Origin of the sequence: Dactylosporangium sp. NPDC051541 (assembly GCF_044454505.1) — a bacterium.
Taxonomy (GTDB): Bacteria; Actinomycetota; Actinomycetes; order Mycobacteriales; family Micromonosporaceae; genus Dactylosporangium.
In genome coordinates this window covers 1-92,311 of sequence record NZ_JBITDU010000027.1, presented here as the reverse complement: position 1 = coordinate 92,311, position 92,311 = coordinate 1, and the positions used below count along the sequence as shown (strand labels likewise).

Genomic DNA, 92,311 nt, shown 5'->3' with positions numbered 1-92,311 from the left:
GCGGCGGCCGTCACCATGCCCGCCGCCGCGCCGACCAGCACCACACCCAACCGGCCCATCGCCAGCCATCTACATCTCGAACCCGGGCTGGAGTACTAGCCGGAAACCCTCCTATGAACGGCCGACAGCGCATATCGCGAATCAAATTTCGAGCACCGTGTGGTATGCCCAGCGTGGACCGGAATCCTGGCACCTTGCCGCCGCTCCCCGATTAATCCGATCGGGGTAAGACGTGTCGCCGCCCCACTGCCGCGTTCGAACGCGAATGGCGGAATGTTTTCCCCATGGTTAGGACCTTGTTCCTCCTGTCATCTTTATCGACGTAATTCGGCTGGCGTTACGCCCGGCCGATCACACCTGGGAGGACTTTGTTCATGGGAATCGCGTCTCGGATCACCAAGCGCACGGCCGTCATCGGCACGGTCTCCGCCGTTGCCCTCGCCGGCGGCATCGCCTACGCCGCGTGGACCATCACCGGCTCCGGTTCCGCGGGTGCCTCGGCGAGCACGGCTCAGCCGGTCAGCTTCAGCAACACGACCGTTGGCACGCTGTATCCGGGCGCGACGGTGGATGTGCGGGCGACCGCTTCGAACCCGAATCCGTTCCCGGTCAACTACACGGCTCCCGCGACCCCTGCGATCACCGTCACCGGTGGAACCGGAACCTGCGCTTCGACCAACGTCATCTTCACGGCCGGCGGCGCGGTCGGCATCGGCCCGGCCAGCGGCAGCACCCCTGGTACGGCCAACAACGCCGCGTTCGGGACGCTGAAGATGATCAACGACGCGGCGGACGGCTGCCAGGGCGCCACCTTCACGGTCGACCTCGCCGGCGGTACTGGCGTCAGCGCAGCCTGATTAGCTCGAGCGCTCATCGGCGAGGAGAGAAATCGTGCGTAAGCTTCTGCGGGCAGGCCTGATTGTTGTACCGATACTGGCCATCGGGGCCGGAAGTATCGCATGGGCCGCCTGGAGCATTCGCGGTGCCGGCTCCTCGCAGGCCCAGGCGGAAACCGCGGTGCCGATCGCGGTGGTATCGGCGACGACAGCACCGTCGACGTTGCTTTATCCGGGTGGATCCGCCGACATGGTGATCCGGGTCCGGAATGGAAACCATTTTCCGGTCACCATCACGCGCGTCACGCGGACGTCGAAGCCGATCACGACGGACGCGGGGCATGCGGCATGTCCGGGGTCGCTGCTCGACACGACGAGGGATGACGACACATTCGCCGTCAACGTCCACCTCCTGGTCAATGAGGAGAAAGAGTTCACGGTGCCGAGGGCGATTTGGATGAGTCCAGAAGCCGGCAATGCGTGTCAAGGTGCGCAGTTCGGCATTCCGGTAAGTCTGTTCGGCACTAGCGGTTGAGGTTGCTTCGGGTGTGGCGGGTCGCCGCTCGTCACACCCGCCGGACTGAAGGACTTTGATGAACAAAGGGCTCGTCTCGGCCGCGGCGCTCGTGTGTGGCCTGCTTGGTGGGGTGCTCACGCGAGCCGATGCGTCGGGTGGCGGGTTGCAGTTGGACCTCGAGCATCATGTGGTCACGTGGGGTGACGGGTGGGATTCGTCGTGGGCGGCCGGTAACGGGCAGACCGCGCTCTCGATCGAAGCGCCGCCGGTACGAGGGCTTTACCCAGGAGCAGTCAAGTCGCTGGCCATCGTGGTGTCGAACGTTGGGCGGACCGATGTGCGGATCTCCGATGTGTCCGGGCGAGTGACCCGGACTTCACGGGCGGGCTGCGCGCCGACCCCGCAGAACCTGGTGGTGCGGCGGTGGGAGAGTCCGGGGCAGTCGGGGTTGGTCATCAAGGCGCACGAGCACAGAGCGACGGGGTCGCTGCCCCTGTTCATGCCGAACACGGTCTCCAACGCGTGCCAGAACACGACGTTCACCATTACGTTGCTGGCCACTGGATCTCAGGTGGGGCGATGAAGTACCCGCGGGTCAAGCTTCCGCTGCTGGTGGCCGTGGCGGTGGTGATTTGCATCGTCGGTGCTACGGGGGCGCTTGCTTCGTGGAGTGTGAACCGTACGACGTTCACGGTGAGCGTCAAGGCTGGGAAGCTCGGGACCGGGCCGCAGCCGACAGTCAGCGCGGAGGGCAGCGATGTGACGGTTTCGTGGACCAGGTCGTCGCCGGCGCTGTATCGGGTTTGGCGGTATCAGAACGGAAAGGCGCCCCGTCAAACGGCCTGTGGGAGTTCTTCGACGCCTGTGAGCACCAGCTGCGTGGACAAGGCGGTCGACCACGGAAAGAAGTGGAACTACACCGTAGAGCCGGTGCTCGGAGCCTTCTGGCATGGAGCCGAAGGGCTGCGCAGCGAAGCAGTGCAGGTCACGGGTCCAAAGGTGACCGGAAACGCTGAGCTGGTGATTGTGACGCCGACTCCGACGAGCACGCCGACGGCTAATGTGCAGGCGCCCGCTGCAGCAACCACGACGAACCCGCCTGCGACCACGCAAGCGCCGCCGGCGACGACGCAGCCGCCGACCACCACGCGGCCGCCCGCGGTCGATCCCACGACCGCTGCGGCGGACGCCTCAAGCCAGGCGGCGGAGGGTGGTCAGGGCGCGTAGGGCGTCGGACAGGGAGATCGGGTGGTCGTCGGCCTCGGTGGCCAGGCACTGTTCGATCATCTGGCGCATCAAGGTGGAGGGCTTCACGCCGCGGCGTCTGGCGATGGTGGCCAGTTGCTCGGCGGTGTCGGTGGGGAGACGGACCGAGTAGACCGCCATCGTCTCGCCGTCCGGCTTCGGGGGGAGGGCGGCCGGGGTGTCGGTGTAGGTGATGTTTCCGGCGGCCACCGCGAACGCCAAGGCGTCCAGCTGGTCGTCGCTGGGGGGAGTTGCTGGGGTTGCTGGGGTCATTGGCCGGCCTCCCATGCTTCGAACTCGGCGACCTGTGCGGGCGTCATGTCCAGCGCGCCCACGATCAGCCACTCCAGGCCGCCTTCGTGCCGCAGGACGACGATCAGTGGGCGTCCTGCCTCCGTGCGTGCCCACACGCTGAGGACCGGGAGGTCCAACGCCATGCCCGCTCTCGGTAGGCGGCGGTCGGCGTTCAAAGCCTGGAGTGCTTCCAGCGGGTCTATGCCGTTGAGGGCCGCCAAGGTCGCCGGCCACCAGCGGTAGGGCATACCCCAATGTACGACGCCCGTCCTACAACCGTCCAGCGCGCGCAATACTGGCAGCATGATCGTGGTTACTGGAGCGTCGGGGCAGGTTGGCGGGCGGGTCGCGAAGCTGCTGCATCGGCCGCATGCACTGCTGGTGCGAGATCCCGCAAAACTGGACCAAACCGAGAAAACGGTAAAAGTCGCGGATTACAGCGATACATCGGCCATGACACAGGCGCTGCAAGGCGCTGAGACCCTGTTCCTCGTGTCCGGGCGCGAACATCCCGACCGGCTGCGGCAGCACAAAAGTGCGATCGACGCGGCGGTGCAGGCCCAGGTGCAGCGGATCGTCTACCTGTCGTTCGCGGGGGCGGCCAAGGACTGCACGTTCACGTTCGGGCGGGACCACTGGCACACGGAGCGGTACATCCGGGAGACCGAGCTCGCGTTCACGTTCCTCCGCGACAACATGTACCTCGAGATGATCCCGCGGCTCGCCGACGAGCGGAAAGTGATCAAGGGGCCGGCCGGCGACGGGCGCGTGGCCGCGGTCAGCTACGACGACGTCGCGGCGGCCGTCGTGGCCGTCCTGGACGACCCGGCGACGCACGACGGTAAGACGTACACCCTGACCGGGCCGGAAGCGTTCACCCTGCACGAGGCGGCCGAGATCCTCGGGCTGACCTACGTCCCGGAGACCGTCGAGGAGGCGTACGCGTCGCGGGCCCACTACGGGGCGCCCGACTTCGAGGTCGCCGGGTGGGTGACGTCCTACCAGGCGATCGCCAACGGGGAGCTGGCCGAGGTCACCCAGGACGTACAGACGCTGACCGGGCGTCGGCCAAAGGAATTGAGAGGTCTTTGACATAGCGAACCCATAGCATCGGATGCATGCCTGATACCGATCGCATTCCGCAGCGCCCCAGTCTCGACGGTCTCGAGGAGAAGTGGGCGCGGGTATGGGAGGTACAGCGCATCTACGACTTCGACCGCACCGCCGACAAGGCCAATGTGTTCGCGATCGACACGCCGCCGCCGACCGTGAGCGGGGCGCTGCACATCGGGCACGTGTTCTCCTACACGCAGACCGACATCGTGGCGCGATACCAGCGCATGCGCGGCCGGGACGTGTTCTACCCGATCGGGTGGGACGACAACGGGCTGCCGACCGAGCGGCGGGTGCAGCTCACGTTCGGTGTGCAGTGCGACCCGACGCTGCCCTACGACCCCGACTTCGAGCCGCCGGCGCAGGGTGACAAAGGCAAGGACCGCGTCCACGTCAGCCGGCGCAACTTCGTGGAGCTGTGCCAGCGCCAGACCGCCATCGACGAGCAGTCCTACGAGCACCTGTGGAAGCTCATGGGGCTCTCCGTCAACTGGAATTACCTTTACACCACCATCGGCACCCGGGCCCGGGCCACCGCCCAGCGCGGGTTCCTCAACAGCCTGGCCCGCGGGGAGGCGTATGCCCTGGACGGGCCGACGCTCTGGGACGTGTCGTTCGGCACGGCGGTGGCGCAGGCCGAGCTGGAGGACCGGGAGCGGCCGGGGGCCTATCACCGGATCAGGTTCGGCGAGTTCTTCGTGGAGACCACCCGGCCGGAGCTGCTGCCCGCGTGCGTGGCTCTGGTGGCGCATCCGGAAGACGCTCGATTCAAAGCGCATTTCGGCGGTACCGTCAAAACGCCCCTCTTCAATGTGGAAGTCCCACTGCTGCCACACCGTCTCGCCGATCCTGAGAAGGGCAGCGGACTGGTGATGGTGTGCACGTTCGGCGACCTGACCGACGTGATCTGGTGGCGCGAGCTGGACCTGCCGACCCGCACGGTCATGCAGCGCAACGGACGGCTCGGGCTGCAGCCGCCGGAGGGCGTGGACGAGGACCTTTACGCGCCCGTGGCCGGGCTGACCGTCAACCAGGCCCGCGAGAAGATCGTGGCCCTGCTGCGCAGCTCCGGTGAGCTCGACGGGGAGCCGCGGCCGATCACGCACGCGGTGAAGTTCTACGAGAAGGGTGACCGGCCGGTCGAGATCGTGGCGACCCGGCAGTGGTACATCCGCAACGGCGCCCGGACCTCCGAGCTGCGCGAGGCCATGCTGGAGCGCGGCCGCGAGCTCGAGTGGGAGCCGCAGCACATGCGGTCACGATACGAGCACTGGGTGGAGGGGCTCACGGGCGACTGGGTGATCAGCCGTCAGCGCTTCTACGGGGTGCCGATTCCGCTGTGGTACCGCCTGGACGCCGACGCCAACCCCGTGTACGACGAGCCGATCGTCCCGGAGTCCCTCCCGATGGACCCGAGCAGTGACACGCCGGCCGGCTTCGAGGAGATCGACCGCGGACAGCCGGGCGGGTTCATCGGCGACCCGGACGTCATGGACACCTGGGCCACGTCGTCGCTGACCCCGCAGATCGCCGGCGGCTGGCTCGACGACCCGGAGCTGTTCGACCTGGTGTTCCCGATGGCGATGCGGCCGCAGGCCCACGAGATCATCCGGACCTGGCTGTTCACCACCGTGCTGCGCTCGCACTTCGAGCACGGGGTGCTGCCGTGGAAGCACGCGGCGATCGCCGGCTGGATCCTCGACCCGGACCGCAAGAAGCTGTCGAAGTCCAAGGACAACGCCAAGGACTCGCCCCCGGACTTCGTGGCGCGGTTCGGCGCGGACGCGGTCCGCTACTGGGCCGGCAGCGCCCGCCGCGGCGTGGACACCGCGCTGGACGTCAACCAGTTCAAGGTGGGCCGGCGGCTGGCGGTGAAGCTGCTCAACGCGAGCCGGTTCGTGCTGGGGCTGCAGGACCGGAGCCAGAGCGGCCAGCCGGACCTGGCGAAGGTGACCGAACCGGTCGACCGGGCGCTCATCGGTGCCTTGTCCACTGTGGTCAGTGAGGCGACGGCCGCGCTCGAGACGTTCGACTACGCCCGCGCGCTCGAGGTCACCGAGCAGTTCTTCTGGACCTTCTGCGACGACTACGTGGAGCTGGTGAAGGCCCGCGCCTACGGCGAGGCGGCACCGTCCGAAGTGGACTCGGCCCGGTCCGCGCTGGCCGTGGCTCTGTCGGCGGTGCAGCGGCTGTTCGCGCCGTTCCTGCCGTATGTGGCCGAGGAGGTCTGGTCCTGGTGGCAGGAGGGCTCGGTGCACCGGGCGCCCTGGCCGCAGGCCCCGACACCGGCCGACACCGCGCCGTTCGTGGTCGCGGCCGCGGTGCTGACCGAGATCCGGCGGGCCAAGTCGGCCGCCCAGCAGTCGATGAAGGCCGAGGTGGCGAGGCTCGAGGTGGCCGGCCCGGTCGGCACCCTGCAGACGGTGAAGGCCGATCTGACCGCGGCCGGCAACGTCCGGGACTGGGCCATCTCCGAAGCGGAGGAGCTGTCGGCTACCGTCAGCCTGTGATGGAACTTCAGGCCATCGGGCTCCAACACCCGGCCGTCCGGCAGGTGCAGCACATCCAGAACAACACGGCCCCGAACCGCTACAAGCTGTTCGTCGCCGAAGGGCTGTGGGCGCACAACATGCTGCTGGAGGCCGGGGCCCCGATCGACACGTTCTTCTGGTGCCCGGAGGCGATCTACGCCGACGAGGCCCACAAGCGGGCCGAAGAGATCGCGGAGCGGGCCGAGCGCTCGTTCCGCATCTCCCAGCGCACCCTGGAGAAGATCTCCGAGCGCGACAAGCCCGACGGCCTGCTGTCACTGGCCGCGCTACCCCGCTGGGACGAGCGCGACCTGCGCTTCGGCAAGACGGCGCTGATTCTGGTGGCCGACGGGTTGGAGATTCCCGGCAACCTGGGCACGCTGATCCGCTCACTGGACGCCTGCGGCGCCGACGCGCTCGTGCTGACCAATCGCAAGACCAGGCTGACCCATCCGAAGGTCATCCGGGCCAGCCAGGGCACGATTCTGACGGTACCCACACTGGAATATGAAACCGTCGAGGAAGCCGTGGCCTGGCTGGAGTCGCGGCGCTTCACCGTCCTGCTGGCCGACACCGACGAGGCGATCAACTACCGCCAGGCCGACTACGCCGGGCGCACGGCACTCGTGGTCGGCAGCGAGCGCTACGGCATCGCGAAGGGCTGGTACGGCCGCGGATACCAGCGAGTCGCCGTCCCCATGCTCGGGTCCGGCGACTCGCTGAACGTTTCCGTCTCCGCCTCGATCCTGCTCTACGAAGCGCAGGCGGCGAAGTCGCGCTGGTGAGGGTTACTTCGGCTGCGTGACCTGGCCGCGCAGCGCGATGGCCTGCAGGAAGATGTCGCCGATCTTCGCCGGGTCCGGTGCGACGAACGTGCCGCCGCCGATCGCGTCGGTGATCTGGCGCATCTGGGCCTCGCCGACCTTGTCGCCGATGCCGATCAGGATCATCTGGATCGGCTTGGCCGGGTCCTGCGCGGCTTTCAGCTGGGCGATGAGCTCTTCGATCTTCAGGCCGCCGGCCGGGTCGTCGTTGGCGCCGTCGGTCATGACGATGATCGAGTTGACCCGGCCGCTCTCGTAGCCACTCTGCACCCGCTTATAGGCGGCCAGGATGGTGTCGTAGAGGCCCGTGTCGCCGGTCTTCTTCGGCTGGATCTGGCCCAGGGCCTGCAGGCAGGCGGGGCGGTTGCTGATCAGCGGACCGATCGGCACGAGCTCCTTGTAGTCCTTGTTGCCGTCGAGCAGCGTGGAGAACTCCCACACGCCCAGGGCCCAGGAGTCGTCGAAGAGCGACAGGCCCTTGCGGGCCGCCTCGAGCGTCACCTGCATGCGGGTCGCGTTGCCGGCCGTCGGCACCGGCTCGAGCATCGAGCCGGAGATGTCGAGGACGGCCAGCATGCGGGCCGGGAGCGTGATCGCCTGCCACTTCGTCAACAGGCCCTCGACCGTCGCGGCGTCCGGCAGCTGCGGTGCCGCGGCGGCCAGGGCGCCGGGGGCGTTGGCCGGGGAGACGAAGCCCTTGCCGGGCGCCCCGTCGGCGCCGCGCAGGCCGATCGCGCCGAGCTTGTCGCGGAACGTCTGGGTCTGCAGCGACTTGAGCAGCTCGTCGGCGATGCCGGTCTTGTCGGCGCTCAGGGTGACGTAGGGGTAGTCCAGCGGCGGCGCGGCCGGGTCGGTGTAGAGGGCGGCCAGGCGGACGGCCGGCTGCTGCCCGTTGTACTGGATGATCGCCTGCTCGGACAGTGGGGCCACGGTCAGGCTGGTGCCGAGCGTGGTCGGGTCGCTGCCCTTGGGGAACTTCTGCATCAGGTCGGACTCGACCGACGATCGCCCGGCGGCCAGCGCCCGCAGCGCCTGCGTCGCGGTCTGGGTGGCCTGCTGGGCGTTGCCGCCACCGGACGCGGCCGCGACCGCGGCCAGCGTGAGCAGGCCGCCGAGGCCGGTCGCGTCGCGGCTGGGCTCGGTGATGCCGACCTTGACCTTCGCGTCGGTGGCGACCTTGGCCAGCAGGTCGGCGTAGGTGACGTTCTTCTGCGGCCAGCCGAACGTCTGCGCGATCGGCTCCGGCATGGCCAGCACGACCGGGCTCATGGCGATCGAGTGCGCGCCGGCCGGGACCGTCTTCTGGTCGACCGCGCGGAGCCGCTGCAGCCACAGCGACGAGTCGGCGACCCAGACGTCCGGGATGCGGGTCTTGCCGTTGGGCTGCCCGACGCCGGTCAGCGTCTTGCTGGACTTGCCGGCCAGGGCGGCGGCGACGTCGGCCGGGTCCTCGTCGAGGACCTCGATGTCGACGCAGTTGCCGTTGTTCTTGGCGGCCTCGGCCCAGTCGCCGGCCTGCGCCTTGATCGCGGGCGAGAGCTCCGCGGGCGCGCCGATGGTGAGCTTGGCCTGTGCGGTGCCGCAGGACGGCTTGTTGTACTTGTTGAACGCGTACCAGCTGCCGGCGAGGACCACGAGAACAGCGACAGCGGCGGCGCCCAGCTTCAGCGCGCCGCCCGACGAGCCCGATGGGCGGTGGCGACCTTTCTTCACGGCTCTCTATCCTCCGGACCGACGGCCTTCGCGGCGGCATACCTTCGGTTGAAAATCACTGACGGTACGCATCCCAACAAACGAACGCCCAATCTACAAGGCGCCGAAGAATCGTAGTTATCCGAGCACGCTTCGCAATCGCCACCGCTTACGCGCGGTGAAGATCCGAACTAGTCGAGCGAGAGCGTGCCGGGACGACCACGCAGGGTCACAATCAGCGGCCGATGGTCGGAGAACGGCAGGCGGGGACTGGCCACGTCGACGACCCGGGGCAGCCGCTCGAACCCGCGCCGGTCGGCCAGCACATGGTCGAACTGCACCTGCGGGGCCGGCGACGGATACGTCGGTACCCCCGCCAGCCGATGCCACCCGGAGAACAGCCGCGGCAGCCCGCCCGGCAGGTTCAGGTCGGCCAGCAGCACCCGCGGGGCCGGCAGCGCCCGCAGGGCCCGGCGCACCAGCTGCAACTGCCGCACGTTCCAGCCCGGCACGAACGACAGGTGGGTCGTCGCGATCGTCATCCGCCCGATCGGCGTCGCGACCACGGCGGCCAGCAGGACCCGCGGCTCGTCGTCAAGCAGCATCATGCGCATTCGCGTAGGTCCGGCGTTGGCAGGTGCAGGCCGCTTTGGCGGTCCTGGGATCAGGATGGGTGCGCGCAGCGGCGCCGCCGGCAGCCGGGTGATCCGCCACTCGAGCACCGGAAAGCGGCTGATCAACGCCACGCCGTAGTGCGGGTCCGCCCCGTCGGCGTCCGCGTCGGTCGCGGCCCTGAAAGCTTCTCCGGGGGTACCGACGACAGCCGGCACGAACATCGCATGCCCGGCGCCGAGCGCGTCGGCCGCGAGCCGGGTCAGATCCGCATGTCCGCTGCGCGGCTGGGCCCGGTCGACCTCCTGCAGCCCGAGTACGTCGGCGTCGAGCCCGGCCATCGCCGCCCCGATCCGGCCGGTCTCGACCAGCCCGTCGGTGATGGAGCGTCCGTGCATGAGGTTGAACGTCCCGAGCCGCATAGCCCTATTTTGGCCGCCGGATCTTGTCCACCGCCGCCCGAGCGATCGTCTCCGTCTCCGCCCGGTCGACGCCCGGCTGCCCGAAGTGCACAATCGTGCAGGTCAGGCCGTCGACCCGGACCTCGACCAGATAACCGCTGAGGGCGTAGGCGTCGTCCCCGGCGCCACCGCCCGCCGTCATCGCGTACACCTGCTCGTCCGTCTCGTCCGCCTCGTCCGCGCCGAGGCTCGGAAAGTCGGGGACGGCCGAGACGCGGACGTTCGTCGTGGCCCCGTTACCGTCGGTGTCGGTGAAGCTCTGGCACGCTTTGGCCTGCTCGGCGAGCCGCGACGGCCGGCGGCTGAGGCTCTCGGCCAGGAACGGCCCGGTGTCGCCGGCCTCGAACCGCGCCACCTCGGCCCCGGGCGCCGGGCTACCGTCGCGGAAATAATCGAGCACCTCGTCGCACCCCTGGACGCTGGGGCTGCTGGCCGCACTCACTTCCGGGGTGGCATCGGGCGGGCTGAGGGAGTACCCCCCAGGAAGATCTTTTGCTTGGAGCAGTTTTCCCGGGCTTGACGAGGCGCTGGGGGCGGCGGCCGGGCTTCCGTCACTGCCGCAGCCGCCGACGAGTGCAGCAGCGCAAAGTAATACGGAAGGAAACCACCTGTGGCTCATAGTCGTCATGATGCTGGTTGGTTCCGGCCGAAACACGATAAATGCGGAGAACTCATGACGCTGGCGCGTCACGACTTCTCCGCATTTATCACGAAATTTCGTATCAAAGCTGGTCGCCGCAGTGGGAGCTGTGGTTGCTTTTCCCCTGTCGGGGGATAAATCGGATATGTCGTTGCGCGGAGCGTCCGACATATCTGGGGCCTCGTGGGCGCCGACCGTCGTGGTGCGGGAGCGTCGTGGTGCCGACCGTCGTGGTGCGGGAGCGTCGTGGTGCCGACCGTCGTGGTGCGGGAGCGTCGTGGTGCGGGAGCGTCGTGGTGCGGGAGCGTCGTGGTGCGGGAGCGTCGTGGTGCGGGAGCCTCGTGAGGCGGGCCGTCCGATGGGTCTGGGAGTGGGTTACGGGGCGACGGTCGGCTGGGAGCCCTGGTGGAGCGGGGTGCGCCGGCCGGTTGCGAGGTTGACGGCGGTGACCCAGGAGTGGCCGTTGTACGCGGCGGTCAGGACGCCCGTGCCGGTGCCGGCGTAGACCATCTCGCGGTCGTCGGCCTTGCCCACCTGGTGGCGGTTGGCGCCGGTGGTGTCGGCTTCGGTGACCGCGACCGCCTTGCCGTCGGCGTCGTAGCTGGTCCAGGCGACCTTCTTGCCGTCGGTGCTCCAGGCCGGGACCACGCCGAAGCCGCTGGTGCCGTTGCCGCCGCCGCCGTAGACGTCGATGGCGCGCTCGCCGCCCGTGGCGACGGTACCGATGCTGAGGCAGTTGTCGGCGATGCTCTCGCACTCGCCGCCGCGGAAGGCGATCTGGGTGCCGTCCGGGGACCAGGCCACGGCGTCGTCGGTGCGGAGGCGGTCGACCAGGTTGGCGGCCGGCGTCTCGGCCTCGGTGGACTCGGCCCGGGCGACCTGCGGGGCGGCCTGGTCGCGGCAGCTCTGCGGGAACAGCGGCTCGTCGGCCGCGCTGGTGCTGGTGGCCGTGGCGGCGACGCGGAAGACGCCGGGGCCGCCGGTGCAGGACAGGGCCGCGAACGCGAGCGACTGACCGTCGGGCGACCAGGCCGGGCCGCCGGCGGGGCGGTCGCTGACCTGGTGCTGGTGCTCGCCGTTGGCGTCCATCATCCAGACCGTGCCGTTGTGGAGGTACGCCAGCTTCGTGCCGTCCGGGTTGAACCGGGGGCGGGCGTTGCCCTCGTCGGCGGTGAGCCGGACCTCGGTGGCGCCGGTGCTCTTGTAGATCGCGCCGGCCCGGACGTAGGCGACCGTCTCGGTGCCGGTGGTGGCCGCGTGGGCGGTGGTGCTGTTGAGGAGGCTCGTCAGGCCGGCGATGCCGGTCAGACCGGCGATGGTCAGCGCCTTGGTGATCGTCTTGCCGTTCATCCGTGCCCCCCGTTGTGCTGTCTCATCCGTGCGACGCCTCGAACATCGGCGCAACCGTGCCGCACCTGAACGGTTCCCGGGCCGAAACTGCGATTTTTCCGCCGGTCGGCGAGCCTTCCAGAAATGTGCACTCGTAGTGCATACTTTTCGAGACCCTGTCTCACGCGCGAGGATCGGAGACGTGACTTCTTCTGAACTCAATCGCGTCGCCATCGTCACGGGCGCCGCGCGCGGCATCGGAGCCGCCACCGCCATCCGCCTCGCCGCCGACGGGCACGCCGTCGCCGTGCTCGACCTGGACGAGACCGCCTGCAAGGCCACCGTCGAGCAGATCACCGGGGCCGGCGGCCGGGCCATCGCCATCGGTGCCGACGTCGCCGACGCCGACCAGGTCGCCGCGGCCGTCGCGCGGACCGCCGACGAGCTCGGCCCGCCCGTCGTGCTGGTCAACAACGCCGGCATCATCCGCGACAACCTGCTGTTCAAGATGACCGACGGCGACTGGGACAGCGTCATCGGAGTACACCTGCGCGGGGCATTCTTGATGAGCCGGGCCGCGCAGGCCCATATGACCCAGGCCAAGTGGGGCCGGATCGTCAACCTGTCCTCCTCCTCGGCCCTCGGCAACCGCGGCCAGGTCAACTACTCCGCCGCCAAGGCCGGCCTGCAGGGCTTCACCAAGACCCTGGCGATCGAGCTCGGCCCGTTCGGCGTCACCGCCAACGCGGTCGCGCCCGGCTTCATCGCCACCGACATGACCGCGGCGACGGCGGCCCGGATGAAGGTCGACTTCGAGACGTTCCAGAAGGGCGCGGCCGAGCAGATCCCGGTGCGCCGCGTCGGGCGGCCCGAGGACATCGCGCACACGATCTCGTTCCTCGTCAGCGACGGCGCCGGCTTCGTGTCCGGCCAGGTCATCTACGTGGCCGGCGGGCCACTGAACTAGAGGGGCATGCCTTGAACACAGCGGACCTCGCCCGGGAGTTTCTCGCCGGTCATGATGCCGCGGCCACCGACCCGTTGGAGTTCCTGCGGGCACGGTTCGACGCGGGGCTGGCGTGGGTGCAGTACCCGCCCGGCCTCGGTGGCCTCGGCCGCCCCCGCGCCGAGCAGGCCGCGGTCGACCAGGTCTTCGCCGACGCGGGCGCGCCCGAGAACAACCCGCGCCGCATCGGCATCGGCCTGGGCATGGCCGCGCCGACGATCCTGCGCCACGGCACCGACGAGCAGCGGCAGCGGTGGCTCCGCCCGCTGTGGACCGGCGAGGAGGTGTGGTGCCAGCTCTTCAGCGAGCCCGGCGCCGGCTCCGACCTCGCCGGCCTGGCCACCCGGGCGGTCCGCGACGGCGACGACTGGGTCGTCGACGGCCAGAAGGTGTGGACGTCGATGGCCCACGAGGCCCGCTGGGCGATCCTGATCGCCCGCACGGACCCCGACGTGCCCAAGCACCGCGGGATGACCTACTTCGTGCTGGACATGACCGCGCCCGGCGTGGAGGTGCGGCCGCTGCGCCAGATCACCGGGGAGGCGGAGTTCAACGAGGTCTTCATCACCGGCGTGCGGATCCCGGACACGGACCGCCTCGGTGCAGTCGGCGAAGGCTGGGCGGTCGCGCAGACCACGCTCATGAACGAGCGCGTCTCGATCGGCGGCCAGGCCATCCCGCGCGAGGGCGGCACGATCGGCATCGTGGCCGACCTGTGGCGGCAGCGCCCGGAGCTGCACTCGCCCGGACTGCACGCCCAGCTGCTGGAGCTGTGGGTGCAGGCGGAGGCGGCCCGCCTGACCGGGGTACGCCTCCGCCAGCAGCTCGCGGCCGGCCAGCCCGGCCCCGAGGGCTCGGCGTCGAAGCTGCTCTTCGCCCGGCTCAACCAGGAGATCTCGGGCCTGGAGCTGGACCTGCTCGGCGAGGAGGGCCTGCGCCACGACGAGTGGACCCTGCGCCGCCCGACGCTTGTCGACTTCGCCGGCCGTACCGCCGGTTACCGCTACCTGCGGGCCAAAGGCAACTCCATCGAGGGCGGCACGTCGGAGATCCTGCGCAACATCGTGGCCGAACGGGTTTTGGGCCTGCCGCCGGAGCAGCGGGCGGACAAGGACATCGCGTGGAAGGACCTGCCGAAGTGACCGACCTCCTGTACTCCTCGATCGAAGAGGACCTCCGCGCGTCCGTACGCTCCCTGCTGTCGGACCGGGTGGACCTCTCCCGCCTGGAGTCTCCGGACCCGGTGGACCTCAAGCTGTGGCGCACGCTCGCCGCCGACCTGGGCTTCGCGGGCCTGCCGGTCCCGGAGGCGGCCGGCGGTGCGGGCGCCTCGTGGCGGGAGACGGCCGTGGTGATGGAGGAGCTGGGCCGCTTCGTGGCCCCGGTCCCGTTCCTGGGCAGCGCGGTCCTGGCCACCGCCGCCCTACCGGCCGACGACCCACTGCTGCCGGAGCTGGCCGGAGGCACCCGAACCGCGACCCTGGCCGTTCCACTGTCCACCTGGGAGAGTCCACAGTGGACTGTTAACGCGGCAGATGCCCATCTTTCGGGTACTGTCACCACGGTCGCCGACGCCCTGACCGCCGACGTGTTCCTGGTCCCCACCACGGCCGGCCTGTTCGCGGTCGAGTCGGTCAAGCGCACCCCGGTCGTCTCGCTGGACCTGACCCGCCCGGTAGCCGACCTCACCTTCGACGCCGCCGAGGCCCGCCTGGTCGCCCCCGACGCCTCCCCGCTGGTCTCCCGCGCCCTCCTGGCCGGGGCCGCGATGCTGGCGTCGGAGCAGCTGGGGATCGCCGAGTGGTGCCTGACAACAACGGTGGAATACGCGAAAACCCGCCGCCAGTTCGCCCGCGCCATCGGCTCCTACCAGGCCGTCAAACACCGCCTGGCCGACCTGTGGATCGCGGTCACCGAAGCCCGCGCGGTCGCCCGCTACGCCGCCGACTGCCTGGCCAACGACGACCCCGACCTCCCCGTCGCCGCCTCCCTGGCCCAGGCGTTCTGCTCCCCGGTCGCGGTCAAGGCCGCCGAGGAGTGCGTCCAACTGCACGGCGGCATCGGCTTCACGTGGGAACACCCGGCCCATTGGTACCTGAAGCGCGCCCGCGCCAACGCCGTAGCGCTCGGCTCGGCCGCACAACACCGCGCCCACCTGGCCGGACTGGTCGACCTCCCAGCCTGACACCGCTCAAACGGCCGCCCGCCCTGACCTGTGCGCAGGGCTGGCGGCCGAGCTTTGCGCTTCCAGATCAGCGCAGCGTCACTGCTGGCCGCGCCGGTGGAGGTGACGGTGCCGGGGGTCCACTTCGTGCAGGAGGACTCACGGACGAGATCGGGCGGGCGATCGCCGGTTGGATGGGCGCTGCGGTGGTGGCGTGAGCTTGGCCGGGGTGCAGGGGGCGGAGCCCCTTGCCCGGGGCGGGAGCGAAGCGGCTCCGGAATCCTCTTCTTCGCTTTTGGCTTTTCGGTCTTTGGCTTTTCGCTTCTGGCTTTCGCTTTTCGCTTTGGGCGTTCGTCGAAAGGCGCTTTCAGATCAGCAGTCGGGTCAGGGATTCGGCTACGCAGACGGGCTTGTCGTGGGCCTCGCGCTCGATTGTCACGCGGTTCTTCAGTTGAACCCAGCCGTCGCCCTTGTCGTCGGCGACCAGCAGTTCGAGGCCTGCGCGGACCTTCGCGCCGACCGGCAGCGGGGCCGGGAAACGGACCAGGTCCAGGCCGTAGTTGATGCCCATGCGGACATTCTCGACGCGATAGATCTGTGATACCAGCGTCGGGAGCAGGGAAAGGGTCAGGAAGCCGTGCGCGATCGTCGTGCCGAACGGGCCCGACGCGGCGCGTTCCGGGTCGACGTGAATCCATTGGTGGTCGCCGGTCGCTTCCGCGAACAGGTTGACCCGCTCCTGCGAGATCTCCTGCCATTCGCTGTAGCCGAGGTGCTCGCCGACCGCCGCCAACAGTTCGCCCGCGCTCGCAAAGGTCCGCATGGTCCTGATACTCAAACGGCCGGCCCCCACTTGCAAGGGGACCGGCCGCTTTGTGAGCAACTTGGATCAGGTGCCGATTTACTGCGGTCGTTCATCCCGCCCCGGTTGCGGCGGAATGACGACGGTGTCGTCGGGCGACGGCTGAGGCACCACGACCGTCGGCACATCGAGACCGGGGATCGGGCCGGGCGTCGGAGGAACAATTCTCGGGGGTACAGCCTGAGCCGGCGCCGCCACCGAAGCGGCCGCCTGCTCCTCCCGCCGTGCCGCGGCCGCCGCCTGCAGCCGGGCCGAGACCTCGGGGGCCTCCTGCTCCATCCGGCCGAGCCAGCCCTCCCAGCGCTGCTGCATCGGGCGGACCAGGCCGCCGCCGACCCCGACGATGAGGATGCCGGCCACCGTGGCCAGCACGGCGATGAGCACCGGGGTGGTGACGGCGGTGGCGATGCCGATCTGGTTGAGCGCGGCGATCACGCCGAGGCCCAGGATGAACCAGTACGCCACCGCGGCCAGCCCGCGCCCGTAGGCGAGGCCGCCCAGCGCGCCGGCGGCCAGGTCCCGCACGCCGGCCGCGATGGCCGCGGCGACCACGACGATGACGACGGCGACGACGGCCCGCGGCAGCCAGCGGACGACACTGTCGATGAGCTCGGAGACGGGGTTGGGGCCCCACACACCGAACGCGATCTGCAGGGTGAAGAGCAGCAGCGCGTAGTACACCAGCTTGGCCAGCAGGTCGTTCGCATTTGTCTTCGCGTTCTCGAGGGCTCGGCCGATGCCGCTACGCTCGGTGAGCCGGTGGAACCCGAGCCGGTCGAGCAGCTTGTGCACCGCGGTGCGGGCCAGTGTCGCGATCAGCCAGCCGACCAGCAGGATGACCACGAACAGCAGCAACGATGGGACAAATCGGACAATGTCGCCGAGGGCGTCACGGACGGACTCCATGCCCCCGGGTCATGCCCCAATAGTGATGTCTTTACTCATCCATGCCCGCGAGGCCCCGCGGACTCTCCCGTTCCCGGGCGTGCTCGGGGCCGCCGGCCAGCTGCTCGGCCAGCGTGACACTGCAGTGCTCGGTGGCGAAGTCGCCGAGGTCGTCCGGCTCGAACCCGGGGAACGACTCGACGACGACGACCGCGCGATCGGACTCGGTCATGGCTTAGTGATACCCCCTGGCCGACTGGGTATGAGCCGCACATGACCAAACCCGTGACCGGTGTGCTCTTTGATGTGGACGGCACCCTCGTCGACAGCGTGTACCTGCACGCCGTCTCCTGGTGGCAGGCCCTCCGCCAGCACGACCACGACGTGCCGATGGCCCGCATCCACCGCGCGATCGGCATGGGCTCCGACAAGATCCTCGACGCACTGCTCGGCCCCGACCACGACTCGTCCGCCGACGACGACCTCCGGGCCGCGCACTCGGCGCTCTACGCCCCCAACTGGCCGGCCCTGCGCCCGCTGCCCGGAGCCCGCCAGCTCCTCGGCACGTGTGCCGACAGGGGCCTCAAAGTGGTACTGGCCACTTCCGCTTCCCGCCCCGAGTTGGACGCCCTCCTCCGCTGCCTCGACGTCGACAGCGCCCTGACCGCCGTGACAAGCTCTGACGACGCCTCGGAGAGCAAGCCGGCCCCGGACATCCTCGAGGTGGCACTGGACCGCTCAGGCCTGTCCGCCGACGAGACGGTCTTCGTGGGCGACTCGGTGTGGGACGTGCACGCGGCCTCGAAGCTCGCCATCCCGTGCATCGGCCTGACCAGCGGCGGCCTGTGCGCAGCCGAACTCCTGGACCACGGGGCGGCCGCCATCTACGAGGACCCGCAGGATCTCCTCGATCATCTGGATGAGGCGCTGACGAGCGCTTTCCGCAAGGCGCTGGCTGAAACCGGCTGAGCAGAGCCAGGACCGGCTGGGCCGGGCTGAGACCGGCTGGGCCGGGCTGAGACCGGCTGGGCCGAGCTGAGACCGGCTGGGCCGAGCCGAGACCGGCCGTGGGGACGAAAAGTCCGAACACTTCGTGTCCTGGACTTTTCGCATTTATCGCCTGACGGGGGATAAGTCGGATAAGTCGAGCGAAGCGGGGTGCGTAGCGCCCGACTTATCCGGTTAAGGCCATCGGCGGCGAGGTGCGTTGCGACGGGAACTCGCCACGGCAACGCGGGTCGAACGAGAACAACGGCCGCCCTCTGCGCCGCGGCGACTTTGGGTTGGCGGCTTCGGCGTTGCGCTGGGGCTGATGGGCATGGGATCGCTCTGCTCGATGAATGGACGGTCCGCCCGGTTGGATTCGGCGGCGGTGAACATCTGCGGCGGCCGGCTGGTTGGCGGGGTGTGAGCCCTGGGGGCTGTGGTTATCGGGCCAAGGGGGACAGGTGGCGGGAGGCTTCGGGGAGGGGTTCGCCGACTGTGTTGAGCAGGGCTAGCCATAGGGCCTTCACGACGGTGGGGTCTTCGCCGCGGGACTGGTAGAGGGCGGTGAGCCAGTCGTTTGCTTCGTGCAGCAGGCGGGGTCGTCGGTCAGGAGGGTGGCTGACAGGGAGTGCAGGGCGTGGTCCACGGCGTCTTCGGCCAAAGCGGAGTCGCCGGGCCAGCGGTTGCGGGCCTGTTCGCGGAACTCGGCGAATCTCAGGACCAGTTCCGCATGCTCGTCCAGGCCGGCGGCTCGGCGGGTGAGCGTGTGGTCCGGCGGTGGTGGGGTTATCGCCGCCAGGGCCAGGACCGCGGTTCTCGCGTCGCGGGCCCAGGCGGTCGCGCCCAAGGACTTGGCCCTGGTGTCGTCCGCGCCGAACGCTCCGCCGCCGACCAGGACCGGGAGGCCCACCTCGCGGGACGCGTCGATCATGCGGCGGGCGGCCGGCAGGGCGGCGGCTACCGAGCAGCTGATGGCGACCGCGTCGGCGTCCACGTCGTCCAGGAAGCGGGCGAACTGGGCGGGGCTGGTCGAGGCGCCCAGGAACGTGGTGCGCCAGCCCGCCTCCTGCAGCGCGTAGCCGACCAGGCGGGCCGGCAGGCCGTGCCACTCGCGTTCGGCGCAGGCCAGGACCACGTGGCCGCGGGGGTTGGTGGGCTGCGGGATGCGGGCGCCCAACGCTATGGTCACCGACTCGCTGATCGCGGTGGCGGCGTGCTCGTGGGCGACCGTCCACTCGCCGGTGGCCCAGCGGAGGCCGACCTGCGTCTGGGCCGGAGCGACCACGTCCAGCAAGACGTCGACCGGGCTCTGGCCGGCGTCGACCAGCTCGGTGCACAGACGCAGTGCTCCAGCGCTGTCGCGGTCGGCCAGGCACTGGAAGTACCCCCGCTGCGTCATCCGGCCGCCCGCAGGGCCAGCACCGCCAAATCGTCGCGCTGGGCGGCGCCGGTGCCTTCGACGACCGCGATTTCGACGGCTTCGACCAACGGTTCCACGCCCGCCTCGGCGTAGTGCTGGACGAGGGCGGTGAGCCGGCGGGTGCCCTCGCGGACACTGCGCCCGCCGGCCTCGGTCACGCCGTCGGTGTAGAGGACGAGGGTGTCGCCGGGGGCGAGGTCGACGGTGGCCGGCTCGTAGGTGACGCCCTCGACGAGGCCGGCGGCCAGGCCGCGGACCGGGATCGGGGTGACGGTGCCGTCGGGGCGCAGCAGCAGCGGTGGCGGGTGGCCGGCCGAGGCCAGCTCGACCCGGAGGCCGCCCGGGGTGGGGGTGACCCGGCCGTAGAGGGCGGTGACGTACCGCCCGGAGGTCGTCCCGGCCAGCATCGTGTTGAGCGCGCCGAGGACGGCCGCGGGGGAGCGGTCGACGGCCGAGGCGCCGCGGACCGTGTGCCGGGCCTGGCCGGTGACGACGGCCGCCTCGACGCCCTTGCCGGAGACGTCGCCGAGGGTGAACGCCCAGTCGTCGTCGCCGCCCCAGACGTCGTAGAAGTCGCCGCCGATCTCGGCGTCGCCGGCCGCGGGGCGGTAGCGGGCGGCCAGTTCGACGCCGCGTAGTTTCGGCAGCTCCGGCGGGCGGAGGCTGTCCTGCAGGACGGACGCGACATGGGAGCGTTCGGTGTAGCGGCGGGCGGCGTCGACGGCCAGCGCGATCCGGACGGCCAGCTCTTCGGCGAGCCGGATGTCCTCGGTGTCGAAGCCGAGCCCGGCGCGCCGGGCCAAGGTCAGAGTGCCGAAGGTGGTACCGCGAGCCGTCAGCGGCACACCCAGAACGTCGGCCGGGCGCAGGGCTGAGACCTGTCCGCGCATGGCATCGTCGGGGACGAGTGCGGTCAGGCCGTCGGCGGTGACACCGTCGAGGCCGACGTGGAGGAGCTCGGTGCGGCCGGTGATGAGGAGGCGGGCGTGGGAGGCCGACGGGATCGGGCGGCGGGCCGCAGTGGGGACGCCACCGTCGAGCAGCGATGTGTAGGTGGCCTCACCGCGCGTGACGATCATGAGCTGGGCCCAGTCGGCGAGCTCGGGGACGCACGCCGCCAGCGAGCGTCTGACCGTGTGCACCAGGTTGAGGGATCCGGACACCTGGCGTCCGGCCTCGACCAGGTACGCGGCACGCATGTCACCGAGTGTTCCGCGCCAGCCGATCGAGGGCAACCTGGCCGTGCGTTTGAACTCCACCGATTGGGTACCCCAGACTGTTGACCAGTGAGTCAGGAAAGGAAGCCCTGGTGGTTGACGACGAGGCGATCTGGGAGCTGGAAACCCGCCGACATGAGGGCCGGGTGCAGGTGGTGCTGACCGGGGAGTTGGACCTCGACTCGGCTCCGAGCCTGCTCACGGCCGTGGTGAACGAGCTGGAGGCGGGGGCGACGGACGTCGTCATCGACCTGACGCACCTGTCGTTCATCGACTCCAGCGGCCTGGGCACGCTGGTCGGCTGCTGGCGGCGGGCGAAGAACGCGGGCGCGACGCTGGTCGTGGCCAACCCCAACGAGGACGTGCGGGTCACGCTGGAGATCACGGGGCTGGACCAGATCCTGCCGATCACCAACGAGCCGGTGGCAAACTGAACCCCTGATCCGGGGGTACTGCCTACACGGCGATCTCGGCCCAGACCGTCTTGCCGCCCTGGTGCGGGCGGACGCCCCAGGCCCGGGCCAGGGCGTTGACGATCTGCATGCCCCGGCCGGAGGTGCTGGTCAGGTTGTCGATCTCGGCGATCCGCGGCACCTGGTCGCTGCTGTCGCCGACCTCGATGATGAGCGTGTCGCCGCGGCGCAGGAGCCGCAGGACGGCCGGCGGCAGGCCATGGCGGAGCGCGTTGGCGACGAGCTCGTGGCCGACCATGACCGCGCAGCGGGTGAGCTGCGGCAGACCCCAGCCGTCAAGCGCCTGGGTGATCACGCGGCGGGCCGTGCGGGACTGGCCCGCCGGCACGTCGACCTGGATCGAATCCCCTTCCACGGTATTCATGGTGCCCTGTGGCGCTTACAAAAAACAGTCAGGTTTGCGCGACTCCACCCGTGGGCACACCGGAAGCCACTGATCGACGACTTACCGCCACGACGCCGGGGGGCCCGACGATGCTCGTTTACCCAGAGACCCGTACCCAGGACATTCGCACCGCGCTGATCGGGCGCCGCGAGGAGCTCGAGGCGGAGTACGTCGCGACGGTGGCCGAGATGACCCTCGCGGGCGTCGTCGACTCCGGTGACGACGTGGCCGACCTCGGCAACAAGGCGTTCGTCCGCGAGCAGGAGTTCGTCCTCGCGGAGTCGTTCCGCAGCCGCATGGAGCAGGTCGAGCGGGCGCTGGAGCGCCTCGACGCCGGGCACTACGGCACGTGTGAGACGTGTCACGGTGAGATTCCGGTGGCGCGCCTGGCCGCATTCCCGTCAGTCACGCTCTGCGTCTCCTGCAAGAGCCGCAGTGAGTCCCGTTACTAGGATCAGCGCCCGCTCGGCCGCGCTCTGCAGGTGCGGCAGGTAGTCCGGCGCCGACCCGGTCTGCGCGAGGTCCTCGGCGAGGAACGTCGTGTAGTTGAGGACCGCCCCGATGGCGTTCGACAGGTCGTGGGCGGCCGTGGTGACAGTGGCGCGCAGTGCGTCATCGCTCATCCGGCCTCCCTAGCGTCGTTCGCTGGCTAAAGTGAGTCCCGTTCGAAATTGTAACGGGGCGTATTCATATGGTAACTCTGGTCACAACCGTCCTGGTGGCGGCCGTGTTCTTGCGGGCGCTGGCGGGCTATGCGCGTGGCCGCGACCCGCTGCAGCGCGACACCGCCCTCATCTTCCTGCCGACGCTCGCCCTGTGCGTGAACGCCACTCTGCGCGAGTTCCATCGGCCGGTCCCGCTCATGGCGAGCGTGCTGGCGACGGCCCTGCTGCTGATCCAGCCCTACCTGACCCTGCGGCTCACCGCGCGCCTCGGCCGGGTGCCGCGCTGGCTCGAGGGCTCGCTGCTGGTGTTCCTGGTCGCCAGTGTCGTGGCGGTGAGCGCCGCGCCGCGGCCGCTGACCCAGCCCTACCTGGTGCTGCTCGCCGGAGCCTTCACGGTCACCGAGCTGATCGCCGGCACCATGCTGCTGCGGGCGGCCGCGCGCCGGTCCGGAGCGGGGAAGGCCCGGCTGCGGCTGGCCGCGATCGCCACCTACCTGTTCCCGGTGATGCTGCTGATGCTGTTCACCGCGGCGACCCAGTACTCGGGCCGGCAGGTGTGGTGGCAGCCGGGCGGGCGGCTCGTCGGGCTGGTCGCCGCGGTGCTGTACCTGCTGGCCTTCGTCCCGCCCGGCCGGCTGCGCCGGGTCATGTCGGCGACGGCGTGGTACGAGGCGACCGAGGATCTGCAGCGGCTGCCGGCCGACGTGAGCACCGGCCAGGTGTGGCGGCGCTTCGTGCAGGTGGTGCACGACACGACCGGTACCGACGCCGTCCTGCTCCTGGACGAACACGGCGAACGCCGGGCCGCGGTCTGCCGCTCCGGCACGCACCTGCCGCACGAGCGCCTCGAGTTCGACATGCACGCGCTCGCCACGGCCGGCCGCGCGGTCCGGCTGCCGAAGGGCCACCCGCTCGCCGTGGCCACCGGCACCCGGTTCGCGACCGCGCTGACGGTGCCGGAGATCGGCACGGTGCTGATCCTGGACCGCTACCGCGCGCTGTTCAGCGCCGACGACCTGCGCCTCACCGCCGTCCTGGCCGGCCAGGCCCGGGTGCTGGCCGAGCGCGGTGCGGTGCTGGCCGAGCAGCGCGACCTGGCCGACCGGCTGGCCACGTCCGTCGCCGCGCTCACCCACGCCAGCCAGGCCAAGAGCGACTTCCTGGCCGGCATGAGCCACGAGCTGCGGACGCCGCTCAACGCGATCATCGGCTTCAGCGACCTCATGCGGGCCGAGCGGCCCGAGGGTGACCGCCGCAGCGTGCCGGCGGAGTGGGTCGACCACGTGCACAGCAGCGGCCGGCACCTGCTCGGGCTGATCAACGACGTCCTGGACCTGGCCAAGGTCGAGTCCGGCCGGATGGAGCTCAATGCCGAGTCGATCTCGCTCGACGGGGCGGTGGCCGACATCATCACCACGCTGCGGCCACTCACCGATCGCAAAGGGCTGCGGGTGTACCTCGACGTCCCGGCGACGGCCGCGGTGCGCGCGGACCCGCTGAGGCTGCGGCAGATCCTCGACAACCTGCTCTCCAACGCCATCAAGTTCACGCCCGAGGACGGCCTGATCTCGATCACGGCCGTGCCGGGGCCCGAGGACGTGGCGATCACCGTGGCCGACAGCGGCATCGGCATCGAGCCGGCCGACCGGGAGCGGATCTTCGAGGAGTTTCAGCAGCTCGGCACCGCGACCCAGCGCAAGGCCGGCACCGGGCTCGGGCTCGCGCTGACCCGCCGGCTGGTCGAGGCCCACGGCGGCTCGATCGGCGTCGAGTCGACGCCGGGAGAGGGCAGCCGGTTCACGGTCCGCCTGCCCGCCGCCGACCTCCCGCAGGCCGGCCCCGGCACCGAGCCGGCGGCGCACGCCGGCGGCACCGCCCGGGGCCGGGTGCTCGTGGTCGACGACGACGCCCGCTCGGCCGAGCTGCTCCGGGCCTACCTGGCCGGGGCCGGCTACGAGGTGCGCACCGCGGCCAACGGCGAGGCGGGCCTGGCCGAGGCCGGCGCCTGGCACCCGGACGCGATCCTGCTCGACGTGATCCTGCCCGGCCTCGACGGCTGGGATGTGATCAAGCGCCTCAAGCACGACCCGGCGCTGCACGCCATCCCGGTCTTCTTCACCACGATCATCGACGACCGGCGGGCCGGGCTGGCCCTGGGCGCGGCCGACTTCTTCGTCAAGCCCGTCGACCACGACGCCATGCTGGCCCAGCTGGCCCGGCACATCATGCCCGCCCTGGCCCATGATTCGGCGTCGGTACTGGTGGTCGACCGCGACGACACCACCCGGGCGGTCGTCGAACGGCAGCTGACGGAGGCCGGGATCGACGTCGTCACCTGCGACGACGGCGCCGAGGGGCTGCGGCTCTCCCGCGACCGGCGCTTCGATCTGATCATCTGCGACCTGCAGATGCCGGACGTCGACGGGTTCGCGCTGCTCTCGGGCCTGGACCAGGAGCCGCGGACCCAGGGCATCCCGGTGCTCGCGCTCACCGCGCCCGACCTGTCCGACGCCGACCGGCGGCGGCTGACCGGCAAGGTGATCGGCACGGTGCCGCGCGGCTCCGCGGCCGACGGGGTCCGCGAGTGGATCGACCTGAGCGCCACGCCCGGTGTGCGGCAGAAGGGAGCGGCCCGGTGAGCACGGTCCTGTTGGTGGAGGATGAGGAGCTCAACCGCGTGCTCGTCCGGGCCATCCTGGCGCGCGCGGACACACCGGCAGTACACGATGCGGATCTGCTTGAAGCCGGGTCGATCGCCGATGCCCGCAGCGCGCTCGCCGCGCATGACGTGGACCTGGTCCTGCTGGACGTCAACCTGCCCGATGGCAGCGGGCTGTCGCTGGCGGCCGAGCTCAACGAGGCCCCCGCGCGGCCGACCGTGATCGCACTGACCGCGAGCGTCCTGCCGCACGAGAAGGCCGCGGCCATGGACGCCGGATGTGACGCTTTCCTGGACAAACCGTATGCGGCGGCGGATTTAGTATCCATACTCGCGAATCATTTAAGTTGATTATATGGGTTTGATCCCCGTCCCTGGCTGGGTAGGAGCCTCGACGCTCCACTCGTACCGGGGAAAGGGGAGGAACGGGTGCAGACACTCGCCGATGGGCTGCGCCTGCAGATGGACGCGATGGACTACGTCCTGCTGGCGCTCTACTTCATCACCGTCCTGGGGGTGGGCCTCGCCGCCCGCCGCTCCATCCGCAACAGTGTGGACTTCTTCCTGTCCGGCCGCTCACTCCCCGCCTGGGTGACCGGCCTGGCGTTCGTCTCCGCCAACCTGGGTGCCCTGGAGATCCTGGGCATGGCCGCCAACGGCGCCAAGTACGGCCTGATGACCGTCCACTACTACTGGATCGGCGCCGTGCCGGCCATGGTCTTCCTCGGCATCGTCATGATGCCCTTCTACTACGGCTCCAAGGTGCGCAGCGTCCCCGAGTTCATGCGGCGGCGCTTCAACCGCCCCGCGCACCTGCTCAACGCTCTGTCGTTCGCGCTCGCGCAGGTCCTGATCGCGGGCGTCAACCTCTACGCGCTCGCCCTGATCATGCAGGCCCTGCTCGGCTGGCCGCTGTGGATTGCGATCATCGTCGGTGCCGCCATCGTCCTGGCCTACATCACCCTGGGTGGCCTCTCCAGCGCCATCTACAACGAGGTCCTGCAGTTCTTCGTGATCATCGCCGGCCTGCTGCCCATCGCCATCGTCGGCCTGGTCAAGCTCGGCGGCATCGACGGGCTCTTCGACGCGGTCCGCAACAGCACCAAGCTCGGCGACGCCGGCCTGCACACCTGGGCCGGCACCGGCACCAGCGACAACCCGCTCGGCGCGCCGTGGTGGGGCATCGTGTTCGGCCTCGGGTTCGTGCTGTCCTTCGGCTACTGGACGACGAACTTCGCCGAGGTCCAGCGGGGACTGTCGGCCCGCAACATGAGCGCGGCCCGGCGCACGCCGATCATCGCGGCCTACCCGAAACTGCTGATCCCCTTCGTCACCGTCATCCCCGGGCTCGTCGCGCTGGTCACCGTCAAGGGGCTCGGTGCCGACACGGGTGACCTGCAGTACAACAACGCCGTCCCGCTGCTCATGCGCGACTTCCTGCCCAACGGTGTGCTCGGCATCGCCGTGACCGGGCTGCTCGCCTCGTTCATGGCGGGCATGGCGGCCAACGTGTCCGGCTTCAACACCGTGTTCTCCTACGACATCTGGCAGGAGTACGTCGCCAAGGACAAGCCCGACGGCTACTACCTGCGGGTCGGCCGCATCATCACCGTCGTCGGCGTCGTGATCGGCATCGGCACCGCGTTCATCGCGTCCGGCTACAGCAACATCATGGACTACATCCAGGCGCTGTTCTCGCTGTTCAACGCCCCGCTGTTCGGTGCCTTCATCATCGGCATGTTCTGGAAGCGGATGACGGCCTGGGCCGGGTTCTGGAGCCTGCTGCTGGGCACGGTGGCCGCGTTCATCACGTACGCCGGGTACAAGTGGTTCGGCTGGTTCACGTTCGGCTCCGACCTGGACGAATCGTTCTGGGGAGCCGGCATCGCGTTCGTGACCGTGGCCATCGTCGCCATCATCGTCACGCCGCTGACCCGGCCGAAGCCCGACTCCGAGCTCGACGGGCTCGTCTACGGCGTGGGCCGGCACGACCTGTCGGCCGACGCCATCGCCGGTGATACCGCCTGGTACCGCTCGCCGGTGCTGCTCGGCTCGGCCGCCCTGGTGCTGGCCTTCGCGTTCTACCTGCCGTTCCTGTAGGGGGTGTTTGCTATGACTGACGACTCGCAGAAGGTCGACACCGCCCGGGCGGCTCGGCTGTTCGACGTGCGCCGGGTGATCGGTGGGCTGTTCACGGTCTACGGGGTGATCGTGACGATCCTGGGGATCTTCGACTCGCAGGAAGAGATTGATAAAGCTGCGGGGGTACGGATCAATCTCTGGATCGGGCTGGGGATGCTGGTCCTGGGGCTGCTGTTCCTGCTCTGGCAGTGGCTCCGTCCCGCCGAGGCGCCGGAGACTTCGGACATCGCTCCCGCTGACGAAGTGCGGGAGTAGTACGCCGGCCGGGGGTGCAGGGGGCGGAGCCCCCGGCCCGGGGCGGGAGCGAAGCGGCTCCGGAATCCTGCGCATTTCGGATTTTTCGGATTTTTCGGTTTTAGGTATTGTTTGCGTTTTGTCGGGTTTGTGGGGGCGCCTCGTTTTCTGCGGGGCGCCGCCGGCCGTTCCAGGCCGTTCACAGCTGGTTTTCAGGGAAACCGCATCGTTGCGTCAGGTAGTGGCGGCAGGCTCGTAGTTGACAAGGGAACTCTGACGCAACTTGGAGCGAATCATGACGCGGCTGCTTGTGGTCGACGACGAGCCCGACATCGTCGAACTGCTCTCCGCGAGCCTCAAGTACCACGGGTACGACGTCGCCAGCGCCACCAGCGGCCGGCAGGCGATGGAGGAGGCCCGGAAGTTCCGCCCCGACATGATCCTGCTCGACGTCATGATGCCCGAGCTCGACGGCTTCGAGGTGCTGCGCAAACTCCGCGGCGAGGGCACCCGTGTGCCCGTCCTGTTCCTCACCGCCCGTGACGCCACCGAGGACAAGATCAAGGGCTTGACTCTGGGCGGCGACGACTACGTCACCAAGCCCTTCAGCCTCTCCGAGATCCTGGCCCGCATCCAGGCCGTCCTGCGCCGGGTGGCCGACCCGGCGGGCGGCGCGTCCGCGCAGACGTCCCGCCTGACGTTCGCCGACATCGAGCTCGACGAGGACACCCACGAGGTGTTCAAGGCCGGTCAGGAGGTGCAGCTCTCCCCGACCGAGTTCAAGCTGCTGCGATACTTTATGACGAACCCGGGCCGCGTGCTGTCCAAGGCGCAGATCCTGGACCACGTGTGGCAGTACGACTTCGGCGGCGACGCCGGCGTGGTCGAGTCCTACGTCTCCTACCTGCGCAAGAAGATCGACACCACCGAGCCCCGCCTCCTGCAGACCCTCCGCGGCGTCGGCTACTCGCTGCGGCTGCCACGCACATGAAATCCTGGCCGCTCCGCGTCAAGCTGGTCGTACTCATGCTCGTCCTGCTGGCAGCGGCCCTCGTGACAACCGGCACGGCCGGCGTCATCAGCACGCGGGACTACCTGATCGACCGCGTCGACGCCCAGCTCCTGGACAGCGTCAGCCAGGAGACGGGCACGTGCGACGGCCTGCTGTCGGCCAACCCGTTCAAGGGCGGCAACGGCGGCCCGGCCGGCGGCGGCCCGGTGCGCGCCCCGGTCCAGCGCAACGGCTACTACGTGATGTGCACCCTGGCCGACGGTACGTTCGCCCAGAGCAACTTCAACCCGAACGCCAGCGACCCCGACAACCGCCCGGCCGTCCCCACTTCCTGGGAGGCCGTCAGCGGCGGTCTCGCGAAGCTCTCGGACAACACCGCGGGCAGCTACGCCACCGTCGATCCGGTCAACGACAGCGGCCACAACTGGCGAGTCCTCTACGCCTACCAGGTCACCCTCGACCCGCACGGCAATGTGCGGCGCCACAGCCCGGTCGTGGTCGCCATCAGCCTCGACGAGGTCGACAGCACCGTCTCCCGCCAGGTGGTGATGAGCGCGACGATCGGCGGCTTCGTCCTGCTGGTCCTGGCCGTCGTCGCGTACCTCCTGGTCCGCTCCAGCCTCCGCCCCCTGGTCGAGGTCGAAGAGACCGCGGAGGCGATCGCGGCCGGCGACCTGAGCCGCCGCGTCCCCGAGGCCGACCCCCGCACCGAGGTGGGCGGCTTGGCGCAGGCGCTCAACACCATGCTGGGCCAGATCGAGACCGCGTTCGACGAGCGCCGGGCCTCGGAGGAGGCCGCGCTGGCTTCCGAGCAGGCCGCCCTGGCTTCCGAGCAGTCGGCTCTGGCCTCGGAGGGCCGGATGCGCCGCTTCGTCGCCGACGCCTCCCACGAACTGCGCACCCCACTGACCTCGATCCGTGGCTTCGCCGAACTCCACCGCCAGTCGGGCCAGAACGACGACAACATCCGCCGCATCGAACACCACGCCACCCGCATGGGCCTGCTGGTCGACGACCTGCTGCTGCTGGCCCGGATGGACCAGCAGCGTCCGCTGGAGAAGAAGCCGGTGGACCTGCTCTCGTTGGCCACGGATGCCTTGATCGACGCCCGGGTGACCGCCACCGACCACCGCCTACGTCTCCGTACACCGAACAGCGAAGACGCCGACGCCGACACGGAAGCTCCCATCGTCCTGGGCGACGAGACTCGCCTGCGCCAGATCCTGCAGAACCTCCTGTCCAACGCCTTGAACCACACGCCGGCCGGCACCGAGGTGACCGTCTTTGTGGGCACGGAGGGCGACCAGGCAATCCTGGAGGTGGCCGACAACGGCCCCGGCATGACGGAGGACGACGCGGCAAGGGTCTTCGAACGCTTCTACCGCACCGACCCGAGCCGGACCCGAGCCCTGGGCGGCTCCGGCCTGGGCCTGTCGATCGTCGCGGCCTTGGTAGCCGCCCACGGCGGCAACGTCTCCTTGAAAACCGCCCCCTCCAAGGGCGCCACCTTCCGCGTGGAACTCCCCTTGCTCCGCTGACCCCGCGCAGCCGCCCGCCGTGGCATCCTCCGGAGGAGAACTTGCATCCGGTGATCGATGCGATGCGGGGGCGTGGCTGGCCGCGTGCCGGCGGCCCCTAGCAGCGTGCCAACGCGTGCCGACCGTGGCTGGCGGCGTGCATGGCAGCGTGCATGGCAGCGTGCCGGCCGTGGCTGGCGGCGTGCCTGGCAGCGTGCCGGCCGTGGCTGGCGGCGTGCGTGGCAGCGTGCCGGCCGTGGCTGGCGGCGTGCCTGGCGGCGTGCCGGCCGTGGCTGGCGGCGTGCGTGGCAGCGTGCCGGCCGTGGCTGGCGGCGTGCCTGGCGGCGTGGTTGGCGGCGTGCGTGGCAGCGTGGTTGGCGGCGTGCTGGCGGCGTGCCCGTCAGCGTGCGTGGCAGCGTGCCGGCTGTGGCTGGCGGCGTGCGTGGCAGCGTGCTGGCGGCGTGCATGGCTGCGTGCCGACAGCGTGCGTAGCTGCGTGCCTGGCGGCGCCGGACCGGCCGGTGGCGGGGTCGAGGGCGCAGCCTAAAGACTCACCTCGACCAGCCCGGTCTCATACGCGACGATCACTAACTGCGCCCGATCCCGCACCTCAAGCTTGGCCAGAATCCGCCCGACATGCGTCTTGACGGTGGCCAGACTCAACCCAAGATGCGCGGCGATCTCATTGTTGGAAAGCCCGAGCCCAACCAGCCTGAGCACCTCTTTCTCCCGCTCGGTAACCCCGTCCAACCGCCGCGGTATCGGCCGCTCCGGCCTGGGCCGCCGAGCAAACTCAAAAATGAGCCGCCGAGTAACCGAGGGCGACAACAACCCGTCCCCAGCCGCCACAACCCGGATAGCGTTCAGCAACTCGGCCGGCGGCGTGTCCTTCAACAGAAACCCACTGGCCCCCGCCCGCAACGCCCCATAGACGTACTCATCCAGATCAAACGTGGTAAGCATCAGCACCTTCACACCGCCCAGCTCCGGATTCCCCGAGATGAGCCGAGTCGCGTCAATCCCGTTCATCTCCGGCATCCGAACGTCCATGAGCACCACATCAGGCCGCACCTCAGCAACAAGCCGCACCGCCTCACTCCCGGTACCAGCCTCCCCTACGGTCGTGCAGTCCCCACTGAGGTCAACCAACGCCCGAAAACTCCCCCGCAGCAACGCCTGATCGTCCGCAATCAACACCCGAATCAAGCCACACCCCCAGCCGGCAGCAGCGCCCGCACCGAGAAGCCGCCTTCGGCCCGCGGCCCGGCGCTGAACGTCCCTCCGTGCAGCGCCACCCGTTCCCGCATCCCGATCAGCCCGTGCCCGGTCTTGGTCCCGCTCGTGCGCGCGGGCCGCTTCCCGTCGTCGTCGACCTCGATCTGCACCCCGTCCGCGCGTACCACGATGTTCACCTGACACCGAGCCGGCGCCGCGTGCTTGACCACGTTGGTGATCGCCTCCTGCACGATCCGGTACACCGCCAGCCCAACCGACTCCGGTGCCTCCTCGACCGCCGGCTCCGTGGGCCGGTCCATGTTGAGCTCAACTTCGACTCCACCCATCGAGGCGAGTTCGACGAGGGCCGGGATGTCGTCGAGGCCGGGCGCCGGTGCGTACGGCGTGTCCTCCCGCAGCATGTCCAACACCCGCCGCACCTCGAGCATCGCGGCTCGACCGGCTGTCTCGATGACCTGAAGTGCGTCGCGGGCCTCGCGCGGGTCGGCCTCGGCGACGTGGTTGCCGATCGAGGCCTTCACCACGATCAGCGTCATGGTGTGCGCGATGACGTCGTGCAGTTCCCGAGCCACCCGGAGGCGCTCTTCGACGGTCGCCTGCTGCACCAGTTGGTCGTTGCGCTGGGCGGCTTGCGCACGTCGCTCGCCCGCCGCGTATCCGATCATGCTGGCGAACGAAATGACGAGCATGGCCAGCAGGAAGGCCAGCACCCAAGGAGGGGTGTCGTCGTTCGGCGAGGTGTTGGGTTCTCCGAGGACCATCGGTCCGGCCAAGCTCCCGCCGACCAGCACTGAGCTGGTGAACATGAAGAAGAAGGCCTTCAAGTCCCGTGCGATGGAACTGAACACATAGAAAACCAGTGCCAGCGCGAACAACGGGGCGACTGCCGCGAACGCCGGAATGATCTCGAAGGCCAGTCCTACCACCGCCGCGACCGTCGCCGTGCCGGCCGACCGGTATGGCCAGCGCCGCCGGGTGGCGACTGGCAGGCCGATCGCCAAGGCGATGAACATTGATACCCAGAAGGGCTCGTCGGGGGTACCGTCCGTCGGCACTGCCCGCGCCGCCCAGTAGCAAAGCAGCGTGGAGGCCACGGCGCCGACAGCGTCGAGCGCGTAGAGACCTCTCAGCGTCAGCCGCCTGGTGATGAGCGGGGGGAGTTCCATGCGGACGACGGTAGTGGGTTGGCTGGGTTTGCGCGTCGGCCTGGGAGCCGTCATACCCAGGTATGAGAAGCAGGCCGTTTTGCGCTCGGCGTACCACAGTAGGCCGAACGAAAAGTGTCCATCCCAGTCCGATGCGCGAGGTCGGCCCGGCACGGGATCGTTTCGGCCATGACGACGACGCAGACCGTTGTTTTGGATGAGGTCCGAGCCGCCTACGGTGACGGCGACCGGCAACTCGTCGCGCTCGACGGTGTTTCGGTGGCATTCGAGCGCGGCACGTTCACGGCGGTGATGGGTCCGTCGGGGTCCGGCAAGTCGACACTGCTGCATTGCGCGGCCGGTCTCGATCGCCCGGTCGGCGGCTCGGTGGTGGTTGACGGCGTTGTGCTCAACGATCTCTCGGAGGACGGTCTCACCCGGCTGCGGCGCGACCGGATCGGGTTCGTTTTCCAGGCGTTCAACCTGGTCTCGACTCTCACCGCCGAGCAGAACGTCTCCCTGCCGATACGTCTGGCCGGGCGCCGTCCACCGGCTGCTGACGTGGTGGCCGCACTGACCGCGGTCGGGCTGGCCGATCGGCTCCGGCATCGCCCGAGCGAGCTCTCCGGCGGTGAGCAGCAGCGGGTGGCCGTCGCACGGGCACTGATCAGCCGCCCGGCGGTCGTGTTCGCCGACGAGCCGACCGGTGCTCTGGACAGCGCGACGTCACGGCAGATCCTCGATCTGCTCCGCGCACTCGTCGACGAGCACCGGCAAACGGTGGTGATGGTGACCCATGACCCGGTGGCCGCCGCCCGCGCCGACCGGGTCGTGTTCCTCGCCGACGGCCGCGTCGCCGACGACATCCGGCACCCGCTCACGGCCGAGGAGATCGCGGCCCGGACCACGCACCTGGAAGACCAGAACGGGCCGGGGACCACAGGGTCGGGCACCGAGGCGCAGCGGTGGGGCGCGGGCCACCTGGGGGAGTCGTGGTGAAGATCCGCCGGATGGGCGGCGCGCTTGTCGCGGTGGCGATCGGAGTCGCGCTCGTCGTGCTGGCGCTGCTGCTGCTCGTCGCGGGCCGGCCGAAGACTCCGGATCGGCTGGCCGGCGCACCGGTTCTGGTCCAAGCGCCGCAGAGCGGAAGTCCGGCCGAGGCCTTTCCGCCGACGGTGCCGTGGTCGGCGGCCAAAGCGGATGAGCTGAGTCGACGCCTCGACGCGGTAGCTGGCGTCGCGCTCGCCGTGCCTGACCGAGTCTTCTATGTGCAGGCACTGGTCAATGGGCGGCCACCGGTGGTGGAGGGGCAGCGGCAGGACACGTACGAAGGGCATGGATGGTCCTCGGCTCGGCTCGGTGGGCTCGCGCTCGTGGCCGGAGCACCTCCGCGGGGACCGGGTGAGGTCGTGGTCGACCAGCACCTCGGCATTCAGCCGGGGGGCTCGGTGACGCTGCTGATGGCGACCGGGCCGGCGCGATACACGGTGAGCGGGCTCGTCGATGCGCCCGGCTATCTGGTCGCGGACGACGTGGCGGCGCAGCTGGCGCCCGGCGTGCGGGCGATCGGGCTGGTGCTCGAGCCGGGCGCGGATCCGGGCACTGTCGCGGCGGCCGCGCGCGAGGCTGTCGGAGGCGACGGGAAGGTGCTCAGCGGCGACGAGCGCGGAGTGCTGGAGCCACGGGACGACGCACGTGCGCGGTGGATCGGCATGCAGGTGCTCACCGGGGTGTCGGCGCTCGCCGGGTTCGTCACAGTGTTCGTGGTGGCGTCGACGTTCGCGTTCACGGTCGCGCAGCGGAGGCGGGAGCTTGGGCTGCTGCGAGCGGTCGGAGCTACGCCGCGGCAGGTGCGGCGGATGGTGTTCGGTGAGGCGCTGCTCGTCGGTGGCGTCGGGGCTGTGCTCGGAGTGATCCTCGGCGCTGCGGTCGCGCCGGTGGTGGGGCGGCTCCTGGTCGGGGCGGGGCTCGAGCCGGCGACTTATGAGGTGCGATACAGCGTGCTGCCGCTCTTGGTCGGGCTGCTGCTCGGACCGGTGGTCGCGCTGCTCGGGGCGTGGTCGGCGGCCCGGCGGGCAGCGCGGGTGCGGCCGTTGGAGGCGTTGCGGGAGGCGGCTGTCGAGCAGCGGCCGATGGGGCGGCTCCGGTGGGGTGTCGGCGGAGCGCTGGTGGTGTTGGGGATCGCGTTTGCCGTGGGGACGGCGACTGCGGACGATGCGCAGGATGGGGCCTCGTTCGCGCTGTACAGCGCGATTGCCCTGGTGAGCGGGATGGTGGCGCTGGCACCGGCTGCGGTACCGCCGATCGTGCGGCTGTGGCAACTGCCGTTCCAGCGTGGCGGGGGCGCGGTCGGCCTGCTGGTGCGGCAGGGGGCGCTCACTGCGGCTCGGCGGACGGCGTCGACGGCCGCACCCGTGCTGCTGACCGTGGCCTTTGCGGTGCTCGTCGCCGGGATGGTGCAGACGACGACGGCGGCGTATGCGTCGGGGCGGGCCGCCGACGTCGACGCCGGAGATGTGCTGGTGCCGGACCGGACGCCGGGGTTGTCCGACGCAGCCGTAGCGGGGGTGCCAGGGGCGGCGATGCTGCCGACCACGGTGTTCGCGCCGGATGAGGCGAGTGGTCTGCCGATGCGGGCGTGGAGTGCGCTCGGCGTGGACACCGCGGCGTTCAACAGGGCCGATCGAGGGGCTCAGGTGATCTCCGGGTCGCTCGCCGAGCTGAGCGGCGCGGACACTGTTGTGGTGTCGGAGTCGGCGCATCGCGCGGTGGGGGACGCCTACGCGGTGGTGTTCGCGGACGGGGAGCTGGTGCCGCTGCGGGTCGTGGCGGTGGTGGCCGATCGGTCGATACGGGCCGATGTGCTGCTGGATCGGCAAACCGTGCGACGGCATGATCTGTCGGCGTTGACGTCGGCCGTGTATCTGCCTTCCGAGGGGTCGGTCAGCGTGCCGACCGGTGTCGGGGCGCGGGTGGTCAGCCTGGTCACGTGGGCGGCTGAAGCGGACAGCGCCGAGGACCGGCTGGTGTGGGTGTTCACGCTGATGCTGATCGCCGTGTCGGCCGGATACGGAGCGATCGCGGTCGCGAACACGCTGCTGATGGCGGCACAGGGGCGCGCGGCCGATCTGCGGGTGATGCGGCTGGCGGGGGCGACTCGGCGGCAGGTGGCCGGGTACGTCGCGGCGGAGTCGGTGCTGGTCGTGCTCATCGGGGCGGTGCTCGGCGGAGTGGTCGCATTCGGGGCGCTGGTCAGCATCCGGGCCGGGCTGAGCCAGCAGGTCGGAGCGGCGGTCGAGCTGGTAGTGCCGTGGTCGGTCATCGGTGGAGTCGTTGCGCTGTGTCTGGTGCTGGCGCTCCTGGCCGGCGTGCTTCCCACTCGGCGGATGTTGCGCGAGCGGGCGATTCGGATGTCGTCATGAGCAGTGACAAGTGCTGCGGGGGCGTCGGTGCTGGGCGGTGTGCGCGTCGGGCGGATGTTGCGCGAGCGGGTGATTCGGATGTCGTCATGAGGAATGGCAAGTGCTGCGGGGGCGTCGGTGCTGGGCGGTGTGCGCGTCGGGCGGATGTTGCGCGAGCGGGTGATTCGGATGTCGTCATGAGGAATGACAAGTGCTGCGGGGACGCCGGCGCCGGGCGGCGTGCACGTCCGGCGGTGGACTCCTCGCTGTGCGACGCCAGCATCGCCTCTTCCGTCAGGACCGCCTCTTTCGTCAGCGTCGTCTCTTCCATCGGCATCGCCTCCTCCGGCTTGACCGTGAGGGTCCGGGTCCGGTGGTCGGTGCTAGCGGACAATGCGGTTCGACTCATCGAACAGCCGAACGCCCGCCGGTGTCCGATGTGGACAGCCGGCGGGCGGTCGACCCTGTGGGAGTCAAGCTTTGGAGATGGCGTCGCCCGCTACCTTGATGGCTACGGCGGCCAGGGCCTTCTTGGCTGGGCCGGCTGCTACGGAACCGTCGGCGACCTTGAAACGGCTGCCGTGGCAGGCGCAGTTGATCGTGCCCTCCGTGACCTCGCCCACCACGCAGCCGGCGTGGGTGCAGACGGCGGTGAAGCAGCGGAAGGTGCCTGCTACCGGCTGGGTCACCACGAGCTTCTGGTTGGGGAAGATCCGGCCGCCGCCTACCGGGATGTCGGCGGTGCGGGCGAAGCCTCCGACCGTGCCGCCGCCGGAGCCGTTCGGGCTGGAGCCGTTCGCTGCGGCGGTGTTCGGGTCGGTGCCGGCGCCGCTCGGGCCGTTGCCGTCGGTGGCGTTCTGGGCTGGGCCGTCCTCGGGGCCGGCGTTGCCGCCCTGCGCGTTGGCGCTGTCCACCCCGTAGGCGGCGCAGCCCGAGAGGGCTGTGGCAAGGCTCGCCGCGCCGGCGCCGGCCAGGAAGGTACGTCGGGTTGGGGTGCTCATGGTTCTTCCAGCCCCTTTCAGAGCTTGACGCCGAACGTGGTGAAGAACCACAGAGCGGAGGTGACGAACAGGCCGGACAGCGCGGTGAAGACCAGGCCGCCCAGGACTGGCAGCGCCCAGCTGGGGACGCCCTTCTTGGCGAGGACGAGCATCTTGGCGGCGAACGCTCCGTAGAAGAAGCAGCCGAGTAGTGAGTGGAGGAGTACGCGGGTGTTGTAGTCGCCGAAGCCGAGCGCGTAGAGGCAGTGCAGCGCCACGGGAATGGAGGCCAGGAAGGCCAGGCGGCCGGACCAACGGTGGACCGGGCCGAGCCACTTGGCGTTGGCGAAGGTGGGGATCTTGCCGTACATCACGAGGGCGGTGAACAACTGGACGATGGCCAGGACGAAGGCGAGGGTGGCCAGCCAGACCTTGACCGTCGCCGGGCTCGAGAAGCCGGCGATGTTCACGGCGACGCCCGTCGGCTCGTGGAGCTTGCCGTAGACGCCTAGGCCGGCGGCTACCAGGCAGGCGACCAGGAACGGGACGATGAGCGTGGTCGAGGACTTCGCGGTGGTTGAAGGGGCGGGCAGTGCCGGGCCGGCGGCTGGCGAGACATCGGTGGTCGGTGCGCCGGTCCTCGAGGCGGTCGCGGTTGAGAAGCTGGCCGAGATAGCCGACGTTGGGACACCGGCCGGTGCGAGGCCGGGCGTCGAGGCGTTGGCCGGAAAGTTGGCGCTGGAGATTCCGTCGGCCGGATAGCCGGCGCTCGAGGTTCGGTCGGCCGAATAGCCGGCGTTTGAGACTCCGTCGGCCGGATAGCCGGCGCTGGAGGTTCCGCCGGCCGGGAAGGCGGTGCTTGGGGATGGGGCGGTTAGAGGTGCGCCGGTGGTTGGGGACATGGCTGGGGCTGAGGGGCTTACCGGGTACGGGACGCTGATGGGGGTTGAGCTCACCGGAGCTGGGGAGCTGACCGGGGCGTTGGGATTGAACGGGATTGACGGGCTGACTGGGATTGGGGAACTCACGGGGGCTGAACTGGTGGGGGAGGTCTGCGGGGGGTGGTTGGAGTAAAGGGGGTCGACTGTGAAGGACTGTGGGGGTGGATAGGGGAACTGGGTCGCGCCTGAGGGGGGTAGGGGGCCCAAGTCGGGAATGGGAGGGAACTCTAGGCGCTTGTTCGGGGTTTCCGGGCCTGGAGGTGGTGCCGGGATCGCGGCCGCGTTGTCGGCGGGGTCGTTGATCGGGGCGCTCATGTCGGGGCTCCTGGCTCAGTATCCGGTCGCGGGGCTGGTGGGTTCGATGGTCACGTTGGTGCCGTCTACCTGGGCGGTTTTGCTGTTCACGTCGAACGGCGGGGCCGGTTGGAGGGCGCCGTTGCGCTTCTCGACGCCTACCTGCTTGCCGTCGTAGACGACCCAGCTCGCGTCCAGCTTGTTGCGGAGGCTGGACTGGGAGCGGTAGAGACCCGACGGAGGGGCTACGGCCTTGATCGTGAAGGTCCACGTCTTCGAGCCGGCGGTGACCGTGCCCTTGATCTGGGTGGCGGTGTAGGTGCCGGTCAGCGTGCCGGTGGCCTTGGCGCTGTTCAACTGCGCCTCGCCGTTGGCCATCTCGCCGTCCATCCAGGACTCGGCGGCGCGGCCGTCGCAGACGTAGGCGATCGCCTTGCCGTTGTTGACCACGACGCCGAGGGAAGCCGCGCCGCCGTCCACCGCGCCGGCGTACGTGATCGTGCCCTGCTGCCCGGCCAGGCCGGAGCCGTTGCCGGCGGCGGGGGCCGAGGACTTGGCCGCGGACGGGGTCGGCGTCGGGGCCGGGGTTGGTGCGATGGTGGCCGCGGGCGGGGTCTGGGTCGCGGCGGCGTTGTTCTTGGGCAGGCCGCGGCTCAAGTTGACGTTGGCGCCGTAGAGCACGCCGGCGACCGCCAGGCCGGCGGCCAGAGTGATGAGCGGTGCCTTGAATTTCATCGGAAACTCCCACAGGTTGACTTCGTATCCATGAGACCGAGGTTCGCCGGGCGTGTCTGCGTCTAAAGACGCACAACCGGGATGCCGTGAATGTCCAGAACGAGACCGACCAGATCGACGGCGGAGATGCGACCCTTATCGCGGCCGATGTCCGAACGAGCAAAGACAAGATCCAGGGGGCTGAGATGCCACGCGTCATCGTCTGGGCGGCGCATCTCGCGTTGCCGCTCGTCGGGCTCTGGCTGCTGCTCAGCCAGCCGGGCGCCGACGAGATCTGGCAGCACCACGAGGCGCACTTCTGGCTCGTCATGGTGGTGGCGGCGATCAACGTCGTCGTCGGTGTGGCGATGAGTGTCGCGGCGAAGCGGCGGGGCGATGGGCGGCTGTTCCTCGTGTCGCTGGTGTTCCTGGCCGCGGCCGGGTTCCTCTTCGCGCACGCGCTCGCCACGCCGGGGGTGCTCATCGGGCACCCCAACGCCGGCTTCGACCAGTCGATGGCGGTCGGGCTGATCATCGGGTCGGTGCTGGCGGTGTTGTCGTCGCTGAGGCTGCCGGGCACGATCACGAGGTGGCAGTCGGGCCTGCGGATCGCGCTCGGGCTGCTGCTGTTCGTGTGGATCGTGTGGTCGCTGTCGGACCTGCCGCCGTTGTCGCGGCAGGATCAGATCCGCGACGTCGAGGGGCCGCTGGTCTGGGTGTCATGGGCGGCCGTCGTGCTGTATGCGGTGGCCGCGATTCGGTTCTACCTGCTGTACAAGAAGAGTCCGAGCGCCGTGCTGATCTCGGTCGTCACCTCGTTCGTGCTGCTGGCCGAGGCCATGGTGACGGTGACGCTGGCCGACAAGTGGCGGCTGTCGTGGTGGGAGTGGCACCTCATCCTGACCGCCGCGTTCCTCTTCGTGGCTTACAGCGCCTACGTGCAGTACCGCCGCGAAGGAAGCGCCGCCGGCCTCTTCGACGGGATCGCGCTGGCCGCGACCAACCGCCAGATCAGGCAGCAGTATGAAAAAGCGCTGGAGGAACTCGTGGCCGCGCTGCAGGAGTCGGAGCAGGGGGCGGCGCCGGAGCGGTTGGCGGCGCGGATGGCCGAGCGGTTCGGGCTGACCGAGAAGCAGGCCGAGATCCTGGACCGGGCGGCCGCCGCCCTGGTCGCCGAGCGGGAGCTGTCGGGGCAGCTCAAGTCGCTGGTGGCAGTGGGCGAGCAGGCGGAAGTGCAGACGGGCGAGGACGAGTTCATCCGCAAGACGATCGAGACCGTCCGAGACTCATTCGGTACCATCGAAATCGCCCTGAAAAGCGACGGAACGCTGGAAAAACTCGACGGTGCGCTCCCGCTGACGGTCAAGGGTCAGCTGGCCGGGGCGGTCGCCATCAGTGACAAGATCCGGCCGGAGGTCCGGCAGACGCTCGCGCACCAGCTGTCGATCGGGCTCGAGAACGCGCGGCTGTACGGCGAACTCTCCACCCTGTTCCGCCAGTACATGTCCCCGGACGTGGCGGCCGCGCTGCTCGCCGATCCGGACCAGGCGGCGCTCGGCGGGCGGCTCGTCGACGTCACGGCATTGTTCGCGGATCTGCGCGGCTTCACGACGTTTTCCGAGGCGGTCGAGCCGGGCGACATCGTGGAGATGCTCAATCGGTATCACGGCGTCGCTGTCCCGTGCATTCTCGACAATGGCGGGACGATCGTGCAGTTCGTCGGCGATGCGCTGCTGGCGCTGTTCAACGCGCCCGCGCGGCAGGACGATCACGAGGCCCGGGCGGTGCGGGCGGCGCTGCAGATGCAGGACGCGGTGCGGGAGATCGCGGAGGGGCACCCGGACTGGCCGCGGTTCCGGGTCGGGGCCAACACCGGGCCGGCGCTGGTCGGCAACATCGGCAGTGAGCTGCTGCGCGGGTTCAACGCGATGGGCGACGCGGTGAACGTGGCGGCGCGGCTGCAGACGATCGCCGAGCCGGGGCAGGTGGTGATCGGCGGGGTCACCTATGACGCGATCGCCAAGCAGGTCACCGCCACGCCGCTGGGCGAGCTGGAGGTGAAGGGGCGCGTGCAGACGGTACGGGCTTACGTGGTGGAGGCGCTGGCGTGACCGAGTTCTTCGATCTTCTGCACGCCGACGAGCAGGCCGCGTTGGAGGCGGCGGGGCATCGCCGGCAGTGGCGGCGGGGCGCGGTGATCTTCCGGGAGGCGAGTCGCTCGGAGGCGGTGGTGATTCTGCGGGCCGGGCGGGTCAAGGTCTCGTCCGACACGGCGTCGGGCACGGAGGTGGTGCTGGCGGTGCGGGGGCCGGGCGCGCTGCTCGGCGAGCTGTCGGCGATCGACGGCGGGCCGATGTCGGCCAGCGTGACGGCCTTGGAGCCGGTCACGGCGCTCTCGGTGCCGTCCCCCGATTTCGAGCGGTACCTCCTGGGGCACGCCCGGATCTCGTTCCTGCTGATGCGCGAGCTCACCCGCCGCCTGCGCGACGCCGACCGCAAGCGGATCGAGTTCGGCGCCTTCGACACGACGGGGCGGGTGGCGGCCCGGCTGGTCGAGCTGGCGGAGCGGTTCGGCGAGCAGACGCCGGAGGAGGGGATCCGGATCAGTCTGCCGCTGTCGCAGGACGAGCTGGCCGGCTGGACGGGCTCGTCGCGCGAGGCGGTGACGAAGGCGTTGCGCACGCTGCGTGAGGAGGGCTTGATCCAGACCGGGCGACTCCACGTGGTCGTCCATGATCTCGATGCCCTCAGGGATCGGGCTCAATGAGCGAAGATGACGGGGGTACACCCTCGCGTTGACCCTTGCAACTATGCGCATACCCCACTGTTGATCTTCGAGCGCCACGATGAACACCTAGTCTTCCGCGACAGGTGCATCGAGGCATCGACGCAGGGCCTCGGTGTTGATTGCCCCACCAGGGAGGTACCTGTGCGTAAGTTGACCGTGGGACTGCTGAGTCTCACGCTCGCGTCGGGGATGGGGGTGTTCGTCGGCGGGGGTGCGGCCCAGGCCGTGCCGGCGAAGCAGGCACCAACCTTCGACGCCTCGTCGCCCTCCGACGAGCTGATCACCGCCGACGAGCAGAAATCGCGAGACACCCGTGAGGTGGCCATCTCGCAGGTGCTCAAGGGTCAGGCGACGCCGCAGAAGCGAGGCGCGAGCACGGTCGTCCAGGTCGGCAAGGCCGATCGCCGCCGGGGTCACGTCGACAAGTACGTCGAGCTGGGCCGGGAGAAGACCGACAAGATCTTCGTGGTGCTGGCCGAGTTCGGCAACGGCCGGGCCGACGGCTACCCGGACCAGGACACCAACCCGGCCATCCCGGGCCCGCAGAAGTTCGACGGCCCGCTGCACAACCAGATTCCGCAGCCGGACCGCTCGAAGGACAACTCGACCATCTGGCGCGCGGACTTCAGCAAGCAGTACTTCGAGAACATGTACTTCGCCTCCGGCAACGGAGTGGAGTCGCTCAAGACGTACTACGAGAAGCAGTCCTCCGGCCGGTACAGCGTCGAGGGCATGGTCTCGGACTGGGTGAAGGTCCCCTACAACGAGGCCCGCTACGGCCGCAGCAACTACGTGGGCGACCCGACGAAGGTCTGCACGGCCAACATCTGCAGCAACAGCTACAACCTCGTCCAGGACGGCATCCAGGCCTGGGTCGACTCGCAGCACGCGCAGGGCAAGTCGGACGCCGACATCAAGGCGACGCTGGCCTCATACGACCAGTGGGACCGCAACGACTACGACAACGACGGCGACTTCAACGAGCCCGACGGCTACATCGACCACTTCCAGATCGTCCACGCCGGCGGCGACCAGGCCGACGGTGATCCGATCTTCGGTGAGGACGCGATCTGGAGCCACCGGTCGAAGGCCTTCTCGAACAACACCACCGGCCCGGCGAACAACAAGCGCGGTGGCGTGCAGGTCGGCACCACCGGCCTGTGGGTCAGCGACTACACGATGCAGCCGGAGAACGGCGGCCTGAGCGTCTTCGCCCACGAGTACGGCCACGACCTCGGCCTGCCGGACCACTACGACACCTCGGGCGCCGGCGGCAACGCCGAGAACCCGGTGAGCTGGTGGACCATCATGGCGCAGAGCCGGGTCAGCCTGCCCAGCGACAACGGGATCGCGACCCGTGCGGCCGACCTCGGCGCGTGGGACAAGCTGCAGCTGGGCTGGCTGGACTACACGACCGTCAAGACCGGGCAGACCAAGCTGGTCGACCTCGGCCCGCACGAGTACAACAGCAAGAAGGACCAGGCGGTCATCGTCAACCTGCCGAAGAAGAAGGTCACGACGCAGCTGGCGACACCGCCGGAGGGCACCAAGTCGTGGTGGAGCGGCAAGGGCGACTCGCTCGAGAACACGCTGACCCGCAGCGTTGCGATCCCGGCCGGGACCACATCGCTGACGTTCCAGGCCAACTGGGACATCGAGCAGTGTGGCACCGACAAGTGCGACTACGCCTATGTCGAGGTCGACAGCGGCGCCGGCTTCACGCCGATCACGGGCTCGATCAGCAACGCGCCGGAAGAGCCGGGCGGTATCGACGACAAGAGCAACGGCTGGGTGCCGGCGACGTTCGACCTGTCCGCGTTCGCGGGCAAGACGGTCGGGCTGCGCTTCCGCTACTCGACCGACATCGCCGCCGGTGGTCTCGGCTTCTTCGCCGACGACATCAAGATCACCAACGGTGGCACCACGGTGTTCGCCGACGGTGCCGAGAACGGGCTCAACGGCTGGACCGCGGTCGGCTTCACCGCCGTCGGCGCGTCGCTGACCAACGAGTACGACAACTACTACATCGCCTCGCACCGCACGTACGAGTCGTTCGACAAGTACATGAAGACCGGCCCGTACAACTTCGGCTTCGCTGACAAGCCGCAGTGGGTCGAGCACTTCCCGTACGAGACCGGCCTGCTGGTCACCTACTGGGACCTCTCGCAGACCGACAACAACACCAGCCAGCACCCCGGTGAGGGCGAGATCCTGCCGATCGACTCGCACCCGGACCTGATGCTCAAGCCGGACGGCACGCCGTGGCGGCCGCGCATCCAGGGCTTCGACGCGCCGTTCTCGTTCGCGAAGACGGACTCGTTCACCCTGCACTCGGGGGCGGCCAACACGCCGAGCACGCTGGGCGGCCAGTGGGGTAACCCGCTGTTCGACGACAGCAAGAGCTACTACCGGGAGTACCCGGCGACCAACACCTTCTACGGCGTCAAGGTTCAGAAGAACGGCGTGAAGATCTTCGCGCTGCTGGAGAACGGCACGTCGCAGGCGGTCCTGGTTATCGGCTGATCGGGAACCGAACTACGCGGGAGGAGGTCCAAGTGGGTATGAAAGCCACCCTGGGCCTCCTCCTCGCCGTTGCGCTGCTGGCGGGGTGCGGCGAAAGAACCGAAAAAACCGAGAAAACGGAAAAGACCGATCAAGCGGCATTGGTACCGTCAAATCCCGCGCCGACCACACCGCGCCCGCTGAAAACCCTCTCCGAGCCGCCCCTTGACGCTTTTCAGCAGGTCGTCGCCAAGGGCACGGTGCGCATCACCGGCACGTGCGTCGAGGTGGTCACCGAGCAGCTCAACTGGGTGCTGATCGGCCCGGCCGCGGCCCAGCTGCGCGACGGTCAGCGGGTGCAGGCCACCGGCGTCCCCGACCCGAATCGGGAGACCGGCTGCACCGGCAGCCCGCTGCTGGTGTCGAGCGTCGCCCTGGTCTAGTGACGCCTCACGCCCGCTCGTGGCGAACCGTTTGAGGCATGACCACCACGCCCTTCCAGGTCACCGTGCCCCGGTTGACGGTCCCGGTCGGCCCCGACGACCACACGCTCGGTCCGGCCAACGCGCCCGTGTCGCTGGTCGAGTACGGCGACTTCCAGTGCCCGTACTGCGCCATGACCTACGCGATCCTGCGGGACCTGCTCCGGCTGCGCGGTGCGCGGGTCCGGTACACCTTCCGGCACTTCCCGCTGACGAACGTGCACCCCTACGCGGACCTCGCGGCCGAGGTGGCCGAGGCGGCCGCCGAGCGGGGCGCCTTCTGGCCGATGCGCGACTGGCTGTTCGCCAACCAGGAGGGGATCAACCCGCGCCGGCTCATGGTCGGCGTCGAGCGGCTCGGGCTGCCCGCGGCCGAGATCGGTGACGAGGTCGGCGCCCACCTATACCTGGACCGGGTCCGCCGGGATCTCGTCGGCGGTGTGCGCAGCGGGGTGGGCGGCACCCCGACATTCTTCCTCAACGGCGTCCGCCACGACGGCGGCTACGCCCTGGGCGATCTTCTGGAGGCCGTGGACGAGGCCGCCGAAGCCGCAGTACCACCCGCTTCGGGAAATTCCGGACAGTCAATGCGGTAATCATTACGGGCGTAACTCCGATTTTGCGATCGAGGTGTTGCGGTCCGTCAATGCGCAGTGCATGCTTTCGCGTTGGGTCGCACGGTCTTTCGGGCCCTAATTGTCGTTATCTCGGGTTTCGGGGACCCCGGGGCGTTGGGCCGAATGATTGGGTGACGAGGTACACGGTCGATGCTGCTGGCCGATGACTTCTTTCTGATTGCGCACGACGACCGGGACGGCCGGTCGCGGCTGTCCGCCCGCGCGGTGGAGACCGGGCTGGCCGGGGCGATGCTCGGTGAGCTGGTGCTGGACCAGCGGATCACGGTCGAGGGTGCGCGGCTGCGGGTGCTGAGCGGGGAGCCTCCGCCGGACCCGCTCGCGCACACCAACCTGGCCACGATGATCGCCGAGGTGCAGCACCGCGAGGTGCGGACCTGGCTGCAGTTCCTCGGCCGGACCGCGGTCGAGCAGGTCGGGGCCCGGCTGGCCCGGGTCGGCCTGGTGGAGCAGACCCAGGTGCGGCGGCTGCTGCGCTCCTCCACCCGATGGCTGCCGGTCGACGTCAACCTCCCGACCGGCCGCGTGGTGCGGCTGCGGCGGCTGATCACCGGCTCGGAACCGATGCGCGTGGCCGACGCGACCCTGGCCGGGCTCGCCGATGCGACCGGCCTGACCGGGCACGTCCTCTGGGATGGCGAGCCCGGCGGTGGCCGCCGCGTCCAACACACGGTCGGCGCCCTGCCGCCGCCGCTGCGCGACCTGGTCCTGCAGGTCGAGTCGGCGGTCGGCGACGCGGTGCTGTCACAACGCGGGTAGCACCCGCAAAACCCCCTTGGAGGATCGATGTCCGTACCGCCGCCTGCGCGGCCCAGCGTGGTATCCCAGGCGCTGGCCCGCGACCGCCTGGGTGTGCCGTCCGTCATCATGTTCGCCCTGACCGCGGCCGCGCCGCTGATGGTCGTGGGCGCGCTCGTCTCGACCGGCTGGGGCGTGGTCGGCACGACCGGCTTCCCCCTCGCCTTCCTGATCATCGCGGTGATCCTGGCGCTGTTCAGCTTCGGCTACGTCGCGATGTCGCGGCACATCACCAACGCGGGCGCCTTCTACTCGTACATCGCGCAGGGCCTCGGCCGGCCGCTGGGCGTCGGCGGCGCGATGGTCGCGCTGATCGCCTACAACCTGCTGCAGGTCGGCCTGTACGGTGCGTTCGGCGCCTTCCTCTCCCAGTTCCTGGCCGACAAGGCGCAGCTCAAGGTCAACTGGTGGGTCGTCGCGCTGGTGCTGTGGCTCTTCGTCGCGGTCCTCGGCCTGCTGCGCGTCGACGTCAACAGCAAGGTCCTCATGATCCTGCTCGGCGCCGAGCTGATCGTGGTGACGATCTTCGACGTCATCTTCTTCAGCCACCCGGCCGGCGGCTCGCTCAGCTTCGAGCCGTGGACGTGGAGCGCGCTGCAGGACAGCGCGGGCCCCGCCTTCGCGGTCGCGACCACGGCGTTCGTCGGCTTCGAGGCGGCACCGGTCTTCGCCGAGGAGGCCCGCAGCAAGAACCGCACGGTGGCCCTGGCCACCTTCCTCGGCCTCGCGGTGATGTTCCTGTCCTACTCGCTCACCAGCTGGGCGGCCTCCGCGAGCATGGGCGTCGACCAGACCGTCGCCCAGGCCCGGGACTCGCTCGACACGGGCGGCCCGTTCTTCCCGGCGCTGATCGCGGCCAGCGGCAGCTGGGCCGGCGACGTCGGCACGGTCCTGCTGATCACCAGCATCGCCGCGGCCGCGCTGAGCTACCACAACACCACCGCCCGATACGCGTTCGCGCTCGGCCGTGAGCGGGTGCTCCCGTCGTTCTTCGGCCGCACCCGGGCCCGCTCGGGCGCCCCGATGGCCGGCTCGCTGTTCCAGACGATCATCGCGGCGGCCGTGGTGGTCCTGTTCGCCGTGGCCGGCTGGGACCCGCTGGTCAACCTGTTCTTCTGGCTCGGCACCGCCGGCGGCGTCGGCGTGCTGCTGCTGGTCGCGGCCACGTCCCTCTCGGTGATCTTCTACTTCATCCGCGACGGCCGCGGGGAGGGCGCCTGGTCCCGGCTCATCGCCCCGATCCTGGCCACGCTCGCCCTCGCCTACGTGATGTGGCAGGTCTTCGACAACTTCGGCCTGCTGCTCGGCTTCGCGCCCGGCACCGAGAACGCCGCGGTCTGGGCGTTCCCGGCGGCCTACGGGGTGGCCGCGGTCATCGGCATCATCTGGGCGCTGATCCTGCGCGCCCTGAACCGCCAGGACTATGAGGCGATCGGCCTCGGCGCCCGCGCGAACACCGCCCGGCTCGAGCCGCTGGAGTCGGCAGAAGTGCATTAGTGCTTTTTTTCGGGGGTACTGCCCTGAGGCCGCACAAACAGCGAGGGAGACAGACGGTGGTCTGTCTCCCTCGACTGCTTCAGCACCGGCGTCGGTTCACAAGCCGGTACCACTTACCGGGCGCTTGGTAGCCGGGCGGCACCCGTGGTTGGGTCCGCCCATCGTTACCGGGCGCCGGAACTTAGCCGTAGGTCAGGGCCGGCGTGGGCTCGACTCGGTCGGCGGCCGCGCGCAGCGTGCGAGCGGTGAAGCCGCGCACCTTCTTCATCGTGGCCGACTCCGGGCGGCGGTCGTCGACGACCGGGGCGTTCGGCAGCGCGGAGTGGGCCTCGGCGCGGACGGCCTCGAGCGAGACGAACATCGCGATGGGGGTCATCACAGTTCTCCTAGATCTGGTGGTTGGGCCCGGTGGTCGCTCTGACCACCAGGGATACGGGCAGCGTCAGGTGGCGCTGCGCCGGGTCTTCGGGCGGGTCGAGCAGGAGCTCGCCCGCCAGCCGCCCGCGCTCGACGCTGGGCTGGCGGATGGTGGTGAGGCCGGCCGGCTCGGCTTCGGGAATGTCGTCGAAGCCGGTGACCGAAACGTCCCGGCCGGGGCGCAGGCCCCGCACGCGCAGCGCGTCGAGCACGCCGAGCGCGAGGACGTCGGAGGTGGTCAGGATCGCGGTGGCCCGGTCCAGCCGGTCCAGCGCGTGTGCGGCCGCGGCCGCGCCCTCGTCGCGGCCGTTGTCGGCCGCGTTGATGAGCAGCACCCGCTCCCACGGCACACCGGCCGCGAGCAGGGCGTCGCGGAACCCGCGCACCCGCTGGCCGGTGACGTAGTAGCGCAGCGCGTCCGGGTCGGCGTCGACCGGGCCGGTCACGCCGCCGTGCACGATCCAGTGCGCGACGATCGCGACGTCGCGGTGGCCGAGCTGGGCGATGTGGTCGCCGAGCCGGCGCGCGGCCGCGCGCTCGTCGATGCCGACGTAGCCGGCGTCGGGGCCGAACGCCTCCGGGTCCTCGCCGATCACGATCGGCACGCCCCGGGCCCGGATCAGCTCCAGCGCGCCGTGCCAGTCGGGCACGCAGTAGAGGCAGAACGCGTCGACGGCGGCGTTGCTGACCACCCGCCGGCCGGCCTCCTCGTCCTTGGGCAGGTTGAGCAGCAGCAGCGAGGTCTCACGGGGCGAGGCGGCCTCGGCCAGCCCGCGCAGGTAGGCCACCGCGTAAGGGTCGGTGAACGCCATCGACAGGTTGTCGGTGAGCAGCACACCGATCGCGTTGACCTTGCCCCGGCGCAGCGACCGGGCCGTCGGGTTGGGGCCCGAGTAGCCCAGCCGCTCGGCCGCCGCGAGGATCCGGGACCGCAGCTCGGGGGAGAGCTGATCCGGCCGGCTGTAGGCGTTGGAGACGGTGCTCCGCGACACGCCCAGCTCGTCGGCGATGGTCTGCAGCGTGGCCGCCATGATCAGTGATCCCTCCCCTCTGCATCGATTCAGTCCTTCTGTATCGATACAGTACGCCGCCGCCCGGAGCCCGGCCAGGGATTTGTCGGGTCCTGGCAGGTGAGCCGCAACACGTGGTCTGAGCTGCGGATTTAAACGTCACGCAATAGCGCGCCACCACGGTTCAAGAGCCGGTAACGCGTCGATGTTCACCCGGTCACCTGGGCGCGGGATGACAAGCTCGATGTCGCGGGCCCGAGCCTCCTCGGTCAGCCGCTCGACCGGCTCCGACCACGCGTGCAGAGCCAGGTTGAAGGTGCACCAGTGCAGCGGGATCAGCACCCGCGCCCGCACGTCGAGATGTGCGCTGGCGCCGTCCTCGGGCATCATGTGGATGTCCGGCCAGGCGTCGTTGTAGGCCCCGACCTGGATCAGCGACGCGTCGAACGGGCCGTGCTGCTCACCGATGCGCTTGTAGCCGTCGAAGTAGCCCGAGTCACCCGTGTAGAACAGGCTCCGGCGCGCCCCCTTCACGACCCACGACGCCCACAGGGTGCCGTCGCGGGTGAACTTGCGGCCGGAGAAGTGCCGGGCTGCGGTCGCCGTCAGCGTGACCCCGCCCACCTCGGCCGACTCGTCCCAGTCCAGCTCGACCAGGCGGTCCTCCGGGACGCCCCAGCGCTCCAGGTGCGCGCCGACGCCGAGCGGTACCAGAAAAGGCGCCTGCTGGGTTTTTTGCAGTGCTTTGATCGACGCGAAGTCCAGGTGGTCGTAATGGTCGTGCGAAATGACCACGGCGTCGATCCGGGGCAGCTCATCAATCGGCAGCGGTACCGCATGCAGGCGCTTCGGCCCCGCGAACGAGGTCGGCGAGCAGCGGTCGCTCCACACCGGGTCGAACAGGACGCGGACGCCCTCGATCTCGACCAGGGCCGTCGAGTGCCCCAGCCAGGTCACGTGCAGCCCGTCCGGGTCCAGCCGCCCGCCGAGCTCCGGCCGTCGCACCGGGATCGCGCCCAGCGGCTTGCGGCGCTGTTTGCCCGTGAGCAGCTCGACGAAGGCGTCGCGCATCGCATGCGGCGGGAGGATGTCGGCCGGCACGGTGTTGACGAACCGCCCGTCGCCGTACTGCGGCGAGCGCCGCATCCGGTCCGCCCGCGCCCCCGCCGGGACCGCGCCCAGCTGCGCCGGAAGGTCACGCAGAGCCCACGCGACGCCACCGGCCGCGGCGGCCACCGCGGTCCAGGCAAGCACCCGAGTCGTCTTCCCCATTACTCCGTCGCCTCCAGTTGTGGTGAGGTTCAGCACCCGTCCGTTTCGATTTTCTCTCGGCCCTCCGGTCGGACGGACACCGGATGAGCCCCTTCGAAGGCCCGCTATCTGCGAAAACGTCTTTCGGCCGGCTCTTCGACGCGATGACGACCCGGTCCGGCCCCTCTGTTGCGCGCTCACCAGGTATGGAAGGCTGCCCGCAAACTTCCTCTTCACGCGCTTGCGACGCGTAGGTCACTTCGCCCCCGGAGGCCTTTCGTGGTCTGGTACACCGGCCAGTCACTCCTATTGATTCTGCTCGCCTTCCTGCTCGGTCTGCTGGTCGGCTACCTCTGGTGGGGCCTGCGCCTGCGCCGGGTCCGCTCCTCTTCGTCCGAGTCCATCACTTCCTCCTCGCCCGCCGCTTCCTCATCGGCGTCCTCGTCGGTCACCGCTTCGGCGGCCGAGCCGGCTCCCGTCACCGCGGCCCCGATCGCGGCGGCGCTGGCCGACCCGGAGCCGGTGGCCGAGCCTGCCCCTTCGCCGGTCGTGCTGGCCGAGCATTCGTCTGAGCCTGAGCCGGTTGTTGAAGAGCCGGTTGTCGAGCTTGAGCCGGAGCCGGTTGTCGAGGCCGAGCCGGTCGTTGAAGAGCCGGTCGCTGTTGAGCCGGTCGCCGTTGAGCCGGTCGCGGTCGAGTCGGAGCCCGTTGTCGAAGCGGCTGATTCCGAGCCGGAGCCGGTTGACGCGGCCCTGGTGGCGGACGTCGAGTCGGCCTTCGCGGCCGAAGAAGAGCCGGCCCCGGCTGACGAGCTGGAGCGCATCGAGGGCATCGGGCCGAAGATCGCGGCGGCCCTTCGCGCGGCCGGCATCTCGACCTACTCCCAGCTGGCCGCGGCCGACCGCGGTGAGCTGGAAAACGCGCTGGAGCGGGCCAACCTGCGGTTCGCGCCGAGCATCGGGACGTGGTCGCAGCAGGCCCGGCTGCTGGCCGACGGGGACGAGGCCGGCTTCAAGGCTCTGACCACCCGCTTGATCGCGGGCCGCGAGGTCACCGCCAAAACCCCCGTTGCCGAGCCTGAGCCGGTTGTTGAAGAGCCCGCGCCGGTTGTTGAAGAGCCCGCGCCGGTTGTCGTCACGCCTGAGCCTGTCGCGGTTGAGCCTGAGCCCGAGCCGGATGTTGAAGATCCCGAGCCCGTTGTTGAAGAACCCTTCGCGGCTGAGCCCGAGCCCGTCGTTGCGGAAGCGCCGGTGGTTGTTCCGGCACAGGCGGTGGCGGTTGAGAACGTCGAGCCGGACAACCTGCGGCGGATCGAAGGCATCGGGCCGAAGATGTCCGCGGCCCTCATCGCGGGTGGCATCCGGACCTACCGGCAGCTGGCCGACGCCGACGTCGACACGCTGCGCTCGATGATCGAGGCGGCCGGCCTGCGGTTCGCGCCCAGCATCGTGACGTGGGCCCGGCAGGCCCGGCACCTCGCCGACGGGGACGAGGAGGGCTTCGCCGACCTCACCCGGCGGCTGGTGGCCGGCCGCGACACCGGACGGTCCTGATGGCGGGTACGACCCGGACGACCACGACCAGCGGCTCGCGCTGGGTCGTGCGCAAGCGAAACCCCTGGATCCCGATCGGCGTGGCCGTCGTCGGCCTCCTGGCGCTGGCCGTCGCCACCGAGGTGCCGCACCGACACTCCATTGAGGACAACCTCACCGACCGCACGAAGGTCGCGCTCACCAATGCCGGCATCGACGCGGACGTCACGTTCGTGGGCCGCGACGGCACCGTCAAGGTGGGCTCGGCCGACGAGAAGGACAAGGCCCGCGACGTCACCCTGGCCATCGACGGCGTCCGTGTGGTCGAGGTCCAGGCTCCGCCGAAGACCGATACGCCGGCGGTACAGCAGCAGCTCAAATCGGTGTCGGTGAAGCTCCTGGTGGACAGCGGCAAGGTCACGCTGACCGGCACCGTGCCGGCCGAGAGCGACCACACCAAGCTGGCCGACGCGGCGAAGGCGGCCTTCGGCGCGGAGAACGTCCAGGACACCATCACCGTCGACGCGGCCCGCACCGCCGCCGACACCGACCTCGCCGGCCTCGGCGCGGTCATCTCCGCCCTGGGCAAGGACACCAAGGCCGGGGTCGTCGACCTGACCGAAAACGTGATCACGTTGACCGGCACGGTCCCGTCACAGGACGTCAAGGACCGGGCGGAGACGGCCGCGAAGGCCGCCGCGAAGTCCGGCTCCGTGAAGAATGAGCTGGTCGTGGGCCAGGCCGCCGCCCCCGAGCAGGTCCAGACGCAGCTGGTCGCCCTGCCGACGGTGGAGTTCGAGAACAACAGCGCCACCCTGACCCCACAGGGCCGAGCCGTGGTCGAAAACGCGGCGTCGATCCTCAAGGCCAACCCGAACATCAAGGTGAGCATCGAGGGCCACACCGACCTGACGGGCACCGCGGAGCGCAACCAGACCCTGAGCGAAACCCGCGCCCGCACAGTCCTGGACAACCTGGTCTCCCTGGGCATCGCCGCCGACCGCCTGACGTCAAAGGGCTTCGGCGAGAGCCGCCCCAAGGTCCAGGGCACCGACCCGGCCGCCAACTCCGTCAACCGCCGCGTCGAGTTCATCGTCCAGCAGTAACGACGGCCAGCCGGTCCACGCCGCCCATCCGCGGGCGGCGTGGACCGCGCGTTTTCCGGTCAGGCCGCGAACTGCAGCCAGACGTTGGTGTACCGGTCGTCGCAGTAGTACTGCACCAGCTTCGTGCCGGCCGTCACCTGGTCAAGCTGCGAGGCGATGCACATGCCGCTGTTGAGGTTACGGATCCTGAAGGCCAGGGTCGTGCAGTGCTGCACGCCGGTGCTCGGGAACGTGACGCAGATGGGATTGCTGCTGTCCCTGACCTTGTCGTAGGCCCACCGTCCAGTGGTCGCGGTGGTGCACCCGGTCTGGACGATCGCCGCCCCGTACGAGGAGAACTGCGGAGCCAGGCACTTGCCGTTGGCGTAGTTGAAGGTCCAGTAATCCGTATTGGTCACGGCGGTCTCGTTGCTGAACTTCTGACCGCTGCTGCCGCAGTTCCACAGAATCTGCTGGACGTTGTTGCCCGTGCTCGCGCCCGGGTCAGCCAGGCACTGCGCGGCCCCGGTGACGGAGTTCCAATTCATCAAAAAATAGGGCCCGTAAACATTCCCGGCCGCCTGCGCCGGCGCCTGCGGCAGCACCGTCACCAGGCCAAGCAGCACCAACGCGATCACAGATTGAACGAGTCGCTTTCGAAGCACGTGAAATCCCCCATTCAGAAAACGTGCGGGGAGCCTTACACGGCAACGTTGGATTCCGGTTTACTTATCGTTTGAACGGCAGGTCAACGAGCAGGCGAGGGACAACCGAAAACCGCCGTACCCCGCGTTTCCAAGCGCCGCCCGGCGGTTCACGGACCTGATGCGCGGTTCGATCGGCGCCACCTGTCAACTCCGCTGGCAATCCCGTCGTCCTCGCGGCCCGCCCGCCGGCGACGTTATGGTTGTGGCATGGCAGAACCGCGTACCGTCACCGTGCCGGTCGTCGTCGAACGTGACGAAGACGGGGTCTGGTGCGCTCACGCACAACTCCGCCCCGGCGTCGGCGCCCACGGCGAGGGCGACACCGAGGACGCGGCGCTGGAGGACCTCCGCGAGGCGCTCCTGGGCCTGATCGAGGAGTTCGGTGTTCCCCGCGAACTGTCCATCACCCTGGCCGCTTGATGCCGCCAGTCCCGCCAGTTCCAGGCGCTCGTGTCGTCAAGCACAGGAGCGTCAAGGCTTCAACGCGGCAAGGGTCAGCGGCAGCCACCACATCATGCGGCACCCGGATGGACGCGGCACCACGGTCCCGGTCCACGGCAATCGCGACGTGGCCAAAGGCACGCTCCGCGGCATCCTCAACGATGTGGGTCTGACGATCGACCAACTCGCCCTGTAACGACCTCGCAATCGGCCTGCCCGCCGGCATCAGCTCAGCGGATCGGCGCACTGGAAGCCCGTCGACCTGGACGTGATGGTCGGTCGCATCCGGCGTCGGCTCTGAAGCAGCTCTGACCCGCAATGGGAGCCGGTGAGCTGGCCAGCGTCAGCGCAGCCAGTGGACGCGCAGCGGCCATGGGGGCCGCGGGTGGGCACCCCCGCCGCGCGGAACGCGCAGAGATACAGCGTGGGCCGCCAGGGACTCGAACCCTGAACCTACGGATTAAAAGTCCGCAGCTCTGCCATTGAGCTAGCAGCCCGAGGTTTACAGGGTACCGGGCGCCCCGCCCGTGCCTGCAACGACTTTCCGGCTATCGACGTTTGCGCAGTTCAGAGGCCTCTGAACGGCCTGGCGGCGCGGGGCTCTCTGGTGGTCTGCGATCACGATGCGGCACACTCTCTGCGCGCCCACCGGCACGGCGGGCGTGCTGCGCGGAGGGGAGACGGGGTCCGATGTCGGTCGGGGGCATGACGGAGGAGCAGGTGGTGGGGCCGGGGCGGGCGGTGCCGGTGTCGAAGCCGCGTGTGTTCCGGCCCGACGTGCAGGGGTTGCGGGCGGTGGCGGTGCTCCCCGTGATCGCTGACCACCTGCTGCGTCAGCCGTCGGGCGGGTTCGTCGGTGTCGATGTCTTCTTCGTCATCTCCGGATACCTCATCACGTCGCTGCTGCTGCGCGAGCATGACCGTACCGGGACGATCTCGTTTCGTGGTTTCTATGTTCGGCGGATAAAGCGGATCATTCCGGCGTCAGTGCTCGTGCTCGCCAGTACTGTCGTCGCCGGGTATTTCCTGCTCGACGCGGTGCGGTTCGGGCAGATGGTGCGGGACGTGCGCGCGTCGGTGCTGTTCGTGGCCAACTGGCGCTTCGCCCGGGAAGGTACCGACTACTTCCAGGAGGGGCTGCCGCCGTCGCCGGTACAGCACTTCTGGTCTCTCGCCGTCGAGGAGCAGTACTACGTCGTGTGGCCCTGGCTGATGCTCGGCATCCTGCTGGTCGGGGTTCGGCGCCTGGCCTGGGGGCCACGTACCCGGCGGCTGGTGATCGGCGCGACGATCGGGGCGATCACCGTCGGCTCGTTCGGGTGGGCGATGTGGGAGACCCACGCCGCGCCGACGGTCGCATACTTCTCGACGTTCTCCCGCGCCTGGGAGCTCGGTGTCGGCGCGCTCGTCGCGGTCCTCGGCGGCGCCCTGGCCATCCGGTCGGTGGCGGTCCGCACGGTGCTCGGCTGGCTGGGTCTGGCCGGCATCGTGGTGTCGCTGTTCGTCGTCCCGGCGGCGCCCGGCTTCCCGGCACCGTGGGCGGCGCTGCCCGTGCTCGCCACCGCCCTGGTCATCGCGGCCGGCGCCGGCGGTGACCAGCCCTATCTGTGGCCGCTCACCAACCCGGTCAGCCGGTACATCGGCGACGTCTCCTACTCGCTCTACCTCTGGCACTTCCCGGTCGTCGTGCTGCTGGCGGCGCTCATGCCCAGCGACAGCCTGTCCTACTACCTGATCGCGGCCGTCGTCATCGCCGCACTGTCCGTGGCCTCCTATCACGGCGTCGAGGACCCGCTGCGCAAGGCCACCTGGGGCCGCCGGACGGCCGCGCCGGCGCCGGCCCGGCCGGCGGCGCATCGGGCGCCCCGGCCGCATCGGTTCGCCGTCCTGCGGCCCGGTGCCATCGCTGTTGGGCTGCTGCTGGTCGTGGCCGTCGGCGCGGCCGCGCCGGTGTGGAACGCGACGCCGGCGGACGCCAAGCCGCCGGCCGGCGCGGATCGGTGCCTGGGCGCGGCCGTCCGCGACGCGAGCCTGGGCTGCCCCAAGGTGCAGGGGAACTTCGTGCTGCCGGCGCCGGCCGACCTGACGAAGGACACCGCGGGGGCGTTCGACTGCTGGATCGCCGAGAAGTCGCCGATGCGCACCTGCTCCTACGGCGAGGCGGGCACCGGCACCCTGTCGGTCGCGCTGCTCGGGGACAGTCACGCCGCGATGCTGCTGCCGGGGCTGCGCACCCAGCTGCCGGCGCTGCGGTGGAAGCTCGACAGCTACGTCGGCTGGGGCTGCCAGTGGATCCGCTCCGGCACCGGCAGCAGCTGCGACGCGGCGATGCGCGACATCCAGCAGCGGCTGGTCTCCGGTCCGCGCTACGACATCGTCATCGTCACCGCGGCCCGCCAGAAGACGGCCAAGGACAAAGCCTGGGTCTCGCGGATGTACGCCGAGGCCTGGAAACCCGTCGCCGCCCGCGGGACGAAGATCGTGGTCGTGCTCGACAACCCGGGCGTCACCGACGCCGCTCTGCAATGCGTGCGGCGGGTCAACTTCTCCGTCCGGGGCAACGACTGCGGCACCCCGGTGTCGCGGGCCTACGCGGAGACCGACGCGCTGGTCGCGGCGGCGGCTCAGGTGCCGGGGGCGGCGGTCGTGGACCTGCGGCCGTTCTTCTGCGACGCGAAGGTCTGCCCGGCCGTGATCGGCAACGTGATCGCGTATCGGGACACGGTGGGGCACATCACCGGGACGTTCAGCCGCACGCTCGGACCCTACGTAGCCAAGGCCGTGCACGACGCGGCCGCCGGTTGATCTTCAAACCGCCGCGCCGGGCAAAGCCGCGATATTTTTGTCACATTGACCGCGAAATTCGCGAAAATTGTACGCGTATGGCCGTTTTTGCAGGGCACCGTCATGCAAGTTGTCTCACTATGATGCGCCCATGCCATCGCGGTCCAGGATCACGGAGAGTGTCACCGAGCAGCTCGACGGCCAAGAGGCGTTGGGCGAGAAGCCGGCACCCCGTCCCAAGAAGCGGATGAAGCGCGGCTGGCGCATCACCCTCATCGTCCTGACCGCCCTGCTCATGGTCGTCGGCGCGTCGACCGTCGCCCTCGGGCTCTACGCGCGCTCCGTGGAGAAGGGCATCGACCGCGTCGACGCCTTCAACGGCGTGCCGGAGGAGAACCGCCCGCAGAAGCCGGCCGCCGCCGCCGACGCGAAGAACCTGCTGCTGCTCGGCAGCGACTCCCGCGACCCGGACAGCACCAGCGGCTCGCGCAGCGACACGATCATCGTGGCCCACATTCCGCAGGACCGCAGCAGCGCCCAGCTGATCTCGATCCCGCGCGACACCTGGGTGCCCGTGCCCAAGTCGCAGGACGGCAAGAACGGCGGCCGGACGGCGAAGATCAACGCCTCCTACGCCTGGGGCGGCCTGCCGCTCATGGTCCAGACCGTCGAGCAGTTCAGCGGTGTGCGCATCGACCACGTCGTCATCATCGACTTCTCCGGCTTCCAACAGATCGTGGACGCGCTCGGCGGTGTCACCATCGACGTCGAGTCCAACTTCAAGTCGATCCACCCGCCCTACCGGCAGTTCACCAAGGGCGTCACGCAGATGGACGGCGCCACGGCCCTTGACTACTCCCGGCAGCGCAAGCAGTTCGCCGACGGCGACTTCGCCCGCATCCGCCACCAGCAGCAGGTCATCCGGGCGATCCTGGACAAGGCCTCGTCCGGCGGGCTGCTGAGCAGTCCGACGAAGCTCAACAGCTTCCTCCGCGCGACCGCCAATGCCGTCTCCGTCGACCAGACGCTGTCCATCTTCGACATGGCCAACGAGCTCAAGGGCGTGCGCGGCGAGGGCCTCACCTTCATCACCGTTCCGACGAAGGGGACCGGCATGGAGGGCAGCGAGAGCGTCGTCTACGCGGACAACGAGGCCGACAAGACCCTGTTCGACGCGGTCCGCCGCGACTCCGTCAAAGAGATCCTGGCAACGCCGCAGAAGAAGTAACGGTTCGGCACGGCATTCACCGTCCACGGGGAGCAAACCGTTGATTGCCAATGATCTTCCCCCCTACGGCAAGCACGCGCGTCTCGACGAGACGACCGAGCTGCCGGTCGTCGGCTCCGGGCCGCCGGCGGAGTCGACCGGGGTGCCGCGGCAGCGGTCGGGCGGCGCCGAGCCGGCCGACCAGCGAAGCCGGCCCGCGGGCCGGCCGAAGCCGTCGATCTCCACGACGGTCCTGCCGTATGCGATCTCGACCCGGTCCAGCCGCACCCGGTCGCTGCGCGCCTGGATGCTGACGGCGCCGGTGGACCTGCTGGCCCTGTGCTCGCCGCTGCTGTTCACCTATGCGTACTGGAAGGGCACCATCTTCACCGCCGCGCTGACGGTGATCATCTTCGCCGTCGGCGGTCACTACCGGCCCCGCCGGCACGTGAGCATCCTCGACGAGCTGCCCGGCTTGTGCGTGCGAATGCTCGCCTCGGCGGCCGTCGTGGCCATCATCGCGGCGCTGCGGCACGACTCGCTCGACTATGTCGCCAGCCTCCTGCGGTCGGTGGCGGTCGCCGGTCCGCTCGTCATCCTGGGCCGCACGCTGACGCTGGCGCTCACGGTCCTGGCCCGCCGCAATCGCTGGGTGGAGCACAACGCGCTGATCATCGGCAGCGGCCCGACCGCGCTCGAGCTGGCCCGCCTGGTGCGCCGCTACCCGCAATACGGGCTCCGCTTCGCGGGCAGCGTCGACATCCCGGAGGCGACCGGGCCGATGGTGCCGATCGGGACGCTCGACGAGATCGAGCAGATCATCCCGGTCGTCAACTGCGATGTCATCATCGTGGCCGACACCGAGTGCCCGGAGCCGGAGCTCATGGACACGCTGCACCTGCCGCTCTGCTCGTCCCGGGACCTGTGGGTGGTGCCGAGGATGTGGGGCACCCGCACGCAGGGCATCTCCGACCACATCGGCGCGATCCCGGTCGTGCGCATCCGGAGCACCTCGCTGACCGGGCTGCAGCGCTGGGCGAAGCGTGCCTTCGACCTCATCGTCAGCGGCATCATCCTCATCGTGCTGAGCCCGCTGCTGCTGCTGACCGCGATCGCGGTCCGGCTCGAGGGCGGCCGCGGCATCATCTTCCGGCAGGAGCGGATCGGGCTCAACGGCGTGCCCTTCGAGCTGCTCAAGTTCCGCTCGATGCGCCCGGTGAACGAGCAGGAGTCGCAGACCAACTGGTCGATCGCCAACGACAAGCGGGTCGGCCCGGTCGGCCGGTTCATCCGCAAGACGTCGATCGACGAGCTGCCGCAGTTGTGGAACATCGTGCGCGGGGACATGACCGTGGTCGGCCCGCGACCGGAGCGGCCGTTCTTCGTCGAGCAGTTCAGCGCCGAGCACCCCGAGTATTCGATGCGTCACCGGGTGCCGGTCGGCCTCACCGGCCTGGCGCAGGTCAGCGGCCTGCGCGGCGACACCCCGATCTCCGACCGGGCGCGCTTCGACAACTATTACGCCGAGAACTGGTCGCTGTGGCTCGACATCAAGGTCGTGCTCCGCACCGTCAGCGAAGTGTTCCGCGGCGGCGGCAGCAAATAGCGGTACGGCGGCCAAAAGGGACAAAACGGAAAGAGCAAAAGCCGAAAGCGGTAGGGGATTCCGGGGCCGCTTCGCTCCCGCCCCGGGCAAGGGGCTCACGCCCCCTGCACCCCTGCGACGTCAGACGGCCGCGACCACTACTCCGGGCGCAGGAGCGGCAGCAGCTTCGCCTCATAGCCTTCCAGAAACTTCGCCGGCTCCGCGTCAAGCACCGACGCCAGCAGCGAGCCAAAGATGTCCCGGAAGTCGACGGTCGCCTTCAGGTCGCCGTCGTCGAGGTCCTTGAGGCTGGGCTGCTCCCCCAGGAACCCCCCGGCCACCCGCGAACCGGCGACGAAGACCGGCCCCGCGGTGCCGTGGTCGGTGCCCTCCGAGGCGTTGCCCCGCACCCGCCGGCCGAACTCGCTGTAGACCACCACCGTCACGAGGCGGCCGTTCTCGGTCTTGGCCATCCGGGTCACGAAGTTGGTGAGCGCGCTGTCGAGCTGCCCGAGCAGCAGCTCGTGGCCGGGCCGCTCCCCGGCGTGGGTGTCGAAGCCGCCCAGGCTGACCGAGTAGACCTGCGTCGGCACGTTGCTCTCGATGCACCGGGCGACCAGCGCGAGCTGCGCGGCGAGGGCGTTGGCGCCGCCGGTGCCGGTGGCGGACGAGTCCTTCGACGCGTCGGGGTCGAACGGCACCGTCTTCTCCGCGGCCCGGACCAGCTCGTCGACCCGGATCAGGTCGGCGTAGACGTTGGCCGCGCGGGCCCGCATCGCCGTGTCGTCGCGGCGGTCGCGGCTGAAGGCCGACACCATCTCGGTGGTGATGCCGTCCGGCAGTTGGAGCCCGCCGATGCCCATGCAGGCTCCGGAGCGGGTCCGCCCGGCCAGCAGCGGCGGCAGCACGGATTCGAAGCTCACGGCCGCCTCGGCCGGGGCTTCGTTGGCGTCCATCCAGCGGCCGACCCAGCCGGTGTCGATGGGGTGGGTCGGCGATGCCGTCTGCCAGATGTCCATCGAGCGGAAGTGGCTGCGGTCCGGGTGCGGGTATCCCACCCCGCGCACGACCGTGAGCTGCTGGTCCTTCCAGAGCCGCTGCATGCCCTTGAGCACCGGGTTGAAGCCGAACTCGTCGTCCAGCTTCAGCACCTGCTCCGGCGCGTATGCCAGCCCGGGGCGCAGGGAGTGGTACAGCGGATCGCTGTAGGGCACCAGCGTGTTGAGTCCGTCGTTGCCGCCGTACAAGGTCAGCAGCACCAGCTTTGGGGTTTTCGCCCCGGCCACGTGACCGTCGGCGGGCGCCGACTTCATCAGCGTCTTCCAGGTGACGGCGCCCGCGCCGGCGGCGACGGCCCCGGCGACGCCGGAGGCCATCAGGAACTTGCGGCGGGTCAACAGGTCCATGTCAGGTCACCACATACTCAGGGCTGATCAGGCCGAGCATCAGCAGGCGCCGGGGGTCGGTCGCCTTCTTCAACGCCGCGTAGGTCCGGTCGCTCCAGGTGTCGACCGCGAGCAGGTAGGCCAGCGACGTGGGGTCGAGGCGCCGCACGTCGGCCATCCCGGCGATCCGGGCGGCGAGGCTCAGCCGGGTCTGCGCGGTGCCGGGCGTCAGCCACGCGGCTCCGGCCGGCCAGCCACCGACGCTCGGCGGTGCGAAGGGCACCTGGCCGAGGCGGTCCAGGTGATACAGCACCTGCCCGAGCGCGGCCGTGTCGAGCGCGGCCGGGCGCAGCTGCAGCTGGCGCATCGCACCGACGAACCACTCGACCGGCTGTTTGACCAGGTTGCCGGCGGTCTGCTGGAAGTCGTCGGAGGCCAGCAGGGCGCGCAGCATCTTCATCGAGTCGGGGAAGGCGTCCACCATGGCCTGCTGGGCCGCCGCGGGCACCGGCGTGGTCGGCGAGGCGTATCGATACCAGAGCCGGGCGGCGATGAAGCGCGGGCACTGGGGGTTGGTCAGCACGAGGTCGACGAGGGCGGTCGCGTCGAACGCCTTCGTGACGCCGAGGATCGTCTTCATGCCCGGGTCGGCGGACTGCGGCGCGAAGAACGTGCGGGCCTTGTCGAAGTCGATCCGCCAGCCGGTGAGCGCGCGGCCGGCCTCCTTCACGTCCTGCTCCGTGTAGGTGCCGATGCCGCAGGTGAACAGCTCCAGCAGCTCGCGCCCGAGGTTCTCGTTGGGCGCGGTCCTGGTGTTGGCCTGCCCGTCGAGCCAGAACACGAGGGCGGGGTCATGGACCATCGCGTGTGCCATCGCACCGAAATTGAGCGACGAGCGCAGCGTCAGGTGCTGCAGCAGCATCAGCTGGGGGCGGATGACCTTCTTGACCGAGGTCGCCCAGTGTCCGTGCCAGAAGAAGACGAGCTTCTCCATGGTCTGGTGGTCGGCGGTGGTGAGCCGGTCCAGCCACCACCGCGTGATGGCGGCGAGCTGCTCGCCCCGCTTGGTTTCGGCGGCGGTGCGCTGCGCCGGGGTCGGGTTGGCCAGGCCGACGAGCGGGTCGACGCCGATGTCGGGCACCGGCGAGTTGGATGCGCCCACGTCAGGGGCGACCGGAGCGGTCAGCGCGTCGAGGGTGGCGGCATATCCGGCGCTGCGCGCAGCCGTCAGCTCCTCGGCGGTCGGGCCGAAACCCGACCGCCGGAGCATCAGTGCGACGTCTGCGACCATTGGGCCAATCTACGTCGTTGTTGCGGGATCGGCGTGCTCAGCGATCGATATGCGGCCGCCAGCTGGGCCCGGACCGCGTCGGTGCCGTGGTTGGCGACGGCCCACTCCCGGCCCGCGGCCGCCATCCGCCGAGCGTCCGCCGGGTTCGCGAGCAGCGCACTCGTCGCCGCGACCCAGCCGGCCGGATCGTCGGCCGTGCGGACGTGCACGCCGTCGGCCACGCCGGCGCGGGCCGCGACCATCCGGGTGGTGACGGTCGGCACCTCGGCCGCGAGCGACTGGATCACCTTCATCTGGATGCCGGTACCGCGGAAGATCGGCGCGATCGCCACGTCCGCGGCCGCGTAGTACGGGTCGACCGACGGCACGTCGCCGATGACCTCGATGTCGTCGCCGGCCAGTGCCTGGATGTCCTTCGGCGGCGCCTCGCCGACGATCCGCAGCAGCGCGGCCGGCACCGCGCGCCGGATCTGCGGCCAGCATTCGCGGATGAACCACATGAGGCCGTTGACGTTGGCCTCGTACGTGAGCCGGCCGACGAACAGGACGGTCGGGCGCGGCTGGGGCTGCCGCGGCTGGGGCGTGTAGTCGTAGGGGCTGCGCACCACGAACGTGTTCGGCGGCAGCTCACCGGTCAGCGCCGGTGCGGACAGGATGATCGGCACGCCCATCCGGACCAGCTCGGCCTCCCGCGCGCCCATCCGGCGCTGCTCCACGCGACCGATCATCCGCCAGGCGACGTTCGGGCCGGTCTCGGCCAGCTGCTCGTAGTACTCGCTGCGGAACTCGTCCAGGTCGATGATCACGGGAGTGTCCCCGCACTCCTCGACCAGGTGGGCGGTGCGAAACACATTGAGGTGGACCGCATCCGGCCGCCACTCGGCGATGAGCCGCTTCAGCTCGGCGGTGAGGCGGCCGGGGTTGGCGTAGCCGGTCTGCAGGGACGCGCCGGTGCCGAGCGCGACGGCCGTGCGGGCCAGCGACCCCGCCGTCGGGTTGTGCACGAGCACCGGCGCCTCCCGCACCGGCAGCTTGGCGGCCAGCACGGCCTCCGCGTCGTCCTTGGCGAGGCCGAGGAAGCGCACGTCGTGCCGCTCGTTGAGCAGCTTCATGATGACCAGGCTGCGCGGTCGCACCGGGGCCGGGATCCACGGCGCGACGAACAGAATCTTCATACCGGTGACTTCCTCAAGGCCTTGGCGAGCAGGCGCTGGACCCGCGTGCCGTGCTGGTTGAAGTAGGTGTCCATGCCGTCGCGGTACAGCTGGTTCTTGCCGACGGCACCGGTGCTCGTGCTCTCCGTGTGCTCCGCGACGCTGGAGCCCACGGTGGCGACGCCCCAGCCCGCGGCGCGCAGCCGGACGCAGAGGTCGACGTCCTCGAAGTACAGGAAGAACTGCTCGTCGAAGCCGTTGACGGCGCGGAAGGCGTCCGCGCGCACCAGCATGCAGAAGCCGGACACCCAGTCCACGGGCCGCGTCTCGGGCGACGGCTCGACCGCGACGTAGTCGAGCATCTTGATTTTGGAGCGCAGCAGCGTCGAGTTGGCCAGCGCCCGCTTGACGCCGGCGGGCACGGCGTGGTCGACCCGCAGCGCCGCCAGCCACTCCTTGGCCATGCTCGGCTCCGAGCCGGACGCGACGCCGTATCGGCCGTCCGGGTAGCGCATCATCGGCCCGACCAGGCCCAGCTTCGGGTCCTCGGCCAGGGCCGCGACGAGCCGGGCGAAGTCGTCGGGTGCGATCGCCGCGTCGGGGTTGAGCAGCAGGTAGGCGTCGGCGTCCGGCACGGTGGCCACGGCCGCGTTGTTGCCCGCGCCGAAGCCGTCGTTGGCCAGCTGGAGCACGTGCTCGGTGTACTGCCGGGCGACCTCGACGCTGTCGTCCTTCGACCCGTTGTCGGCCACGATGATGCGAGCCAGCGGCAGCGCGCGGAGCGCACCGAGGCTCCGCGGGAGCTCGGCGCTCGAGTTGTAGGAAACGATGACCGCCGCGACCTTCATCGCGCACCCGCGATCTTGTAGGCGGCGAGGTAGGCCTCCACGGTGTCCTCCCAGCGGAACGTCCGGCGGATGTGTTCGCGGGCCCGGGCGCCGCGCGCGGCCGCGTCCTCGGGCGAGTGCAGGGCGGTGCCGATCGCGGCGGCGAGCTCCTCGGCGGTCTCCCCGGTGAAGAGCATCGACGCGTCCCCGCGCACGGAGTCGGCCGGTCCCGGTGAGGTCACCACCGGGCAGCCCAGCGCCATCGCGTGCACGACCTTCATGAGCACACCGCCCCCGACGATCGACGGGACGACGACGGCATGGGCCTGCAGCATCTCGTCGCGCAGGTCCGGCACCGCGCCGGTGACGACGATCCGGCCGTCGGCCACGCCGAGCTGGGTGACCTCGTCGGTGGGGTCGGCGCCGACGATCCGCAGCTGCGCGGCCGGGAAGTCCCGCCACACCTGCGGCATCACCTCGCCGGCCAGGTACTGCGCCACCAGCACGTTGGCCCGCCGCCACATCGCACCCGCGAACACCAGCCGCGGGCCGGCGGCGGCCGGCGGCGGGGGCGCCCAGGCGACGGGGCCGACCTCGACGCCGGGCCGGGCCAGCAGCGTGTTGGGGTTGAGCGCGGAGGCGACCTTGTGGTCGGCGTCGGACAGGGTCAGGACCGCGCCGGCGCCGCGGATCGCGGCCCGCTCGAACGTCCGCGTCCGGACCAGCTCGGCCAGGCGATAGGGACGGGCCAGGCCGGAGGAGGCCCGGTAGGACTGGGCCATCACGTTCTCGGTGATGTCGTGCAGGCCGAGGACCGAGTTGCGCCGGTTTCGCAGCGCCTCGGCGCCCTGCAGGTACTCGGCGTGCACGACGTCCGGCTGGAGCCGCCGGACGAGCGTGTCGACCTCCTCGTTGGCGGCGTGCGGCCACGCCTGGCGCAGCCACGCCGGCCGCCGGCCGAGCCGGTCGCGCACCCCGGGCTGGGGCGTCCACGACGGCCGCAGCATCGTGTATGGCGCGCCGGTGTCCTCGGAGCCGCCCGGAGCGTAGACGAACAGCTCGGTCCGCTGCGCCAGGCGCGGCACGAGCTGCACGATGGTGTCGGCGGCGGCGTGGTTGTGGCTGGCGTTCGGCGCGAACGGCGAGAGCAGCAGGACCCGGGTCACTTCTTCAGCCCCCGCAGCACCGACTCGACGAACGACCGGGAGACGGCGCCCTGATCGGCGACCCGCAGGGCGGCCTTCTGAAACTCGTCGCGGGCCGCGGCGGTCTCGGCGGCGACCCGGTAGAGGGTGGCGGCGTCGACGTCGGGCTGGACCACGTAGCGCTCCAGGCCCAGGTCGACGAACGCGTCGTTGACCTTCCGTTCGTATGCGATGGCGACCGTCGGCACCCCGAGCGCCACGGCCAGCAGCGCCGCGTGCAGCCGGGTGCCCAGCACAAGCTGGTTGCCGGCCAGGGTGACGAGCCACCGGTCCAGCGACGCCGACAGCGGGCCACCGGTGTCCAGCGGGCTCGGCGCCAGCTCCATCACCCGGCTGAACTCGCGCTCGTAGATGGTGGTGTCGTTCTCGCCCTGCGCGCCCCGGCCGTAGGCCATGGACAGGAACTGCCCGGTCCAGCCGTCGGCCCGGAGCCGTTCGCCGCACCCGTGGATCGCCGCGAGCAGCGGACCTTCGACACCGTCGGCGAGGGGCCGCATCGAGACACCGAACCGCGGCTGATGGAAAGGCTGCGGGGGTACTGCCGGCAGCGGCAACGTGTAGGCCATGTCCCCGATGACCCGGGCCGACCGGCCGAAGTATCCGGCACTGCGGGCGTCCCGGACACCGACGGCGGTGCAGGCGGCGCCGATGCCGCGCAGCAGCTGCTTGCCGAGCGGGGTGCCGCCCTCACGCACGGCCGCGCCGGTGACGGCGACCGGAGTGCCGGCGGCCCGGGCCATCCCGACGATGCGGGCGAAGAGCGGGAGCGTGCCGGGCCACGGCAGGTTGTGCGAACGCTCCTGGAACACGGTGCCCGGCCCGATGCACAGGACGTCGCATTCGCGCAGCGCCTTCTGGGCGGTGGACTGCCGCTCCCGGGTGCCGGGGCCGCCGCGCAGGGTCGGCATGTGGATGCTGTCGACCTCGTGCAGCTGCGCGACCCGCTGCGGGTCCGGGCACAGCACGACGAACGACGCTTGCGGTTCCGCGGCCCGGACGCAGGTGATGAGCGAGCGCAGCAGCATCTCGTCGCCCAGGTTGTCCGACCCGAACCAGCCGACGATCCCGACCCTCACACGTACTCCTTCATGATGCTCGGTGCCCGGTGGACACCCCGCTGGGGCCGGGGCAGGAAGCCGGCGCCGCCGAGGGCCAGGAACAGGACTCCGGTGACGACCGCCGCGACGGTCGTCGACCAGGACAGGAACGCGACGAGCACGACGCCGAGGGCGCCGACGACGACGGTCGCCGGGACGACGAGCCGGACCAGGGCCCGATCCCGGATGAACCACAGCATCGAGGCCGCGACGACCAGCTCGGTCAGCACGGTGGCCCACGCCGCGCCGTACGCGCCGAACGGCCCGGCCAGCAGGACGTTGAGCACCACGTTGCCGACGATGCTGTACACCAGGACGAGCAGGCGGCTGCCGGCTCCACCGGCGGAGAGCAGGATCGCCGACAGGCCGTAGTTGGCGAACCGCAGCGCCAGGAACAGCGCGAGGATCGCGGTCAGCTCCGGTGTGTGCCCGGCGTCGGCCCCGAAGAGGACGAAGGTCGCCAGCGGCAGACCGATGAGCAGCCCGCCGGCCGCGGCGAACCCGGTGCCGCGGAAGAACCGGAAGATCGCGCCGGGCTCGTCGCTCGCGCCGTCGCCGGCGAGCCGCCCGGCGTAGGCCAGCGCACCGACCCCCATGGAGGCGGCGACCTGCACCGCGGGGTTGACCAGCGCGGACGCGGCGACGTACTCGCCGACCTGGGCCGCGGATACGAACAGGGCCAGCACGAACACGCTGCCGCGGAAGTACATGAGCCCGAGCAGGTCGGAGGCGTAGTACGGCAGCGCGCTCCTGATCTGGGCGATCCACGCGACGTGGGCGGGTGTGCGCAGCTGCCGCCACAGGCCGGACGCGACGACGGCCGCGGCCGAGCGCAGCGCGGCGATGACCACGAAGTAGAGGGCGGCGTCGGTGAACGTCAGGCCGTCGAACAGCCAGGTGTCGGCCGCGCAGACGGCGACGAGCGCGATCCCGGCGACGCCGTTGGTCAGCGCCTCGGCCCACGCCTTGCGGGTGCCGCGGATGAGCACCCAGGCGGTGTCGTTCCACTGCTCCAGCACGCTCGACACGAGGAACAGGAAGAAGCCCGCCACGATCTCGCCGGGCACGGTGAGGCCGATGATCGGATAGGCCACCGCGGTGGCGGCGGCGAGGACCATCAACCGGCCGACGTGGATGCGGGCGGCCTGGGCGCGGCTGACCGCACCGGCGGCCACGTCGCGGGTCAGGTACATCGGCACGCCGAGGGACAGGCCGGCGGCGACGAAGGAGGCGGTGAGGGTGGCCAGGCCGTAGTAGCCGACCGACGCCGCGCCCGCGTCCCTGGTCAGCAGGGCCAGCACCAGCAGGACGCTCACCCGGGTGAAGATGGTGGCCACGCCGAGCAGGCCGGACGCGACCTTCAGCGACGGGCGGCGCTCCTGCGGCTCGGCCGTGACGGTGTCAGCCAGCGTCATCATCCGTCCCTATTCGCGCACCGATGTAGCCGGTCACGAGCAGCAGTACCAACAAATAGGGGCCCTGCATGAGCCCCCAGCCGGTCACGCCGATCAGGCAGATGCCGGGCACGGCGCTGACCAGGACCCGCGCCGCCGGGTCGGCGCCCCGGGTCTGCCAGAGGCGCCGCACGGCCCGGACGATGATCAGGCCCAGCGGCAGCCACAGCGCCACCGCGCCGAGGACGCCGAGCTCGGCGACGCTGAGGAGGAACATGCTGTGCACCGGCACGCCGGTCTGGGTGAGCCGGTCCGTCTGGCCGACGACGGCGACGTATCCGTTCACGCCGACACCGGCCACCGGGTGGGCGCCGATGGTCTTCAGCGCGACGTCGAGCAGGTGCTCGCGGTCGCCGCCGGCCGGGTCGGCCGAGAAGCGTTCGATGAGCCACGGCAGGGACGCGGTGCCGAGCAGCGCGGTCAGCCCGACGACGACGAGGTGCCGGCGCTGCCAGCGCCCGCCGATGAGCTCGAGGAGGACCGACAGGCCGACCAGGCCGACGACGGCGACCAGCACGGTGCGGCTCTCGCTGAGGAAGACCCCGACGAAGATCGCGCCGAGGGTCGACCAGACGAGCCAGCGGGCCGCGCCGCGCCGCTGCGGCAGCAGCAGGACGCACACCGCGCAGAAGAACAGCAGCTTGGACAGCTCGCCGGGGTGCGCTGTGAGCGCGGTGGCCCGGCCCTTGATGTCCAGCGACTGGGCGCCCTCGATGCGGCGCAGCGGCAGTCCGACCACGGCGAGCGCGGCCGCGAGCAGCTGTGCCCACGCCACGGCCGCGAACAGCCAGCTCAGCACCCCGAAGCGGCGGTCCCGGGCGGCCCAGAGCCGCCCGACGATGAAGGCCCCGGCGCCCAGGCTCAGCTGCAGCACGCCGGACCAGGTCCGGGCCGAGCCGCCCCACGCGGTCGGCGCCAGCACCAGCAGCCACACCAGCAGCGGCGCCCAGAGCAGCAGCGCGGTGCGGGCGTCGGCGGGCGCGCGCCACACGGCGATCGCGAGCGCGCCGATCAGGGCCAGCGTGTAGGTGTGGATCGTGGGTGCGATGTTGGCGATGCCGGCGTAGATGGGGCTTTCGGACGGGAGCAGGGCGATCGGCGCGACGCCGATGGTGAAGACCAGCACGGCGAGGGGCAGGTGCCGGCGCTGGGTCACCCAGGTCCATCTGGCGGCCGCGGCGCCGCTCTCGCCCAGGTCTTCGATGATCGCCTTGGACGAGCCTGCGTCGGGGTGGCGATGGGTGCCGGACCGGCCCTTCTGATCAGGGGGCTCGGGCTCCGGTACCGGTGGCTGCGCCGGCGGGGGTGGGCCTACCGGCGGGGGTGGGCTTACAGGCGGGGATGGGACTACGGGCGGGGCGGGTGCGGCCGGCGGGACCGGTCGTGCGGTGCCGACCGCGGGCGGCGGCTTGACCAGGGACGAACGATAGACGGTGCCCTTCTTCGGCCGGCCTTCCCCGGAGGGCAGGGTCTCGCGTTCGGACATGGTGGCCGTCGCGCCTAGAACTTCGCGGCGTCTTTGGTTGCGTTCGCCACCTTGCGGATCTCGTCCGTCCACGTCCCCGGAGCCGTCATCCGCAGCACCACCTCGCGGTCCACGGCGCCGCCGGCCGTGCTCGGCCAGAACGCCACGACGACCAGGCCGTAACGATCGCCGCCGTTGACGGTCTTCGTCTCGGCCAGGAACGCGGAGTCGCCGGCGTAGCGCCACTGCTGGCCCCACGCCTCCTCGACCTTGCGCATCCGGTCGCGGCCTTCGGCGTCGCACGGCGCCGCGCAGGTGCGGACGATGATCTCGCCGCCCACCTCGTCGCCCTTGCTGTTCGTCGCCCCGCAGGTGTATCGCGTGGTGCCCTCGGCGGCCCCCGCCTGCGTGCAGATCCAGTATGACGGCACCGCGATCGTGAGACCGGTGCCGTTCAGGGCCTTGGGCTTCGGGTTGGTGCCCGCGTCGAACACGGGCCACTTCGGCCAGTCGCCCACCCGCGGCGGCTCGAGGCCGGGCTGGCCCGGTGACGGCGTGGCCACCATCGGCGGCGACAACGACGGCTGAGCCGACGACTGGGTCGACGGCTGGGCCACGGGGGTCGTGCCGCCGTCCTTGAACACGGTCAGCCACAGGACGGTCCCACCGCCGACCAGGACCACCAGCACGGCGACCGCGGCGATCACGGCCCACATGCGGCCGCGGGGCCGGGGCGCGTTGACGTCACCGAGCGGCGGATAGGGCGACTCGTCGCCGAACGCCGACGGGCCCTGGTCGTCCCACGGCTGCCGCTGCGGCTGCGCGGACACCGGCCGCTCGGGCTGGTATCCGGGCGGGCCGGACACCGGCGGATAGCCGGCCGCACCGGAGACGGGCGGATAGCCGGCCGCGCCCGAGACGGGCGGGTAGACCCCCGCGCCCGATACCGGCGGCTGATAGCCGGGCGGGCCGGAGACGGGCGGATAGCCGGCCGCACCGGAGACCGGCGCCTGGTAGCCGGGCGGCAGCGGCAGCGCGGGGATCGGCGGCGGGAACGCCGGGAGCACCTCGGTCGGCCGGTCCGCAGCCGGGACGACCGGCGGCGCCGACACGGGCGGCGCCGATACGGGCGGCGGCGACACGGGCGGCGGCGCGGGGACAAGCGGCTGTGGCCCGGTCGCCCACCGGCTCGCCTGGTCTGCGGGCACGGGGGCGGGCGGACCGGCCGGGGCGGCCGGAATCCACTCGACGCCGAGGGTCTGGAACACCCGCACGGCGCCGGGGCCACCGTCCGCGAGCATGGCGACCCAGGGCGCGGGCGCGGCGAAGTCGGCGCCGATCACGGGCATCGGGCCGCCGTGGGGCTGCGTCGTCGCCCGAGCGGCCGACTCGAACGCCCCGCGCCACCGCGGGTCGGCGGCGGCGCCCGCGTCGAGCACCGCAACGGTCAGCTGGCGGCCCGCCGGGTCCATACCCGCCCACACTTTGCCGACCCGCGAGGTGCCTAGCACCTCGATGAGGCGAAATGGAACGTTGGGCTGCATTTTCACTCCCCCGGCTACGTGCAGCGAATAGTATTCGACCGCGGCGGCCGTTCCGCTAGTGGGCCAACTCCGGACCGTTACCGCATTTGCGCGGAAAGCGACCATTTCGGACGAATTGCCGGTATCTCGAAAAGCGCCCGGCAAAAGGTCCTTTGCGACACGGACGGGCCGCCGGGAAGGTGCCCCGGCGGCCCGCCGCTCGCGCTGTGCTATCGGACCATTTCGGTCAGTTGACGCTCATCGGCTCGAGGTTGAAGAGCACCGACGGGTCGATGTCGTTCACGTCCCAGTCGAACTGGGCGGCCAGTGGCGAGTTGCCGGCGTTCGGCGCCTGCACCAGGTAGCCGCTCCACTGGGACATCAGCACGACGCCCTCACTGTCGTGGAGCACCCAGAACTTCTGGAGGTAGCCGCTGTCGTAGGTGGTGGAGTTGGCCGTCAGCGGACCGGTGTAGAGACCGGAGCCGGTGATCGACACGTACTTCTTGTTGGAGTGGGCCCGCAGCGCGATGCCGTCGTCACCGAGGTCGAGCACGTCGAACTGCTCGAGGTAGGTGGACGCGGTCGCGTTCACCGAGGCGATCAGCGGGTTGGCGCCGCCGTTCGGCGTGGTGACGAGCTTGCTGTTGACCTGCGCGCGCAGCGCGACGACCGGCGCCGGTGAAGCCCAGATGAACTTCTCGGTGGTGGTGATCGTGCTGGCCGTCGCGACCAGCGGGCTGTTGCCGCCGTTCGGGACGGTGACGTACTTGCCGGTCAGCTTGTTCATCAGGACCACCGTGCCGTCACCCTGAATGGTCGCCTGGAACCGCTCGGCGTCCGTGATCGTGCTGGCGTTGGCGATCAGCGAGCCGGTGCCGCCGGCCGTGGCGCTGATGTACTTGCCGTTCACCCACGACGCGAACGCGATGTAGCCGGTCCCGCCGCTGACGATGGTGAACTTTTCCTGGTCGCCCATGGTCGCGACGGGCGAGCTGGCCATGATCGGCTGGACGCCGTTCGCGCCGACGGAGATGTTCTTGCCGTTGACCAGCGAACGCAGGCCAGAGGCGAGCGGAACCGCCTGCTCGCCGATGCGCAGCATCGTGTCGGTGGTGGCGAGGGGGGTGGTGGTCCCCGCGATCCCCGCGGTGTTGCGCACGGTCCGGCGGGTCGCACCGTAGACGATGTAGTTGCTCACCTGGGTGGGCGTCCACGTCGGGTTGGTGCCGAGCGCCAGTGCGGCCGCGCCCGCGACGTGCGGGCTCGCCATCGAGGTGCCGCTCTCCTTGACGATCGCGGTGTCACTCGTGTTGAACGACGACGGGATGGCGTGCCCCGGCGCGTGCAGGTCCACACACGGCCCGTAGTTGGAGAAGTCCGTGCGGAAGTCGATCTCGTTCGCCGCACCGACCGTCAGCGCCGTGGGAACCCGCGCCGGCGAGTGGTTGCAGGCGTTGTCGTGCTCGTTGCCGGCCGCGACGGCGTAGGTGATACCGGAGCTGATCGAGGCCTGCACGGCGTTGTCGATCGCGACGTCGGCGTCGCCGCCGAGGCTCATGTTGGCCACGGCCGGCTTGATCGCGTTGGCGGTCACCCAGTCGATGCCGGCGACGACCTGCGCGGTGGTGCCGAAGCCGTCACAGCCGAGCACGCGCACGGCCACCAGCTTGACCTGCTTGGCGACGCCGTAGTTGGTGCCGCCGATGGTGCCGGCGACGTGCGTGCCGTGACCGAGGCAGTCATCGGCGTTCGTGTCGTTGTCGATGAAGTCGTAGCCGCTGGTGGCGCGGCCGCCGAACTCCGTGTGCGTGGTGCGGATACCCGAGTCGATGACGTAGGCGTGCACGTTGCCCGCCGTGTTCGGGTAGTTGTACCGCTTGTTCAGCGGCGCGAAGATCGCGTCGATCCGGTCGAGCCCCCACGACGGCGGGTTGACCTGGGTGTCGCTGGCCTTCAGCGTGCGGTTGGGCTCGACCAGCGCCACATCGGCGTGGCCGGCCAGCTTCTTGGCCTGCTCCGCGTTCATGTTCGCCGCGAAGCCGTGAACGGAGTTCTTGTAGGTGTGGGTGACCGAACCACCGAACTGCTTGGTCAGCGCCGCGGCGCTCGCGTCGACCTTGGCCGCGCTCACGCCGGACTTGAACAGCACGACGTAGCTGTCCTTGATGACGCTCGTCTCGGACTTCTTGGCGACGCTCGGGTGCTGCTGCTTCTTCGCGTCGGCGGGAGCGGCGGCGGACGCGGCTCCCGCGTGGATGAGGGTCGCTGCAGTGGCGACGGCCGTTACGGCGATTCCGGCCAGGACCGAGCGACCGGCTCGGCGAACCAAAGACACTTTGTGACTCTCCCCATGGTAAGCGTCTTATGTGGACGGGGCGATGGCCTCTGCCGAGCGGCAAAGATCGTGCCCATCCTTGTCGATGTCGACCCGGAGAGGCTCATCCGTTCGGGCGATTTCCACGCCGTCTCTGAACTTTCGGCCCGGTCCGCTCGTAAAATTTCGCGCCATTCGCAAACGCTCCGGCGGCGGCCCCCACACCCCAGGGAGGCCGCCGCCGGAATCAACCGGGAAAGATCAGCAGCTCAGAGCGCCCGCCCCCACGCCCGTGCCCAGGATCGACACGAAGCGCTGGTATGCGTCCACGCGGCTCTGAACCTGCGCCGGGTTGCGGCCGCCGCACTCGAGGCTGCCGTTGATGCTGCGGATCGTCTCGCCGAAGCCGGCGCCGTTGACCATCGCGTTGTGCGGCGTCATGGTGCCGGGGCCGCTCTGGGTGTTCCAGTACCAGAGGGCGGTCTTCCAGGCCACGGCCGAGTCGGTCTGGACCAGGTTCGGGTTGTGCAGCAGGTCGATGCCCAGGGCGTCACCGGCGGCCTTGTAGTTGAAGTTCCACGACAGCTGGATCGGGCCGCGGCCGTAGTACGACGCCTGGCCGGCCGGGCAGCCGTAGGACTGGCTGGTGTCGCAGTAGTGGGGGTAGTTCGCGGTGTTCTGCTCGACCACGTAGACCAGGCCACCGGTCTCGTGGTTCACGTTGGCCAGGAAGGCGGCGGCCTCCTGCTTCTTCTGCGCGTCCGAGCCCGTGCCGGCGAAGGCGGGGTACGCCTTCAACGCGGCGACCAGGCCCGAGTAACTGTAGAAGGAGTTACGGGAAGGGAACATCTGGTTGAACTGCGCCTCGCTGACCACGAAGCCGCTGGTCGAAGGGGGCGGGGTGGTGGTGCCACCGGTCGGGCCACCGCCCGTGCCGCCACCGGAGCAGGTGTACGGGTCCCAGAACCAGGTGCTGATCACCGGGCTGTAGCCCGGGTTCTCGTGCTCGGCGATGTAGAACTTGCCGTCGGTGAACTTCACGATGTCACCGGTCGCGTAGTTCTTGCCCTGGACCCAGGCCGGGAAGCTGCAGCCGCCCGCGCTACCGGTCGCCGGGGCGCCGCCACCGCCGGTGGAGGAGCCGCCACAGGCGCCCTGGTCCTGCCACACGCCGGTGTTGCCGGGCGGGGCCTCGTTCTGCGTCCACCACTTCGCGAGGAAGTTGTGACCGTTGCGGGAGACCGTCGCGCCCCCGGTGTAGACCGCCGAAGCCTGCCACGCGGGGCTGCAAGCGGCGGCCGACGCGGGCAGCATGTTGAAGACCGCGACCACCCCGCCCACGATGGTCACCGCGGCGAGCATCGCCAGTAGGCGCACTCTCGACACCTGATCACTCCTTCAATTCCGGAAGACCCGCCCAGAGGACCAGTCCCGGGCGCCGGAAGGAGCGCACGAAATAGCTTTATGAAGAATATTTACGGTTGCGTTGAACCATCACGCGCTGTCAGGCCGTAACCACGTACGACAACCGAAGAAAGTGATCCGCATCACGGGCAATCGGGGACGGCCAGCTCCGCACAAACGGTGCGGTGCGGGAAATCCAAGCCCTGGGTACAGTGACCCACGGTCACGTCCACGAGGGCACCGCCCCCGGTGCCGGGCGGGGCTGCCGCCTAATCGCCGCACCGTGGCGAGCCGGGGACCCACCGTAACGTTGGGGTGAATCCGCCCCTCCGCCCACCGGCGGAGGGATGGTAGGGGTCGTTCCGTCCCGAACCCGTCAGCTAACTCGGTCGGCGGCCGACGGAAGGAACAACGAACCAGATGTCATCGCGACATCCCTACCGAAGCGTGTTCGTGGCGCTGCTGGCGGCCTTGGTGCTCGGGGGGCTCGCCGCCACACCCGCCGCGGCCGAGCCCGGTGGCGACACCGGCGACGAGGGCTCCAGCGCCAACCCGACCCTGGGCTCCGTGCTCGACGACAGCACCCGGGCCTGGACCGACGCGAAGGCGAAGTTCGACGCCTCCGTCAAACACCAGGCCGAGCTCACCACGCAGCTCCAGGCGACCGAGGCCCAGCTGGCCTCGATCCAGGAGCAGGTGGAGGCGATCGCCGTCGCGGCCTACCGCACCGGCCCGCTGACGACCATCGCCGCGCTGATGGACTCCGACAGCCCGGACAGCTTCGCCGAGCGGGCCGGCTCCATCAACCAGATCGCCCACCACAACGACCACCTGCTCCACGACTTCAAGTTGTTGAAGGAGCAGCAGGCGGCGCAGAAGAAGGCCCTCGACGACGAGGTCGCCGCGCAGCAGCAGCAGGTCGCCACGATGGAGCAGAAGAAGAAGGACGCCGAGAAGGCGCTCGCGCTGGCCGGCGGCCCGAGCAAGGGCTTCGTCAGCGCCAACCTGCCCACCGCCGACGCGGTGCCGCGCAACGCCAACGGGTCGCTGCCGACGGAGAAGTGCAACGTCGACGACCCCACCACCACCGGCTGCATCACCCCGCGCATGCTGCACGCCATGCAGGAGGCGCAGAAGTCCAACTTCAAGCGGTTCGTCTCGTGCTTCCGCCCGAGCGGGCCCTACGAGCACCCGAAGGGTCGCGCCTGCGACTTCTCGGTGCAGACGAAGACGGGCTTCGGTGGCGTCGCCGCCGGTGACGACTTCGTGTATGGCAGCAACCTCGCGGCCTACTTCGTCAAGAACGCCACCCAGCTCGGCGTGATGTACGTGATCTGGTTCAAACAGATCTGGACCCCGGCAGTCGGCTGGCACCATTACAGCGGCGTCGCCGGCGACCCCTCCAGTGACCACACGAACCACGTGCACCTGTCGATCTTGTAGCGAGATCCACGAAACCGCTCACCTACACGCACGGCCGGCCGATGGGGTAACCGTCGACCGGCCGTTTGTGCTTAGGGGTATTGCAGTGAAGTACCGTCTCGTGACCCGCAGCGACTTCGACGGACTGGTCTGCGCAGTGCTCCTGCGCCAGCTCGACCTCATCGGCGACATCACGTTCGTGCACCCGAAGGACGTGCAGGACGGCGCGGTCGAGGTCGGCCCGACGGACATCCTGACGAACCTGCCCTATGCCCCGGGCGCGCACATGGTCTTCGACCATCACCACTCGGAGACGCTGCGCGCGCAGCGGAACCAGCACGGCCAGGCCACCAATCACGTCATCGACGCCGAGGCGCCGTCCGCGGCCCGGGTGATCTACGACCACTTCGGCGGGGCCGAGCGCTTCCCGCACGTCTCCGCGGAGCTGATGGAGGCCGTGGACCGGGCGGATTCGGCACAGTACGACATAACCGAAATTCTGCAGCCGACCGGGTGGACTCTGCTGAACTTCCTCATGGACAGCCGCACCGGCCTGGGCCGCTTCCGGCAGTTCCGGATCTCCAACTATCAGCTGATGATGCAGCTCATCGACGCCTGCATCGACCACCAGGACGTCGAGGAGATCCTGGCCCTGCCGGACGTCGCCGAGCGGGCCGAACTGTTCCGCGAGCAGCAGGAGCTGTTCAACGACCAGCTGCGCCGGGTGTCGACCATGCACGGGGACGTGGTCGTCGTCGACCTGCGCGACGAGGAGACGATCTACGCCGGGAACCGCTTCATGGTGTACGCGCTGTTCCCGCAGGCCCGCGTCTCCATCCACGTGATCTGGGGCAAGCAGAAGCTCAACACGGTCTTCGCCTGCGGCAAGTCGATCCTGGACCGCTCGTCGCCGGTCGACATCGGCTCGGTCATGCTGCAGTACGGCGGCGGTGGCCATCTCGCCGCCGGCACCTGCCAGGTCCCGCACGAGCAGTCCGAGCGGGTGCTGCAGGACCTCATCCGGAAGCTAGAGGATCTCCGTATCCCGCAGAAGACGCCATAGCCCCGCGCCGTCCGGAGCGCTGAGCCAGCGGTGGTCGTTGGGCGGGAAGCGCCGCGGTGAGCCGGCCACGCCCGGGAAGCCGCCGGCGAGCACCGTCTCGGCCGGCGAGAGGTGCCGGATCGCGACTGCGGCGATCGAGTCGGGGTGCTCGGCCGCGAACTCGGCGTAGATCTCCGGGTCGTGCTGGCCGTCGTCGCCGACCAGGAGCCAGCGGATGTCCGGGAACTCCTGGGCCAGCCGGGACAGCGAGGCCCGCTTGTGTGCCTGGCCGCTGCGGAAGAACCGGTCCGGCTGCGGCCCCCAGTCGGTGAGCAGGAGCGGGCCGGCCGGGTACAGGTGCCGGGACAGGAACCGGGTGAGGGTCGCGGCCACGTTCCAGGCGCCGGTGGAGAGGTAGAAGACGGGCGCGCCGGGGTTGGCGTTGACCAGCCGCTCGTACAGGACGGCCATGCCGGGCACCGACGCGCGGGCATGTTCATCGAGCACGAAGGTGTTCCAGGCGGCCAGCAGCGGCCGCGGCAGCGTGGTGACCATGACCGTGTCGTCGACGTCGGAGATGACGCCGAGCCGGGTGGCGGCCGGGTCGATGATCCGGATCGGTGCCTCGACGGCCGCGCTGTCCTCGCTCTGCAGGGTGACCTTGCCCCAGCCCGGGGCCAGGTCGGCCTCGATCACCACGTCGATGAACCCGCCGCGGTCGCAGCGCACCTCGCAGGTCTGCCCGCCGGCCTCGATGCGCACCAGGGCGTTGCTGACCGATACGGCCGTGAACGAGCGCCAGCCCCGCAGCTTCTTCAGCCGCTTGCCCGGCTTGGGGTCGATCCGGGCCAGCAGGACCCGGCCGAGCACGCGGACCCAGCCCGGCTTGGTCTCGGTGGCCGCGGAGCCGTAGCCGGTATAGGCGGTTACCGCGACCGTCCAGCCCCGTCGGCGCAGGCGCCGCTCGAGGACCGCGTGGAACGCGTCCTCGATGCGCGCCGCCCGGTGCAACGGCAACGGTGCGCTGGTGGCGCTACCCACAGGAAGGGACACCGTTCCACCCTGTCACAGCCATGCCACCCCTGCACCCTGCTAGCCGATCAACGCAAAGTGACGGGCAGACGACGCTGGCATGAAACCGGGAGCCCGAACCGTAGCGGTCTCTCTACCGTGAATGTCAGTAAGGACCACCGAGGCGCACAGGAGGTGCGAGATGGCTACAACCACCACATTCGAAGCCGTTCGGGCCGAGGCACTGTTCGCCTCGGACCTGCAGTCATCGCAATGCCCGGCCCGGGGCGAGATCCGCGGCGCGGTCGCCGCGACCCTGCGGCGGATGGGCGTGCAGGGCTGCGCGGCCCGGGTCGCCGGCGAGTTCGGGGACCACCCCGAGACGGCCGTGGCCCGCATGGCGTGGGCCTTGGCCGAGGTCCGCGCGACCTATACCGGGCGGCGCCACCGGCCAATGCGGTCAATTGCCGCATAAAATACAAAAGACCACCGCTTGAAAATCGTCCGGACGGGGCAATACCACGGCCATGCAGGAGCTGCACGTCCACATTGAAGCCGACGGCGCCGACCCCGCCGTCCAGCGGCTGCAGGAGCCGCTGGAGGCCCAGCTTTCCTCGGCGCTGCAACGCGCCGCCGAAGTCATCCAGAACGACTACCACGGCGAGTCCGTGGAGGAGGTGAGTCACCGGCTCCTGGAGATCGCCCGGAGCAGCCTCCACCCGGACATCGCCAACGCCTGGCTCCCCGACGAACACGAGCTCCGGCAGGCCGCCGAGGCCATCGTGAGGGATTTTCACTGATTGCCCCGACTGTGCAACCCATCCGCTCCACACTGTCCTCCAAGGGCCCGTTTTCAACCCAGGAGGACAGCGTGGAGCAGCACAAACTCACGATCGATATCAACGAGGCCACGATCGACCAGCTGCGCGACCACCACTTCGCGCTCTTCGGGCTCCACGCGATCGCCACCTCGGCGAGCGGCGCACCGACGATCTGGCTCTCCGCGCACTACCTCGAGCGCCATATGGAACTCTCGTGGACCGAGACGTTCTCGATGTACACCTCGCGCAAGATGGCGCACGCGCCGAGCACCAAGGTGGTCGCCACGCACAACTACCCGGCCCCGCTCGGCAGCGTCCTCACGGTCTCGGGCAACGACGGCGCCGGCATCGTGACCCCGGGCGGCCCGGCCGGGCACATGGAGATCGACAACACCGGCCGGACCGAGCTCAGCGCCGGCCTGTGCATCCACGACTCGCACGGCATGTACCAGCCGGTCGGCGTCTTCGACCTGGTCGACGTGGACCTGTTCCAGCCGGTGCCCAAGGTCGCGTTCTTCTTCTCGCCGATCCCGCACATGGCCGGTGAGATCGCCACCCGCTCGCTCGGCCCCGGCGTGCTGCTGGACTACCAGATGGCCCGCAACGGGTCGCTGTCGATCGAGTACGACATCCACAACGGCTGGGCCGTGGAGAACCGCCCCTACGCCCGCGCGATCAAGGCCAACGAGCCGCTCAACCCGCTCCTGCTGATCCGCTCATCGGCCCTGCAGGCCCTGGCCATGCAGCGCCAGCGCATCACCAGCCGCTAGGGCTAGGTGTTGTCCACCCAGAGCACCGAGTGGCCCTCGGCCGGGTCTGGCACCTCCCAGCGCCCGGCCATCCGGTCGATCACGGCCGGCGGTACGGTCCGCGCCCGGGCCAGATTGCGCCGGTGCACGACGTCCGGTGGCGCCTCGACGCTGACCACCTCGACCCGCGCGCGGTAGTCCGCGGCCACCGCGACGCTGCGGGCCCGGAGCGCGCGGGTCAGGTTCGTCGCGTTCCAGACGTACCCCCGCCCGGCCCGCAGGTGCTCCTTGGCCCGGGCATACGCGGCCGCCACCACCGGCCCCTGGTCCCCGGTCGGCCGCACGCCGAGCTCCTCGCGCAGATCGTCCAGGCTGATCACGGGCACGCCGGGCCGGCTGGCCGCGACCCAGTGGTCCTTACCGGCGCCCGGCAGTCCGGACATCACGGTCACGGTGCAGGTCGTGTCGTCGAAGGCGGCATAGGCCGGGTCGCGGCCGGGCGTGCGGAAATACTCGAACCGCGCATGGTCCGACGGGAATTGCCGTGGACGATCCAAACAGCCGATTTCCCGGGTGTACTGCCTGAAAAGCGCGACTTCCGTCAGGAGCGCTTCATCGCCACCAGCGGTCGCGGCCGCCACCGCCGCCAGATCGTCGTTGCGGGCGACCAGGCTGATCCGGAACAGGACCCGGTCCAGATCGGGGCGTTCGAGTGCGCCGAAGGGCAGCCGCTGGTGCTGTACCAATGCCGCAATCGCTTCTCGGAAGGCGATCGGCACTCCCCGCTCCCACAGGATGCGCCGCGCCTTGTGCTCGCCCGCGTCCAGCAGGGTCAGCGCCTCGTCGACAACGTTCATGACCTGACCCGGTTGGCCACGATCGGACGGTCCTGCCAGTGGCTGCCCGAGTCCAGGATCGCGGTGTGGAAGCTCGGGCGGACCCACTTGTAGCGGCCCAGCACCGTGCCGGCGTCCTCGAGCTTGAGATATAGGCCCTCCATCTCCTCCGACATGTCCGTCTCGCGCACCACCCGGTCCGGATCGGCGCCACCCGTGAGCGCCGCCTCGCGCAGCGCGTCCCGCCAGCCGCCCGTCCGGCACGTCGACGGTCCGGCCAGCTTGGTCAGGGTGGCGAGGTCGGTGAAGACGTCCTCGGCCAGCACCGGCACCGACGCGATCCCGAGGCCGGCCAGCAACTCGCGGCGGCGGGAAGTCGACAGGAATACTTCGGATTGACGGTCGTAGACGTCGAATTCGCAGAAGTGGTGCGGCAACGCGTCGTAGAAGACGGTGTGCTTCGCGTAGAGCCACTCGCCGTACACGATGAAACGATCCCGGAGCACGGGCCACAGGCCGTATCGCGTCCCCGCCGCCCAGGCCTTGAACGGGGCGAACTGCTTTTCCCGCGGCCCACCTGACAGGTAGTGACCGCGCGACTGCAGCCGCAGCGTGCCGTCGGCATCGAAGCTGATCGCGGCGTTGGCCCCGTCGAGCTTCTCCTCCACGACCAGCGTCCGCCCGGCCAGCTCGGCGAACGGCACCTGGGCGAGGTCGTGGTCGCCGGGCTGCAGGCGCGACCCCTGCACATGGGGGGTTCGCGGGTACTTACGCAGCATCCGTCCGTTGTACCGGAGTTCGCCGGTTGCCGGACATCGGTTTTCGCGGGTGGAAGAAAGGGTGTTACGACTTCCGCGCGGCTGCCGGGGCCGAAAGCATCGGCGTGACATTGTTTGACCCGAATCAGCTGGCCACTGCAAAGATTTGGGCAGATTTGGGAGGGTTGTCTTGACGAACAGAACCGTGAAGGGGCTGGTCCTCTTCACCGCCGCGACACTGGTCGCGGCACTCGCGCCGGCGACGAGCGCCCTGGCCGCGCCCGGCGCACCGAGCACGGACGGCTACTCGGCCTCCATCCCGTGGGGTCAGTGCGAGAGCCCGGGCCTGCAGCGCCGCGGCGCCGAGTGTGGCCTGCTCAGCGTCCCCCTCGACTACAGCAAGCCCAACGGCAAGAAGATCCAGATCGCGGTCTCGCGTATCAAGCACAAGGTCGCGGACAAGGACTACCAGGGCGTCATGCTGGTCAACCCGGGCGGCCCCGGCGGGTCCGGGCTGACGCTGTCGGTCCTCGGCGAGTTCGTGCCCAACGGCGCGGGCGAGGCCTACGACTGGATCGGCTTCGACCCTCGCGGCGTCGGCTCCAGCGTTCCGGCACTGCACTGCGACGACAACTACTTCGCCGGTCCGCGCCCCGAGTACATCCCGTGGAACAAGGGCCTCGAGAACCTCTGGCTGAGCAAGTCCAAGGGCTACGCCCAGGCTTGCGGCAAGGCCGGCGGTGACCTGCTCAACCACATGACCACGGTCGACTCGGTCAACGACATGGAGTCGATCCGCAAGGCGCTGAGCGCGAAGCAGATCAACTACTACGGCTTCTCGTACGGCACCTACCTGGGCCAGGTCTACGGCACGCTGTACCCGAACAACGTCCGCCGCATGGTCCTCGACGGCAACGTCGACGTGCGCAAGGTGTGGTACGAGGCCAACCTCGACCAGGACACCAACTTCCAGCGCAACGAGGAAATCTGGTTCGGCTGGCTGGCGAAGTACGACAGCGTGTACCACCTGGGCAAGACGGCCAAGCAGGTCGAACTGCGCTGGTACGCCGAGCAGCAGAAGCTCCGCCTGGCCCCGGCCGGCGGCGTGGTGGGCGCCAGCGAGTGGACGGACATCTTCCTCTACGCCGGCTACTACCAGTCGACGTGGCTGGAGCTGGCCGACGCCTTCGCGGGCTGGGCCAACGACCGCAACACCGCGGTCATCGTCGACGCCTACAACAACTACATCGCCCCCGGCGACGACAACGGCTTCGCGGTCTACAACGCGGTGCAGTGCACCGACGTCCAGTGGCCGCAGAGCTGGAGCAAGTGGGAGCGCGACAACTGGCTCACGTTCCTCAAGGCCCCGTACATGACCTGGTCCAACGCCTGGTTCAACGCGCCGTGCCTCTACTGGCCGGCCAAGGCGCAGAAGCCGGTCAAGGTCGACGGCTCGAAGGTCAAGAGCGTCCTGTTCGTCGGCACCACCCTCGACGCGGCCACGCCGTTCGAGGGCAGCCTGCAGGCCCGTCGCCTGTTCCCGCACAGCGCCCTGCTGGCCGAGGTCGGCCAGACCACGCACGCCAACTCGCTCAACGGCAACGAGTGCATCGACAACACGATCGCGGACTACCTGGCCACGGGCAAGCTCCCGCAGCGCAAGTCGGGCGACCGCCCCGACAAGAGCTGCGACGCCCTCCCGCAGCCCGACCCGACCGCGACCGCCGCAGCCGCCCAGGCGCAGACCCTCCGCGCCGACACGAGCGTCACCGCCGCCCGTGAGCCGCTGTACCCGGTGCACCACTAAGCACCACAGCACCAAAGGGGGCGCGGCCGGTTCCAACCGGCCGCGCCCTCGCCGTTTCGCCCCCAACATCCGGACGTTGCCCGTCAGCAACGCGCCGATGCCAATGCCCGCGCACACCACGCTGTGAAGGCGTCGTTCGACGGTCAATAGTGCAAAAGCAGACCGCGCGGATGATCAGCGCACGAGCCGCAACCATCTATGCGCCGGTTTGCGCCAGGCGCCCCCATTGCCGACAGGACGCTACGTCAGCGCCGACGTGATCTGCTCGACCTGCTTGCCAGCTTCCTCGCGGACCTCGTCGCTGACACCGGCGACCGCACCGGTTACAACGGGCCATAGGAGTCCGCGGATTGCGGCGCCAGCGCGGCGGAGCCGGCCGGGGTTCGGCTGGTCCTGGACGATCTCCCCGGCGATCTCATCGGCGACGTCCGGACGTCCTGCTGATCCTGCGCGGACAGGCCGTGACCGGTGATTTGCGTGACGTCCCGGTTTTGCCAGGCGAACTGGTTGCCGTCGGCTTTCGCGTTGAATACCGGGCCGTGGTAATTGGTGGTCGGCCCGTAGCCGCGTTTGTCGTGCAGAAAGCGGGCGACGTCTCCGGACCAGTCGGTCACGCAGTCGATTCCTTCGGTGGTGATCTCGGCCCGGACGGGGCCGCGCATTCCTGCGACGCTGACACCTTTGATCAGATTCTTGTTCGCTAGGTATGCGACCGCGTGTTGAATTCCAACCTCAGTGAAGCGAGCTCCCTCGTGTTGGGCGTCCTCGGAGCAGCGCGGTTCGGCAGGCCCCGGCACGCTGCGCCGGGTCGTCGCGGCGCTGGCGCATTGCGCGGACGTGCGCGAGGCCGGCGGCGGTGAGCCGGAACGCGGGAGCGCCGAAGCCGGAGCCGTCTTGGCTGAGGCCGGCGGTTGGGTGCTACTGGTAGTGGTAGCGGCATTGCGCGATCTGCACCACGTCATCGACGATCCGGTACACCAACCGATGCTCCTGGTCGATCCGGCGGGACCAGAAGCCGGCCCAGTTGCCGCGGAGCTGCTCGGGCTTACCGATGCCCTGGTGGCCGTTGCGCCGGATATCTTCGATCAGCGTGTTGACCCTGCGCAGCATTTGCCGGTCCTGCTGCCAGCTCGGGTAGTCCTCCCAGCCGCGGGAGGCGAACTGGACCTTCACGCGGCTGAGTCGGGGTCGATCAGGTCGTGCATTTCACCGCCGCCGGCGCGGAGTTCCTCGATCGCCTCGTTGAGGCGGCGGGCATTGGCGGGGCTGGCCATTAGGTAGGCCGTCTCCTTCAAGGACTCGTACTCACGCAAGGAGATGATGACCGCAGCCTCGTGGCCGGAGCGGGTCACCACGACCTCCTCCGCGTCGTCGACGACCTGGTCCAAGACCTTGGCGAGGTTCTGCCGGACCTCCGAATAGCTGACGGTGCGCACAAGTCCCCCTGAGTGCTGACGTACAAAAAATTGTACGACTCGTTCCGCTCGGGTGCCAGGTGCTGGCGTGCGCTCGACCCACTGCCCTAACTCCGTAGGTTCAGGTTTCGAGTCCCTGGCGGCCCACGCTGTATCTCTGCGCGTTCCGCGCGGCGGGGGTGCCCACCCGCGGCCCCCATGGCCGCTGCGCGTCCACTGGCTGCGCTGACGCTGGCCAGCTCACCGTGGCTGGACAGCTGGCAGTTGTCACCCGGCGTGGGGGCTGGGGTCCAGCCTTAGGTCCAGGTCGACGCTGGTGGTGTCTGCACGGGTTGGACTGAACATAGCTCGGCACTTGAGCAGGCGCGGGGCGTTCGTGTGACTCGGCTGGTCGCCTTCGGGTCGGGTTGGAACCGCGCCCAGCGGGCGGATTTCACCCCGAACCATGGCAGTGCTCGTTGGTAGGCATACATCCATGACCCAGCCCGCGCTCGCCTACCGATGGAGCCAGAGCGAGTTCGTGCGTGCCTGGGAAGCAAGGGCTTTCAACCACCGGGTAGAACTCGTTGAAGGAGAGATCTGGCCAGTGGTGATCGGATCTTGGCACGGCGACGCGGTTGGCCAGGTGCTGGCATTGCTGCCACGGACCGGCGTGCGGGTAACGACAGCGACGCTGCCTACCCGGGGGCTCGCTGCCCGATCCCGACTGCTGGGTTCGGCGGGCGAAAGCGGAGCCGGTGGGGACCATCGGGACGCGGCTCTCAGTGTGGGAGGCGTCCGATGTGCTATTGGTCGTCGAGACCACAATCCAAGACCTAAATGTCAAGGCTAAGCTCTATGGCCAGGCCGGCTATGCCGTCTACTGGGTGATCACCCAAGAGGCGATCTACGAACACACTGGACCCATCGCGACGGGCTACCGGACTCGGGTCGAATACCTGCACGGTGAATACATCTCCGTTCGGTATGCCGACGTCGAACTCGCCGTTGATGACCTGATCGCTTCGGAACCCGTCTGAGCGACCGCCACCGCACACGTATTTCTCTGCGCCGCTGGCCGGGGATTGTCGGTGTAGGTCTGATCTGCTGCCGGTCCTTCGCACGGCGATGCCCGCAACGGTCTGAATAACCCTGTCGTGTACGCCGCGCGCTGTCGAACTGGGTGTTCGTCTTGTTTCGAGTCAGCGGCGACGCGGGCGGGCAATGATGGCGGGCGATGTGCCGTCCACTCTCGCGTTCGCAAGGGGGCGCATCGTTAACTACGCTGCCCTGGTGAACAGCACCCGTTGGTGGAGCCTGGCGGAACTGAACGCACAGGTGCCGGATCACCATCATGACTCAACGGTCGAAACCTGGCTGGCTACGGTGGCGCCAGTGAGGACCTGCGGTGCTTTCGCAAGGAGGATCTTCCGGTTGCCGAGATCAACGAGTTCCAGCTTCATGACGATCCAGAAGATCTTGATGGGATTGCCGAGATCGAGAGTATTCGATCAAGCATTCGGTCCGGTGTTCCGCTCCCGGCCGTCGTCCTGATCCACGCGCCGGATGGTCAGGGACTTCTGATACCGGCGCCGGGTGCACGCGAGAGTCGGTACTTCCTGCTTGAAGGGCGGCATCGTTACAACGCCGCCTATCGAGAACGATCACCGCGCATGTTCGCCTGGGTGGCCCACATCGGATGTTGTGAGGGTCCGGAGCCTGACCTCGAAGGCGAGGCTTCATAGGCCAGCATTACGAAATTCATGGCCGAAGACGTGCCTACTAGATCGCCGGCGACGGTCGCTCGTGTTCGGTCCAGATCATGACGCCGTACGGCTCTGGTCGACTCGGAGACCTGCGAGTCTGGCACCGACGACCTTGATCGACGGGTTCGTATGGTGCATCGTGCGCCCCACTGCGACATTTGCGCCGTTGGCGCGGCGGGGGAGGCCTTGCCTCCGTCCACGCCCCCGCACGATCTCCGCCGTGAGTCCAGGTCGCGCGGGGCTGGGCTGCGAACCAGCGGGGCGCCCAGCGACGCCATAGCGCATCGCGGATGACCCGCCGTTGTCCGGGAGTGCTTGCCGGGGTTCGCCGGCAGGTCGGCGTCGGTCGGCGGCTTCGGGCGCCGTCGGGTTGGGGGGTGAGACTCAGATCTACGGCGGGCGGGGGAGGGGGCGCAGTAGCGTACTGGTGTGTTGACAAAAGCTGGGCTTACTGGCGCGGAGCTTCGCGAGATTCGGCGGACCGCGCTCGGGGTGGCTGATCCGCTTGGCGTGGCGGCGGAGTTGGCTGGGGCCGCCGATGGCGGGTTGCTCGCTGATCCGCAGGATGCCGGGTTGGCGTTTGTGCTGGCGGCTGAGATCGCGGAGAGTCGGTCGAAGCTTGATGCTGCCCTGCGGTATGTGGAGCGCGGGGTTGCGGCCTACTCGGGGCGGGATGACAGTGAGGCTGGGGCCGCTCGGGCGTTGCGGGCTCGGGTCCTGTTTCGGGTTGGGCGGGATGACGAGGCCCTGGCTGAGCTTGAGGAGTTGCGGCCCCTGCTCGGGCAGTATCCCGACGCCGCTGCTTACCTGAGTGCGGCGTTGGCGGCCGGTGGGCGGGACCTTGTCGCTGAGGAGTGGTTGACCGAGGCGGTCAAGGCGGCGCTGGCTGAGCGGGGGGCGGCTGAGCCGGCCAACCCGGACGATGCTGGGCTGCTGTTCTTCTTGTTGCAGCAGCGGCATCGGGTGCGGCACATCATCGGGCGGCAGCATGATGCGCACGACAATCTGGCTGAGCGGCTGGAGAACAAGCTGGCCAACACCGGGGTGGCGGCGGCTGAGGCCGATGATGACCTGTTGTTCTGGACGCAGGCCGAGTTCGAGAAGCTCGTGGCGCAGTGGCCGGAGCTGACCGCGTCTTACGGGGAGAGCTGGGATCTGCACCGGGCTCGCCTGGAGCGGGAGCTGGTCCGGCGGGCGGGCACCGGGCGGACCGGGCTGACGCTGCTGCCGGGGACCGTCGCCGGGCTCACCCGGTATGCCGGCGGGGATGGCGACCCGGGCGATCCGAAGACCCGCAACGGTTACGCCCGGCAGTTGGCCGACGGGTCGGGGCTGATCGGCTGGCCGCCGGAGCGTAACGGGGCGTGCTGGTGCGGGTCCGGGAGCAAGTACAAGAAGTGCTGCCTGCCCCGGTCGCGCGGCTGAACGGAACGATCAGAACGTGGCGATCGGGTTGACCGGACTGCCCGACGTGCCGGCGAAGCGGACCGGGGCGACCGCCAAGTGGAAGTCCCACTGGGCCAGGTCGGCGGCGGTCGTCGCGCAGGCCTCCAGGTCGCAGTTGTCCAGGAGCCACAGGCCCATCGCTACCAGGCTCACCGCGTGGACCGGCATCAGGATGGCCGGGTAGCCCGACGGCTGGACGTCCTGCGGGGTGTCGGCGCCGATCAGGGCGACCCGGCGTTCGTGCAGCCAGGGCAGGCTCGAGGCGTGCCAGCCGGCCTGGGTGAAGCCGTTCGCCGGGCCCGACTCGTGGCGGGCGCGGCCGTAGCCGGTCCGCAGGAGCACCGCGTCGCCAGGGCCCACCCGCACGCCCTGGCGGCGCTCGGCCGCCTCCAGGTCGTCGGGCGTCACACCCTCGCCGGGCTCCAGCCAGGGCACGTCGCGGAGCCTGGCGATGTCCAGCAGGACACCGCGGGTGACGATGCCGTCCGCCGCCGCCGTGACCGCCGCCCAGGCCGAGCCGGTCGCGGTGTCGACCAGTTCGTGGGGCCGGCCGTTGTATGTCCGGCCGTCCCAAAAGATGTGGCACGGCGAGTCCAGGTGCGTGATGGTGTTGCCGTGGAAGGTGATGCCGAGCCGCTCCGTGGAGAAGCCCCAGTGCCGGTCGTTGCGGAAGTTCGCCGGCATGTGCTCGGCGCCCGGCATGTCGGCGGCGCACGGGCACTTCGTTGTCGCGCGCTCCATCTCCGCCGGCACGGCCACTTCCCAGGCGCACGAGACGCTGCGGCCATGGCGCACGGCCCGCGCCGCCGCGAGCCGGACCTCGTCGGTGATGTGGTTGAGCGTCCCGCGCTCGTCGTCGTCGCCCCAGCGGCCCCAGTTGGACAGCGTGTCGAAGTACGCCAGCACCTCGTCCTGCGTCATGGCAGTACCGTAGCCGACGCTGCTAAAAACGGATAAAAGGTATGTTCGTTACTTAACCGGCCCAGTGCCGTTGGTGTGGCTGGTATCGGTCAGCACACCGGCAGGTGGAGGCACGTTGAAGGCGCAGAGCAAAGTGTTCGGGACGGTGCGGCGGTGGTGGGCGGCGGCGGCCGCTGTCGGTGTGGTGGTCGCGGTCGTCCCGGGCGCGCCGGTGGCCGCGGCGCCCCCACCGGTCGCCGTCATCACGCGGATCGCCGGCAACGCCAACGGCTCGAGCGGCACGGCCGTGCCCGGGCCGGCGTTGAGCTCGCCGCTCAACTACCCGTACCAGATCGACCGCGACGACTCCGGCAACCTGTACTTCGTCGACTACGGCTCCCGGCGGGCCTACAAGGTCGACGCCGCCGGCAGCCTGTCCGTCATCGCCGGCGCCGGCACCGCGGGGGCCATCGTTCCGGGCGCCGCCGCCGGCTCGCCGTTCGTGGCGCTGCAGGGGCTGGCGCACGACGACTCCGGCAACACGTACCTCGCCGACCCGGGCAGCCGCCGCGTCGTGAAGGTCGACGCGTCCGGGCAGCTGTCCTACTTCGCCGGCAACGGCACGAACGGTGCCGTCGTGCCCGGGCCGGCCCTCAGCACGCCCGTGCCGATCCCATACGCACTGGCCGCCGACACCGCCGGCAACGTCTACATCGTCAACTCAACACCGAAGAACGTCTTCAAAGTGACGCCCGGAGGTGTGCTGAGCATTGTTGCAGGCACCGGGGGTACCGGCCCCAACGTGCCCGGCCCCGCGACGTCCTCGCCGATGAGCCCCAACAACGCGGCCGTCGACGGCGCCGGGAACCTGTTCATCACCGACACCACCTCGTGCGACGTGCTGAAGGTGACCCCGGCCGGGACCTTGAGCATTTTCGCCGGGAACAACTCCTGCAGCGGCACGATCACCGACGGCGTCGCGACCGCCACCACGCTGCGCCACCCCAACGGCCTGGACGCCGACTCGGCCGGCAACGTGTACGTCTCCAACTGGGACACCGGCCAGATCTCGAAGATCAGCGCCGACGGCCAGCTGACCGTGATCGCCGGCAACGGCACGTACGGCCTGCCCACGTACAACGGCCCGGCCCTGGCCTCGGCGATGCGCCAGTCCGAAGGGCTCACCGTCAACGACGCCGGCGTCGTGTACGCCGCGCACAGTGACAACAACACCGTCGACCGGATCGGCCCCGAGGCGCCGAGCGCGCCGCGCGACGTGCGGGCCGCGGTCTCCGGCACCACCCTGAACGTGTCGTTCCAGCCGCCGGTCGACGCCGGCAGTACCCCGATCACCGGCTACGAGGTGAGCCTCGACGGCGGCGTCACCTGGACGACCCTCGCGACGACCGCCTCGGGCGGCCGGCTGGCGGGCAGCGTGGCCGGCGTCTCGGCCGCCACCGCGTATCAGGTCCAGGTCCGGGCGGTGAACGTGTCCGGCGCGTCCACCGCCGGCGCCGGTGCCACCACGGCCGCGCCGGCCGCGCCGCCGGGCGGGGGCCTGGCCGTGACCGGGGCCGCGACGAGCACGACCGTGGGGATCGGCGTCGTCCTGCTGGTGCTCGGCCTCGGGCTGCGCCGCCTCGTCGGCCGCCGCCGGGCCGGCCAGCGGTTGTAGCCGTCCGTATCCCATAACGCCGAACGCCGCGCAGGATCTGCGCGGCGTTCGGCAACTTACTGTAACCGTTACGGCCTTACGGTTCCGGCCCGGCTGCTTCAGCCGCGCGGTTCGACCGGGGCCAAGTCCATACCGGGGCGTTCCCCGGGCTGGCCGGAAAATTGCTCGGTGTACTGCTCATTGAGCTCACGCCATTCGCGGCGCAGTTCGTCGGGCTCGCGCTCATTGATGAGGCGGCAGATCTCTATAAGTGGGCCGAATTCCATCGTCGGCTGCGGCACGCCTACGAACTCCTGCAGGACATCGGGACGCTCGTCGTCGGCCGACCACGGTACTGCAGTGACATTGCCCGTCATCCGATGCAGCGACCGGACGCGGAGGATGAAACCCTCCCACGCCGAGAGCATCTTGACTCGCAGGAGGCCCTGCAGGTCGTCGCGCAGCGTCCGCAGATCACTCCAGGCCGAGTCGTAGGCATCGATGAGACGGTCGGCTCGCCACGACTTCCACCGGTGGCCGAACCGCAGTCGCCAGAGACGCCGGCGCGTTGCGGAAAGCTCGTCCGCCACCGGGTCGTCGGCCAAAATCTTCACCGCCATCGTTCCGACGGCGAGCAGCACGATGAGCAGCATCACCGACACGAGCGGGTAGCCGTTGGACGGTGGGGTCGGGTACTTCGCCCGCAGCGCGGCCCACACCGCGATGACGAGCAGCAGGAACGACACGAAGACGACGGGGAGCAGCCACCAGGCCAGCCGGAGCAACCATCGGCCGAAGGCGCCGAGCGCGTGGACCAGTCGTGCCCCATGGCCCGGCGCAGCCACTGGCTCGGGGCGCCGGAACGCGGCCTCGCGCCACGTGCGCAGTGGCCGTAGTAGCAACTCAGCCGACGCGGCGATCACGACGGCCAGGACGAGGCCTGGTATCACGGCTACAGCCGTCTCGAGCATAACCGTGACTTGGCGCTCGCCGCCTTCGACGGCGTCGCCGGTCTGGGACGTCAAGTAGCGGAAGACCTGGCTGAAGTACCAGACATCGAACAGCCCGATGCCGGCGACGACCGGCCACCGCAGCAGCCGCAACCACGCCGGTCGGCGCCGACCCACGGCCGCGGCGCGTTCCCGCACCCGTTCGAAATCAGCCGCAGCCCGGCCTACTCGCTGCTCCCCGAGGGCGCTTCGCATGCGGTTGAGGTAACGGCGGGCCCGGCTGTAGGTCGTGATCGCCGCATGTCGGCGCTCCACGAGCCGAGGATCCGCGCGCACGGTTTCGTAGCCGTTGCGCACAGCCCCGAGCAGCGCCCGCATCTCCGCGGCATCGATCTCGTCGGCGTCGCGCGGGCCTTGTTCGTGTTGGCGTGCGATCAGCTCGCGCACTCCGCACACGCAGCCCGAGGGGCATTGTGCGAACGGATCGGGCGCGACTACTGGAGAAATGTCGCTCATCGAGGCTCCGAAATCAGGTGTAGACGATGATTTCGACCCGCCGGTTGCATGCCATCTTCTCGCGATCCGGCTGGCCGTTGGTGTACTCCGGCGAGCAGGCCGGCTGGGACGAGGCATGGCCGGCCGCGCTGATGTTGGTGATCTGCTGAGCCCGCAGCGCGTCGGCAACGGCGTTCGCCCGCTGCTCGGAGAGTGTCCGATTGTGCTCGGGCGTCCCGGTCGAGTCGGTGTGCCCGGCGACGACGACACGGCTGTAGGCCACGGTTCGCAGGAACTTGACCGCATCGGCGAGTGCATCCTGGGCCCGCCCGTTCGCGAGTTGATACGAGTCGACGTCGAAGAGCAGCGGTGCCGGGATTGAGAGCACGGTCGGATTGCCCGGTTTGATCGATATCTGAGGCATCAGCACATCAGCATCCGCCAGCAGCTCCATGCCCGTCGCCACCGCGCTGGCGGGCTTGGCGGAGGCCGGCTCGGTGCAGGTGGCCTTGGTGGCCTCGCACAGGGCCTTCCAGAGACTGACCAGCCAGGTGCGCTGGGGAGTTTTGATGTCCGGCCAGCCGTCCCCGGCGTTGCCGATGCCGATGAAATTGATGGTGTAGCTGGTGTCGAGTTCCGGCAACTCGGGCTTGCAGGCCGTCACCATCGCCGGAATCGCGCTGAGGTCGCCGATCGCCGCGCCCCGGAGGTCGGCACAGCCGGTGTTGCTCAGCCCGTCCGTCGCGATGTACAGCACCTTGGGTACCGGCTGGTCCGTCGCCTGCGTGCCGACTTGAGCCTTGACGTAGACAGCGCCCTCGGCCAGCGCCCGCAGGACGTCGGTCTGGGGCTTGACTACCGGTGAGTGGGCCGCGTCGTACATCTCGCCGATTAGTACTGCAACGGCAGGTCGTGGCTCCGCTCGTGCTGGCTCGTTGACTGGTTGTGGTCGATGTTGAGCTGGTCGGGTCGTGGGATGCCGGGTT

At 69.8% G+C, this 92,311-nt stretch carries 88 protein-coding genes, 1 tRNA gene and 1 riboswitch; of the genes, 46 read left to right on the top strand and 43 right to left on the bottom strand.

All coding sequences use genetic code 11. The features are described 5' to 3' along the window. The first annotated feature begins 374 nt into the window (after window positions 1-374). From ACIA8L_RS53630 to ACIA8L_RS53615, 4 genes are read left to right on the top strand one after another with little or no spacing between them, the layout of a single operon-like run. Window positions 375-857 carry a hypothetical protein gene (locus ACIA8L_RS53630; RefSeq protein WP_395917595.1) on the top strand — a complete coding sequence of 161 codons (483 nt, stop codon included), beginning with the start codon at window positions 375-377 and terminating at the stop codon, window positions 855-857. 34 nt (window positions 858-891) lie between these two features. Further along, complete coding sequence (locus tag ACIA8L_RS53625) at window positions 892-1,371, top strand: hypothetical protein (protein WP_395917593.1); 480 nt, start codon at window positions 892-894, stop codon at window positions 1,369-1,371. Window positions 1,372-1,429: 58 nt separating this feature from the next. Next, a complete protein-coding gene (locus ACIA8L_RS53620; RefSeq protein WP_395917592.1) occupies window positions 1,430-1,936 on the top strand; it encodes a hypothetical protein in 507 nt (168 codons plus the stop codon). After that, window positions 1,933-2,580 (top strand): hypothetical protein, encoded by a 648-nt coding sequence (locus ACIA8L_RS53615; RefSeq protein ID WP_395917590.1) that lies wholly within the window; start codon window positions 1,933-1,935, stop codon window positions 2,578-2,580. Before ACIA8L_RS53620 ends, ACIA8L_RS53615 begins: the two co-directional genes overlap by 4 nt. On the opposite strand, the gene ACIA8L_RS53610 is transcribed toward ACIA8L_RS53615, so the two are convergent. Together ACIA8L_RS53610 and ACIA8L_RS53605 are read right to left on the bottom strand one after the other, a co-directional pair. Then, the gene (locus ACIA8L_RS53610; protein WP_395917588.1) at window positions 2,545-2,871 is read right to left on the bottom strand and encodes a CopG family transcriptional regulator; all 327 of its coding nucleotides are present in this window, start codon (window positions 2,869-2,871) and stop codon (window positions 2,545-2,547) included. The two genes, ACIA8L_RS53615 and ACIA8L_RS53610, sit on opposite strands and share 36 nt — an antisense overlap. Next, window positions 2,868-3,185, bottom strand: a complete 318-nt coding sequence (locus tag ACIA8L_RS53605) for a hypothetical protein (RefSeq protein ID WP_395917586.1) — start codon at window positions 3,183-3,185, stop codon at window positions 2,868-2,870. Before ACIA8L_RS53605 ends, ACIA8L_RS53610 begins: the two co-directional genes overlap by 4 nt. A gap of 10 nt (window positions 3,186-3,195) precedes the next feature. On the opposite strand from ACIA8L_RS53605, the gene ACIA8L_RS53600 reads away from it, so the two are divergent. The 3 genes from ACIA8L_RS53600 to ACIA8L_RS53590 are packed head-to-tail and all read left to right on the top strand — an operon-like array spanning window position 3,196 to window position 7,321. Next, window positions 3,196-3,984: an SDR family oxidoreductase gene (locus tag ACIA8L_RS53600; protein WP_395917584.1), complete on the top strand. Its 789-nt coding sequence runs from the start codon at window positions 3,196-3,198 to the stop codon at window positions 3,982-3,984. A 26-nt stretch (window positions 3,985-4,010) separates the two neighbouring features. Beyond that, on the top strand, window positions 4,011-6,515 hold the full coding sequence (gene valS, locus ACIA8L_RS53595; RefSeq protein WP_395917582.1) for a valine--tRNA ligase: 2,505 nt from the start codon (window positions 4,011-4,013) through the stop codon (window positions 6,513-6,515). Next, the gene (locus tag ACIA8L_RS53590) at window positions 6,515-7,321 is read left to right on the top strand and encodes a TrmH family RNA methyltransferase (protein WP_395917601.1); all 807 of its coding nucleotides are present in this window, start codon (window positions 6,515-6,517) and stop codon (window positions 7,319-7,321) included. The genes valS and ACIA8L_RS53590 overlap by 1 nt, the downstream gene beginning before the upstream one ends. Window positions 7,322-7,324: 3 nt before the next feature. Here the strand turns inward: ACIA8L_RS53590 and ACIA8L_RS53585 are convergent, their stop codons facing one another. The 4 genes from ACIA8L_RS53585 to ACIA8L_RS53570 all read right to left on the bottom strand — a co-directional run bounded on the left by ACIA8L_RS53585 (window position 7,325) and on the right by ACIA8L_RS53570 (window position 12,115). Further along, a complete protein-coding gene (locus ACIA8L_RS53585) occupies window positions 7,325-9,073 on the bottom strand; it encodes a VWA domain-containing protein (protein ID WP_395917581.1) in 1,749 nt (582 codons plus the stop codon). A gap of 170 nt (window positions 9,074-9,243) precedes the next feature. Then, window positions 9,244-10,086: an endonuclease/exonuclease/phosphatase family protein gene (locus ACIA8L_RS53580; RefSeq protein WP_395917579.1), complete on the bottom strand. Its 843-nt coding sequence runs from the start codon at window positions 10,084-10,086 to the stop codon at window positions 9,244-9,246. A 4-nt stretch (window positions 10,087-10,090) separates the two neighbouring features. Next, a complete protein-coding gene (locus tag ACIA8L_RS53575) occupies window positions 10,091-10,567 on the bottom strand; it encodes a hypothetical protein (RefSeq protein WP_395917577.1) in 477 nt (158 codons plus the stop codon). 573 nt (window positions 10,568-11,140) lie between these two features. Continuing rightward, complete coding sequence (locus ACIA8L_RS53570; RefSeq protein ID WP_395917575.1) at window positions 11,141-12,115, bottom strand: hypothetical protein; 975 nt, start codon at window positions 12,113-12,115, stop codon at window positions 11,141-11,143. A gap of 181 nt (window positions 12,116-12,296) precedes the next feature. Here ACIA8L_RS53570 and fabG point away from each other — a divergent pair, with 181 nt between their 5' ends. The 3 genes from fabG to ACIA8L_RS53555 are packed head-to-tail and all read left to right on the top strand — an operon-like array spanning window position 12,297 to window position 15,285. Next, window positions 12,297-13,061 (top strand): 3-oxoacyl-ACP reductase FabG, encoded by a 765-nt coding sequence (fabG, locus tag ACIA8L_RS53565; protein ID WP_395917574.1) that lies wholly within the window; start codon window positions 12,297-12,299, stop codon window positions 13,059-13,061. 11 nt (window positions 13,062-13,072) lie between these two features. After that, window positions 13,073-14,242 carry an acyl-CoA dehydrogenase family protein gene (locus ACIA8L_RS53560; RefSeq protein ID WP_395917572.1) on the top strand — a complete coding sequence of 390 codons (1,170 nt, stop codon included), beginning with the start codon at window positions 13,073-13,075 and terminating at the stop codon, window positions 14,240-14,242. Then, window positions 14,239-15,285, top strand: coding sequence for an acyl-CoA dehydrogenase family protein (locus tag ACIA8L_RS53555; RefSeq protein WP_395917571.1), 1,047 nt, complete (start codon window positions 14,239-14,241; stop codon window positions 15,283-15,285). Before ACIA8L_RS53560 ends, ACIA8L_RS53555 begins: the two co-directional genes overlap by 4 nt. Before the next feature lie 346 nt (window positions 15,286-15,631). Here ACIA8L_RS53555 and ACIA8L_RS53550 read toward each other — a convergent pair whose 3' ends face one another. The 3 genes from ACIA8L_RS53550 to ACIA8L_RS53540 all read right to left on the bottom strand — a co-directional run bounded on the left by ACIA8L_RS53550 (window position 15,632) and on the right by ACIA8L_RS53540 (window position 17,243). Then, the gene (locus tag ACIA8L_RS53550) at window positions 15,632-16,087 is read right to left on the bottom strand and encodes a MaoC family dehydratase (RefSeq protein WP_395917569.1); all 456 of its coding nucleotides are present in this window, start codon (window positions 16,085-16,087) and stop codon (window positions 15,632-15,634) included. 78 nt (window positions 16,088-16,165) lie between these two features. Further along, complete coding sequence (locus ACIA8L_RS53545) at window positions 16,166-17,032, bottom strand: hypothetical protein (RefSeq protein WP_395917567.1); 867 nt, start codon at window positions 17,030-17,032, stop codon at window positions 16,166-16,168. Window positions 17,033-17,063: 31 nt separating this feature from the next. Then, on the bottom strand, window positions 17,064-17,243 hold the full coding sequence (locus ACIA8L_RS53540) for a hypothetical protein (protein ID WP_395917565.1): 180 nt from the start codon (window positions 17,241-17,243) through the stop codon (window positions 17,064-17,066). Window positions 17,244-17,284: 41 nt separating this feature from the next. Here ACIA8L_RS53540 and ACIA8L_RS53535 point away from each other — a divergent pair, with 41 nt between their 5' ends. Then, window positions 17,285-17,980 (top strand): HAD family hydrolase, encoded by a 696-nt coding sequence (locus ACIA8L_RS53535; RefSeq protein WP_395917563.1) that lies wholly within the window; start codon window positions 17,285-17,287, stop codon window positions 17,978-17,980. A 541-nt stretch (window positions 17,981-18,521) separates the two neighbouring features. On the opposite strand, the gene ACIA8L_RS53530 is transcribed toward ACIA8L_RS53535, so the two are convergent. Further along, complete coding sequence (locus ACIA8L_RS53530; protein WP_395917561.1) at window positions 18,522-19,397, bottom strand: B12-binding domain-containing protein; 876 nt, start codon at window positions 19,395-19,397, stop codon at window positions 18,522-18,524. Then, window positions 19,394-20,617: a PP2C family protein-serine/threonine phosphatase gene (locus ACIA8L_RS53525; RefSeq protein WP_395917560.1), complete on the bottom strand. Its 1,224-nt coding sequence runs from the start codon at window positions 20,615-20,617 to the stop codon at window positions 19,394-19,396. Before ACIA8L_RS53525 ends, ACIA8L_RS53530 begins: the two co-directional genes overlap by 4 nt. 110 nt (window positions 20,618-20,727) lie before the next feature. Here ACIA8L_RS53525 and ACIA8L_RS53520 point away from each other — a divergent pair, with 110 nt between their 5' ends. After that, a complete protein-coding gene (locus ACIA8L_RS53520; RefSeq protein WP_395917558.1) occupies window positions 20,728-21,069 on the top strand; it encodes an STAS domain-containing protein in 342 nt (113 codons plus the stop codon). 22 nt (window positions 21,070-21,091) lie between these two features. Here ACIA8L_RS53520 and ACIA8L_RS53515 read toward each other — a convergent pair whose 3' ends face one another. Further along, window positions 21,092-21,463, bottom strand: a complete 372-nt coding sequence (locus tag ACIA8L_RS53515; protein ID WP_395917557.1) for an ATP-binding protein — start codon at window positions 21,461-21,463, stop codon at window positions 21,092-21,094. 119 nt (window positions 21,464-21,582) lie between these two features. On the opposite strand from ACIA8L_RS53515, the gene ACIA8L_RS53510 reads away from it, so the two are divergent. Continuing rightward, window positions 21,583-21,945 carry a TraR/DksA family transcriptional regulator gene (locus tag ACIA8L_RS53510; protein ID WP_395917556.1) on the top strand — a complete coding sequence of 121 codons (363 nt, stop codon included), beginning with the start codon at window positions 21,583-21,585 and terminating at the stop codon, window positions 21,943-21,945. Here ACIA8L_RS53510 and ACIA8L_RS53505 read toward each other — a convergent pair. Beyond that, complete coding sequence (locus ACIA8L_RS53505; protein WP_395917554.1) at window positions 21,895-22,116, bottom strand: hypothetical protein; 222 nt, start codon at window positions 22,114-22,116, stop codon at window positions 21,895-21,897. The two genes, ACIA8L_RS53510 and ACIA8L_RS53505, sit on opposite strands and share 51 nt — an antisense overlap. A 68-nt stretch (window positions 22,117-22,184) precedes the next feature. Between ACIA8L_RS53505 and ACIA8L_RS53500 the strand changes: the two genes are divergently transcribed. The 7 genes from ACIA8L_RS53500 (at window position 22,185) to ACIA8L_RS53470 (ending at window position 30,269) form a co-directional block, all read left to right on the top strand. Beyond that, on the top strand, window positions 22,185-24,797 hold the full coding sequence (locus ACIA8L_RS53500) for a response regulator (RefSeq protein WP_395917552.1): 2,613 nt from the start codon (window positions 22,185-22,187) through the stop codon (window positions 24,795-24,797). Next, the gene (locus ACIA8L_RS53495) at window positions 24,794-25,168 is read left to right on the top strand and encodes a response regulator (RefSeq protein WP_395917550.1); all 375 of its coding nucleotides are present in this window, start codon (window positions 24,794-24,796) and stop codon (window positions 25,166-25,168) included. Before ACIA8L_RS53500 ends, ACIA8L_RS53495 begins: the two co-directional genes overlap by 4 nt. A 111-nt stretch (window positions 25,169-25,279) precedes the next feature. Next, complete coding sequence (locus ACIA8L_RS53490) at window positions 25,280-26,917, top strand: sodium:solute symporter family protein (RefSeq protein ID WP_395917599.1); 1,638 nt, start codon at window positions 25,280-25,282, stop codon at window positions 26,915-26,917. A gap of 12 nt (window positions 26,918-26,929) precedes the next feature. Then, window positions 26,930-27,214 carry a hypothetical protein gene (locus ACIA8L_RS53485; protein WP_395917549.1) on the top strand — a complete coding sequence of 95 codons (285 nt, stop codon included), beginning with the start codon at window positions 26,930-26,932 and terminating at the stop codon, window positions 27,212-27,214. A gap of 274 nt (window positions 27,215-27,488) precedes the next feature. After that, complete coding sequence (locus tag ACIA8L_RS53480) at window positions 27,489-28,184, top strand: response regulator transcription factor (protein ID WP_395917547.1); 696 nt, start codon at window positions 27,489-27,491, stop codon at window positions 28,182-28,184. Beyond that, on the top strand, window positions 28,181-29,743 hold the full coding sequence (locus ACIA8L_RS53475) for a sensor histidine kinase (protein ID WP_395917545.1): 1,563 nt from the start codon (window positions 28,181-28,183) through the stop codon (window positions 29,741-29,743). Before ACIA8L_RS53480 ends, ACIA8L_RS53475 begins: the two co-directional genes overlap by 4 nt. 115 nt (window positions 29,744-29,858) lie before the next feature. Continuing rightward, window positions 29,859-30,269 (top strand): hypothetical protein, encoded by a 411-nt coding sequence (locus tag ACIA8L_RS53470; RefSeq protein ID WP_395917543.1) that lies wholly within the window; start codon window positions 29,859-29,861, stop codon window positions 30,267-30,269. Here the strand turns inward: ACIA8L_RS53470 and ACIA8L_RS53465 are convergent. Then, complete coding sequence (locus ACIA8L_RS53465) at window positions 30,266-30,928, bottom strand: response regulator (protein WP_395917542.1); 663 nt, start codon at window positions 30,926-30,928, stop codon at window positions 30,266-30,268. The genes ACIA8L_RS53470 and ACIA8L_RS53465 overlap by 4 nt on opposite strands. Next, a complete protein-coding gene (locus ACIA8L_RS53460; protein WP_395917540.1) occupies window positions 30,925-31,959 on the bottom strand; it encodes a sensor histidine kinase in 1,035 nt (344 codons plus the stop codon). Before ACIA8L_RS53460 ends, ACIA8L_RS53465 begins: the two co-directional genes overlap by 4 nt. A 333-nt stretch (window positions 31,960-32,292) precedes the next feature. Here ACIA8L_RS53460 and ACIA8L_RS53455 point away from each other — a divergent pair, with 333 nt between their 5' ends. Beyond that, window positions 32,293-33,102 (top strand): ABC transporter ATP-binding protein, encoded by an 810-nt coding sequence (locus tag ACIA8L_RS53455; RefSeq protein ID WP_395917539.1) that lies wholly within the window; start codon window positions 32,293-32,295, stop codon window positions 33,100-33,102. Continuing rightward, complete coding sequence (locus tag ACIA8L_RS53450; RefSeq protein WP_395917537.1) at window positions 33,099-35,525, top strand: FtsX-like permease family protein; 2,427 nt, start codon at window positions 33,099-33,101, stop codon at window positions 35,523-35,525. Before ACIA8L_RS53455 ends, ACIA8L_RS53450 begins: the two co-directional genes overlap by 4 nt. Before the next feature lie 452 nt (window positions 35,526-35,977). On the opposite strand, the gene ACIA8L_RS53445 is transcribed toward ACIA8L_RS53450, so the two are convergent. Both ACIA8L_RS53445 and ACIA8L_RS53440 read right to left on the bottom strand, forming a co-directional pair. Next, window positions 35,978-36,505, bottom strand: coding sequence for a Rieske (2Fe-2S) protein (locus ACIA8L_RS53445; RefSeq protein ID WP_395917535.1), 528 nt, complete (start codon window positions 36,503-36,505; stop codon window positions 35,978-35,980). A gap of 17 nt (window positions 36,506-36,522) precedes the next feature. Next, on the bottom strand, window positions 36,523-37,077 hold the full coding sequence (locus ACIA8L_RS53440; protein ID WP_395917597.1) for a DUF6529 family protein: 555 nt from the start codon (window positions 37,075-37,077) through the stop codon (window positions 36,523-36,525). Here ACIA8L_RS53440 and ACIA8L_RS53435 point away from each other — a divergent pair. Continuing rightward, a complete protein-coding gene (locus ACIA8L_RS53435; RefSeq protein ID WP_395917603.1) occupies window positions 37,034-37,246 on the top strand; it encodes a hypothetical protein in 213 nt (70 codons plus the stop codon). The two genes, ACIA8L_RS53440 and ACIA8L_RS53435, sit on opposite strands and share 44 nt — an antisense overlap. A gap of 509 nt (window positions 37,247-37,755) precedes the next feature. Here ACIA8L_RS53435 and ACIA8L_RS53430 read toward each other — a convergent pair. Next, complete coding sequence (locus tag ACIA8L_RS53430; protein ID WP_395917534.1) at window positions 37,756-38,454, bottom strand: hypothetical protein; 699 nt, start codon at window positions 38,452-38,454, stop codon at window positions 37,756-37,758. Window positions 38,455-38,639: 185 nt separating this feature from the next. On the opposite strand from ACIA8L_RS53430, the gene ACIA8L_RS53425 reads away from it, so the two are divergent. From ACIA8L_RS53425 to ACIA8L_RS53395, 7 genes are all read left to right on the top strand, one after another. Then, a complete protein-coding gene (locus tag ACIA8L_RS53425) occupies window positions 38,640-40,544 on the top strand; it encodes an adenylate/guanylate cyclase domain-containing protein (protein WP_395917533.1) in 1,905 nt (634 codons plus the stop codon). Next, window positions 40,541-41,200 carry a Crp/Fnr family transcriptional regulator gene (locus tag ACIA8L_RS53420; protein WP_395917531.1) on the top strand — a complete coding sequence of 220 codons (660 nt, stop codon included), beginning with the start codon at window positions 40,541-40,543 and terminating at the stop codon, window positions 41,198-41,200. The genes ACIA8L_RS53425 and ACIA8L_RS53420 overlap by 4 nt, the downstream gene beginning before the upstream one ends. 162 nt (window positions 41,201-41,362) lie before the next feature. Continuing rightward, window positions 41,363-43,744: an immune inhibitor A domain-containing protein gene (locus ACIA8L_RS53415; protein ID WP_395917529.1), complete on the top strand. Its 2,382-nt coding sequence runs from the start codon at window positions 41,363-41,365 to the stop codon at window positions 43,742-43,744. Between the two features lie 32 nt (window positions 43,745-43,776). Continuing rightward, complete coding sequence (locus ACIA8L_RS53410; protein ID WP_395917527.1) at window positions 43,777-44,166, top strand: hypothetical protein; 390 nt, start codon at window positions 43,777-43,779, stop codon at window positions 44,164-44,166. Between the two features lie 38 nt (window positions 44,167-44,204). Continuing rightward, window positions 44,205-44,801: a DsbA family protein gene (locus ACIA8L_RS53405; protein WP_395917525.1), complete on the top strand. Its 597-nt coding sequence runs from the start codon at window positions 44,205-44,207 to the stop codon at window positions 44,799-44,801. Between the two features lie 171 nt (window positions 44,802-44,972). Then, complete coding sequence (locus ACIA8L_RS53400; RefSeq protein ID WP_395917524.1) at window positions 44,973-45,599, top strand: GPP34 family phosphoprotein; 627 nt, start codon at window positions 44,973-44,975, stop codon at window positions 45,597-45,599. A 27-nt stretch (window positions 45,600-45,626) separates the two neighbouring features. Continuing rightward, on the top strand, window positions 45,627-47,135 hold the full coding sequence (locus ACIA8L_RS53395) for an APC family permease (RefSeq protein ID WP_395917522.1): 1,509 nt from the start codon (window positions 45,627-45,629) through the stop codon (window positions 47,133-47,135). Between the two features lie 181 nt (window positions 47,136-47,316). Here ACIA8L_RS53395 and ACIA8L_RS53390 read toward each other — a convergent pair whose 3' ends face one another. From ACIA8L_RS53390 to ACIA8L_RS53380, 3 genes are all read right to left on the bottom strand, one after another. Further along, window positions 47,317-47,511 (bottom strand): hypothetical protein, encoded by a 195-nt coding sequence (locus ACIA8L_RS53390; protein WP_395917520.1) that lies wholly within the window; start codon window positions 47,509-47,511, stop codon window positions 47,317-47,319. Between the two features lie 10 nt (window positions 47,512-47,521). Beyond that, window positions 47,522-48,583: a LacI family DNA-binding transcriptional regulator gene (locus ACIA8L_RS53385; protein ID WP_395917519.1), complete on the bottom strand. Its 1,062-nt coding sequence runs from the start codon at window positions 48,581-48,583 to the stop codon at window positions 47,522-47,524. A gap of 138 nt (window positions 48,584-48,721) precedes the next feature. Next, window positions 48,722-49,834, bottom strand: a complete 1,113-nt coding sequence (locus ACIA8L_RS53380; protein WP_395917517.1) for an MBL fold metallo-hydrolase — start codon at window positions 49,832-49,834, stop codon at window positions 48,722-48,724. A gap of 258 nt (window positions 49,835-50,092) precedes the next feature. On the opposite strand from ACIA8L_RS53380, the gene ACIA8L_RS53375 reads away from it, so the two are divergent. Together ACIA8L_RS53375 and ACIA8L_RS53370 are read left to right on the top strand one after the other, a co-directional pair. Beyond that, entirely contained in the window at window positions 50,093-51,364 is a 1,272-nt protein-coding gene (locus ACIA8L_RS53375) for a helix-hairpin-helix domain-containing protein (RefSeq protein WP_395917515.1), read from the top strand. Further along, window positions 51,364-52,449, top strand: a complete 1,086-nt coding sequence (locus tag ACIA8L_RS53370) for an OmpA family protein (protein WP_395917514.1) — start codon at window positions 51,364-51,366, stop codon at window positions 52,447-52,449. Before ACIA8L_RS53375 ends, ACIA8L_RS53370 begins: the two co-directional genes overlap by 1 nt. A 59-nt stretch (window positions 52,450-52,508) precedes the next feature. Here the strand turns inward: ACIA8L_RS53370 and ACIA8L_RS53365 are convergent, their stop codons facing one another. Continuing rightward, on the bottom strand, window positions 52,509-53,054 hold the full coding sequence (locus ACIA8L_RS53365; protein WP_395917513.1) for an RICIN domain-containing protein: 546 nt from the start codon (window positions 53,052-53,054) through the stop codon (window positions 52,509-52,511). A gap of 288 nt (window positions 53,055-53,342) precedes the next feature. Between ACIA8L_RS53365 and ACIA8L_RS53360 the strand changes: the two genes are divergently transcribed. Together ACIA8L_RS53360 and ACIA8L_RS53355 are read left to right on the top strand one after the other, a co-directional pair. Continuing rightward, the gene (locus ACIA8L_RS53360; RefSeq protein WP_395917511.1) at window positions 53,343-53,555 is read left to right on the top strand and encodes a hypothetical protein; all 213 of its coding nucleotides are present in this window, start codon (window positions 53,343-53,345) and stop codon (window positions 53,553-53,555) included. 94 nt (window positions 53,556-53,649) lie between these two features. Beyond that, the gene (locus ACIA8L_RS53355; RefSeq protein WP_395917509.1) at window positions 53,650-53,772 is read left to right on the top strand and encodes a type II toxin-antitoxin system HicA family toxin; all 123 of its coding nucleotides are present in this window, start codon (window positions 53,650-53,652) and stop codon (window positions 53,770-53,772) included. A gap of 229 nt (window positions 53,773-54,001) precedes the next feature. Here ACIA8L_RS53355 and ACIA8L_RS53350 read toward each other — a convergent pair. Continuing rightward, window positions 54,002-54,073: transfer RNA gene (locus ACIA8L_RS53350), tRNA-Lys, on the bottom strand. 208 nt (window positions 54,074-54,281) lie between these two features. Between ACIA8L_RS53350 and ACIA8L_RS53345 the strand changes: the two genes are divergently transcribed. From ACIA8L_RS53345 to ACIA8L_RS53335, 3 genes are all read left to right on the top strand, one after another. Then, window positions 54,282-56,381 (top strand): acyltransferase family protein, encoded by a 2,100-nt coding sequence (locus ACIA8L_RS53345; protein ID WP_395917507.1) that lies wholly within the window; start codon window positions 54,282-54,284, stop codon window positions 56,379-56,381. Between the two features lie 130 nt (window positions 56,382-56,511). After that, a complete protein-coding gene (locus ACIA8L_RS53340) occupies window positions 56,512-57,588 on the top strand; it encodes an LCP family protein (RefSeq protein ID WP_395917505.1) in 1,077 nt (358 codons plus the stop codon). Window positions 57,589-57,628: 40 nt separating this feature from the next. Then, window positions 57,629-59,173 carry a sugar transferase gene (locus ACIA8L_RS53335; protein ID WP_395917503.1) on the top strand — a complete coding sequence of 515 codons (1,545 nt, stop codon included), beginning with the start codon at window positions 57,629-57,631 and terminating at the stop codon, window positions 59,171-59,173. Between the two features lie 137 nt (window positions 59,174-59,310). On the opposite strand, the gene ACIA8L_RS53330 is transcribed toward ACIA8L_RS53335, so the two are convergent. From ACIA8L_RS53330 to ACIA8L_RS53280, 11 genes are all read right to left on the bottom strand, one after another. After that, window positions 59,311-60,558, bottom strand: a complete 1,248-nt coding sequence (locus ACIA8L_RS53330; RefSeq protein ID WP_395917502.1) for a DUF1501 domain-containing protein — start codon at window positions 60,556-60,558, stop codon at window positions 59,311-59,313. Window position 60,559: 1 nt separating this feature from the next. Beyond that, window positions 60,560-61,828 (bottom strand): DUF1800 family protein, encoded by a 1,269-nt coding sequence (locus ACIA8L_RS53325; RefSeq protein WP_395917501.1) that lies wholly within the window; start codon window positions 61,826-61,828, stop codon window positions 60,560-60,562. Next, window positions 61,807-63,003: a glycosyltransferase gene (locus ACIA8L_RS53320; RefSeq protein WP_395917499.1), complete on the bottom strand. Its 1,197-nt coding sequence runs from the start codon at window positions 63,001-63,003 to the stop codon at window positions 61,807-61,809. The genes ACIA8L_RS53325 and ACIA8L_RS53320 overlap by 22 nt, the downstream gene beginning before the upstream one ends. Next, the gene (locus ACIA8L_RS53315; protein WP_395917498.1) at window positions 63,000-63,830 is read right to left on the bottom strand and encodes a glycosyltransferase family 2 protein; all 831 of its coding nucleotides are present in this window, start codon (window positions 63,828-63,830) and stop codon (window positions 63,000-63,002) included. Before ACIA8L_RS53315 ends, ACIA8L_RS53320 begins: the two co-directional genes overlap by 4 nt. Further along, the gene (locus ACIA8L_RS53310; protein ID WP_395917496.1) at window positions 63,827-64,975 is read right to left on the bottom strand and encodes a glycosyltransferase; all 1,149 of its coding nucleotides are present in this window, start codon (window positions 64,973-64,975) and stop codon (window positions 63,827-63,829) included. Before ACIA8L_RS53310 ends, ACIA8L_RS53315 begins: the two co-directional genes overlap by 4 nt. After that, complete coding sequence (locus ACIA8L_RS53305) at window positions 64,972-66,090, bottom strand: polysaccharide pyruvyl transferase family protein (protein WP_395917495.1); 1,119 nt, start codon at window positions 66,088-66,090, stop codon at window positions 64,972-64,974. Before ACIA8L_RS53305 ends, ACIA8L_RS53310 begins: the two co-directional genes overlap by 4 nt. Further along, complete coding sequence (locus tag ACIA8L_RS53300) at window positions 66,087-67,526, bottom strand: polysaccharide biosynthesis C-terminal domain-containing protein (protein WP_395917493.1); 1,440 nt, start codon at window positions 67,524-67,526, stop codon at window positions 66,087-66,089. Before ACIA8L_RS53300 ends, ACIA8L_RS53305 begins: the two co-directional genes overlap by 4 nt. Next, the gene (locus tag ACIA8L_RS53295) at window positions 67,513-69,051 is read right to left on the bottom strand and encodes an O-antigen ligase family protein (RefSeq protein WP_395917491.1); all 1,539 of its coding nucleotides are present in this window, start codon (window positions 69,049-69,051) and stop codon (window positions 67,513-67,515) included. Before ACIA8L_RS53295 ends, ACIA8L_RS53300 begins: the two co-directional genes overlap by 14 nt. 14 nt (window positions 69,052-69,065) lie before the next feature. Continuing rightward, window positions 69,066-70,574, bottom strand: coding sequence for a hypothetical protein (locus ACIA8L_RS53290; protein WP_395917490.1), 1,509 nt, complete (start codon window positions 70,572-70,574; stop codon window positions 69,066-69,068). 226 nt (window positions 70,575-70,800) lie between these two features. Continuing rightward, on the bottom strand, window positions 70,801-72,891 hold the full coding sequence (locus ACIA8L_RS53285) for a S8 family serine peptidase (RefSeq protein ID WP_395917488.1): 2,091 nt from the start codon (window positions 72,889-72,891) through the stop codon (window positions 70,801-70,803). 240 nt (window positions 72,892-73,131) lie between these two features. Next, entirely contained in the window at window positions 73,132-74,256 is a 1,125-nt protein-coding gene (locus ACIA8L_RS53280; RefSeq protein WP_395917486.1) for a glycoside hydrolase family 19 protein, read from the bottom strand. Between the two features lie 274 nt (window positions 74,257-74,530). Then, window positions 74,531-74,685: riboswitch (cyclic di-AMP (ydaO/yuaA leader) on the top strand. Window positions 74,686-74,694: 9 nt separating this feature from the next. Here ACIA8L_RS53280 and ACIA8L_RS53275 point away from each other — a divergent pair. Both ACIA8L_RS53275 and ACIA8L_RS53270 read left to right on the top strand, forming a co-directional pair. Continuing rightward, the gene (locus ACIA8L_RS53275) at window positions 74,695-75,717 is read left to right on the top strand and encodes a coiled-coil domain-containing protein (RefSeq protein WP_395917485.1); all 1,023 of its coding nucleotides are present in this window, start codon (window positions 74,695-74,697) and stop codon (window positions 75,715-75,717) included. 85 nt (window positions 75,718-75,802) lie between these two features. Next, window positions 75,803-76,759, top strand: a complete 957-nt coding sequence (locus ACIA8L_RS53270; RefSeq protein WP_395917483.1) for an exopolyphosphatase — start codon at window positions 75,803-75,805, stop codon at window positions 76,757-76,759. Here ACIA8L_RS53270 and ACIA8L_RS53265 read toward each other — a convergent pair. Beyond that, complete coding sequence (locus tag ACIA8L_RS53265) at window positions 76,724-77,791, bottom strand: App1 family protein (protein WP_395917481.1); 1,068 nt, start codon at window positions 77,789-77,791, stop codon at window positions 76,724-76,726. The two genes, ACIA8L_RS53270 and ACIA8L_RS53265, sit on opposite strands and share 36 nt — an antisense overlap. Window positions 77,792-77,951: 160 nt before the next feature. Between ACIA8L_RS53265 and ACIA8L_RS53260 the strand changes: the two genes are divergently transcribed. The 3 genes from ACIA8L_RS53260 (at window position 77,952) to ACIA8L_RS53250 (ending at window position 79,340) form a co-directional block, all read left to right on the top strand. Next, window positions 77,952-78,224, top strand: coding sequence for a hypothetical protein (locus ACIA8L_RS53260; RefSeq protein ID WP_395917480.1), 273 nt, complete (start codon window positions 77,952-77,954; stop codon window positions 78,222-78,224). Between the two features lie 52 nt (window positions 78,225-78,276). Further along, window positions 78,277-78,549: a hypothetical protein gene (locus ACIA8L_RS53255; protein WP_395917478.1), complete on the top strand. Its 273-nt coding sequence runs from the start codon at window positions 78,277-78,279 to the stop codon at window positions 78,547-78,549. Window positions 78,550-78,620: 71 nt separating this feature from the next. Next, window positions 78,621-79,340, top strand: a complete 720-nt coding sequence (locus ACIA8L_RS53250) for a hypothetical protein (protein WP_395917476.1) — start codon at window positions 78,621-78,623, stop codon at window positions 79,338-79,340. Between the two features lie 2 nt (window positions 79,341-79,342). Here the strand turns inward: ACIA8L_RS53250 and ACIA8L_RS53245 are convergent, their stop codons facing one another. Continuing rightward, the gene (locus ACIA8L_RS53245; RefSeq protein ID WP_395917475.1) at window positions 79,343-80,176 is read right to left on the bottom strand and encodes an AAA family ATPase; all 834 of its coding nucleotides are present in this window, start codon (window positions 80,174-80,176) and stop codon (window positions 79,343-79,345) included. Continuing rightward, on the bottom strand, window positions 80,173-80,934 hold the full coding sequence (locus tag ACIA8L_RS53240) for an RNA ligase family protein (RefSeq protein ID WP_395917473.1): 762 nt from the start codon (window positions 80,932-80,934) through the stop codon (window positions 80,173-80,175). The genes ACIA8L_RS53245 and ACIA8L_RS53240 overlap by 4 nt, the downstream gene beginning before the upstream one ends. Window positions 80,935-81,103: 169 nt before the next feature. Between ACIA8L_RS53240 and ACIA8L_RS53235 the strand changes: the two genes are divergently transcribed. Next, complete coding sequence (locus ACIA8L_RS53235; protein WP_395917471.1) at window positions 81,104-82,720, top strand: alpha/beta hydrolase; 1,617 nt, start codon at window positions 81,104-81,106, stop codon at window positions 82,718-82,720. A 323-nt stretch (window positions 82,721-83,043) separates the two neighbouring features. On the opposite strand, the gene ACIA8L_RS53230 is transcribed toward ACIA8L_RS53235, so the two are convergent. The 3 genes from ACIA8L_RS53230 to ACIA8L_RS53220 form a co-directional block, all read right to left on the bottom strand. Next, a complete protein-coding gene (locus ACIA8L_RS53230) occupies window positions 83,044-83,382 on the bottom strand; it encodes a hypothetical protein (RefSeq protein WP_395917470.1) in 339 nt (112 codons plus the stop codon). 256 nt (window positions 83,383-83,638) lie between these two features. Continuing rightward, complete coding sequence (locus tag ACIA8L_RS53225) at window positions 83,639-83,893, bottom strand: Txe/YoeB family addiction module toxin (protein WP_395917468.1); 255 nt, start codon at window positions 83,891-83,893, stop codon at window positions 83,639-83,641. Further along, window positions 83,890-84,156 carry a type II toxin-antitoxin system Phd/YefM family antitoxin gene (locus ACIA8L_RS53220; RefSeq protein WP_395917466.1) on the bottom strand — a complete coding sequence of 89 codons (267 nt, stop codon included), beginning with the start codon at window positions 84,154-84,156 and terminating at the stop codon, window positions 83,890-83,892. Before ACIA8L_RS53220 ends, ACIA8L_RS53225 begins: the two co-directional genes overlap by 4 nt. 716 nt (window positions 84,157-84,872) lie before the next feature. Here ACIA8L_RS53220 and ACIA8L_RS53215 point away from each other — a divergent pair. Next, complete coding sequence (locus ACIA8L_RS53215; RefSeq protein WP_395917464.1) at window positions 84,873-85,154, top strand: hypothetical protein; 282 nt, start codon at window positions 84,873-84,875, stop codon at window positions 85,152-85,154. Window positions 85,155-86,372: 1,218 nt separating this feature from the next. Continuing rightward, complete coding sequence (locus tag ACIA8L_RS53210) at window positions 86,373-87,305, top strand: SEC-C domain-containing protein (protein ID WP_395917463.1); 933 nt, start codon at window positions 86,373-86,375, stop codon at window positions 87,303-87,305. A 9-nt stretch (window positions 87,306-87,314) separates the two neighbouring features. On the opposite strand, the gene ACIA8L_RS53205 is transcribed toward ACIA8L_RS53210, so the two are convergent. Beyond that, window positions 87,315-88,247 carry a cyclase family protein gene (locus ACIA8L_RS53205; RefSeq protein ID WP_395917461.1) on the bottom strand — a complete coding sequence of 311 codons (933 nt, stop codon included), beginning with the start codon at window positions 88,245-88,247 and terminating at the stop codon, window positions 87,315-87,317. Between the two features lie 115 nt (window positions 88,248-88,362). Between ACIA8L_RS53205 and ACIA8L_RS53200 the strand changes: the two genes are divergently transcribed. Next, window positions 88,363-89,901: a fibronectin type III domain-containing protein gene (locus tag ACIA8L_RS53200; RefSeq protein ID WP_395917459.1), complete on the top strand. Its 1,539-nt coding sequence runs from the start codon at window positions 88,363-88,365 to the stop codon at window positions 89,899-89,901. Between the two features lie 98 nt (window positions 89,902-89,999). Here the strand turns inward: ACIA8L_RS53200 and ACIA8L_RS53195 are convergent, their stop codons facing one another. Together ACIA8L_RS53195 and ACIA8L_RS53190 are read right to left on the bottom strand one after the other, a co-directional pair. Next, window positions 90,000-91,346: a hypothetical protein gene (locus tag ACIA8L_RS53195; protein ID WP_395917457.1), complete on the bottom strand. Its 1,347-nt coding sequence runs from the start codon at window positions 91,344-91,346 to the stop codon at window positions 90,000-90,002. Between the two features lie 13 nt (window positions 91,347-91,359). Continuing rightward, on the bottom strand, window positions 91,360-92,208 hold the full coding sequence (locus tag ACIA8L_RS53190; protein ID WP_395917456.1) for an OmpA family protein: 849 nt from the start codon (window positions 92,206-92,208) through the stop codon (window positions 91,360-91,362). Between the last annotated feature and the right edge of the window lie 103 nt (window positions 92,209-92,311).

Bases quoted from the DNA above. Each gene is read 5' to 3' on its own strand.
- ACIA8L_RS53340 (WP_395917505.1), top strand. From the start codon at position 56,512: ATGCCATCGCGGTCCAGGATCACGGAGAGTGTCACCGAGCAGCTCGAC.
- ACIA8L_RS53615 (WP_395917590.1), top strand. From the start codon at position 1,933: ATGAAGTACCCGCGGGTCAAGCTTCCGCTGCTGGTGGCCGTGGCGGTG.
- ACIA8L_RS53330 (WP_395917502.1), bottom strand. From the start codon at position 60,558: ATGGACCTGTTGACCCGCCGCAAGTTCCTGATGGCCTCCGGCGTCGCC.
- ACIA8L_RS53425 (WP_395917533.1), top strand. From the start codon at position 38,640: ATGCCACGCGTCATCGTCTGGGCGGCGCATCTCGCGTTGCCGCTCGTC.
- ACIA8L_RS53590 (WP_395917601.1), top strand. From the start codon at position 6,515: ATGGAACTTCAGGCCATCGGGCTCCAACACCCGGCCGTCCGGCAGGTG.
- ACIA8L_RS53505 (WP_395917554.1), bottom strand. From the start codon at position 22,116: ATGAGCGATGACGCACTGCGCGCCACTGTCACCACGGCCGCCCACGAC.
- ACIA8L_RS53325 (WP_395917501.1), bottom strand. From the start codon at position 61,828: ATGGTCGCAGACGTCGCACTGATGCTCCGGCGGTCGGGTTTCGGCCCG.
- ACIA8L_RS53355 (WP_395917509.1), top strand. From the start codon at position 53,650: ATGCGGCACCCGGATGGACGCGGCACCACGGTCCCGGTCCACGGCAAT.
- ACIA8L_RS53435 (WP_395917603.1), top strand. From the start codon at position 37,034: ATGAGCGTGGTCGAGGACTTCGCGGTGGTTGAAGGGGCGGGCAGTGCC.
- ACIA8L_RS53445 (WP_395917535.1), bottom strand. From the start codon at position 36,505: ATGAGCACCCCAACCCGACGTACCTTCCTGGCCGGCGCCGGCGCGGCG.
- ACIA8L_RS53535 (WP_395917563.1), top strand. From the start codon at position 17,285: ATGACCAAACCCGTGACCGGTGTGCTCTTTGATGTGGACGGCACCCTC.
- ACIA8L_RS53475 (WP_395917545.1), top strand. From the start codon at position 28,181: ATGAAATCCTGGCCGCTCCGCGTCAAGCTGGTCGTACTCATGCTCGTC.
- ACIA8L_RS53385 (WP_395917519.1), bottom strand. From the start codon at position 48,583: ATGGCGGCCACGCTGCAGACCATCGCCGACGAGCTGGGCGTGTCGCGG.
- ACIA8L_RS53570 (WP_395917575.1), bottom strand. From the start codon at position 12,115: ATGAACGGCAAGACGATCACCAAGGCGCTGACCATCGCCGGTCTGACC.
- ACIA8L_RS53195 (WP_395917457.1), bottom strand. From the start codon at position 91,346: ATGAGCGACATTTCTCCAGTAGTCGCGCCCGATCCGTTCGCACAATGC.
- ACIA8L_RS53485 (WP_395917549.1), top strand. From the start codon at position 26,930: ATGACTGACGACTCGCAGAAGGTCGACACCGCCCGGGCGGCTCGGCTG.
- ACIA8L_RS53300 (WP_395917493.1), bottom strand. From the start codon at position 67,526: ATGACGCTGGCTGACACCGTCACGGCCGAGCCGCAGGAGCGCCGCCCG.
- ACIA8L_RS53245 (WP_395917475.1), bottom strand. From the start codon at position 80,176: ATGAACGTTGTCGACGAGGCGCTGACCCTGCTGGACGCGGGCGAGCAC.
- ACIA8L_RS53370 (WP_395917514.1), top strand. From the start codon at position 51,364: ATGGCGGGTACGACCCGGACGACCACGACCAGCGGCTCGCGCTGGGTC.
- ACIA8L_RS53255 (WP_395917478.1), top strand. From the start codon at position 78,277: ATGCAGGAGCTGCACGTCCACATTGAAGCCGACGGCGCCGACCCCGCC.
- ACIA8L_RS53600 (WP_395917584.1), top strand. From the start codon at position 3,196: ATGATCGTGGTTACTGGAGCGTCGGGGCAGGTTGGCGGGCGGGTCGCG.
- ACIA8L_RS53315 (WP_395917498.1), bottom strand. From the start codon at position 63,830: ATGAAGGTCGCGGCGGTCATCGTTTCCTACAACTCGAGCGCCGAGCTC.
- ACIA8L_RS53190 (WP_395917456.1), bottom strand. From the start codon at position 92,208: ATGTACGACGCGGCCCACTCACCGGTAGTCAAGCCCCAGACCGACGTC.
- ACIA8L_RS53540 (WP_395917565.1), bottom strand. From the start codon at position 17,243: ATGACCGAGTCCGATCGCGCGGTCGTCGTCGTCGAGTCGTTCCCCGGG.
- ACIA8L_RS53545 (WP_395917567.1), bottom strand. From the start codon at position 17,032: ATGGAGTCCGTCCGTGACGCCCTCGGCGACATTGTCCGATTTGTCCCA.
- ACIA8L_RS53205 (WP_395917461.1), bottom strand. From the start codon at position 88,247: ATGACGCAGGACGAGGTGCTGGCGTACTTCGACACGCTGTCCAACTGG.
- ACIA8L_RS53525 (WP_395917560.1), bottom strand. From the start codon at position 20,617: ATGCGTGCCGCGTACCTGGTCGAGGCCGGACGCCAGGTGTCCGGATCC.
- ACIA8L_RS53550 (WP_395917569.1), bottom strand. From the start codon at position 16,087: ATGCGGACCTTTGCGAGCGCGGGCGAACTGTTGGCGGCGGTCGGCGAG.
- ACIA8L_RS53400 (WP_395917524.1), top strand. From the start codon at position 44,973: ATGCTGCTGGCCGATGACTTCTTTCTGATTGCGCACGACGACCGGGAC.
- ACIA8L_RS53500 (WP_395917552.1), top strand. From the start codon at position 22,185: ATGGTAACTCTGGTCACAACCGTCCTGGTGGCGGCCGTGTTCTTGCGG.
- ACIA8L_RS53260 (WP_395917480.1), top strand. From the start codon at position 77,952: ATGGCTACAACCACCACATTCGAAGCCGTTCGGGCCGAGGCACTGTTC.
- ACIA8L_RS53390 (WP_395917520.1), bottom strand. From the start codon at position 47,511: ATGACCCCCATCGCGATGTTCGTCTCGCTCGAGGCCGTCCGCGCCGAG.
- ACIA8L_RS53620 (WP_395917592.1), top strand. From the start codon at position 1,430: ATGAACAAAGGGCTCGTCTCGGCCGCGGCGCTCGTGTGTGGCCTGCTT.
- ACIA8L_RS53490 (WP_395917599.1), top strand. From the start codon at position 25,280: ATGGACGCGATGGACTACGTCCTGCTGGCGCTCTACTTCATCACCGTC.
- ACIA8L_RS53480 (WP_395917547.1), top strand. From the start codon at position 27,489: ATGACGCGGCTGCTTGTGGTCGACGACGAGCCCGACATCGTCGAACTG.
- ACIA8L_RS53230 (WP_395917470.1), bottom strand. From the start codon at position 83,382: ATGCGCGGCCCCGTCCGGGCCGAGATCACCACCGAAGGAATCGACTGC.
- ACIA8L_RS53530 (WP_395917561.1), bottom strand. From the start codon at position 19,397: ATGACGCAGCGGGGGTACTTCCAGTGCCTGGCCGACCGCGACAGCGCT.
- ACIA8L_RS53510 (WP_395917556.1), top strand. From the start codon at position 21,583: ATGCTCGTTTACCCAGAGACCCGTACCCAGGACATTCGCACCGCGCTG.
- ACIA8L_RS53295 (WP_395917491.1), bottom strand. From the start codon at position 69,051: ATGTCCGAACGCGAGACCCTGCCCTCCGGGGAAGGCCGGCCGAAGAAG.
- ACIA8L_RS53275 (WP_395917485.1), top strand. From the start codon at position 74,695: ATGTCATCGCGACATCCCTACCGAAGCGTGTTCGTGGCGCTGCTGGCG.
- ACIA8L_RS53630 (WP_395917595.1), top strand. From the start codon at position 375: ATGGGAATCGCGTCTCGGATCACCAAGCGCACGGCCGTCATCGGCACG.
- ACIA8L_RS53290 (WP_395917490.1), bottom strand. From the start codon at position 70,574: ATGCAGCCCAACGTTCCATTTCGCCTCATCGAGGTGCTAGGCACCTCG.
- ACIA8L_RS53240 (WP_395917473.1), bottom strand. From the start codon at position 80,934: ATGCTGCGTAAGTACCCGCGAACCCCCCATGTGCAGGGGTCGCGCCTG.
- ACIA8L_RS53395 (WP_395917522.1), top strand. From the start codon at position 45,627: ATGTCCGTACCGCCGCCTGCGCGGCCCAGCGTGGTATCCCAGGCGCTG.
- ACIA8L_RS53610 (WP_395917588.1), bottom strand. From the start codon at position 2,871: ATGACCCCAGCAACCCCAGCAACTCCCCCCAGCGACGACCAGCTGGAC.
- ACIA8L_RS53580 (WP_395917579.1), bottom strand. From the start codon at position 10,086: ATGCGGCTCGGGACGTTCAACCTCATGCACGGACGCTCCATCACCGAC.
- ACIA8L_RS53320 (WP_395917499.1), bottom strand. From the start codon at position 63,003: ATGAAGATTCTGTTCGTCGCGCCGTGGATCCCGGCCCCGGTGCGACCG.
- ACIA8L_RS53345 (WP_395917507.1), top strand. From the start codon at position 54,282: ATGACGGAGGAGCAGGTGGTGGGGCCGGGGCGGGCGGTGCCGGTGTCG.
- valS (WP_395917582.1), top strand. From the start codon at position 4,011: ATGCCTGATACCGATCGCATTCCGCAGCGCCCCAGTCTCGACGGTCTC.
- ACIA8L_RS53430 (WP_395917534.1), bottom strand. From the start codon at position 38,454: ATGAAATTCAAGGCACCGCTCATCACTCTGGCCGCCGGCCTGGCGGTC.
- ACIA8L_RS53360 (WP_395917511.1), top strand. From the start codon at position 53,343: ATGGCAGAACCGCGTACCGTCACCGTGCCGGTCGTCGTCGAACGTGAC.
- ACIA8L_RS53380 (WP_395917517.1), bottom strand. From the start codon at position 49,834: ATGGGGAAGACGACTCGGGTGCTTGCCTGGACCGCGGTGGCCGCCGCG.
- ACIA8L_RS53405 (WP_395917525.1), top strand. From the start codon at position 44,205: ATGACCACCACGCCCTTCCAGGTCACCGTGCCCCGGTTGACGGTCCCG.
- ACIA8L_RS53455 (WP_395917539.1), top strand. From the start codon at position 32,293: ATGACGACGACGCAGACCGTTGTTTTGGATGAGGTCCGAGCCGCCTAC.